Genomic DNA, 86,601 nt, shown 5'->3' on the forward strand with positions numbered 1-86,601 from the left:
AAAAAAATAAGGACATGCATTCCAAACATGCTCAAGTAACTGTGCTCCACTGCAGGAACACAGTTAACTGGGCGTACTGTAGGTGATGTCCGTTACCCACTTCTCGTTCGGCTTGCTTGCTGTAAACTCACGGTTTAGCACGTTCTCTTGAACTGGCAAGGAGTGCTTAGAGTTGGTTGTCGCTTTGTATTTCTTTACCGTCTTGGAACGAATACCGTTCTCCTTCATGATACGAGTGACGGTACGCCGAGAGATGGATATGCCTTTTTGATGCAATCGTTCGGTCACCTTTGGGCTTCCGTAAAGCTGCCTGGACTGGTCATACACTTCCTTGACTTGCTCTGTCCATTCCTTGTGCTGACGTTCACGATTACTCTCAGGGCGCCTTAGCCACTTGTAATAGCCGCTACGAGAAACTTCCATTACGCTGCACATCTTCTCCAGTCGGTACTCGGAGCGGTGTTCGTAGATGAACCTATATTTTACCGACGGTCTTTCGCAAAGAAGTGCATCGCCTTTTTTAGAATGTCGTTCTCCTCCTGGAGATCACGAATCTGTTTTTGGAGTTCCTTCAGCCGGTTGTCTTCTGACTTTGGCCCTTGTACTGCAATGATTTCTGGCTCACTGCCATACCTTTTCACCCAGCCGTACAGGGTATTGGCGTTAATCTTTAACTCACGGCTAATCTCCGCTACCGCCTTCCCACTCTCCTTTATATATTGAACTGTTTGCTTCTTGTACTCCTCATCATGCTCGATCTTTTTCATAGACACAGACTCCTTCATTCAGGTTGGTGAATCTAGTATAATCTGTGTCTACTATTCAGTCTAACTGCACAGCGTGGTGTTCCGTTAGATGAAAATCCCGTTGGTGGTTCTTTTTCATTTCGTAAATTAAGTGGAATGATCGCTTGTGCGTTCAGTTCATGAGCAGCTTCATAATTCTTTAGCTGGTCATAGCCAGCATCCATCATGATAAATTCGATGTCGGTATTTGAAACTTCAGCCGCTTTATTCATCAATGCGGGTCCCATGTCGCCGTCATTTACATGAGCAGGTGTGACTTCTACAGCAATGGGAAGTTCACTTTCCGTATCAACGGCAAGATGAATTTTGTAGCCAAACCAGGTGATTTTGTTGCCATACGTATCGAACTTGGCACCCCACGTGGCATTTCCTGTGGTTTCAGACTTCTTCTTCGGCTGTTTTCGTTCATAAGCTTTAATAGCTGTACTATCAATAGCAAGATGATGGGTGGTCATCAAACCTTCGGTCTGACAAGAAGATACGAGACCATGAAATAACTGCTCAGCAATCTGTTTTTCCACCATATCCGCGAATACACGGCTGAGTGTAGAGACAGATGGAGCATCTTCATCCAGACGAAAGCCACATTGGTAGCGAAAGCGTACGTCCGTTGTAAGCGACGATGCAGCATAGTAAATGTCGTAATGCCTTCCATAGGTGCAGCCAGAAAAGCGCGTAGAATGGCTTCGCGGCAATATCCTGGTGCTCCTTGTGGGGTACGGCTTTTTAATTGTTTGGCATATGGACGTAAGTCCAAAGAAGAGAAAAAAATTTCTAGTCGCTCTTTTGATTCAAGTTGTAGCCATTCTTCAAAGGAAAATAGTGATTCTTGTAGAATATACATAGTGGACTTCCTCCTCTTTAGTGGAAGGGTTTAGTCACCTGTATTTCTTCTACAAGTTGGGGTGAAGTCCTTTTTTGTGGCTAAAAGAGCCTTGCGGCTCTAAGAGCGAAAATTATGCAAAACGCTCAACATATTAAACCATAAATTATTGAATACTTAATTAATTATAAATTAAAAGAAAAAATATGTATTTGTAAAATTTACACAAAAATATATAGTATTTAAGTTTGTTTTTTTGGTTATTTTTATAGCCGGGTGCTCCCATACGACCATTTACATTTACTTCAAAGATAAAGAACCGCTGCTTTATCAACTTTTAATGGGACCGCTACAATCACTTCGACAACAGATGAAGTCTGTACTGCGCAACACGGAGTTATCTTCTGACGACAGACTGAAATCCATCAGTAGGGTATTTATCCAATTCTGTCTCTTGAATCAGAATATGTATACCATCTTTTTCATGACGAGAGCAACACGAGTCGATGAGGAAGACCCGGTATTGGAGGTTAATAAGTTACGGAACCAGTTGTTTGGACTGATAAGGCAAGCGATTCAAGAGTGTCTGCAGGTATGGCAAGCAGACGACCTGGTGTTGGCGTACGCCCGCATACATTTCTTTACTTTGCATGGCATCGTTGGTACTTACACGAATTCCGACGAACCGTTCGACATACTGATGGAGAGGCTGACACCAACTTTTGATCTTGCAGTGGAAGTATTGTTGTTTGGATTCAAACAAACCGTGAAAATCGGGGCTGAACTTAAATGAAGATTGAACAGGTTTCGGAACAACCGCCGCCTCATTTTCCATCCCAAGCAGTGTGTTGGAGTAGGGGTACGAGAGAATGGTCAAAGGTAGTCCTATTCATATGAATTTACAATATTTATTCCGTTTGGAAGTAATTGCAATCTCGCTACTAAAGGGTGCATTTATATGGTGATTATGGTGATAAAATTAGCCAACCTGGCTTTACGGTTCCTCTTGGAACTGTGCGTCCTCGCAGCGTTGGGTTACTGGGGTTTCCAGACCGGAAGAGGACTGATTGTGAAGATCGGATTGGGCATCGGAGCTTCGCTGCTGGCTGCGCTGGTTTGGGGCACGTTCGGGGCACCCGGCGCCCAGGTTCCGGTGCGTGGACCGTTGCTCCTGGTTCTGGAGTTAGTTATCTTCGGGTTAGCCGCCGCAGCGCTGTACGCCACTCGACATCCTGTCCTGGCTGGGGCCTTTCTGCTGGCCGTGGTGATCAACCGTACCCTGATGTATGTGTGGGGGCAATGATAAAAGGGAGCTGCCGGCATGAGGCAGTGTTTATATTAGCCACCCGACCACGCATTACGTGTCAAGACGAGCGTCTCTAGGCTTTGGACACTCGTAACCAAGCATCCATCAAGCTGCCTACACCTTGTTTGACGTAGGTTATGCTCATGCTTCTATGAAGGACATTCCTCTAAAACCCCTATCCATTGAAATGGAATTTGTTTTAGAGGAAACAGCTAACGGGCCATTAGGAATAGCCTTCTAGAATTTTCCCGTTTTATCATCAAAAAAAATTTCGAAGGTCATCTTTGCTTAGTCAAAGGTGGCCATTTTATTTTGAGGAAAATAGAATATTTCCTTGCGTTAAAAGGGAATACCGTACTTTCCCGTTTACCACAACTGTTTGTCGGTACTGTCAAGGAGGTCAAGGGTTATGCACCCTCCCTAACCGAATTGTATCTAAATCAAACATGCTGATTTATAAAAAGACGTGCTTAAGGGAATATTTTCATATATTACTGTTGTACTTATTTTTCAGCCACCAACAGGTTACCCAAACTCAGGAGGCTTCTATGATTCTTAACAACGACCAACTACAAACCCGCGCACGCGAGTTTGCCTTGACAAATGAATTATGTGCAACCAATCGCCTAAACGTCCGATTCTGGCCAGCTTTTCGATCCGATATGTCCAGCCTGCGTACATTTGCCGAGCGACTAGCCAACAGCAGAGTTGAATGTATGCAACCTGCTGAAGACTGGTTGCTTGACCATATTGCCTTCTTGGAGATACAAGCGCAAGTGGTCATTGGAAAATTGCCGCGAGCTACCCTTCACCAGTTACCAAAGTTGCGGGATACTGGAATGCCACGCATCTATGCCATCTGTGATGATTATCTAGAGCATGTGGATGGGCATTATGAAGTACACTCGTTTGAGACGTACCTGCATTCGTACCAGGAAGTGTCTGTCCTCACGATTATGGAATGTTGGGCATTACCGACCGCCATGCGAGTTGTTATCATTCGTCGTCTTGCACAAGCTATGCGTGAGGTACGACACCGACACGAGGTATGCGATTCCGTTGCATCCTTACTAGAACGTATGGGCTCAACGGACATGTCGGATGACAAAATTCGCGCGTTATTGGAGCGCGAAACACGTAAACGCACCTTCAGTTCTACCGAAGTTGTTCATCTCGTGCTGCACCTGAGCGAATGGGAACCAGATATCCGAATAGTTCGGGACTGGCTAGCTGCATATGTGGAGAATAGTGAATCGAGCCTTGAGCAGATGGTCTCCTTTGAACACCAGCTTCAGGCGGAACTGCAGGTCACTTGTGGCAACCTGGTGCAAAGTCTGCATATTTTGGAGCGACAGCCGTGGCGTTTAACGTTCACAAAGATTTCCCACGTGGAACAAATCCTTCTATCTGACACAAGCAGTGAATATGAACGCATGGACTTTGCAAGCCGGGACTTGCTCCGTGGACGCGTTGCGGAAATTGCTCATCAGCTGAACGTTCCGGAAACCTTGGTTGCACAAACTGTCGTGTTGCTCGCAAAGCGCCGTCAGTCGGATACGTGTTCACCGGATGTACCATCGCGAGACGCATGTCTTGCGTATTACTTGCTCGATTCACACGGAATTGCGGCCACGCGCAGAGCGCTCTGCGAGGTGGCGCGCCCTCGCCGCTTACCGTACATTTCCATTCGCCGCCACCCATTATCCGTGTATTTATCGAGCGCAACTCTTTTATTTATCGGTTTGATGATGCTCGCTGGTGTCTGGATATCCTTCGGAATCACGAGTCGACCTCTGTCTTATCTAGCGATCTTTGTTGCGCTTGCTTTGCCTGTGAGTGAATGGGTTGTTACCATCGTGCACGAAATGATTGGTAAATGCTGTCGGCCCACCACGCTCCTGCGCTACGACTTTTCTGATGGTTTGCCCGAAGATGCCCGTACGATGGTAGTCAAGCCAGTCATTTGGTCGAATATCGAAGAAGTAGATGATGTGGTGGATCGACTGCTGGTTCACTACCTCGCGAACCGACAGCAGCATATCCATTTCGCAATCTTGGCGGACTTTCCTGATGCACCGACCGAAACGCGGGCAGATGATGAGAAGCTCCTAGCGCACGCTGTCGCTCGAATTCAGGCATTGCGGGCGAAATATGGGTCAGATCGATTTTTTCTATTTCATCGATCCCGTCGTTATAACTCAGTCGATGACGTGTATATGGGGTGGGAGCGTAAGCGTGGCAAATTGGTTGAGTTCGTTGAACTCTTGTCGGGTAGCGACGAGACCAGTTTTACGACAGTGTACGGACAAGCGGATGTCCTGCGAGATATCCGGTACGTGTTTACGGTCGATCACGACACACAACTCCCGATAGGCGTCGTGAGCCGCATGGCTGGTACCATCCACTTTCCGTATAATCGACCGCGGCTCAATGACGCAGAGACTCGTGTCATCGAAGGATTTGGTGTGCTGCAGCCCCGCATTGGGGTCAGTCTTGAATCTACACAAAAATCCCGTTTTGCGGCACTGTGGGCGGGGCGGCCGGGCATTGACCCGTATGCTTTTGCGGTCTCCAACCCATATCAAGATTTGTTTGGCCAGGCCATCTTTGTTGGCAAAGGCATCTTTGACGTCGAGGCGTTTCGAAAGACACTGGTCAACCGTATTCCGGATAATCATGTGCTCAGCCATGATTTACTTGAGGGTGGTTTTCTTCGCGCTGGGTTGACTTCCGACATCGAAGTTGTAGAAGAGCACCCAAGCACTTTTTACGCGTATGAGCGCCGTGCACATCGGTGGATGCGAGGCGACTGGCAACTCATCAAGTGGTTGGGTCGAACGTGTAATGGCCGCCATTGCGATGGGCAGCGCATTGATTTATGCGGACTGACACGTTGGCAAATCATTGATAATTTGCGCCGAAGTCTCATCGCTCCTGCACTTTTGCTCGTCGCGCTGCTTGGTGTGTGTGTGCTGCCTGGCCGGGAAGTGGTGTGGGAAACGATTGTGCTGTTGACAATTTTCCTCCCGTTCCTGCGTGCTATCGCGCATGGATTTCTAGGCCGCGGCGACATGCAGACGATTGGCGTCACTTTCCTACAGAGTGTCGTGCAACTCATGACCTTACCGTTTGCCGCCGTGCTTGCATCAGACGCCGTGCTACGCACCCTCTACCGAATGTTCGTGAGTCACCGCAAATTGCTGGAGTGGGTTCCGGCTGCACAGATGGATCGCCGTCCCGTAAACAGGCGAGTGTTTGCGTATGAGCCGGCTGGCTTCGTCGTCATTGCTCTATTTGTCGTGCTAACGTGGCTGTCCGGCGGGCCTACGAATTACGTCATCGGATTTGTTGCTTTGATTATTTGGCTCCTGTCTCGGCCGTTCATTCAGTACTTGAACCGTCCGAGAATCGAAGAGGGACGCACGTGGTTGGATGCTGCACGTCCGGAGCTAAGAGAATTGGCGCGACAAATATGGTCGTTTTATGAGCGGTATGTCACCGAGAACGAATCATGGTTGCCGCCTGACAATGTGCAGTATTATCCGCAGGAGACAATTGCGCATCGTACGTCGCCGACCAATATCGGGTTGTACTTGGCTTGTGTTATTGCTGCACGTGATCTAGAGTTCATTGACACCGCCATGATGGTGGAGCGCCTAGAAGCGTCGATGAAAACCCTCGTTGAAATGGAAAAGTGGAATGGGCACCTGTTTAACTGGTATGATACACGTTCAGCCAAACCGCTTGCGCCTCGGTACGTATCCACAGTTGATTCCGGAAACTTGGTCGCATATCTGATGGTTGTACAGCAGGGGCTTCGTCAGTGGGGCCAGCGGGATTCGGCATTGCAATCCCGCATTGAGCGGCTCCTGGAAGAAATTGATCAGTTCACCGAACAAACCAATTTTGAGTCATTGTACAACGCGGATGAACGCTTGTTCTGTTTGGGGTACCATGTCGACGCAAATCGAAAAGAGACCGTTCTGTACGATTTATTGGCTTCAGAGGCACGTCAAGCCAGCTTCGTCGCAATTGCCTTAGGGCAAATTCCGGTTTCTCACTGGTTTACCTTAGCTCGTACAATGACGTTGGCTGGAGGCTGCAAAACGTTCTTGTCTTGGTTCGGCACGATGTTTGAGTATTTGATGCCGAGTCTCATTATGCGGACATACCGGAACACCGTTTGGGACTCCACATATCGAGGAGTCATTTACCGCCAGCGGGAGTATGCCGATAGACATAGCGTGCCATTTGGCATTTCCGAAAGTGGCTACTATGCGTTTGACTATCAACTGAACTACCAATATCGGGCTTTCGGTGTCCCGGGTCTTGGATTGGAACGGGGCCTAGAACGGAACCTGGTCGTTGCGCCGTATGCCACTATCATGACCTTACCGTTTTCAGGGGAAGCAGGCATGGCAGCCTTGCGTAAGTTTGAAGATTTTGGTGCGAAGGGCGAGTACGGCTTTTACGAAGCGGTTGACTTCACCGTTCAACGACTGCCAGCCGGCAGTCGTCACGAGGTCGTTCAGAGTTTTATGGCGCACCATCAGGGCATGAGTATGCTGACGATTGTCAATTTGTTAGTGAATGATATCATGATCGAGCGATTCCATGCCGATCCACACGTGCGCGCAGCGAATTTGCTTCTGCAAGAGCGAATCCCGGTAAAGGCGGCACTGATTGAAGAGCCCCTCAGGCTTCATGAGGAGTTGCCGGAATTCAATGGACAGACAGACGATGCAGAGCGGACGTTTACCGAACCGACTCCTGTACCGGAAGTAAACGTGTTGTCCAACGGCCGTATGACCAGTGTCACCACAAATGACGGAAATGGCTTGCTTACATGGAATGGGCTTGCTGTTACGAGGTGGCGGGAAGATCCGGTTGTTGACACATCCGGTGTAATTGTTTATCTTCACGACGTCACTTCAGAGAAAACATGGAGCACGACGCGATTCCCATGTCGGACGGCAGAGGACTCCATCGCTGTGTTTCGGCTTGATAAAACGACCTACGAGGGGAATTATCAGGGTATTTCGTCCAAATTGGAATTGGCCGTATCCCCGGAGGTCGATGCCGAGGTACGGCGGGTTCAACTGATCAACAACAGCGATAAGGAGCGCACGCTTGAGGTGACGTCGTTCTTGGAGTTGGCGTTGGCGAGCCAATCAGCAGATAGGGCCCATCCGGCTTTCAACAAGTTGTTTATTCAAACGAGCCACGACGCTAAAGCGCAGTGCTTGTTGGCTAAGCGGAGACCTCGCGAAGAGGACGAGCAGGAGCTGTGGGCAGTTCACACTGTATACGTTGATCGCCACGAGGTAGGGGATTACGAGTTTGAAACGGACCGGGAGGCATTCATTGGCCGCGGCCATTCGTTACAAGCACCGAAGGCGATGTTCATGCGGCTGCGCGGCTCCGTCGGTTCTGTTACTGATCCGGCGTTTGCCATGTGCCGTCGTATCCACCTTGCACCACAGGAGACTGCCACTGTTTATATCGTGACGGGTGTTGCGGAAAGTCGGGAACAGGCGATCGAGATCATTCATCGTCTATGCGAGCCGGCGCAAGCGGACCGTACTTTTCACTTAGCATGGGTACGCACGCAAATCGATCTTCGGCATCTCCACCTGTCGCCAGTACAAGCCTCTGCTGCTCAGCACTTGGCGGGACGGCTTCTTTATACTCCGCCTCTGTCACGAGTGCGTCGGAATGCGATTGCTCACAATGCTTTAGGCCAGTCTGCCTTGTGGTCACATGGGATTAGTGGTGACGCACCGATCGTCACGGTGTGGATCAGTAACTTGGCGGATTTACCGTTTGTCACGCTTGTGGCCCGCCAACACCAGTACTTGTGTGCATTGGGGTTGGCAGTAGATCTCGTCGTGCTCGACGAGACCAATGATGGTTATCAGGATGAGATTATGCAACGGTTGCGTGAGAATCTCGCTGTTCGGGGGATTGGGGAGATGAAACGTATCGTGGGGCTCAAATTTTCTCAACTGTCAGAGGCTGAACGAACGCTCCTTTTTGCGGTATCCCGTGTCCTTTTACGAGCAGGTGGCCCAAGCTTACACGCACAATTGCAAATCAGCGAAGGTGAATTACGGCCATTGCCTGGCCTGCCATTGCAGCGCGACGCGAAACGTCAACATGTACCACATTTTCCGGACCAAGGCGAATTTTTCAATGGATGGGGTAGTTTTGTTGAAGACGGTCGAGCGTACCAGATTTATGTGCGGAGTGGAGAATATCTACCGAGACCGTGGAGTAATGTATTGGCCAATCCGAGATTTGGTTGCATCCTGACTGAACTTGGTACCGGTTACAGCTGGTGGCGTAACTCACGTGAGTGTAAACTCACGCCTTGGAATAACGACCCGGTGCTCGATCAGCCAGGGGAGTGTCTCTACTTGTGTGACCTCGACACCAACAGTATCTGGTCGGCAGCCCCCAAACCAGCTGGTGGGGAACGGACATATAAAGTCACACACGGGTGGGGGTTTAGTCGGATCGAACAAATGGATGGCGAAATTGTACACACGATGGAGACGACGGTTCCACTGGACGATCCGCTGAAAGTCATCAGACTCAAGCTACGCAATACGGGAGAAGACACGAAGCGAATTTCCGTCACGTATTACGCCGAGTGGGTTCTTGGGGTAATGCGGGAAAAACAGGCCCCCTTTGTCGTAACCGAGTGGGATAAGGAACATTGTACGTTACTTGCCAGGAACACGTACCAAGAGGAGTTTCGAGATGCTGTTGGTTTCCTGCACATGAACACAGGTGTGCTGGATAGTACATCGTATACCTGGACGGGGGACCGGACGGAGTTTATCGGCCGCGGCGGAACACAGGAATGTCCTGCAGCGCTATATAACAGAAAACTGTCCAGGCGTACGGGCACATTCTCCGATACGTGCGGCGCGGTTCAGACAGTTGTCGAACTGCCTGCAAAGGGTGACGCGACGATAACCATTTTGTTTGGCTGTGCATCCTCGAGAGAAGAGGTGAATTCGCTTATTCGTCAGTACGGTAGAGCATCTGCCTACGAGGATACGCTTGCAAGCGTGACGCGTTATTGGGAGCGCATCACCGGTCAGGTTAAGGTAAAAACACCAGATCGAGCGATGGACTTGATGATGAACGGTTGGCTTTTGTACCAAACGCTCACTTGTCGGTTGTGGGCCCGAACGGCGTTTTATCAAGCTGGCGGTGCATTCGGATTTCGTGATCAATTGCAGGACTCCCTTGCGTTCCTGCATACAGACTCATCCATCACCCGGCAGCAAATATTGCATAACGCTGCCCATCAGTATCAGGAAGGGGACGTTCAACATTGGTGGCACGATGAAACAAACAAAGGAATACGTACGCGGTTTTCCGATGATTTATTGTGGCTTCCGTATGCTGTATCCCGTTATCTGGAACACACGGGCGATGTCAATATTCTGAATGAAATCGTGCCATTCCTCCACAGCGACGTGCTTAAAGAGGGGGAATTGGAGCGGTATGAAGACACTGTGGTATCTGACGAGCGAGGTTCACTGTTGGAGCATTGCCTGCGGGCCATTCGCCATGCCCTTCGATTCGGAGAACACGGCATTCCGCTCATTGGCATCGGTGACTGGAACGACGGTATGAACCGCGTCGGTGCAAAGGGGCTTGGAGAGAGTGTCTGGCTGGGCTGGTTTCTACTCGATATCCTGAAGCGGTTTACGCAAATGGAGAAGGACGTTGTTCCCTGTCATCTAGTTGACAAGTTTAAGCAAACGTTGTGCGAATTAGAGCAGCACCTAAACGATCACGCATGGGACGGTGCTTGGTTTCGCCGCGCGTTTACCGACTCCGGGAAGTGGCTTGGGTCAAGGGAGAACAAGGAGTGTCGAATTGACGCCATCGCGCAGTCGTGGGCAGTGATATCGCAGGGAACATCGGCCGATCGACAAATGCGTGCGATGCGCTCGTTTGATCGTGAACTGGTGGACCGGGAATTGGACCTTGCGCGGCTATTGACAAAGGCGTTTGATGAAACGCAGCCAAGCCCGGGGTATATACAGGGCTATCCACCTGGGATTCGCGAGAACGGTGGACAATACACGCACGGCGTCATTTGGGGCATTGTCGCTTGGGCGATGTTGGATCGTCGTGATAAGGCGTTTGAGCTTTTTTCTATGCTCAACCCAATTTCACACACGCGAACATCACGTGAAGTCCGGACGTACGCAAATGAACCGTATGTGATGTCGGCTGATGTGTATACGGCGGATCCGCATCAAGGTCGGGCCGGCTGGTCTTGGTATACAGGAGCAGCCGGTTGGATGTACCAAGCAGGACTAGAGTATGTGTTAGGCGTGACACGCCGAGGAGATCGACTGTATGTTCAACCGTGTGTGCCGCCCGAGTGGGATTCGTTCACCATAGAGTACAGATATGGTGGTTCGACGTATTGCATTGAGGTAAACTGTGGGCAGTGTGGTAAAGTTCCATCAACATGGGTGGTTGACGGCCAGGAAACAATGAATCAGTCGTACTTGCGCCTTGTAGATGATGGCAAGGATCACAAAGTTCGGTTGGTATGGGAAGAAAATTGGAAGTTGATACGCTAAACGTAATTTCCCAAATGACGTTTGTTTAATTTAATTCATGTAGAAATTACACTGATTGAAATTTCACACCAGAAATGAACGAGATAAGTTAAATAAACCTATTTAACAAGGAGCTGTCCCATCGGTAGAAAAAACTACTTGTTGGGACAGCTCCTTCAATTCATTCTGAGTCATTCCTTTGCCCACAATCCCAAAAATATAGTTCTGACCGAGTATAAAAAGAATGACATTACTTACATCATCTGCAATTTCAAGTTTAAATTTTCAATTCACAAAATTTGTCGTGATGTTTAAAGCATCTGATTCGAAAAAAATGGGTTTTGAAAATTTTTTCTTTACACTTAATTCTTGTTCTAATATAATTTCTTTAATTCTTATAAATTTACTTTGTTTAAGGAGTGGAAAACATGGCTCAGACTTCTACATTGGTTAAAGTTTCTGCTGCAGGTAAGTGGGAATCCGGTGTCAAAACTAATATTTCTGTACGAAATTTCCCTACTTTTTCTATGGATGAACCCGTACAATTAGGAGGGGGTGATGCAGGGCCAATGCCACTGGAATATGTAGTTGCGGCTCTTAATGGTTGTAAGGGTGTTATGATTCCATTAATAGCCAAAGAATTAGATTTCACCTTCTCGGGAATCGATTTTGAAACCACTGGCATTGTTGATACCCGGGGACTACTGGGGGAAGAAGGCGTTTGCACGCATTTTCAAAAAATTCGTTTCCAAGTGAATATACAAACAGAAGAAAGTGAAGAGAGAATTGAACAACTGAAAAATGAAGTAGAGCGTAGATGCCCTGTACTTAATCTTTTTGTTGATGCCGGGATTAAAGTTGATACAAAATGGACTAAGAATTAAATACGATAATCCTAAGAAGTAGGGTGATTGTAGGATCTAAAATTGAATAAGGTCAATCATTAAAAAAAGGGTGGTACCCGTCGAATGAGTACCACCCCTTTGTTTTTCCAACATGCAGATTTTGATATGGATATAGTTTTTTTTCTAATTGCGGGTAGAAAAAAATACCTTATCTAAATTGTGTAATTACATTAAAGCCAAATGTGTTGTAATTCGTCATGTCGTCAAGAATAGCAGATGCATCATCAAGTGCAACCTTCCGTGAAACGAGCGACTTTGGATTTAGTTTTCCACGGGCGATTAGCGCTAGTAAGCCATCATATGCCGAACGGGGATTGCCAAGGCTTCCAACAATCTCTAATTCCATCGCAGTAATTGCATCGATCGGGAGGCCAACTAATCCACCCTCGTCCTCCTTATTTATAAAAAATATAGTTTAGCATTAATTAGTCAAGGTTTATCCAGATGGACTTCACTTGTGTGTATAACTCAAGTGCGTAGGAGCCCATTTCACGACCAAAGCCGGACTGTTTATAACCACCAAACGGGACTGCTGCATCGAATGCATTGTAGCAGTTTACCCATACGGTACCTGCTTCAAGTGCATGGGCAACTTTATGTGCTTTCCGTATATCTGTAGTCCATACCCCGGCGGCAAGACCATACTCGCTATCGTTTGCCCGCCGAATTATATCAGTAATATGTTCCTCATCATCAAATGGCATTGCGGCAACAACGGGCCCAAAAATTTCTTCCCTGGCGATTGACATATGATCTTGGACATCTGCAAAAATGGTGGGGGGTATAAAGAAGCCGTTAGTGTCTAATGGCTGTCCTCCGGTGAGCGGACTGGCTCCCTCTTCCACCCCTCTTTGCAAATAATTGGATACCCGTGTAAATTGCTTATCCGATACAAGGGGTCCAATTCGAGTAGACTCATCCATACCAGGTCCCTGTTTTAATTTAGACGCATAGCTTGTCATATCAGACAATACATTATCAAACACTTTTTTATGCACAAATAGACGTGATCCCGCACAACATACCTGACCCTGGTTAAAGAAAATACCCATCAAAGCGCCAGGAATCGCTTTTGTAAAATCAGCGTCTGGGAAAATAATATTTGGTGATTTTCCGCCTAATTCAAGTGACACACGCTTCAGATTGCTCGACGCCTGCTGCATAATTACCTTTCCGACTTCCGTTGAACCGGTGAATGCTACTTTACGTATTCTTTGATGTTGGACAATCGCTGCCCCGGCTGTTGGGCCATAGCCTGTAATAATATTGACAACTCCCTCTGGGAAGCCAGCTTCTTGAATCAACTCTGCCAGATAAATCGCCGAAAGTGGTGTTTGTTCGGCAGTTTTTAAGATAACGACGTTGCCGGTTGCCAGAGCAGCACCTAGTTTCCATGTGGCCATTAGTAAAGGGAAGTTCCATGGAATAATTTGGCCTACTATTCCGACTGGTTCGCGACGTGTGTACGTAAACAGGTTGACGCCAGCTGAATTATCGATTACTTCACCATGAATTTTTGTTGCCCACCCGGCATAATATCGAAAATGATCAATTGCAAGTGGAATGTCAGCATGACGTGTCTCTTGAATTGGCTTTCCGTTATCAAGTGTTTCAAGTTGGGCCAACGCTTCTGCATGTTCCTCCATTAAATCGGCTAGTTTCCATAGCAACTTGCCTCTTTCACTTGCCGTAACCTTTGACCATGAGCCTTTCAATGCACGTTCTGCTGCCTCGACCGCCCGGCTCACATCCTCTTTATCCGCTTCATATACGGTGGTAATAACCTCACCTGTGGCCGGATTTGTAGTATCAAACGTTCTACCCGAGAGCGACTCAACAAATTCTCCACCAATAAATAACTTTTTCGGACCATCATGCAGAAAAACTTCTACACGTGAGTCAACTGCAACTGTAGTCGTTTTTTCCATTCTGTTTCCTCCTCGTGAATTTTTTCTTTGTACCTCTGCTACTTTTCAATGCATTTTTTATGCCAATTGAAAAGGCTTTCATGAAAAGGAACTAAACGATAGAACTGTTTCATAATGGGACTGTTATTTATTTTTATGGCACAGAACAGCCATTTCAATCTATCAAAAATTACTAAAGTTATAGTAAAATATTTTTAATAATTTTAATTTTTTGATAAGGAGTGGGAAAATGTTGAAGCCAATTGATACTTGGCTAAAAAAATCATGGGAACGAAGTAAAATGTACAATGTAGATCCATCAGTAGCCAAGTACGCCATACTCGAAGCCGGTGAATTCAAACAGTATAAAGAACAAAAAGAAATGTTCCTCAGGGAAATTAGTCCACGGTTCGAACGTTTGGATAGTTGGTTGAAAGCTTCTCATTCAGTTGCAGTAATCTCTGATAATGCAGGATATATTTTGGAAAGTATAGGCGATCCTATATTTTTAAAAGATGCTGAAAAAATTTATGTACGCAAAGGAGCCTGCTGGTCTGAACAGGCAAGGGGCACCAATTCGGCAGGAACCGTGATTGTCGAGCAAAAACCACTTGCTATCGTAGGAAAAAATCATTATCTAGAAACAAACCATATGCTGTACTGTGCTGCTTCGCCAATCTTTGATCCGAAAGGCGATTTGCTTGCCGTTCTTAATGTTAGCGGTTACTATGAAAAATACCATTCTTCTATCCTTGGGATGGTAGATGTCATTGCAAGGGAAATTGAGGACTGGATTCTCATCCAACGTTCCGATAAACAACTGATTATTTCCCTTCAATCTGAATACGAAAGCAAACAACGAGCGCTGCTTTCGGTAAATACCGAGGGAGTTTTGACTGGAGCCAGTCGTGAGGCACGAACGCTGTTGCAACTTACTAATGAAATCATTGGAAATGTTCAACTTTCGGAACTGATTTCCGGTGTTCAACCGCTGCTCCACCGATCAGACCAAATATCTTCACGTAATTCCTTTGCTCTTCACAGTAAAACGAAGGAAGAGAACAAGCTCCTAGGCACGGTATTGTTTGATACGCGACCCTATTTTAACGCGCCTTCCAAAAAACGAAGCGTAAAACCTGTAGCCTCGAGCGGAACGGCTCTATATACTTTTGATGATATATACGGTACCGACAAAGGTTTTCTAGACGCCATTCACCTTGCAAAAAAAGCAGCGGCAACCGATTATACCATTCTGATTACGGGTGAAAGCGGCACCGGTAAGGATATGGTCAGCCAGGCGATACACCAGGCAAGTTCCCGTTCGGGCAACCCCTTTGTCGCCATTAATTGCGGTGCCATTACGAAAAGCTTGCTGGAAAGCGAATTGTTCGGGTATGAGGCAGGGGCTTTTACAGGGGCCAGGCAGTCCGGCCAGCTCGGAAAATTTGAATTGGCCCATGGTGGAACGCTCTTTCTTGATGAGATTGCGGAGATGCCGCTAGAGATGCAGGTAGCGCTGCTGCGAGTGCTACAGAACTTCAGCGTTGTTCGGATTGGCGGCTCGAAGCCAATCCAGGTCGATGTACGGATTATTACCGCAACGCATACGGATGTATGGAAAAAGGTACAAGACGGCAGCTTTCGAGCCGATCTTTTCTACCGCCTGCAGGGTATACGCATTACACTTCCTCCACTCCGCGAACGGGAAGATCGTCTGCAAACCGCCCGGCTTTTGCTGAAAGACATTCAAAAAGAGCTACGGAAGGAATCGATCTCCTTTTCTTCTGAGACGGAGCGGTTCATTGAGAATTACTTATGGCCTGGAAACATTCGTCAAATGGTTGGTGCGATACGTGAAGCTACCTTTTTAGAGGATAATGGAGTCATTGAACCTGATAATTTTCCGTCATATATGCTTTCTGAGTATCTAGCTGACTGTGATAAATTCGATGGTTTGCTTAAACAATCAGAAAATCGTGTGATTATAGAAACCCTTCGAAAAACAGAAGGAAATGTTTCACAGGCCGCTCTAGCTCTTGGTATTGGGCGCAGTACCCTATATCGTAAATTAAAAAAGTTGTTTATTTCAAATGACTTCAAATGACTATAAAGACCTATCGTGATGCGTTAACGTTTCAGACATTCGTTTCTCTGCAGGGCCTGTTTTCGACATCATAAAAAGAGTTTACGCAGCCTGAGTCCAAAACTCAATGAGACTCAGGTTGATTAATTTGCCTTTAGATACCCGATGCAGTTGTGGTGTAATGGTTCCGTACAACCAGCAAAAACCACTAACAGCAAAAAAAACCAAAAATCACTCCTGATTTTAGGGCAGTTGCTCAGATTAGTAAAGTTGAAGTAGGTGGTTTAGGTTCAAATATGAAGTTAAAAATAGTAAAATGGCAACCCGCTTTGGGACCGAATTGATTTAAGGATGTATGGAAAATGTTTTTATAACGCATGCTTGAGGAAAAATATAATATGAAGTGCTCTTGTTTCAACTTCAACTTCAACTTCAACTTTACAAATACTGGAGGTGTCGCACGATAAAATGGGAAGCAAAACACCGTGGCAGGACTTCTATGGTCCGAATTTGGGGTATGTGCAGCAATTATATGAACAATATCTCCAAGACCGGGCGTCTATTGACCAAGAAGTGAGATCGTTGTTTGACCGCTGGGGAGCACCGCCAGAGTATCCAGACGGCGAGTCTTATCCGGAAAAGATGCAGCAAAGTTCAGATGATCTGGCGATTATGAAAAAAGTAGTTGCAGCGTTTAAATTAGTACAAAACATTCGCATTAATGGGCACTTGGCTGCAAAAACCAATCCATTCGCAAACGAAGAACAAGTGTTTAATCTTTCAAAATATGGCCTTAGCAAAGAAGATTTACAGGCAATTCCCGCAAAAATTGTCTGGTCAAAGGCACCGGACGAATTTCACACAGCATGGGATGTCATGATGCATCTTCGCGACGCGTACATAGGCTCAACCGCCTACCAGTTTATGCATATTAATAACGTAGAGGAACGACACTGGCTGAACCATATGGTCGTAACCGGTGCGCTCAAACGTATACTTACCAATGAAGAACAGGTTTCCTTATTGAAAAAGCTGACAGAAGCCGACGAATTTGAACAGTTTCTTCACCGAACGTTCGTAGGCCAAAAACGGTTTTCCATCGAAGGACTTGAAATGCTTGTACCGATGATCGATGAGCTTATTCGCCAGGGTGCCCATGATGGAGTGCGCCATGTGTTGATAGGTATGGCTCATCGTGGGCGTTTAAATGTCCTTGCCCACATTTTGGGAAAACCATATGAAAAGATTTTTTCAGAATTTCACCATTCACCTAATAAAGAGCTCGTTCCATCGGAAGGATCGATAGGGATGAATTATGGCTGGACGGGAGATGTAAAATATCACCTGGGGGCTGACCGGGAAATAGAGGAAGATCATTCCGCCCGCCTTCGGGTAACACTGGCCAACAATCCAAGCCACCTGGAATTTGTCGATTCCGTTGTAGAGGGCTATACACGGGCAGCTCAGGAAGACAGACAAGTAGCGGGACCGCCTCAGCAGGATATCACCAAAGCTTTTGCGATTTTAGTTCATGGTGACGCAGCCTTTCCCGGAGAAGGAATCGTTGCGGAAACACTCAATTTAAGCCGATTAAGGGGCTATCATACCGGGGGCACCATTCATATCATTGCCAACAACCAAATCGGATTTACAACGGAGAGCGAAGATTCGAGGTCTACACGATATGCGAGCGACCTGGCAAAAGGCTTTGAAATTCCGATCGTACATGTCAACGCGGATGATCCAAATGCTTGCATCCAGGCGATCTATCTTGCGTATGAATACCGGAAAACATTTAAAAAGGATTTCTTAATTGATTTAATCGGTTATCGCCGGTATGGCCACAACGAAATGGATGATCCGAATGTTACCCAGCCGCTCCTCTACGCTAAAGTAGCCAAGCATCCGCGGATTCCGGCTCTGTATATAGATAAGCTGCTGCAGAACGGTATCATCAGCGAACAGGCAGTCAACGAAATGAAACAAAATGTTCGGGAGCAGTTAAACTACGCGTATGAAAAAATGAAGAACGAGGAAAAAGAGCAGGAAACGCAAGTACAGATCAATCAAGACGTAGAAGAGTTTAATGTGAATACAAGTGTTCCGGCCGCCAAACTGACTGAACTAAACAAAGAGATCTTGGCGTCACCGGAAGGGTTTTCCGTCTATCCTAAATTAGAGAAAATTTTACAGCGCAGAGTAGATGCGCTTCACGGCAGTATTGATTGGGCCCATGCGGAAACGCTCGCTTTTGCTACGATTTTAGCGGATGGCATACCAATTCGTATGACTGGCCAGGATACGGAGCGAGGAACCTTTGCCCAGCGCCATGTTGTTCTGCATGATTACCGGACCGGGAAGTCGTTCACTCCGCTCCAACATCTTTCTCAAGCACGCGCTTCATTTGCGGTTTATAACAGTCCTCTATCAGAAGCATCTGTCTTAGGATTTGAATACGGCTACGATGTACTGGCTAGAGATACGCTCGTGCTGTGGGAGGCGCAATTCGGTGATTTTGCCAATGCGGCGCAGGTTCACATTGACACATTTCTCGCCCCTGGCAGAGCGAAATGGAGACAAAATTCGAATCTGGTTCTTCTTTTGCCCCATGGGTACGAAGGACAGGGGGCAGAACATTCCAATGCTCGCCCGGAACGCTTTCTTCAGCTTTCAGGGGAACAAAACTGGACGGTTGCCAATCTGACCAGTGCGGCTCAATACTTTCATCTCCTGCGCTGGCAGGCGTCCAGGGTAGGAACAGAGGATGCCCGTCCGTTAATTCTCATGACACCGAAGAGCTTACTCCGCAACCCCCGCGCCGCTTCACGTTTGACGGAATTTAGTGAAGGAGGCTTTAAACAGCTATTGGAACAGCCCGGTCTTGAAGGAAACGCAAAGTCTGCGGAGCGCCTTATCCTGTGCTCCGGGAAAATTGCGATTGATTTGGAGGCCGAATGGGAGAAACTGCAATTAAACAATAAAACTATCCATATCGTTCGTGTAGAGCAACTTTATCCGTTCCCGGCAAAAGCCTTACGACAATTGATTACCCGCTGTAAACAGTTTAAAGAAATCGTCTGGGTGCAAGAAGAACCACAAAATATGGGGGCCTGGTCGTATATAGAACCGCAGTTAAGGACGTTGTCCCAGGTGCCTGTGCGCTACATTGGACGCCCCGTACGTTCCAGTCCGGCTGAAGGGTCACCGGAGGTCCATAAAGCAGAACAGCATCGAATCCTGAAGGAAGCCTTTCTTCTTACCGAATCTAATGCTGTCAAGGCAGGAGGTCAAGCTTATGAGTGAAGTAAGAGTGCCGGAATTAGCAGAATCGATAACAGAAGCAACAATAATAAATTGGTTAAAGTCAGAAGGTGATCAGGTTGCGCAAGGGGACGTTCTGGCTGAATTAGAGACGGATAAAGTAAATGTGGAACTTAACGCGGAACAGTCTGGTAGGCTGGCGAAAATCCTGCGTGAACCGGGCGATACCGTGCAGGTGGGAGAGGTTATCGCTATCCTTGATGAAGGCAAAGGCACTGCCCTTTCCGGGGAAGCGATAGCTTCTCCGGAAATAGAGGCCGTTCAAGCTGATGTAAAGGCTGCTTCACCCGTTGAAATACCGGCCACTCCCGCCGCACGAAGATTGGCAAGGGAACGCGGCATTGACTTAAATCTTATAAAAAGCCAGGATCCTCTTGGAAGGGTTACAGTGGAAGATCTGAAGGCAGACAGCCCAGCCAAGCCGGAATCGCCTGCGACAAAATCGTTTGCAGAATCGCGTGCAGGCAAGAAGCGGGCAGGTGGCGGACAGCAAACTGCTGCGACTAATACAAAGCCAGCCAACATGGAAAAGTCTGTGGAGCACATGCCGATGTCGAAGCGCCGCCAGACCATTGCCAACAGGTTAGTCCAAGCACAGCATAATGCAGCAATGCTAACAACCTTTAATGAAGTAGACATGACCGCGATTCTTGATGTTCGCAAGCGCCGTCAAGAAAAATTCATGAAAGAGCATAACATAAAGCTTGGCTTTATGTCCTTCTTTACAAAAGCGGTTGTAGGTGCACTAAAGGCTTTTCCTCTGCTCAACGCAGAAATTAAGGGAGACGAGATTCTGATTAAGAAATACTATGACATCGGGATTGCAGTTGCTGCCAATGAGGGACTGGTTGTGCCGGTCGTTCGGGAGGCGGATCGACTCAATTTTGCCGAATTGGAACTTGAGATTGCAAATCTGGCGGAAAAAGCGAGAAACAACCAACTTCATTTATCCGACCTGCAGGGAGGCACATTTACCATCACCAATGGTGGCGTTTTCGGTTCCCTTTTATCTACTCCGATCCTCAATGCTCCCCAGGTTGGTATTCTGGGCATGCATAAGATTCAGTTAAGGCCCGTTGCCATCGATAAAGAACGGTCGGAGAACAGGCCGATGATGTATATTGCGCTGTCCTATGACCACCGGATTGTCGATGGGAAAGAAGCCGTTAGCTTTTTGGTAAGAGTAAAGGAACTCTTAGAAGATCCCGAAACATTGTTGCTTGAAGGTTAATTTTTGATTCTTTGCCGGGCAGCTTAGAAAACAAGGACTATCTTGAAATAAAGTTATTTCATGATTGTTAAAAACCTTTATTTAACTAAACTGCCAGATAGCTGACGATGGAGTGGTTTGTTCACTAAATAAACATACAATAGTGTGAGCACAGCCGAACGAAAACCTCAGAGGAATTGTGGAATGGCATGGAGCCCTTCCATTCGGTACCGACTTCGACGTGATCATAATCACTGCTATTTTTCTGCCGGTCAAGTATGATTGAACTGTAGAAAAAAGGTTCATATCAAACAGGAGGCCGAGCCTATGAAAATCATTCAAACACAAAACCTGCTGGCAGAAAAGAAAGTTGCCCGTGCGAAAGCATTATCGTTCAGCCAGGGAGATGTGATGAATCTTCAGATTAAAGCCGGTGAGAAGGTTGCACGCCACCATACGCCCTGTGATGCTATCGTTGTTATCATTAAAGGCAAAGTGTTGTTTACCGGGGGAGACGAACAAGTGGATGTAAAACCGGGTATGTTTCTACACCTGGATCCGGGTGAAGAACATGAGCTTGAAGGAGTAGAAGACGCCAGTTTATTGGTTGTTAAAGTTGGTGGCAATACATCTTGTACCGTATAAAAAATAAATATAGCGAACAAGTAAAAAACCTCGTCTGCCGCGATGATAAAGCAGATGAGGTTTTTTTTGTGTGATTTTTTATCATGCACAGGTATATAATTCCAAACCTGCGGGCGAAAATAAAAAAGAGTATGAATGGAGGGGTTCAATTTTATGATAAAAAAGTTGCCGATCATAGTATTATCCATGATTTTATTTTTGTCCGGAACTACCGCCGCCTTTGCCGCCGAGGCGAAGCCGCCCCAGGGAACGCATGTTTCAGATCTGGCACCGCATGCGGCGTCCGCTGTTCTGATGGATCGTGATACGGGTACGATCATCTACGAGAAAAATGGTCACAAAAAACTTCCGCCAGCCAGCATTACCAAGGTAATGACGATGCTGCTTATTATGGAAGCGCTCGACCGTGGTGAAATGAAGCCTACGGACAAAGTTAGCACGAGCGAATATGCCGCTTCTATGGGAGGTTCGCAAATCTTTCTCGAACCCGGGGAACAAATGACGGTCAGTGATATGTTAAAAGGAATTGCTGTTGCATCAGGCAATGATGCGTCTGTCGCGATAGCGGAACATATGGCAGGCACGGAAGAGTCGTTTGTCGCGAAAATGAATGAGCGGGCGAAACAGCTTGGCATGGATGACACAACATTTAAAAACGCAAATGGGCTGCCTGTGCCGGGGCATGTGTCATCGGCGCACGATATCGCCATTATGTCCCGTGAATTACTCAAACACGAGGAGATTACAAAATACACAGGCATCTACCAGGACTATTTACGGAAGGATTCCACGAAACCATTCTGGCTGGTTAATACAAATAAACTCGTCCGTTTCTTTCAAGGGGCAGACGGTTTAAAAACAGGATACACAAGCGAAGCGAAGTTTTGCCTGACGGCTACGGCCAAACGAGGCAGTATGCGGATGATCGCGGTCGTTTTAGGAGAACCCGATTCCAAGACTCGAAATCAGGAAGTGAGCGCTATGCTTAACTATGCGTTTAGCCAGTATACAAGCCTGCCATTATATAGGGAGCGTCAGGTTGTGCAGAAGGTAAAAATTGATAAAGGGAAAGAGGAAACGGTTGACGTCGTTGTTCCTTATCATTTTAGCCTGCTCCTTAAAAAAGGTGAAAAAGCCGAGCATTTTGACCGCATCGTCAGCATTCGTCCCAATCTGGCAGCACCGATTAAAAAGGGCGACAAGCTCGGTCAGATTACCATCAAGAAGGATGGTAAAGAAGTTAGCACCGTTGATTTGATCGCTGCAAAAAGCGTAGAAAAAGCAACCTGGTGGGAGCTGTTTATGCGTACAGCGCGTTGGATGTTTGGCGGCGCGTGAGTGTAAATCGGGAGAGGGGAATTCTGTCTCATTCTCCCGGTTTTTTTCTAGTTTTGTCGGGGGGCAGGAAACGGAAGTTTACCCGTAGAATCACCCATTTATCACCTAATGTGAAGGAGTGGGCCTATCTTGAGTTTACGAGTCGATTTGGAAACGATAAATGATGTCTTAATTGTTCGTTTGGATGGTGAACTGGATCACCATACGGCGGACGTTTTGCGCCAGCAGATGGAACAGGAATTAAGCCGGAACAGCACACAGCATATCGTTTTAAGCTTGAAAAATCTCCACTTTATGGACAGTTCCGGCCTTGGGGTGATTCTTGGCCGCTACAAGCAGATTACCGCACGTGGCGGCGATATGGTTGTCTGTTCCATAAACCCGGTGATTTACCGTTTATTCGAACTCTCCGGTCTATTTAAGATTATGAAAATCAGAGAGTCTGAACATGAAGCACTCCTCTTTCTGGGGGTGGCGTAACATGGCTAAAAGCGAACGTAACTTCATGTCTCTCCAGTTTGCCGCCCGCAGTGAAAATGAAGGATTTGCCCGGGTGGCAGTCGCTTCGTTTCTTTCCCGCCTCAGTATTACATTCGACGAAATTGAAGAAATTAAAACGGTTGTGTCGGAGGCCGTAACGAATTGCATCATTCACGGATATGAAGGGAACGAGAATGGCGTTGTTACCATTGTTACAGCATATGACCAGTCCATGATTGAAATCATCGTAGAAGACAACGGTATTGGGATTGCGGACCTTGATGAAGCAAGACAGCCATTGTTTACAACAAAGCCGGAATTGGAACGATCGGGGATGGGTTTCACCATTATGGAAAACTTCACGGACAGTATGGAAGTAACAACGGCCATTAATAGGGGCACACGCATTCGTCTCGTTAAGAACCTAGCAAAAAACGAAGCGTTATGTAATTAGGAGACATGCCTATGGAAACCGATGTAAGGAATGCGAATCATCCCTATTTAACCGATAAACAAGTAAAACAACTACTGGCTGCAAGTCAGGCGGGAGATGTCACAGCACGAGATACATTGGTCAACAGCAACATTCGTCTGGTCTGGTCTGTCGTCCAGCGTTTTATGAACCGGGGCTATGAAGCCGATGACCTTTTTCAAATCGGCTCTATCGGTTTGTTGAAGGCAATCGACAAGTTTGATTTGAATTATGATGTTAAATTTTCTACGTATGCGGTGCCTATGATTATTGGAGAAATCCAGCGTTTTCTTCGCGATGATGGAACGGTAAAGGTGAGCCGCTCACTCAAGGAAACGGCTCATAAAGTAAGGCGCATGAAAGAAGAATTATCGAAATCACTTGGCCGCCTGCCTACAGTGAGTGAAGTAGCTGACGCGCTTGCGATTACGCCGGAAGAAGTAGTCTACGCCCAGGAAGCCAACCGGGCTCCGTCTTCCATTCATGAAACCGTATTTGAAAACGATGGGGATCCCATTACGCTTATGGATCAAATCGCGGATAAAGAGGAAGACAGGTGGTTTGACCAGCTTGCGTTACGGGAAGCGATCAATAAGCTGACTGAAAGAGAACAGCTTATCGTTTATTTGCGGTATTACAAGGATCAGACACAATCTGAAGTGGCTGACCGGCTTGGAATTTCCCAGGTGCAGGTATCGCGCCTTGAAAAAAAGATACTCCGTACGATGAAAGACCAGATTGAGCGGTAACGCTTAATCCGGTCTTTTTTCTGTGATGCGAACCAGGCGAAAAGGAATAGAATAGCAGCGGACCTTTTTCCACATAATAGGGAATGGATAGTAAATGCAGTGCAAGGTGATAACAGCTGATCATCACTGACCGCAATAGGTCTGTGCGCGGAAGGAGGGAGCAGGGTGGATAGCAGTGAACAAATCTATGTGAAACTCCACAGTAAAGCCATTATTGCACCAGGCCGGGATATCCGTATTCGCGATGTTGCTGATTTGCTCGCGGAAGGAGGGCTGGAGGCAGAGCTCCGCGAATTGGTGCTTCACTCGCTGGACGCCTCAGATGGAAATCGCTATGTTATCCATATAATGGATGTTATTAATGCTGTGCGTACGTACGACAGCAGCTTATCCGTTCACTGCGTCGGCCCGGAACAAACCCTTATTTATGTGCAAGGGCCAAAGAAAAAACCTAATTTTTTACTGATAGCCGTTGTTTGGATTATCTTATTTATCGGTTCAGGGCTCGCTATTATGAACTTTCATATCGATGTAAGTATGCTGCGAACGCATCAACGGATTTATGAGTTGATGACCGGGAGGAAAAGTGAGCATCCACTGCTCCTGCAAATTTCCTATTCAATTGGGGTGGGGGCAGGGATGGTGCTTTTTTTCAACCACCTGTTTCGCAAGCGTTTTAACGATGAGCCAAGCCCGCTGGAACTTGAAATGTTTTTATATCAGCAGAGTATTGACCAATATGTACTGACCCATGAAACAAACCGGGAGCTGAGGCGGGATGAGTAATCTTGTGCTTATTTTGATTGGTGTAAGCGGCGGTTTAATCGTTGGCAGCGGGATTGTTGCGTTTTTAACGGTACTGGACTTAATTCCGCGGCTTACACAAATCACGAAAGCCAGTCCATATATTTTATATTTTCAGTGGGCCGTTGTGTCAGGGGCTACATGCTTCACCGTTATTGACCTGTTTAACCTGCACATGGATCTGGGGAATGTGTGGACGATCCTTCCCGGTATTTTTACAGGCCTTTTCGTAGGTTTGTTGGCTGCAGCCCTGACGGAAGTGCTCAATGTGATACCGATTTTAATAAAACGCCTCCATATGTATGAATATCTTCCGGCCTTTATTGCGGCGCTCGCGTTCGGCAAGATGGCGGGTTCTTTGTTCCACTGGCTCATTTATCTAAAGTAAGGGGTCATACTATGAAAAAGCAAAGAAAACGGAAAATCATCGTTGTCACGGACGGGGATTATGTAGCGCGCCGCACGCTTGAAGGGATCGCGCGCAAGATTGGCGGACACTGTATTTCCAGTTCCGCGGGCAACCCTACTCCGCTCAATGGAGAGCAAATTGTAACCCACATCAAGCGGGCGGAAAACGATCCGGTGCTGGTGATGTTCGATGACAATGGAAACGCGCAGATGGGCCATGCCGAAAAAGCTATGTATTACGTGTGCACGCATCCTGATATTGAAGTGCTTGGTGCGGTGGCCGTTGCTTCAAAGACGGAAGGGGCGCTCGGGGTCTACGTAGATGTTTGCCTTGATCGTTTCTGCCGCGAAGTTAACCAGCGAGTGAACAAAAGGGGTCTGATCGAGTTTGGCCAGGATCGTTATATTATCGGGGATACTGTCGATGTGCTTAATATGCTCTATATTCCTTTTATCGTAGGGATAGGGGATATCGGTAAAATGCGCGGCCGGGAAGGGAGAACGAGGGAGTGTCCTGTGACGATGCGGGCGATTGAAATCATCCTGAACCGCAGCGGGTATCACGTGAATAGGTGAACTTCTTATTGTCGGTGACGGCGGATTATGATATGGTTAAAGAAATTCAAAATCATAGGCAACTGGCGCAATTATCGTCAGTTGCTTTCTTTCATTATAAATTCGGAACGTCTTAGGATACACACAAGGGGAGATGAACGATGTATCTACACGGAACCAGCCGTATTAATCAATATGGCCACCTGGAAATCGGTGGTTGCGATACAACGGAACTGGCCAGAAAATATGGAACCCCGCTCTATGTATATGATGAAGCATTGATTCGGGAAAAATGCCGTTCGTACGTTCAGGCTTTCAATGGAACAGGCTTTTCCTTTCAGGTGGCTTATGCCAGCAAAGCATTTTTGTGCATGGCAATGTGTGAACTGATTGCCGACGAAGGTTTGTCCCTGGATGTTGTATCCGGCGGTGAGCTGTATACAGCACTCAAGGCGGGTTTTCCCGCAGAGCGAATTCATTTTCACGGGAACAATAAAACGCCGGATGAACTGGCTTTCGCGCTCGATGCCGGAATTGGCTGTTTTGTCGTCGATAATTTCTTCGAACTTGAAATCCTGCATGATCTGGCCTATCAGCGCGGTAAGCGGGTGCCGATTCTGCTCCGCCTTACCCCGGGTATTGAAGCCCATACGCATGACTATATTTCGACGGGGCAGGATGATTCTAAATTCGGGTTCACCATTTCCAATGGCCAGGCGCTTCATGCTGTGAAAAACGCGCTTAATAAACCGTTTTATAAATGGCTGGGGATTCATTCCCATATTGGTTCACAGATTTTCGAAACCGCAGGCTTTGTAGGGGCTGTCGAAGTACTTGGCAAATTTCTGCAAACCGTTCGTAACGAAACCGGTTATACGGCGGAAGTGCTAAACCTGGGTGGCGGATTTGGCATTCGCTACACAGAAGAGGATGATCCTTTGCCTCTCGGCCACTATGTTAAGGCCATTACCGATGAGGTACGGAGTCAATTCAATGCTTTGGAATACCCGCTGCCATCCATCTGGATTGAACCAGGTCGAAGCATTGCAGGGGAAGCAGGTACCACCCTTTATCAAGTCGGTTCCATTAAAGATATCCCGGGGATCCGCAAGTACGTCGCGATTGACGGGGGAATGACAGATAATATCCGACCTGCTCTGTACCAGGCTAAGTATGAGGCTATGCTTGCAAACCGCGGGCGGGATGAAGCGACGGACGTCGTCTCGATTGCCGGCAAATGCTGCGAGAGCGGCGACATGCTTATATGGGATTGCGAGCTTCCGGAGACAAGACCAGGAGACTTGCTAGCCATTTCCTGCACAGGCGCGTACGGCTATTCCATGGCGAATAATTATAACCGGATTCGACGGCCGGCCGTGATATTTGTAAAAAATGGAGAGGCTCAGGTTGTCGTGCAGCGGGAAACGTATGATGATTTAATAAAAAACGACCGGATGCGCCAGTGTGTTGCCACCCGGGATTTATAAGCTAATGCAGCCTGCCAGTGAATAAAGAACTGGCCGAATTTGCCAAAATTTCAAATGAGAAATATGCCGCGCTTAGTGCCGCAATAAACATTCATCAAAAATAGCTCGTATCACTTTTATTGTGATTATGAGCTATTTTTTTGATGTAATATATCACACGTATGCATGACTTCTTCCTTATTTAGTGCATCTGCACAGGATATTTTAGTCCTATGTAATTAAGTTAAGTTTTCTTTACCATGAAACGTTTATTCAAGTATAATGAGAGAAATAACCCATCTGAAATGGAGAGAAAGAAGGGTCGCAGTGGAGAATCGTAGACCTGCTACATTATGGATGTCCAACCGCTTTATTTCCTTTAAATTTGTCATTATATATTTATTCATTGGAATCATATGGGTTTTACTTTCAGATAAATTGATAGATTTATTCGCCGTCAATGCGAATAGATCTTTACTTTTTAAAATCGGGAAGGATTTAGTTTTCGTTGCAGGAACTTCTCTCCTGTTTTATCTAGTTGTATGGCACTATTCAAGACAGGTTATTGTCTGGAATCAAGTGCTGGAAGAAAACCGGAAGAAATATAAAGAGTTGTTTGAAAACGCTGAGGAAGGTGAGCAGCGTTTTAAATCCTTGTTTGATTATAATCCTGATGGTGTGTTATCCATCAATTGGCGAGGCCATATTATCAATGCGAATGCCATGTGTGAACGTATAACCGGGTATACGGTTGAGGAGTTAAAAAATCGGACCTGTTATGACTTTGTTGCCCCGGAAGAAGTGAAACGAATGATGCGCAATATTAAAAGGACGTTGGCCTGGGAGATGCTCGATTATGAACTGGCGATCGTGCATAAAACAGGCCATTCCATTCAAGTGGCTGTGAAAAGTGTGCCGATTGTTTATCGCGGCAAAATTACCGGTATTTATGTGATTATTAAGGATATAACAGAACAGAAGCAGACAACGGCTTTAATTGAACATATGTCTTATCATGACGCGCTCACCAAACTACCCAATCGGAGGTACTTTAAAGAAAGATTATCGGAATCGTTAACCGCAAGCGAGCAGGGCGGACACAGGGTGGCGGTTATGTTTCTTGATATCGACCGGTTTAAACTTGTTAACGACACACTTGGGCATGCGGTGGGAGACCGGTTGCTGGAAGAAGCAGCTGATCGGCTCAGCAGAATCGTGCGCAGAAGAAATCTTGTGGCCCGCAGCGGTGGGGATGAGTACATGGTTCTTCTGCCGGTAATTCATCAGCAGGAGGAGGCGGAGATCATAGTGAACCGCATTCTCCAGGTAATGCAGTCCCCTTTTCTTATGGATGACCAGGAGTTTCATTTAACGGTGAGCATTGGGATCGCTATCTCATCTGAAGGGGAGAAAATCGAATCCATTATGCGGCATGCGGATATCGCTATGTATCATGCGAAGGAGCACGGAAATTGTGCTATGTATTATTCCCCATCGATGCAGGAAACGACCCGCTACAGCCTTGCGATTGAAAATGATTTGCGAAAAGCTATCGCGCGAGATGAGTTTGTTGTATATTATCAGCCCCAGATTAGCATTGACACGGGTGAAATCACCAGAATGGAGGCGCTGATACGCTGGAACCACCCGGAAAAGGGCCAAATCCCCCCCGGACAGTTTATTCCCGTTGCAGAAGAAACCGGGTTAATTCTGCCGATTGGTGAGTGGGTACTGAGAACTGCCTGCAGACAGAATAAAGCGTGGCACGACTCCGGCTTTAAGAAGCTTCCTGTATCGGTTAATTTATCCATTCGCCAATTTCTTCAACCGGATCTCACGAAAAACGTTGCGCAAATTCTGATGGAAACACAGCTGCCTCCCGAATACCTGGAGTTTGAAATTACGGAAAGCATGACTATTAATGTTGAGCGGGCCCTTTCTATTCTGCATGAATTAAAAAGCCTTGGTGTTAAAATTAGCATGGATGATTTTGGCACGGGATACAGTTCACTGGCGTATCTTAAAAAATTCCCCCTGGATAAGCTCAAAATCGACCGTTCTTTTGTAACGGAGGTTTCGACCGATATCCGGGATGCTTCCATAGTAAAAACAATTATTGATATGGCTCACAATCTGAATCTGCGGGTCATTGCAGAGGGAGTAGAGACAAAGGAACAACATGATTTTTTACATAGGAAGCGGTGCGATGATATACAGGGTTATTTTTTCAGCCCGCCTGTTTCGGTGGAAGAAATAGAGAAGAAATGGTTTACCGTTCTTCAAAAAGGATAAAAAACGTAAAGATGGCTTATTGTGATAAACAGGAAGGCAGAGGAATGGATAAAATTCCTCTGCCTTCCGTGATTTCTGAGATTTCTAAGTATGTACTAGCTACTTTGCAATTGCTGAGCAATAGCGGTGCTAATGTCCTGTAATTGCTCCCTCGTGTATTTCCCGTCGTGCGCTTCCCATAAGAATCCGAAGCCGTCCTCTTTCCCATAGCGCGGGATAATATGCATGTGAAAGTGGAAGACGGTTTGTCCCGCTGCTTTTCGGTTATTGTTTAACAGATTCAGGCCCGTAGGCTGGAACGCCTTTTGTATGGCGTTGGCAATCGTTGGTACCGTTGCAAACAAGTGAGCCGCTGTTTCAGAAGGAAGCTCGAACAAATCAACGTGGTGTTGTTTTGGGATAATAAGCGTATGTCCTTTTGTTACCTGGCTTATGTCGAGGAATGCAAGGACATGTTCATCCTCGTACACTTTTGCCGAAGGAATCTCACTTTGAATGATTTTGCAAAAAATACAATCAGATTGTAGTGCCACCTCGTGTCATCCTTTCTTGGTAAATGGTTGTCTTTTATTTTACCATATTTGTCTGACATCGGGAGCGCATACATCTAATGAAATAATTTTGGCGGCATCGTTTGAAAGGTTTTTATTTTTTTTAATAAGATAATCATAATTTGGTTACAAAATCGTTACATTTACACGGTATGATTTGTAAGGGTTATGGATCAGCTTCCATAATTTATATCAACCAGAAGAAATGGAGGAAGTGAAGGTTTGAAGGGCTTAGTAAAGAAGACGCTTATTATAGCCGGACTGGCGTGCGTAATTCCTTTCGCGGCGTCCGCGCAGGCATCGGCCAGCACGATTCTGAAAACAGGCAGCAAAGGCACTGAAGTTATCTCACTCCAACAGCATCTCAAAAACCTTGGTTTCTATACATACGGTAAGGTAACAGGTTATTTTGGCACATATACAGAGAAAGCGGTGAAGACGTTTCAACAGGCCCACCATCTTAAAGCAGATGGAATTGTGGGGTCAAATACCCGCAGATATTTAACAAAAAGCCTGTCCCCATCCGAGAAGAAAACAGTTTCCGCACAGCAGGCAAAAACACTAAAAACCGCTTCCACAAACACAAAGGGAGCTTCAGCAGCCAATCTTGTTAACACGGCCAATCAACTTGTTGGCGTGCGCTATAAATATGGCGGCACTAGTCAGTCGGGCTTCGATTGTTCCGGATTTGTCCGGTATGTGTACGGCAAACAGGGGGTAAATCTGCCGCGAACGGCAAAGGATATGTACAGCCAGGGCAAATCCGTATCAAATCCGAAACCAGGTGACCTCGTTTTCTTTAATACGGATGGATCCGGGATCAGCCACGTTGGTATGTACATCGGCAATGACAAATTTATTTCCGCTACAACAAGCCGGGGTGTAAAAGTCTACAGTATGGACAACAGCTATTGGCGCCCGAGATATCAAGGTGCTAAGAGTCTTTACCTATAAAAAAGAATAGCTAAATAAGAAACAAGGCTTTCAAAGGATAATTTTTTTATCCGGCGAATCCTTGTTTTTTTCGTACCATTGTCAGATCTGATATTTTTACGTAAGCCGTGGAAATATGAACAGGGTAACAATTCGGTGCAAGCGTTACTTATGGTATGATTATTTTCGGATACAGGCTGTTCAATACATGGGACACCGAGGAAAAAAGTAGGAGGAAATAAATCTATGAAAAAAGTAATGGCACTGGGTGAAATGTTGATTGATTTTGTACCTGAAACGAACGGGCTGCCGCTTGATGAGGTGCCTTCTTTTAAAAAGGCTCCGGGCGGTGCTCCCGCAAACGTGGCAGCCGCCGTGGCGCGGCTGGGAGGCTCTGCATCTTTCGTTGGTAAAGTAGGCAGGGACCACTTCGGATTATTTTTAAAGAATACACTGCAGGATATCGGCGTGGATACACAACATATGCTGCAGACGGACGAAGCAAAAACAGCGCTTGCTTTTGTGTCATTGAAGCAGGACGGGGAGCGAGATTTTCTTTTTTACCGTGATCCTTCAGCCGATATGCTACTGCGCGAAGAGGAAATCGATGCGGCCATGTTTAATGATGTGAGTATATACCATTTCGGATCCATTTCATTAATCAGTGACCCGTCGCGCAATGCAACGGTGAAAGGGGCCAAACTGGCACGGGAAAAAGGTGTTCTTGTCAGTTATGACCCGAATTTGCGCCTGGCTCTCTGGAAAGATGCTGAAGAGGCAAAACGGGTGATCATGGAGCATGTATCGCTCGCCGATATGGTGAAAGTAAGTGAGGAAGAGCTTGAGTTTCTCACAGGAGAAACGGACCCGCTGGCGGGGGCTGACTTTTTCCTGAACAAAGGAGTACGGTTGCTGCTTGTTACATACGGCAAAGAGGGCAGCGTCTACGTCTGGGATGGGGAAGCAAGAAAAGTAGAAGGCCGCGCGGTGCAAGCGGTTGATACAACCGGCGCCGGAGACGGATTTACCGGCGGGATATTATATCAGATGGCCCGGGCGGGAAATACAGTGGAGGAGATGTTTGGCACCCTTACGTTTGAACGGCTTGATTCCATTGTGCGGTTTGCCAATACGGTTGGAGCCCTCACAACAACGAAGCGGGGCGCGATTTCCGCGCTGCCGACCCTCGAAGAAGTTACATCCCGGCTGGGCTCTTTGTGAGAAGGGGAGAATGCCAAAAAAAGGGGGGGATGCTGACCGTCCGATATCTTTGTTTCGAGATACCCGGATGTTCGGACAGGCCTTCCTTTTGGCTGTCCACAAGCTTTTTTTATTCGTTTCTTTGCTGGCGAATCGCCGCGCTTACTTCTCCCGCCCTGGGAAAACGGTCCAGCTCCTTTTTCGAAAAGATGAGCTGTTCGTCCATGCTTACCTCAAATACACCTCCTCTAGACGGGATAACAACGAACTCCTGGATGTCAAAACGAAAATTATCGTCCTGCATAAGCTCTTCCATCAAACTGATGGCTTTAGGCAGGTAGTTTCACATATTGCAGTATTCGATACGGATATGCATAAACAACACTCCTTTATAGGGGAAATTCTAGTTTATACTATATATATAATTTTAACACAAACCAGGTGCAACCATGCAATGTAAAGTAAATCAGAAGAATATTTTTCAGCGGGAATAAGAAAAAAGGAAGAATTCCATTCTAAGGTAGAATGAAGATATCTTCCTTTTTTGTTTCTATTCTTTTATTCTTCGACTCTCTTTTTAAGAGCGTTGACCGTTAAGGCCGTAACAATCGTTCCGGCAATAATGGACACAATATACCAGCCAACGTTACCGACAACCGGCAGAACGAAAATTCCTCCGTGCGGCGCCGGCAGCGTACACCTGAAAAACATCGATAATCCACCGGCAACAGCGGAACCAAGCATTGCTGCAGGGATGACGCGCGTCGGGTCTGCAGCCGCGAATGGAATCGCTCCTTCGGTAATAAACGTTGCGCCGAGTACATATGCGGTTTTTCCGGCTTCCCGTTCCTGCGGGGTAAACTTGTGTTTAAATAAGGTCGTGGCAAGCGCGAGCCCAAGCGGCGGTGTCATACCGGCTGCCATAATCGCCGCATGAGGCAGATAGTTTTTATTGGCAATCATGGCGATGCCAAAGGTGTAGGCCGCTTTATTAATCGGTCCGCCCATATCAAACGCCATCATCGCACCGAGTATGATTCCCAGAATCACGGCATTTCCAGTGCCCATATTTTGCAGCCAAACGCTGAGTGCCTGGTTAATATAAGCGACAGGAGGCGAAATAAGATAGATCATGCACAGGCCTGTAAGTAAAATACCAAAGAGCGGGTACAGCAGCATCGGCTTAATCCCTTCAAGCGTGGAAGGAAGGCCGGCAAATATTTTTTTAAGTCCTACGACGATGTAACCGGCAAGAAAACCGGCAATTAGCCCTCCGATAAATCCGGCGCCGGAAGTAGCCGCTAACAACCCGCCAACCATACCGGGAGCCAGACCAGGCCGATCAGCAATACTCATGGCAATAAATCCGGCCAGAACGGGAATCATTAAACCAAAGGCGGTTCCTCCGCCAATATCGTGCAAAGCCTTGGCAAACGCGTTAAAACTTGGGTCTTTCGGGTCAAACGATTTGATACCAAACATAAAGCCAACGGCAATAATAATCCCGCCGCCTACTACGAAAGGCAGCATGTTCGATACCCCGTTCATTAAATGCTTGTAGAAGGCCGATTGCTTGCTTTTGCGCGCAGCTTTTGATTCGGAAATTTGATCTTGGTACGACTTGCTTGCCTGTTTGCCCGCATTCGTGCCATAAACGGGAGCATCCTGTTTTTCTGCCTGCAAGAGCAGCCTTTTTGGATTTCGAATCGCTTCCGCAACGGGGACTTCAATTAACACCTTGCCCGCGAACCGTTCCATCTCAACCTGCTTATCTGCAGCTACGATAACAGCAGTTGCGCTTGCAATGTCTTCCTCGGTCAGCAGGTTTTTAACCCCACCCGATCCGTTTGTCTCCACTTTAATATCGTACCCCATCGCCTCTGCCTGTTTTTTCAGCGAATCGGCAGCCATATACGTATGGGCAATCCCGGTCGGACAGGCGGTAACAGCCACAATCTTCACGCGATGAGTAGCGGCGGGAGACTGATTTTCAGGGACGGCTTGTCGTGGCTCTCCCGATTCCTCAGCTAATAAAGCGTTTTCTTTTTCGGTAATCAGGGTGAGAATCTCCTGTTCATCCAGTGCCTGCATAATCTTCTGGCGCAGATCTTCGTCCATGAGAAGCATAGAGAGGCGGGCCAATGCTTCCAGGTGGGTATCGTTTGAACCATTTGGTACCGCAATCATAAAGAAAAGGTGAGCTTTTTGCCCGTCAAGTGAGTCGTAATCGACCCCTTCTTTTGAACGTCCGAAAGCGATGTGCGGTTCCCGCACGGCCTCCGTCTTGGCGTGCGGGATGGCAATGCCTTCACCAACACCGGTTGTGCTTTGCGCTTCCCGGGCGAGGATGGCTTCTTTCATCTTTACTCTGTCAGCAAGATAACCGCCCTTATGAAGGACTTCAATTAGTTCGTCAAGCACACTTTCTTTTGTGTTTGTCGTGAGACTCATCTTCATCGTATCCGTTGTCAATAATTCCGTAATTCTCATGGTTATCATTCCACCTTTGTAAGTATAATCGAAGGCAGATACGCTTCAATTTTTTCCGGCGTGCAGAATCCTTCCGATAAGGCGGTTGCACTTCCAGCTGCCACCGCGTATAAAAATGCAGACGGGATGGGTACTTGTCCAGCGTGTTTGAATAAAAATCCCGCCACCACTGAGTCACCTGCTCCGATGGAATTGACAGGGTTGGCTTTTGGAATGTGAGCGATATAAGCTTCCGTCTCGTTGACAAATACCGCACCAGCGCCTGCCAGAGAAACAATAACATTCCGGGCGCCCATCGGCAGGGTTTTCCTTGCATACGCGATAGCTTGTTCCGGTGATTCGATTTTTACATTAAACAGTTCGCCAAGTTCATGGTGGTTCGGTTTGATTAAAAACGGCTGCTCGGCAAGCCCATTGCGAAGGGCTTCACCGCGGGCATCGAGAAAAATCCGGACGCCTTTCGGGCGAAGGGCGCGCATAATCCGCTCATAAATAGCCGGCTCCACACTTGCTGGAACGCTGCCTGAAAGAACGAGATAATCTCCTTCCGTAAGGCTGTTAAGCTGGTCAAAAAGAGCATCGATATCCTGCTTCGAGATAGCGGGAGAAGCCCCGGATATTTCGGTTTCCACAGGTATCTGGGCCTTAATGTTAATGCGGGAATCGCCTTCCACAGGCAGGAAACGTGTGGAGATGCCTGCATCTTTAAGCTTGTCTTCAATAAATCGCCCGGTGAACCCCCCGATAAAACCAAATGCTGTACTTTCTGTACCAAGATTTTTAAGCACCTGCGAAACGTTAATTCCTTTTCCTCCAGGCCTTTTCCACTCATGCTGGACACGGTTGATCGTGCCAACTTTGAAGGTGGGAAGTTGAATAAAGTAGTCGAGAGAAGGGTTTAGTGTCAGTGTGTAGATCATAAATTCACCACTTTGATGTTTGTCATATGTTTGTATTCCTGCAGCAAATCATCCAAATCGTCATTCGTAATAATCGTATGTTCAGATATATCCGCTACCTTAGCAAACGTAACCTGTGAAAACTTACTTGTGTCCGAAAGAATATAACTCTTATCCGAATGGGCCAAGGCCAGCTGTTTAATATAGGCTTCGCCAGGATCGGGTGTGGTAAGGCCGAAGCGTGTATCAATCCCGTTTATCCCAAGAAAGCATTTATCAAACCGGTACTGTTGAACGGCGGTAATGGCACCCGGGCCAATCATTGATAATGTAGACGGTTTCAAATCCCCGCCAAGCAGAATGGTTTTTATATTATGTGCGAGCAACTCGGTCGCTATGTTTAGCCCGTTCGTGACAGCAATGATATGTGCGGCGGACAGAAAGGGAACCATATGGAGAGTTGTTGTACCCGCGTCAATGAAAATGCAGTCCTTGTCCTTCACCAGCGAGGCGGCATACCGGCCGATAGCTGTCTTTTCCCGGTCATTTTTAGTCGTTTTTTCCCCGATGGTAGGTTCCTCGATTTTGCGGTGTAGGTATGTGGCGCCGCCGTGTACCCGTTTAAGAAGCTTTTTTTCCTCCAGTTCGCTTAAATCCCTCCGAATCGTTGATTCTGAAGCACCGGTTGCATCGACAAGCTCCTGAATTCGCACAACCGTTTTGTCCTGAACTAAGGAGAGTATAAGAAGATGGCGCTCCGGTGTAAGCAAATGGCCTTCTCCTCCTTTCGTGTCCGCATAAAGTTATTATAAGGTGCTTAGTACTGTTCTATTGCCTTTGTTTAGCGTTTACCCTGACAAGGGTTTTTATCGTCTGTAAATGAATTATAGAACTAAAAACAATTAATTTCAATCATAAATAATCAAAAAATGTCACAAACGCTCGAAAATAGTTAGGGATTGTGAAGAATTATTAAAAATTGTGAAGACAGTTTTTGGAGTATAATAGATAGTATAGGTTCAGCTACCGATTCCTGCGTTTATTTTAAGATTACTGAACCATGGACCAGCAAAGTAATCATAAGCTTAAAAACTATTTCCCCGCTTATTTACGATTAGCCGCGAAAACGCCCTTTTTCTTTAGAGAGGGATGAAAACTTTGGACAAGAAGGGGATCATCCCCTGCTACCGTCCGACTTTTTGTTTAAAACAGAACGAAAGTTTGGTGTACGAATCATGATTATTTATGGTACAACGAAATCGTAGAGGCTGTACGAAGTCTGGGTGGCGAAGCGAATGAATCGAGAAGAATTAGCGATCAAATCTGAACCATGGAGGCGATGCTGAGTGAAACACGCCAGACCGAAATCACAGGAATTGGTTTCGTGGGAAAATAATCCTTCTTTGTTCCAAAATGAAATTCGCCTTATTTTACGTGCTGCCGATGATATCATCGCTTCAGGAGGACGGACTCTTCTTTCCAAAATTCTAAAAGGCTCGAAAGAAAAGAAATTACTTGAGCTTGGACTTGAAAAGAACCCGTCTTACGGTTGTTTCCGGTCACTGACGATGGCTGAAATTATGGGTAAAATCGACTGGATGATTGATCATAACTTCTTGGAAATTCAGTATAGCGGTAAACTCCCCATGATTGTTTTCACGGAACGGGGATGGACCATCGAACGGGACCAATACGCGGATGAACTGCTTCATGAATGGGACCAATGGATAGCCGACGGGATTACCGATGTAAACATGGAATATTTAAAGGATAGGAATAGGGGAATGATCCTGCTGTTCCTGCAAAAAATCAAAAACACAGGGAATATAAAATACCTTCCATTTCTAAAGCAGTGGGAAAAAACTGATTACAAAAAAGTACGGCAAATAGTCGGAAAAGTGATCGACCATCTTGAGCAACAAAGAGAAATCAACACCAAGGCTATGGCAGAGATGAAAGAGGAGGTAACTAAAGCGTTCGAGTTCACGCCTAACGAACCTGAAATATTAAAATGTTGGGAATGTGGTGAACGGTTCATTTTTACCGTGGAGGAAGAAAAATTTTTCAAATTGCGTGGTTTTGTTCCGCCTAAACGATGCCCGGCGTGCCGCGAGAAAAAGCGGTTAGAGGAATTGGGGGTTGGGGATGAGCTCGAGTTTGACGAATAAAAGGAAAAAATCATCTGTCCCACGGCACAAACGATTGAACCGGGCGAGCCGACTGCAGGCCGCAAAACAATGGATTCTCAACTACAACGGAAAAAACATTATACGAGGGTACAAGAACCATTTTGGTGTGGACCTGGCATGCGCTCTTCATGAACTTGAAATGCTTGGAATTCAGCTTTCAGCCGATTACATCAACCAGATAAAACGGAGTGAGGAAGCCCGGTTGCAGAATAGGCAGAAACATAAGTTAATAAAGCAGAAAACATTTGTGGAACAGTTACCTGGTTCGGATGATGTTTATTACTTTATTGCCGGCTATACCGAGAATGAATTCTCATATGGGATTACATGGGATGATAATTTTTTTGACTTAATATGAATAAGCAGGGGGAAGAAGTAATTAATGAAAGTTTGAGAAGGAGGATGGATATGGTAAAAATAGATTACAAAAAAGAGTTGAAAAATCTCTATAATAGCCCGAAACAAAAAAATATAATGGTTGAGGTTCCTGAAATGAACTATGTAATGATTGATGGCGCAGGAAACCCCAATACTTCACCAGATTATAAGGACGCTGTGGAAGCATTGTTTTCGGTATCGTATGCAGTTAAATTCCTGTCTAAAAATAGGGGAACAGATTACATGGTATTGCCTTTGGAAGGTCTCTGGTATGCGGATGATATGAATACATTTGACCCCGATGACAAGAATAGCTGGAAATGGACTATGATGATCATGCAGCCCAACCACATCACAAATGGAATGGTTGAGACTGCAATGGAAGTCGCTCAGAAAAAGAAAAATCCAAGAGCGCTTTCAAAAATCAGATTTGAAAGCTACGTCGAGGGTTTATCCGCTCAAATTTTGTATATAGGTCCGTACGCTAATGAACATCCTACGATAATGAAACTCCATGATTTTATTCGCGAGAACGGGTATAGTCGTAAAGGACACCACCATGAAATTTATCTAAGTGATCCAAGAAAAACTCACCCGGAAAAATTAAAAACAATTTTAAGGCAGTCGGTCCAATAACTCCAGAGAATCTAATGTTTGCAAACAGGGCAAACTAACCTTCGGAGGTGATCACCGTGTCGAAACGAGTGAAATTTAATTTGAACCGTGAAGGTGTCCATCAGCAAACGAATCAGGCGTCCCCCGGGAAACTAGACAGTGAATTTGCAAGTGAGACTGATACCCAGGCAGTTCGGCTGGCCAAAAGCAGGGCTCTTGATAACCAACCGGAACCGCCAAAGAAATAATTTTCAGGGGACAATGTAAATGGATGATACCTCGTGGCTTTGATGGTTACGAGGCATCAGTCCGACTTCATATTTTTGGTCCATAAAGCTGATGCATCCAGATTTATCTACCTTCCGTGTCTCACAATGCAGGAAAGCATTGGCCAATGCATCCGGATCGATAAAGCGAAGAGCTTTCCTGTCACTTCGGAATGCGGATTCTTTGCTTTTCCGGCATCAAGGCCCTCGGTTAGTAGAGATTCAATAAGTTGGTAGCGCTGTGCAGCTGTTTCTTCTGCTTTTTTCTGATCTCTCATGATAACACTCCTCTCTTTAGACAACCAACCCAGTAATCTACGAAACTTTTAAACCAGTCAAACCACCGGAATAAAGTAGATTCATCTGCAGGAACATCATGATGAGAAGGTCTCGACAGAACCATTTCAATGCATGATGATTCGTACCGCTTGTAAGGCACCAGAAAGTACGGTAATTCATGATGAATCTTCCCACAAAGATTACAGCTAAGACGACGAATATTATAAACCTTTGTCTCCCCTGATCTTTCTTTACATTTCCGGTTTCTCGTTCCGATGATCCTCATGTTTTTTCGACAACAAGGAGAAGGGATTCTCCCCGCACCCCTAACGAAAAACGCCCGTAAGGGTGCTTTCAATTAGTTTGTAATTTGATACAATAACCATAATTGTTTTTTTTGTGGGATCGTCTCCTGTGTAACTGTGGGCAAGTTACACAGGAGACGTCTTTTTCCTTTCTCCGGAATGATACGAGGACATGATACGCGTCAACTTTTAGTCATTTTGGGGTATCAATAACAACAGTAAATATAATAGTAATTTCATTTTCACCCTTTAAATCATTCCAAATATATTTTGTTTTCATCATAACTTCTCTACCTCGTACTCGTCCAAAATATTAACGAAATAATCCGAAATGTACAATTAGTGAACGATAAAACCTGTTAAGAACGAGGAATAGGTAGTGTTTTAAGGTTGGCATGCATATTGCACTACATAGCCGCAGGGTAATAGCAAAGGAGGAGATATAGGATGGAGGAACTTTGAATAAAAGGAAATGAAAGTACTTTCTTTTATACATAAATAAGTGATCAAGAAAAAGAGAACTAGTTCGGTTTATCTTAGGGGAGGTTGCTATGGTAAAGTATATTGCAAATTTAGGTATAAAAACAAAAATAATCGCTTCCTTTCTTTTTATTCTACTTCTTCCAAATCTGACGATAGGGTATTTTTCTTATTACACACTCAAAGCGAATGTAGAACAACAAATTATAAATAGTGCAAGCGGGAATATAGAGTTGCTGAATAATAGTGTTAACGAGATGATAAACAACGCAATGAATGGGACAAACTTTTTGGCGAAAAGCATTCAGGCGGGTACGATTACAAACCCCAATGATGTATACGTTAATTCACTACTTAACCGATTCAAAAATGAACAACCTCAATTAGGGGACATATATATAGGGACGGAAGCGGGGTTGTTTATTCATGCACCCAAGTTGAAAATGCCAAAGGATTATGATGCAAGAAAAAGACCGTGGTATCAAGGGGCGATGCAACGAAAAGGGCAAGCTGTGATTAGCGATCCGTATATTTCAAAAACGACAGGCAATATCGTTATCACGATTTCTAAAGTGACAAGTGACGGAAAAGGCGTCGTAGGGGTAGATCTTAGCTTAAAAGCTCTTTCTGATCTTGTGAAAAAGATTCAGGTTGGAAAAAAAGGCTACGCTTTTGTCTTTGACGCGAAGGGTAAAGTCCTTGTCTATCCGAATGTAAAAGCAGGAGAGGATGGAAAAATTGAATCCGGGTTACAATCAATGTTTCAGTCTGAATCCGGACAATTTCAATACAAATATAACGAGCAAACCAAAAAGGTAGTGTTTACTACCAATTTATTAACCGGTTGGAAACTTGGCGGAACGATATTTTTGCAAGAAATTACAGATACAGCGAAACCCATTTTTTATAAAACAGCAATGATGATTGTTATCTCGATTTTAGTAGGGAGTTTATTAGCATACATGATTGTCCTCTCTATCGTTCGATTGTTAAAAAAATTGGTGGAAGCGTCAGAGAAAATTAGTAATGGAGATTTAACAGTAATACTTGAGGTCAAGTCCAATGATGAATTAGGACAGTTGGGTAAATGTTTTAATAAAATGAGCGAATCCCTGCGTTCTATGGTTACTCATGTGAATGAAACCGCGGAACAATTGGCGGCTTCTTCTGAAGAATTGACCGCGAGCTCAGAGCAAACAGGGAAGGCAAGTGGAAATATTGCCGAAACCCTTCAGGAAGTGGCGGTCGGTGCTCAAACACAGTCGCATCGACTAAATGAAAGTACACAAATTGTAAAGAAAATGTCCGACGCGATTACTCATATTGCTGCCAATACACATAATGTTTCCAAATCTGCGGTGGAAGCTTCTACCGCATCCTTAAAAGGGAAGCAGGAGATTAAAAGCGTTTCCGAACAAATGACCACTATTTATGAGACCATCGAACAAATTGACCATATGATCAAGAGGTTAGGAGAGCGTTCAAAAGAAATTAGTACTATTGTTGCGCTTATTACTGGCATTGCGGATCAGACAAATTTGTTATCCTTAAATGCGGCAATTGAAGCGGCTCGCGCGGGAGAACATGGGAAAGGATTTGCAGTTGTGGCTGATGAAGTTAGAAAACTGGCTGAACAAGCAAGTTTTTCTTCACAACAAATTGCAGACGAAATTCATACGATCCAAAAGGAAATAGAAGAAGCGGTAAAATCTATGGAAAAAGGGACGATGGAAGTTGCAGAAGGAATGAATACAGTTTCCATTGCCGGAAACTCGTTTGAGAAAATCTACGAAGTTGTGAATATGGTAACCAGTCAAATAGAGGAAGTATCCGCCTCTACCGCCGAATTGTCTGCTAATGCAAAACAGTTTGCTATCTCTATGGACGAAATTGACTACATTACAGGGACTACAGTCGCCAGTGTTCAACATATATCCGCTGCAACGCAAGAACAATTGGCATCAGTAGAGGAAATTGCTTCTTCCTCTGCCTCTCTTTCACATACAGCGGAAGAATTACAAACATTGATTAAGAAGTTTAAAATATAAAAAGTTCCCCATCCAAGCGGGAGAAAGGGTATTATCCCTAGCCTTTGCTTCGTAAATATTCAATGACCTTTGGAACTTTTGTTAACGTGAACGATTAACATGCTTCTGTTGAAGAAGTGGTAAGGCCTAGAAGAAAAGCAGAATTAGCAATTGGGCGACTTATCCTGTAAAATGATAAAATAGTGAAGTTATATGACGTACATACATGGAGGTACTACATGAAAAAAGGCTTGATTAGTATGGAAAATGGTGACCAAATCACAATTGAATTCTTCCCGAATGAAGCGCCGAATACGGTAGCGAACTTTGAAAAATTAGCGAATGAAGGGTTTTATAATGGCCTTACATTTCACCGTGTCATTCCGGGATTTGTTGCACAGGGAGGCTGCCCCCATGGCACCGGAACAGGCGGAGCCGGGTATACGATTAAATGTGAGACAGAAGGAAACCCGCATAAACATGTCGCAGGCTCATTATCGATGGCCCACGCGGGACGTGATACCGGAAGCAGCCAGTTCTTTATTGTACATGAACCGCAACCCCATTTAAACGGTGTGCATACGGTTTTTGGCCAGGTTATTGAAGGTATGGACAATGTGTACAAAATTAAGCAAGGCGATAAGATGAAAGAAGTAAAAGTCTGGGAAGAATAGATTGAATGTGTGATAAAAAGCTGATGATTGTCTCCGTATTAGAGGCGTCATCGGCTTTTTTACCGTTAAAGAAAGTATAAACTCTCTTACACGCGACAATTTTATAAAGGAAACGGAAGTTTAGCCGGCATCATCCTTTAACGGATTAATAACTACAAGTGGATCAAGAGAAAATATGAAATATTGGTTCCCGGATATATGCCGATGCGGTGCAGTTCGTACGGGCCTTGTTGTACATAGTTGGAATTTCCGAATTTTGTTGTAAACGCCAGACCATACCCTGCCTGTTGAACCAATTTTACCGCTTCAGCCGAGTACTCTCCATACGGATAACAAAAAGCTTCAACCCGTTTGTGTAAATGAGATTCCAATATTTTTTTGGATAGCATAATTTCATTTTTTAAAGTAGAAGGCGGGAGTTTCTTCAAGTTAGGATGACTAATGGTATGGGATTCGAAGTCGATTAACCCGCTTCGCTGCATCGTGTTCATCTGTGACCAGGTTAAATACGCCGGATAACGGCTAATTGTATTCGTGATAACAAAAATGGTGGCTTTGACCCTGTATTTTTTTAATATGGGATACGCATACGTGAAATTGTCTTTATACCCGTCATCGAGTGTGAGAAGAATTGGCCGTTTCGGAAGCGGAGTTCCTCTTTTTAAAGCGTTCTGCAGTTCGGTTGTTGTGATGGGAGTATACCCTTTTTTAAGAATCGTTCGTATATGTTCTTCAAACTCCAGCGGAGAGATGCGAAATTTATTTGTCGGTTGGGGCGCAATCGAGTGATACATGAGCACGGGTATGAGATTTCGTTGATTTTTTTTCATCATTAAGGCAGAAGCTCTGCCCCGCTTCATCGCTGTATTTGGTCTTGCTTTAATTATCTTAGCTTGCCGAGGTTGTGTTACACGAGGAACCCCCTTTTGTGATCCCTGATGCATGTCTTGATTAGAATTGTAAAGCATGTGTTCATGCGTACTTGGGTGCTGGGAATGACGCCCTGGGTGATGTGTATCAGGATGCAGGTCAGAGTTTGCCGCTGGATATGTACCCGGGTGTGACCCGGGATATGCTGACTCATGTGTATCCTGTAGCGAAGGAGAGGTTGTTGAGCAGGCAGTAAAAAGCAGGCAGTATAATGCGATAACAATGGAGCGTGTGTTTTTTTTAATCATTTTCTCGAACCTCCCGTGAAATCTTCATACGTTTAATGTAAGAAACAAGCAAGGTTTATATGAGTTGAAATCATTACCATTGCCTTTTCAAAAGTTAGACCGGATCCTTCCAAATTTGAGATTTTTCTCGCACCCACAGGGTACATATGATAAAATTAAATGCAGCTTTATTCGGAGAAAGGGGAACCTTCTTTGTTTAATTTTGATTGGAATAGCCTCCTATATCGTGTGATTGCTTTTGTCATTGCTTTTTCGATTCATGAATGGGCACATGCCTTTGTTGCGTATAAGCTCGGCGATAACACGGCCAAAAATCAGGGGCGTCTGACATTGAATCCGTTAAGTCATCTGGAGCCGATTGGACTGCTTATGATCCTCTTCGGCCCGTTCGGCTGGGCGCGTCCTGTCCCGGTGAACGCGTTTTATTTTAAAGGGAACCGGCGGTTGGGTATGGTGCTCGTGTCCGCGGCGGGGCCGGTTACGAATCTGATTCTAGCGTTGCTGTTTTATAAAGCAGGCGGCATTCTTTTAAATTCGTCGATAATGGCCACGTGGCCGGATTGGGCGTCCTTGCTTACGATTGATATCATCAGATGGAGTTTTTTCATAAATGTCGCTTTATTTGTGTTTAATCTGCTGCCTATTTCACCGCTTGACGGTTCGCAGATTCTCCGTTATTTATTGCCGCGCCGTTTTGACGGTTTCTTTGACAAAATTGAACCATATGGCACGTTTGCGCTGCTTCTGATGATCTTTATTCCAAGTGTGGGTAACATCATCCTGAGCGGGCCTTACATCTGGGTGCAGCATATGATCATGCGGATGTTAGGGTAGAAAGGAGGGGGCTATGATGACCGTTGATATTAAGTTGGATATGTTTGAAGGCCCCCTTGATTTGCTGCTTCATTTGCTCGAGCGGTCGGAAGTTGATATTTACGATATTCCAATCGCCGATATAACCGACCAGTACATGCGCCATATTTATGTCATGCAGGAACTCCAGCTTGATATTGCTAGCGAATTTCTGGTGATGGCAGCGACTCTTCTGGCTATTAAGAGCAAAATGCTGCTTCCCCAGCGTCTGGAAACCTCTGATGATTATCTGCTGGATATGGAGGAAGAACCGGAAGACCCTCGTGAAGAATTAGTGCAGCGCCTGCTGGAATACCGAAAATATAAAATACTGGCCGATACACTGCGTGAAATCGAAAGCGTCCAGCGCCAGATTTATACCAAATCCGCGGAGGATTTGTCGGGTTTTCTAAAATCCGAGGATGAAAATCCCGTCGCCAATGTGACATTGTATGACCTGGTTGAAGCCCTGCAAAAAACATTGAAACGCGTAAAAAAGGCGGAGCAAAAGGCAATGGTACGACGGGATGAGATTTCGCTTACGGAACGCATGAATGATATTGAGACCATGCTTTCGATTAGCGGCGGGCGCCTTTATTTTACAGATTTATTTGCAGACCATCACTCTAAAACAGAAGTAGTTACAACCTTCCTTGCTATTCTCGAACTGATGAAGAAACGGACGATTTGGTGCGAGCAGGATGGATTGTTTCTTGATATTGTTGTCACGCTGCAGGGGGATTCGATTACGAATGATTGATGTTGAACGATTAAAAGCCATCGTAGAGGGTTTGTTATTTGTAGCGGGTGATCAGGGGATTGAGGTTAAGCAATTGGCGGCGGTGCTGAGTCTGGATGCGGATGAAGTCATAGCGTTAATGGATGAAATAAAGCGGGATTACATAGAACAAAATCGCGGGTTGCAAATTGTGGAAATTGCGCAGGCGTATCACTTTACAACGCGCCCGGAATTCGCTGAGTACTTTGAGAAGCTGGCACAGACTCCTTCCCATGCTACTCTTTCACAGGCTGCCCTTGAGACGCTGGCAATCATTGCCTATAAGCAGCCGATTACGCGAATGGAGATTGAAGAAATTCGGGGGGTAAAGTGTGAGCATGCGATCAGCACTCTTTCCGGAAAACATTTGATCCGTGAAACAGGCCGGGCTGAGGCGGTGGGACGGCCCATTCTCTATGGGACAACGAAGGAATTTCTTGAGTACTTTGGATTGCGAAGCCTTGATGAATTGCCGCCGGCGCCGGAGTTTCCTGTTGAGGAAGAACTGGTTGACGAGTATTTGTTTGCGGCTTCTCCAACCGAGGAAACGATCGGGGAATAATTTTATTTTACTATATGTCTAACACTCTTCGCGTACTGGAAAGAGTGTTTTCTTTTCGCAAATATAATAACGAACGAAATGAGGCGAGCGAATGAGTGATATCACTGTACGGGTCCGGAATGTATCTAAACGTTTTGGTGATTTTTATGCCGTCCGTAACGTGAATTTTGAAGTGCAGCGCGGGGAATGCTTTGGGTTATTGGGACCGAACGGGGCTGGAAAATCAACCACGATTAAAATGATGACCACCCTTCTGCCCATTGATGAAGGCGATATCGAGATTGCCGGGTATCATTATGCGAAGAACCCGACCCGCATTCGGGAATCCATTGGGTACGTACCGCAGATGCTTTCTGTGGACGGAACATTAACAGGCTATGAAAATTTGCTCTTATTCGCCAAACTGTTTGGCCTGCAAAAGAAAGAAAGGGAGCGGCGGATTGAGGAAATTTTGCAGCTGATTGACCTGGAAGAAGCGGCAGACCAGCCTGTGAAGAGCTATTCAGGAGGAATGATCCGCCGGCTTGAAATTGGGCAGGCGATTTTACACCGTCCCCAGGTTCTGTTTCTTGACGAACCAACCGTGGGATTAGACCCGGTGGCGCGCAGAGGGGTGTGGGAGCATATTGAAAAACTACAGCATGAGCACAATATGACGATAATCCTTACGACCCACTATATGGATGAAGCCGAATCACTTTGTTCGAGGATCGCAATGATGAACAAAGGGCAGATTGCGGCGCTCGGAACGATTGAAGAACTTCGCGAGCAGATGGGCAAGCCGGATGCGACGATGGACGATATTTTCGCCTATTTTGCCGGCCATTTTGACAATCAGGAGGGGGGAATGAAAAATGTCGCTCGAAGCCGCCGTACAGCAAAGAGACTCGGATAAAGGACGAAATCGCTTTCTGCTGTATTTTTATCATGTATGGACGATCATTGAAGTAGAGGCAAGGAAACTTCGCAAAGATCCGTCCGAACTAATCATGCGGGGGATTCAGCCCGCCCTGTGGCTGCTTATTTTTGGGCAGACGTTCAGCCGAATCCGCGCGATTCCTACAGGAAGTGTTAGCTACAAGGCTTTTTTGACGCCCGGGATTCTGGCCCAATCCATCACATTTATTTCAATTTTTTACGGCATCACGATTATTTGGGAGCGCGACATGGGGCTGCTGCATAAAATCCTGTCTACACCGATTCGTCGTTCCGCATTTATTCTCGGCAAGATGCTGTCCGCCTCCCTGCGCTCTTTTAGCCAGGCGGTAATTATCCTGATACTGGCTGTCATTCTTGGAATCCATTTAAACTTCTCTGTCGTTCATATCATCGGCGTATTGTTCACGGTCATCCTCGGGGGCACCTTTTTTTCTGGTATGTCCATGGTGATCGCATCGCTTATGCGTACCCGTGAACGCATGATGGGCATCGGCCAGTTGATCACGATGCCGCTTTTCTTCTCATCCAATGCATTGTATCCGATTTCAATTATGCCTGGCTGGTTGAAAGTAGTGGCCATGATTAACCCGATGAGCTACCTGGTCGACGGGCTGCGCAACCTTTTGCTTTCGGTAGGAGAAACCCACCTTCTGTTTGATTGGGGCATACTCATTGTTGCGTCGGGACTCATGCTGCTGTTAAGCAGTGTTTTATTTTCCCGTATACTGAATAGTTAATCATTTACGGTTACTGAATCGTTAAGGTCGAGACAGACCCAAAGTTGTAAAAAAAAGTATAGCTCCTCATTTGAGGACGAGCCACTTTTTGAATAGGATACCTTTGCAGGTAGCTGTTCGGTTAGGCGTTCGTCCCTTTTTTATTTGGGGACTCGCCAGTGGGAGTCAGCAGCACCTCCTTACAAGGAAAGACTTTGCAAAAAATAAAAATGATCATTCCATCACATCCGTTGACATACTCTTGACATAAACAAAAAGTATGATAGATTCGGTTGATTTTTTGTTACTTTTGGAGGAATGGACATGAGAAAAGGGATGGTTTTATCTTCCGCATTATGGATGACAGCAGCCGTGTTTTTTTTGCCGGCATGCTCCGCAAAACCGACGGCCGCTAAAAAAAACAGTCAGGCAATTCCTGTGGTAACCTCTGTAGTCAAAGTAGGGAACCTTACAGATCAGGTTATTCTTAACGGGCAGTGCAGCCCGGCTTTATTGACGAAAGTTACGTCGAAGCAAAGCGGTAAAGTATCCCAGGTGTATGTGCAGATGGGGGATGTGGTTCATGTTGGACAGCCTCTCATACAATTAGACACTTCAGATTTGCAGATTCAGTTGGAACAGCAGCAGGCGGCTCTCCAGGTCGCACAGGCGCAGGCGGAAAAAGCCAAAGTGGAGGCGCAAAGGAGCTTTACACAATCGAACAACAGCTGGTCGAAGGAAAAAGCAGCCGCTTATTCTACGTTAAATCAAGAAAAAGCGAATGTAGCAGATGCACAGTCGAAATTAAACCAAGATCAAGCGCTTTATGCCGAGGGAGCGATTCCAAAGCAGGACGTTGATAACGCCGCACTGACATTAAAAAACGCCCAAACAAGGTATGAAGCGGCACAGAAACAGTACCAGGTAGCATTGGCGGATCAGACGCCTTATGACCAGGAGTCGATCAATGTAGCCGAGGCGCAGGTTACACAGGCGCAGGCAAGTGTCGATTCCACCAAACACCTAATACAGGAAATGAGCATTACTTCGCCGGTTAACGGGATTGTCGTCTCCAGGGATGTGGAAGTGGGAGGGTTTTCCGGAACACAAGGGTCCGTCGTGACCATTGCACAATTGAATCCGATAAAAATCAACGTCAATGTTCCTGAATCACTCATCGATAAAATCCGGACGGGTTCCGCAGTCAGCATGACCATTCCGGCGATAAATCAACAACGTATGCAGGGAACCATTGCCAGGATTAACCCGGTAGAAGACAGCACAACAAAAACATATAATGTCGAGGTGGATGTCCAAAATAATAACCAGCAAATAAAGCCGGGCATGGTAGCACAGGTAACCGTGGGCGGTTTGCAGCCGAGACAGGCCATTGTGATTCCTGCCAACGCGTTAATTCAAACTCCCGATGGGCCAAAGGTATTCACTGTAGAAAACAATGTGGCACATCAACATCTTGTTAAAATTGGCGTAATGAAACCGGACGTGGTAGAAATTAAAGACGGCATACATACAGGGGATGTCCTCGTTACGCAGGGACAGGACTTCCTAAGCGAAGGAAAAACGGTAGAAATAACAGGGCCAGGCAAACAGGATCAGCACACGAAAGCAGGTAAATCAGGAAGGAAAAAGAGTGCACAAGGAGACCAATCGCAATGAAAATCGCTAATTTTTCTGTTGAACGCCCGGCAACGATCACTGTGATTATGATGCTCCTCCTGCTGCTTGGTTTTGTAGCGATCCCGCTCTTACGGGTTGATTTGTATCCGAATATGACCATTCCTGTGGCATCGGTCACGACCACGTGGCAGGGAGCCTCCCCGGAAGAAGTTGAGCAGCAGATCAGCAAGCCTATTGAAGCGGCGATGTCGACGGTTTCTAATGTTATGGAGGTTGATTCCCGCTCCAGGCAGAATTCCTCTCAGGTTACGGTCCGGTTTAATTACGGGGTAAACATGGACCAGGCCCTCCTATCGATGCGGGATAAAATGGAACGTGTCCGCCGAGGGCTGCCGCAGGACGCCGATGCCCCGACCATTACGAAAATGGACCCGAATAGCCGGCCGGTTATGACGCTTTCCCTTTCAGGTAATATTGACCCGCTGGAATTAAAACGTTTGGCCTCGGATGTAATTGAACCCCGCTTACAAACGGTGGACGGGGTGGCATCCACGAACGTTACGGGTGGAAGAACCCGGCAAATTGAAATCCAGCTCGACCCTGTAAAAATGCAGGGATACGGCCTGTCGATTACTCAAGTGGTTCAGGCCCTGCAGCAGGACAATATCTCCAATGACGGGGGATTGATTCAACAGGGAGATAAGCGGCTTAATTTACATATCAACGGTGACTTTTTAACTGTAAACGACATCGGAAATGTACCGATCCATACGGGAAGCGGGTCGAATGCATCCACTCTCTATGTGAAAGACATTGCAACGATTCAGGATACGTTTCAAGATGTCACCCAGATTGCGAGATTGAATAATAAAGCAAGCGTAAGCATCGATATTACAAAAGCGCCGGATGCCAATACGGTGCAGGTTTCGAAAAATGTCCAGCAGGTGATGGCCCAATTGAAGCCGCAGCTGCCGCAAAATACGAAATTGCTCGTTGTTACGGATCAAGCTAAGTATATTATCCAATCGATTACGACGGTCGTTCAACATACCGTAATAGGGGCTCTTCTGGCGATTGTCGTCCTGTTCCTGTTTTTACAAAGGCTCAGTACTACCTTAATCATCGGGATTGTTATCCCTATTTCTATCATCAGCACATTTTCGCTTATGTATTTTTCGAACCAGACGATTAATACCGTTACCCTTGGCGGTCTTGCGCTCGGCATGGGCTCACTCGTCGATTTTGCCATTGTTGTCATTGAAAGTATCTTCCGGTACAGCAACCAGGGGTACACCCCAAAAGAAGCAGCCAAGTTAGGGACTACAGAAGTGGGGGCAGCCGTGCTCGCATCCGCACTGTCACAAATCGCTGTATTCGCGCCGATTGTGTTCACGCAGGGCCTGGCTTCACAGATGTTCTCTCCGCTTGCGTTAACGGTCAGTTTTTCGCATATCGCCGCTTTGTTTGGCGCGCTTACACTCGTTCCTATGCTGTCATCGAAAATGATAAAAAGCATCGGGGAAAGCGAGAAAAAATCATTTTTTCAGCGTGGGATGGACCGGTTAAACCAGGCGTATGGAAAACTTCTCAGATGGGCGCTGCGCCACCGGAAAACAGTGATCACGGGTACCGTTATCCTGTTTGCGGCGAGTGCGCTGCTCATTCCTTATGTCGGGTTTGAATTAACCCCGAGCACCGACCAGGGGGAATTCACCGTTTCCATTCAAACCGCGTCCGGGACGAATTTGCAGACAACGGATCAGGTCGCCAGCAGAGTCGAGAATATCATCCGCAAAGTTCCTGAGGTTACAACGATCTTTACTCAGGTAGGAAGCGGTTCAAACAATTCCACCGACCAGGCGAACATTCATGTCACCCTTAAGCCGTTAGCTGAGCGGAAACGCTCGACAGACACTGTTGTCGAGGAGGTTCGGCAGAACGTCCGCTTTATCCCGGGGGCGAAAATTAACCTGTCCGCAGCTTCATCTACCTCATCTTTTGGACGAGGCGGATCGCCGATTCAGGTTCAAATCAGCGGGCAGGATATAAACATGCTGCAAAAATTGAGCACCAGTGTTGAAAAAGCAATTGCTACCGTCCGGGGGACGCGCAATATTCAGAATTCTTCCGACAGGCTTGTTCCACAATACCAGCTCAATATTGACCGGCAGCGCGCTTCCCAATACGGCCTGGCTGTCGGGCAAATCGCTTCTGCAGTACGGAATGCTTACCAGGGTGCGGTTGCTACTCAATTTCACGCGCTGGACAGTTCGATTGATATCATCGTAAAATATCCGAAAGCGTTCAGCCAGAACATTGATAACTTACCCAATTTAATGATACCAACCTCAAACGGAGGGGAAGTTGCCTTATCAGATGTCGCCACGGTGTCGCTCGGTACAGGACCATCCATGATCGAACGGATTAACCAGACACGCCAAATTACCGTTTCCGCGGATTTGTTTAATGCGAACCAGGGGCAGGTTCAGCAGCTGGTTGCCAATAAAATTAACAATTTACCGCATCCTGATGGGTATACGATTACCATGGGCGGTCAGACGAAAGATATCAACCAGTCATATACAAGTTTAGCGATGGCTATGCCGCTTGCGATCGTTCTGGTTTACTTTGTAATGGTGAGCCAATTTGAATCGTTTTTTAGTCCGTTCATCATTATGTTTTCTCTGCCGCCAACATTTATCGGAGCGATGCTCGGCTTAATTGTGACGAACCGCTCTTTAAGTGTTAATGCCCTGATCGGTGTGCTTATGCTGATTGGGATTGTCGTTAACAACGCGATTGTTCTTGTCGATTATACCAACCAGTTAATTAAAAGAGGCCTGACCCGCGATGAGGCCATATTACAGGCGGGGCCGGTCCGTTTGCGTCCGATTTTAATGACAACGGCAACGACGGTTTTGGCGATGCTTCCTCTCGTCATCGGTTTTGGCGAAGGAGCGGAAGCGCAGGCTCCTATGGCTACGGTTGTTGCCTTTGGCCTGACGTTTTCCACTCTCGTTACTTTAATACTCGTTCCTGTCGTTTATACGCTGTTTGATGATTTTGGGAATTTTATCAGGAGGTCATTTAAAAAAGCAAGTCCGCCAGCAGCCAAACATATAGATGTGGCGCCATAAATGTATCCTACAAGCACGGGAGAGCCCGTGCTTCTTCTTTTTTAGTTGAACGTATATTCCTGCATCATGCAGACAACGGATAAGGCCTGTCATACAACCCGTATACAAGCCATATAGATATACAAACAAGCTTGTAAAAGGGGGATAGGTTGTTGACGACTATTCGCTATCTTCTCATGTTCATTCTTATAGGAAGTTTGCTGGCAGCAGGGGTACCGAATAAGGGATACGCGGATGATACGGTGGCGCCGCCCCCGATTTCCGCCCAGACCGCGGCGCTTATCGACGTACAATCCGGCCGGATTCTTGCAGAAAAAGACGGCGATAAACGGATGCGCATTGCCAGTCTGACAAAGATTATGACAGCCATTGTTGCGATTGAGGAAGGGAATATCAACGACATTGTTACAACTCCTAACCATGCATCGGGTACGGAAGGTTCCTCCATTTATTTGAAGCGCGGCGAGAAAATGAAACTTGAGGATATGCTGTATGGACTTATGCTGCGTTCAGGGAACGATGCGGCGGTCGCGATCGCAGAGCATGTGGGCGGATCGGTAGAAGGATTTGTTCGGCTGATGAATGAAAAAGCGGAGTATATTGGAATGCAATCCACACATTTTATGAATCCGCACGGCCTTGATCACCCGGACCATTATTCAACCGCCAGTGATATGGCGCGCCTTACTGCGTATGCGCTGCGCAATCCTGTTTTTCAAAAAATCGTTGCTACCAAGGTTAAAATGATTCCATGGCAGGGGGAAGAGTGGGATCGCAAGCTTTTAAACAAAAATAAAATGCTTCGCCTGTATGAAGGGGCGGATGGAGTGAAAACCGGCTACACGAAACTGGCACGTCGCTGTCTGTCATCGTCCGCGACCCGCAATGGACAACAGTTGGCGATTGTCGTGCTGAATGCGCCGTCAGACTGGGAAGATTCTATGAACTGGATGGATTACGGGTTCGCCCATTATCCACGTACAGAACTTGTCCGAATGAACCAGCGTGTGGCGGAAGAAAAAACGGAGTCGGGAATCACGGCTTACTATAGCCTGCGGCCTTTTTTCTATCCTTTAACGGCGGATGAGAAGGGGAGGGTTCGCACTGAACTTGTAAAACAACCCTCGGGTCCTGTACTTGAGGTGCTTATAGACAGCCGGATTATCGGCCGTGTTCAGGTCAATGTTGTCCGGGAGACGATGGTGCAGGCAGTGGCAAGCCGGATCACGGATGAGTGGAAGTCGTTCTGGTACGTAATGCTGGGGGGTGTCTAAAGATGGTGAACCTAATCTGGGCGGGGATGATTATCATCGGGATCGGTTTTGCCGCTATCTCCGGCAATCCAGAAGCGATTAATAAAGCCGTGTTTGCCGGTGCGGAAACAGGGGTGACCGTAAGTTTCGGGCTGATTAGTATCCTTATTTTTTGGATGGGTGTAATGAAAGTGGCGGAAGACGCGGGAATACTCGATAAATTGTCCGGTTTGCTCAGCCCGTTTGCACGCTGGCTGTTTCCGACGGTTCCAAAAGAACACCCGGCTTTTGGCTACATTTTATCGAATATGAGCGCTAATTTACTCGGCCTTGGCAATGCGGCAACACCGATGGGGATCAAGGCGATGCAGGAATTACAGAAGCTCAACCCGGACCCCAAAACGGCAACACCCGGAATGTGTACGCTGCTTGCCTTGAATACAGCCAGTTTGACGCTTATTCCAACAACGATGATCGCAATTCGTATGAACTATAAATCAGCTAACCCCGCTGAAATCGTTGGCAGCACGTTAATGGCCACGTTCATTGCTACGCTTGGGGCGATCATGATCGACAAATGGTATCAGTACCGGGAGCGAAGGAGGGGATAGCCCATGTACGCGATTGTAACCCAGATTTCGATGTGGGCGATCCCTTTGCTTATTTCGTATGTACTCGTTTACGCCCTGTATAAAAAAGTCCCGGTGTATGAGTCATTCATTTCCGGAGCGAAAGGCGGATTTGGAACGGCCATTAAAATTATGCCGCATCTTGTTGGGATGATGGTGGCCATCACTGTCTTCCGTGAATCCGGAGCGATGGCAATGTTTTTAAACGTGCTCAAGCCTGTCCTTGTCATACTGCATTTTCCGCCTGAAATCGTTCCGCTTGCTCTTATGCGCCCGATAACAGGATCGGGTTCTCTAGCGATAACGACCGATTTGATTGCGAACCATGGGCCGGATTCGTTTATCGGCCGGTTGGCCAGCACGATTCAGGGCAGTACGGATACAACATTATATGTACTCACCGTCTACTTTGGCGCGGTCGGCATTCGAAACACGAAGTATGCGCTCAAGGTTGGGCTGCTGTCGGACCTTATCGGTGTGATTGCTTCTTTTCTTGTCGTCCTGCTCGTTTTCGGATAGAGCAAGCCCCGCGCGGACCATTAATTCATTAAATTCGTCAAAAAAATAGCACATACCACTTTTTTTAGTGTCCAACCATGGACAGTTGCCATGAGGTGTGCACGACTCCTTTCTGTCGAAAAGCAATAAGTCGAATGACCACGAGGCCATCCTATAAGGGGTGGCCTCCCGTTCGTCTGCATTCCTAATTATTTCGCTCCAACTTTGGAGTTCATCTACTGAGCTTGCTTACATCATCCCTTCAGTAGAAACTGGTTTCCATCTTCGTCTTTAAATTGCACGAAGGTACCCCATTGCATCGTATTTGGTTCTCCCAAAAACTCAACACCATTTGATTTCAATTTTTCGTAAGTACCCATTATATCCTCGCATTCAAAAACGATGGATGCTTTCATACTTTCCCAACCTTGCATCATAGCTTTTGGATAAATAACCAAATGGGTCTCAGCGCCTTTAGGTGCTACTTCAAGCCAATATGCATTTGGCCCCATCGGGTGCTCTGCGGTAACTTCAAACTCCATTTTGTTTGTCCAAAACTCTTTTGCTTTTTGTTGATCATCAACATATACTGCAACCGTTGCTATTTTTTTAATCATCAATTATCCTCCTTAATTTGTGCTTGCATTTGGAAGTTTATCAAAAACACTGCGATTTGTCTTAAAAAAATAACATACTTTTGCCTGTTACTCATCCTTTAGATATATCCATAATCCATTTTTCATAATCATTTGATGTGAGACCTGTCCTTTTCAAATTGCAATGGAGAAGCGGAGACTGTCTGTTCTTCGTCAAGTATGAGTGTAGCAGAATGAATCTTGGGGAAGTGTGCAACGGACCATTCCATTCACCGCTACTTATGTATCTTCTAATGCATCCTTTGCTCCAAACTGCCGGCGGACGGTATAATAAATGAAAGAAAAGACAAAGGTGGATAACATGGACAGATTACAAAAAGTCATGGCAGAAGCGGGAGTGGCTTCGAGAAGAAAATGTGAACAGTTCATTGCGGAAGGCAGGGTCAAGGTAAACGGAACGACGATTACTGAACTTGGATATAAAGTAGACCCGACCCGGGATGACATTGAGGTAGACGGAAAGAAAATCGAGAAAGAACGCACGGTATATTACCTGCTTAATAAGCCGACCGGTGTGATTACGAGCGTAAGTGACCCGCAGAAACGGAAAACGGTAATCGACTTAATGAAAGGGGTAAAAGAACGCATTTATCCCGTCGGCCGTCTGGATTATGACACTTCAGGGCTTTTGCTGCTTACGAATGACGGGGATTTTGCCAATCATATCGCCCACCCGAGTCACGAACTGGACAAGGTGTATGAAGCGACAGTGAAAGGGAGAATAGCCGAACCGGCGCTTGAACAACTGCGCAGGGGAGTCAGGCTTGAGGATGGAATGACTGCACCTGCCCTGGCAGAGTTCATCCGGTATCAGAAAAAAAATGACACCAGTATGATTCACCTGACCATTCACGAAGGAAGAAACAGGCAGGTACGCCGCATGTGTGAGGCGGTGGGGCACCATGTTGTACAGTTGAGAAGAATCCGGCTTGCCTTTCTTACGCTTGAAGGGACGGTCGAAGGAACTTATCGTTTGCTTACCCCGAGTGAAGTCAATCGTCTCCGCTCTATGTAGCAAAAAAAGCAAGCCGCCGTCAGGCAGAAGTCGCGGGGCGGCGGCTTGCCAGCGCCTTTGGCTTGGCACTAGCCAAGTTTTTTTCCCTATTCATTGTTTTATGCAGAGTCTACCAGAATATATCGGCGATTTCCGTTCGCTCCACCACTTCAAACAGTCCGTCTTTACTGGGGACGAGCAGGATAATCTGGCTATTCGTCAAGTTATATAAATCGCCTGTTACCTTCCGATCCGACGTTTGAATCGTGACGGTCGCATGGCGCTGTAACAGAGCGTTCCACTGGGTTTCAGTCGGCAACATTCCTTATTTTCACTCCTTAACAACAATTCTAGAATGAACCAATTTTACAACGTATAATTACAAATGTAAATAAATATTTATTCATCAAGTTTCGTTTTTTGTTTTCTTGGCAAACTTTTTCATGAACCTGACTTTAGCGTGCATGAAAACGAAATAATATTCATCTACTGTAAGAGTAAGGTTGATTCTCTCACTTTCACATAACGTTCATATTTAAAATGACATGCTATTTTCAATGAAGGTATAATGTTTATAGTTTAACCTTGATTTTACAATGATAATGGTAGCTTGGTGGTAAGGAGGGTGGCTATGAACGCGCACAAGGTGATGCGTAGTTCTATTCTGGCGGTCATCGCAATCGCGCTGGGGTGGACTTTTTATACTGCTTATATCAAAGACAAATCCACTGTGCAGCAGGGGAAACCCTCGCCTGATTTTGCCGCAAAAGTTGCGGGTACGGATAAGCAAATACAGCTTAGTGCCCTGAAAGGAAAAGGTGTAGTACTGAATTTCTGGGGTACCTGGTGCCCGCCCTGTAAGCAGGAAATGCCCAATTTTGAGAAAGCAGCCGGAGAATTTGCAAACAAAGGGGTTGTTATTATGGCTGTAAATGATGGGGAGTCGGAAGTTGCCGTCCGGTCATTTGCCAAACAGTACGGGTTAACTTTTCCGCTTGCCCTGGACCAGAGTCAGGATATCACGCGATTGTATCAAATAGGACCTCTGCCTACAACTGTTTTTATCAAACCGGATGGCACCGTATACAAAAAAGTTGAGGGAGGAATGACTCTGGACACGATGCGTGACAACATGCAGCAAATAGCTCCGTAGAAGAATTGAGGTGAAAAAATGGAGAGTAAACAAGCAGAGAGTGTGAAGTGTGAGTGCGGCCATGCCAATCCTGTCGGAACGGTACTGTGTGAGTCATGCGGTGTCCCGCTGAATAAAGATGCGGAAGACAGCCAGATTGACATGCGTTATGAAGGAGCTGCCCGCCGCTCGCAAATCTACAGTCGAACAATTGTCGATCAGGTATGGAATTTTTTTTCTTCCGTCAAAATTGCGGTTGTAATGATTGTCATTACTCTTATTGCATCGGCGATCGGAACGATTTTTCCCCAGGAAAATTTAATTGCAGAACCGCCGGAAATCTATTATCCGCACGCTTACGGTACACTCGGAGAAATCTATTACCGCCTCGGGCTGTCCCATATGTATGATTCGTGGTGGTTCGTTTCTTTGCTTTTGGCGATTGGAATATCACTTGTTGTCTGCAGCATTGACCGCGCTATCCCGCTGTACCGGGCGCTCCGGCTCCAGAAGGTGAAGCGAAATAAGCGTTTTCTGCAATTGCAGAAGGTCAGTACGGAATTTGTTCTCGGTCAGGAAGATGAGCAATCCGCCATCAGCCGCCTCGAGGCAGCTCTGAAAAACAAAAGATACAAAGTGCGCAGAGAAGCGAATGCCCTGCTCGGCGAGAAAAACCGCTTTAGTCGCTGGGGTCCTTATATCAACCATATAGGCCTTATTATTTTTTTAATTGGCTGCTTAATGCGGCTTATTCCCGGAGATTACCTCGACCAGTTCGTATGGGTGCGGGAGGGGCAAACGGTTAAGCTTCCCGAAACGAATTACTATGTCAAAAATGAAAAATTCGATATTACATATTATCAGCAGAATGAGTTTCCGCAAAAGCTCGATATGCAGGGGGTAATCCCAAAAGAATACAGAACCCGAGCCGTTTTATATGAAGATCAAAATGCTGGAGTTCCGGGGGCGGAACCAAAATTAAAAGAGGTTCACAAACAGGATGTGCTGGTGAATCATCCCTTTGAATATCAGCATTTATTATTATATCAATCAGGGGAACAGCAGAATCAGTTAGAGGCGTTGAATTTGGCAATTGTCGATACGTCCACCCAGCAGCAAATGGGTACAATTAAACTTGACTTGTACAATCCCCCGGACCAGATTAAAATCAATGATAAGATGTCGGTTCGCGTTCTGCAGTATTTTCCTGATTTCACGCTGGATGAGAACACGAAGCAGCCGGCAACGAAATCGAAGGATCCGAATAACCCGGCATTTATTCTTGACTTAAAAAGCCCGAAAACACCAAACGGGGAGAAAGTCTGGGTCTTCCTCGGCCGGATTGTAACCGCTGACGGAAAAAACCCGGTGATGAACTATCAATTCCTGAAGCCGGATCTGGTAGATGTGTCCGGGTTGTTAGTCCGCATAGACCGCAGCTTACCGGTGATATATTTTGGCTGCTTTATCTGTATGATCGGTCTTATCATGGGATTTTACTGGCAGCATCGGCGCATCTGGCTGCAGCTTGAAGACGGGAAAATGTATGTGGCAGCCCATACGAATAAAAACTGGTATGGCATAAAGAACGAAGTGGTAGATGTTCTCAAGGCGATTGACTGCGACATTGCTATCTCGCAACTGGACAAAAAGGAGGGCAAAACAGCATAATGAATTTAATTGAACTGAGCAGTAATTTGCTGCTGATTGCTTTTATTTTGTATGCCTTGTCTATGATCGTATTCTTTGTGTCTATTACCGGCCGCAGGTTCGGCCAGCGTGATCCGGAAGCGCATATGAAGAAATTCGGCAAAATCGGCTATATTTTCGCGCTTATCGGGGTTATTTTTCACGCTGTTTTTATCGGTCTGCGCTGGTATATCGGGGGGCATATCCCGACAAGTAACATGTTCGAATTTATGCAATTTCTTGCCTTTGCGATTACGCTCGCTTTTCTTGTGATTTTTCCTTTATACAGCATTCCGCTCATCGGGGCGTTTGTGATGCCGTTTGTCGTTCTTATTCTGGCGTATGCCTCCGTATTCAGCAGGGAAATTACTCCACTTGTTCCAGCGCTGCAAAGTTATTGGCTGCAAATTCACGTAACGACCGCCGCTCTGGGGGAAGGCGCCTTCGCGATCGGATTTGCCGCCGGATTGATGTATTTGCTCCGCACCGTCAACCTGAAGGAGAATTCGAAATCTGCCAGGTGGCTGGAGTTTGTGATGTGGGGAATTCTCTGTCTTGTCAGCTTCGTTGTCCTCACGTTTGGTTTTAAAGCGGCCAATTATGAGGCTGTTTTTAAAGCGAAGGTGGATATCATGGGAACGCCGACAGATACGACGATTTCCTATGATTTGCCGGCAATTGCGGGACCGCAAAACGGCACGCTTCTTACGCAGGGCAAAATGCAGCCGGTATTTGAAACGCCTTCTTTTATGAAAGGACAGAATGCTGCGCATAAGTTGAATACGGTTATCTGGTCGATGCTCGGCGGAACGATTCTCTACGTTCTTCTGCGCCTGGCCCTCCGCAAGCGTCTGGCCTTGCCGTTAAGCAGGTGGGTACAGGATCTTGACGCACCGTTAGTAGACGAAATCAGCTATCGGGCGATCGCGATTGGCTTTCCGATTTTTACGCTTGGGGCCCTTATCTTTGCCATGATTTGGGCGGCTGAAGCGTGGGGCCATTTCTGGAGTTGGGACCCGAAGGAAGTATGGGCTCTTGTCACATGGCTATTCTACAGTGCGTATCTTCATTTGCGTCTTTCACGTGGCTGGGTCGGGCAGAAATCAGCCTGGATGGCAGTTATCGGCTTTATTATCGTTATGTTTAACCTCGTGTTTGTTAATATGGTAATTGCTGGTCTCCACTCGTACGCGTAAATGGAAAAAGAATAGCAAATAACTTCCCTCTGTATGGATATAAATAAACAAACAGAGGGATTTTTTATGGTACAATAAAATGTAAAAGATGTGTGAACAAAGTAAAACATAGTACTAAAAAGATACACTTTTTTAGGAAGAGAAAAAGAATAAGGTGGGGAATAAAATGGAACAAAATGCAAAGATACTGGTGGTCGATGATGAGGAGCGCATTCGCCGGCTGCTTCGTATGTATTTGGAGCGGGAAAAGTTCATCATTGATGAGGCGGAAGACGGGGAACAAGCCCTTCAGATGGCCATTGACAACGATTATGATGTGATACTGCTTGATATTATGCTGCCGGGGATGGATGGAATTGAAGTATGCCAGCGCCTCCGCGAACAAAAGGCTACACCGGTTATTATGCTCACCGCTAAAGGGGAGGAAGCCAATCGTGTGCAGGGGTTTGAATCGGGAACGGATGACTATGTCGTGAAACCGTTCAGCCCGCGTGAAGTTGTCTTTCGTGTGAAAGCGATTTTGCGCCGATCTTCTGCAACCGCCTTCTTAACCACTCCGAATAGTTCACATAATGTGCTTGTCTTCCCGGATCTTTCCATTGACCATGATGCCCACCGGGTTGTCGTTAACGGGGAAGAAGTAGGATTAACACCGAAAGAATATGAACTTTTATACTATTTGGCCAAAAACCCTGACCGGGTATTTTCCCGGGAAGACCTGCTCAAAGATGTGTGGCATTATGAATTTTTCGGGGATCTGCGGACGGTTGATACGCATATTAAACGCCTGCGGGAAAAATTGAATAAAATCTCACCTTCCGCTGCCAATATGATCTCCACGGTTTGGGGGATTGGGTATAAATTAGAGGTGCCGAAATAAGTGTTTTACAATCGGGTCGTCGTAAAATTATGGTTCACGATTATCGGATTGGTTGCTGCTGTCTTGATGGTTCTGAGCCTGACGCTTATGCAGTTTCTCGACAATTTTTATGAAAAGCAGAGTACTGCCAATCTTAAGCATCTCGCTCAGAATATGGCCGACGTACTGGAAGTGTACCATGACCAGGTGGGTGCGGTTCACATCGCACGTGAGCTGGTGGACGTATATAATACGCGAATGGTCGTGGTCAGCCCGAAAGGTGAGGTCGCCAAGACGAACTTTACAACCGTGAATCCGAAAATTCCTGAGATTTCCCTGAATGAATTGCTGCAAAATCCTGAGATAAAGAAATCGCTAACCGGCAATATTAGTGTTACCCGCACTTTTTTTACCGTTAAAAGCTACAACAGCATACGGTATCCGGAAGAATTCCTTGTGGTTGCGGTACCTTTGCATATTGCAAACAGTAATAATGCCCTCATTTTATACCAGACGATGGATGACTTGAAGGAAACGACCAATAAAACCACATGGCTTATATTTTTAGCGGCGGTTATTGGAATTATACTTACGACATTCTTTGCCTTTTTCCTGTCCTCACGCATTACGCAGCCCCTGCGTTCGATGAAAAAGGCCGCGGATTCATACGCCCGCGGTGACTTTTCCGTGCAAATCTCAATCCGTTCAAACGATGAGATAGGCGACCTGTCCGGAACATTTAACCACATGGCAAATAAGCTAAACGAGTTAATCCGGGCGCTGTCGCATGAGAAAGAGCAATTATCAAGCATTTTGCGCAGCATGGTCGACGGGGTAATTACGGTAAATAAAGAAGGCGGAATTATTGTCACGAATCCGCAAGCAGAGTCGATTCTGAGAATATGGGGGTATGAACTCCGTAACGGAAGTGACACCGGTGAAATAGAGGATGGTGACGTTACCGACCGTCTTCCTGTTTCCATGAAGCCGATTCTTGAACAGGTTATCAAAAACGAGCAGGAAGTCATCTCGGATATTAAGGTGCAGGGACGGATTTATACCGTGATCATGGCGCCGCTGTACGAGCTGCAGCAGGTAAGCGGAGCGGTTGCGGTTCTGAGGGACATGACGGAAGAACGAACGCTCGATAAACTCCGCAAAGATTTTCTGGCTAACGTATCGCACGAATTGCGCACTCCACTTGCCATGTTGCAGGGTTACAGTGAAGCAATTATTGACGATATTGCGGAGACAGGGGAAGAGAAAAAAGAGCTAGCGAGAATTATTTACGATGAATCGCTGCGCATGACTCGTCTGGTTAACGAACTGCTGGATCTTGCGAAAATGGAAGCCGGGCACATCCATCTTCACCTCGATGAGAACAATCTATTACATCTGGCAGAAAAGGTGATCCACAAGTTTCATGGAGTTGCCCGGGAGCAGGGGATTCAGTTAAACCTTGACTGGCGGGAAGGGACACCTGAACTTGTCTATTTCGACCCGGATCGGATGGAGCAGGTGCTTACGAACTTGATTGACAACGCGCTTCGCCATACGCTTGAGGGGGGAAGTATTACCTTACGTACGTACGCGGCGAACGATAAACTCCATATTGAAATCGCAGATACGGGAACCGGGATTCCGGCGGATGATCTTCCATTCGTTTTTGAGCGTTTTTATAAGGCGGATAAAGCAAGAACCCGCGGGCGCTCGGGCACAGGGCTCGGGTTATCGATTGTCAAAAACATCGTCGTTGCCCATGGCGCGTCGATTAGTGTACACAGTAAAGTAAACGAAGGAACGACGTTTTGTATTGAAATGCCAATCGGTTAGGAAGGAAGAGGACACAATCCATGGCAATTTTTGCAGCACTGGCGCCGAATTTTCAGGAGGCGCTGAAGAAGATGAACATCACACGCCCAACCGAGATCCAGGAAGTGGCTCTTCCACTATTGTTAAAAGGGAAGAGCGTAATCGGGGAATCACATACAGGGACAGGCAAAACGCTTGCTTACATGCTCCCGCTTGTGGAACGCATTGATTGTTCGCTGGATAGTCTGCAGGCAATTATTTTTGCTCCGACGCGCGAATTAACGCTTCAAATTGCCCGTGTGCTTGATGAATTATGCAGGGAAACGAACATCCGCTACCAGACCATCATCGGCGGCGTTGACATTAAGCGTCAGGTAGAAAAATTGAAGCTGAAGCCACATATTATTGTTGGGTCACCGGGGCGCATGGTCGACCTGCTTGATAAGAAAAAACTCAAAGTTCATGAAGTGCGCATGGTCGTCGTGGATGAGGCAGACCAGATGGTAGAAGCGCGAATGCTGCGTGCCATGGAAACAGTTTTGGCCCGTACACCGCGTGACCGTCAGATTTCTGTTTTCTCTGCGACCGTTTCATCCGCTGTAGAAGAGTGGAGCAAACAGTGGGCGGAACAGCTCGAAACGATAAAAATTAAACGGGCTGCCCGCCTGCCTGATACGGTGAACCATTATTTCATCGTGGCGCCGGAGCGCCTTAAGTTTGAAGAGTTGCGCCGGCTACTTGTTGCACTCCGGCCAACCCGGGCGATTATTTTTGTAAAAAAGCTGCACCAGGTAACCGATATTGCCACCTGGCTGTCCGGGAGAGGAGTGAAAATTGCCGGGATCCATAGTAAAACGAACAAGCTGGACCGTGAAAAAGCGATGCGTCAGATTCATGAGGGAAGCATCACGTGCCTGGTCACAACGGATCTGCTTGCGCGCGGTCTCGATGTCGAAAATGTAAGCCATATTATTAACTTTGATTTGCCGCTGAATCCGGAAGGGTATATACATCGGGTAGGCAGGACAGGTCGTGCAGGTAAAAGCGGAACAGCGGTCACGCTGCTTGAACCAAAAGAAAAATTCATGGCGGAGAAGTTTGGCAGTCAATTAGGGATTATAATGGAAGAAAGGGTACTGGATCATGGTAAACTGGCTGCGCCGCGCGCCGGTCACTCTCACAATGGTTCTGCTCAAAAAACCGGAGTCAATGGCGCAGCGTCGCCATTCACATCCGGGCGTTCGGCCGGTAAGCGTGGCCGTAAGCCTGCGAAGCATGGCGACCATCAAAAAAAATAAACCGGTCCGGGGCAAATTCAATTCATGGGATCGGTACATTCAGAGTGAATGGTTACTCGCTCAGCTGCAATCACTGTTTCTTGTCGAAACAGTGATTTTTTTTATTCGTATGGAACATTGTAAAAAAGCTGCGCGTTTGGTTAGATGCCGTGTCAACAATTTCCACATTACATAAGGTAAGTTAGAAGGTCTTTCCGGGATAAAAGGGAGGGAGTATATGAAAAAATACGTTAGGAAACGGCGCGTAAAAGGGAGGAATCCTTCATCTGTGGAGACGGCTCCGCAGTTATCTGTTATAATCCCCGCAAAAAATGAGTTCCGCACTATTCACAAGGTTGTTAGTGAAGCGAAAAAAATAGCGTCAAACACGGAAGTGATCGTCGTGTGTAATGGAACGACCGACCAAACCGATTGGCTGGCCGAAAAAGCGGGAGCAAAGGTTATTTCAATCAAACGGCCGCTTGGGCACGATGTCGGGCGAGCCATTGGTGCACGCCATGCGAGAGGCAGTGTTCTTTTGTTCATAGATGCGGATTTCATGATCCCGGCCAAAGTACTTCGCGGCTATTATCTGGCGATTAAGCAAGGGTACGATATTGCGTTAAACGGCTACTCCGGGATTCAGACCGAGAACAGAATCCATTCTGTGTCTGTTGCCAAACAGCTAATAAATAAACTCAATGGAAGACCCGATTTACAAGGAAGTTCAATGACCACCGTGCCTCATGCGCTGAGCCGGAAGGCGGCCAAAATGATAGGATACGATAATCTGGCAGTTCCGCCGAAAGCCCAGGTGAAGGCGCTTCTGCAAGGGCTTGCTGTAAAACGGCTGCCTACCATTAATGTCACCCGCCGCAATAAAAAAAGAAATCGAAGAAAAAACATGATGGTTGAACTTGTACTCGGTGACCATGCAGAGGCAATCAAGTATCTGATTTCGGAGAAAGGTGCGAGAGGAGGTTTTTCGGATTTCAACCGCAAACGGGAAGCCGTGTACACAGCGCTGCCCGAGCCTACCGGCCGTTCGTTGATTCAGACGACGGTCTCTTCGTTACTATCAGCTATTTCCTTAAAACCGGACAGTGCGCCCGGATTAGAGCCGATATGGAAGGCGTTCCAATCCTCAGTCCCTTCAGTGACTTCTATTAAAAAAATTCTTGTACCGGTGAATGTGGAGAAGAGTACTCAGACTTTGTCTGTCATTATTTGCGCTCACAATGAAGAAAGCACGATTGATGCTCTTCTGGTCAACGTAAAGGAACTGAAGCCGAAAGAAATCATCGTCGTTGAGAACGGTTCTAACGACCGGACGCGGGATATTTGTGTTTCGCATGGTGTGACCTGTTATTCGTATCCTGAATGCCTTGGTCATGATGTTGGCCGGGCAATCGGTGCAAGAGTGGCAACAGGAGATGTTTTTCTTTTTATTGATGCGGACATTGTTTTTACGCCTGAGCAGCTTGGCCCGTTTATTGAGGCTTGTAAAGATGGGGCGGATGTTGCATTGAATAATGTAAACCCATTTTATCTGCACCGTTCCATGATCGATTATGTGAGTATGGCTAAGTTGTTTTTAAACCGATTAACCAAACATCTTCACCTTGGCTTCTCTTCCTTAACGGCGATTCCGCATGCCATTCGGCGGGAAGCCGTTGAAATTATAGGTGCTGATAATCTTTTCGTTCCGCCCAAAGCGCAGGCCATAGCAGCCATTAGGGGTCTGACTATTCGAAATGTTCAAGGTGTAAATGTTTTTCACAGCAATAAGCTTCGTCCCTATAACATTGACAAAGCAAACGAGGTTGAGAGCTTAATCATCGGTGATCACCTGGAAGCACTTCAATGGCTTCAGACTGTATACGGGGAACGTGTCCTGTTTCAAGACGAGTTGCGCAGGCGTGAATATCTTACGCAGTGATCAAGTGAAAGGGTGGGAGAAATAGTGGAGAAAAAAATTGCCGTAATCGGCCTGGGATATGTGGGGCTGCCGCTTGCCAGCATGCTTGTAAAAAGCGGGCACCAGGTCGTAGGCATTGATATAGATTCCAAAAAAGTGGAGTCACTTTACGCAAAAAAAAGTTATTTATCAGATATAACGGATAGTGAAATAGGCGAGCTAATCGACAGCGGCCGGTTTGCAGCCACCGTCGACTATGCTCAGGTTAGTGCCGTCACCTACGTTATCATATGTGTTCCAACACCTTTACGTAACAAAAACCCGGATTTGTCATATATTCATTCCGCCATTCACCATATTCGCGCTTTTCTCCGGCCCGGGCATGTCATTGTATTGGAGAGTTCCACCTATCCCGGCACAACAGAGGACTACGTGCAGCCACTCATTGAGACGGACAGCCTACAGGTAGGTAAGACCATTTATTTAGGGTATTCCCCTGAACGGATCGACCCGGGTAATAAAGACATTTCTGTAGAATCCATTCCAAAAATCATAAGCGGAGTGACACCTGGTTGTCTTAAGCAAATCCATCATCTTTACAGCAATGTATTCCGCACGGTTGTTCCTGTTTCTTCCCCCCGGGTCGCGGAGTTTGCCAAAATGTTGGAGAACAGCCAGCGCTTAATCAACATTTCTTTTATGAATGAAATCAATATTCTCGCAAACAAAATGAAGGTCAATCTATGGGAAGTCATTGAAGCGGCTAAAACTAAACCGATGGGTTTTACTCCTTACTATCCAAGCGCCGGTATTGGCGGCCACTGCATTCCGGTGGATCCGTTCTTTTTATCTTGGATCGGTATGCAAGAAGGCGTTCCGCTTACTATGATTCATCAAGCAGGGCTTATTAATGAAATGATTCCGCACGTGGTGGTGAGCCACGTCGTTCATGAACTGGGCAGGCGGAACATTCCAATGGTAAACGCAAAGGTTGGAGTGATCGGCCTTACGTATAAAAAGGATGTTAATGATATCCGTGAATCGGCTGCAGTGAAAGTCGTTGAACTGCTGCAAAACCGGCGCATTCATGTTTCGGTGCATGAACCTGTTTATCAGGGAAATCTTCCGAAAGCAGCTGCGCACTTTGACATCACACAGGAGGGCTTATCCCAATTTGACATCGTTCTGATCCTTGTGGATCACTCAAATATTGCATGGGAAGATGTTGCGCGCTACGGTCGTTGTGTCATCGATACACGGAATGTAACAGACGGGCTGCCGGGTGACCACATTGTTCGCCTGTAGGGGATACAGACCCCTACTCGCAAAAAAACAGTCCAGGAATAGGTCGTAAAGAATGTGCATGCATAAATGAGAACCTACAAGATTTTCTTCTTAGATCACCGGTCTATTTATCTAAATAGTATAGGGGATGCTTTTTGCCAGTACGGCAATCAATTGTTCTACCAATCTTCCTGGAACTTGGAAGAAATAGAAGCAGGCATTGCTTACTGTAAGCCCGATCTTCTGTTCACCGTTGGGTGCGATTTGCCGCTGTTTAACCCTGCTTTAGATTATTTGCCTGAACTTTGCCGGAAATACCGTCTTTTTCATGTGTATTGGGCAACGGAGGACGCCATTCATCACCAGAACTGGTCGATCCCGTTTGTTCAGAAGATTATGCCGGACATGGTATGGACAATCCACCCAGATTGTGTCGCTGCTTACGAAGCACTTGGAATACCTGCATGTTATTTTGATTTTGCATTCAATCCCCGGATTTTTCCCGCGAAGGAAACGGCGAATGAAGTGTATGACGTGTCGTTTATCGGTCACCCGCATTTAGACAGTCCGACGTTTCGCTATGAAAGCTTTCGCCAGCTGCTCGTTCCATTGATAGAAGCAAAAAAACAAGTGCACATTTGGGGCGGAGGGTGGGGAGAAAACACACTGCAAGAGATTTTTGGCTGCACTATTCCCTCCTCCCAGCTGCACGGATTTGTCCCTTACAAACAAACATCCCGCATTTATCATCAGTCGAAAGTGGTTCTTGGCGTGCAGAATGGAATGGATCAGGTATCCCAGCGAACGTTTGAAATTATGGGGTCGGGGGCCTTCATGATCGGAAGCAGAACCGATGCGCTCACCCGCCTTTTTACCGAAGGAGTTGAACTTATTCTTTGCGATCATCCGGAACAGGCGACCGAACTGTTCGATTATTATATAAACCGGCCGCTGGAACGAAGAAAAATCGGCTTAAGAGCCCGGAAAGCCATTCTAAAAGACCATACTTTTTTTCACCGGTTTGCTAAGGTTTGGCCCGCTTTAGAGAGAAACACAGAAAAGAAAGGAAGAGGATAAGATGATACCGCTGGTCGATGTAAAGCGTCAACTCCAATCCATAAAGGGAATGATTATGTACGAAATTGAGCAGGTATTGGACAGTGGTCAGTATATTATGGGCTCGAAAGTAAAGGAATTGGAAAAGGAAATGGCGCGCGTCATGGGTGTCGCCGAGGTCGTGGCGGTGGCCAACGGAACGGACGCTCTCGTTTTGACTTTGGATGCCTATGGGATTGGAAAGGGAGATGAAGTCATTACTACGCCCTTTACTTTTTTCGCCACAGCGGAGGCGGTTTCCCGTGTAGGTGCTACTCCTGTGTTTGTTGATATCGACGCTGCTACCTATAATATAGACCCAAAGAAAATAGAAGAGAAAATCTCCCCGGTTACGAAAGCGATTCTTCCGGTTCATCTATTCGGTCAACCGGCCGATATGGATGAAATCAAGTCCATTGCCAGCAAATATGATTTGCTCGTTATCGAAGATGCCTGCCAGGCGTTCGGGGCGACGTATAAGGGGAAACGGGTTGGAAGCTTAGGTGATGCAGCCTGCTTTTCATTCTTCCCGACGAAAAACCTTGGAACAATGGGTGACGGAGGGATGATCGCCACATCGGACCCGCAGTTGGCCGCCAGGCTCCGCCGGCTGCGCCATCACGGCAGCAAAAAGAAATATTACCATGATTCCATTGGCTATAACAGCCGGCTGGATGAACTGCATGCTGCCATCCTTCTTGTGTCGCTGACAAAAATCGATGAATGGAACGAAGCGAGAAGGCGGTGGGCAGCCCGCTATAAAGAAAAGCTGGCCGGTGCCGGGCTCACCATGCCGGTGGAAGCAGCCGATCGGACGCATATTTATCATCTTTTCTGCGTGTCATCGAACCAGCGGGACGAGGTGATGACCCGGCTCAATCAAGCGGGAATTCAAAGCGGAGTCTATTACCCGTGTCCCCTGCATTTGCAGGAAGTATACCAGAATCTTTCCTACAGACCTGGTGACCTGCCGGTAGCCGAACATATGGCTTCCTGCCTGTTCGCACTGCCGATGAGTCCGTTTCTAATGGAAAGTGAGCAGGATGTGGTGATTAACGTGCTCATGAACAGGGGAGGCAGATAAGATGGGGATACGGTTTGGACTGATTGGCTGCGGACGAATTGCCCGGCGTCATATTTTCACGCTTGCCCGCAGCAATGATGTGCACCTTGCTGCTGTTAGCGACATTATGAAGGAGAGAATGGAAGAAGCCAGCCGCCTTTATCAATCTTACCGCGCGGAAACGTTGGCTCAGCAGGATGAGCTGACACCTCCGCAGCCCTATCAAAATTTTATGGATATGCTTGCGAATCCTGATATTGATGCGATAATCATTACTACCCTTTCCGGCCTTCACGCGGACATCACCCGGAAAGCCTTGCTCCACAATAAGCACGTCGTCCTGGAAAAACCGATGACCTTATCGCTTGCGGAAGCGAACGAACTGGCAAAGCTGGCGGATGAGCGCCGGCGCCGCATTCTTGTTTGCCATCAGCTTCGCTACCGGCCGATTATGCAGGAAATAAAAAGGCTCGTTGACAGTGGAGCGCTTGGCCGAATTCACCTCGGTGTAGCATCTATCCGGCTTTACCGCTCTCCGGAGTATTATGCGGCCGCTGCCTGGCGCGGTACGTGGGAGGAAGACGGAGGAATGCTGCTAAACCAGGGCATTCATGCGGTCGATTTGCTTCAATGGTGGATGGGGGATGTGACACAGGTATACGGTGATATATCCCGGGGATCAGCAAAGAAGGAAACGGAAGATATCGCGCTTGGCATTTTAACCTTTGCAGACGGCGCTCGCGGCCTGATTGAAGCCAACACGATTACGTATCCGAACAACATGGGCACCGTCTTATCGCTGTTTGGTGAAAAAGGGGCTATTTCGATAGGCGGAACGGCTTTTAATGAAATCTACCGCTGGTGTACGCTGGAAGCGGGCAGTGAGGAACGAGCCGCCAGCCTCATCACAAAGGAGGATGAGCATGAGAGGATGTACGGCGATTTCATCCGTGTTCTGTTATCCGGCTCGGGGCAGCCGCTTATGAATGGGAACGAAGGAAAAAAAGCGCTGGAGTCGATTTTTGCTCTCTATGCGTCAGCCCTTTCCCGTATGCCGGTATCACTGCCGCTTGCGTCCTTTGTGACCACTTCGATGAAGGAAATGAAATGGCTGTGAGAAGGTCGGTTAATTCCAAAGCATATCGTTCGGTTGGAGGGGGAGGAGAAGGGATGAGGGTTTTTCATGGAATTATTGAGATTGCCGGACAGATGGGAATCCTAAGCGGCGCAATGAAAAAAAGAGGCCATATCGCCGTTGGATACAATATATTTCATTCGTATTTGGGCTACCAGGAGCATTTAATCAATACGGTACAAAGTGAAATATCGGAGACTTCCAAACACATTATGAATTTTTTCGATATTTTTCATTTTCATTACAACAGTTCGCTTCTCCCGAACTTGTCCGATTTGCCCCGGTTACAAGAAAAAGGAAAAAAAATGATTATGCACCACTGGGGCAATGATGTCCGTTTTCACGGGCAGGCCAGAGAAAATAATCCGTATGTTTATACCGGAGACTCTCCTCCTGACGAGGTGATGCACGATAGGTTAACCCGGATTAGCGCCTCCATTCGACAGGCGATTGTGCAGGATTATGAAGTATACCCCTATGTTACGCCTTATTATGAAAAGGTACACGTTGTCCCAATTGCCATCGATATCCGTAAGTTTGTCCCGGCTTATCCAACCGTTTATAAGGGTAGGCCGCTTATCCTTCACGCTCCGACCAACCCGCTTTTTAAAGGCACCGAATTCGTGGAAAAGGCGATTGAACGGTTACGAAAAGACTATACGTTTGATTACAAGCGCATTGAACGAATGAGCAATGTTGAGGCTACGAAGCTGTACCGTGAGGCGGATATCATCGTTGACCAGATATTGTGCGGGTCATATGGCTTATTAAGCGTGGAATCCATGGCACTTGGCAAACCAGTTGTTACGTTTATCCGTCCCGACCTTGTCTCGCAGTTCCCGCCAGAATTACCTATTATCAATGCCAATCCGGATACGGTGTACGACCAGATCAAGATGCTGCTGGATAACCCCCATCTTCGCCATCAGGCAGGCATCAACGGGCGCAAGTATGTTGAAAAATATCACGCGAGCGACGTTGTTGCCGAACGTGTGCTTGCCATATATGAGAATCTTTAGTCATGAAGGAGCGGTTGCCCGTGCATTCTTTAGAAAAACGAATGTTTTTTATCCCGAACCGGCTCGCTGTACGAGGCAGGGAGATGATGGTGTCGTTTAATATTGCCCCGATCCCGACCGATATGAGTGTAATGGAGATGGTTCTTCATATCCCGGCTCACTCCTCTACCGACATGACTACTATACTCGCTGAAGAGATAGCGGGCGGCTGGGATGAAACGCTGGTTAAAACCGGTTATACCCCCCCACATCCAACGCCCATTTCACTTGTAGACATAGAGAACGGGGAAGCAGTTCTAAACGTGAGTAGGTACGAAATGGATTGGCGGTTTAATAGTCATGAAAATCACGGAATTTTTTTATCGATTGTGAGCGCGGATTCTGCTTGCTTTTCTGAAAGTAATCCGCCGTATCTGGTCCTTACAACCATTTAAGTGTGCATAAATTGCTAGGAGTGAGAAAGATGAAGGTAGACCCGTCAGCGGTTATAGGCAGTGGAGTCAGTATGGGTGAGCACGTTGTGATTGAAGAAGGGGCAGTGATTGGGGCTAATGTAAGCATTGGAAATTATGTTGTCATTAAAAAGGGCACGGTGATAGGAGACGGAGTATCGATCGGAGACTTATGCGTTCTGGGTAAAACGCCCGTCGGGAACAAAAAAATGGCGCGCAAGCCGACGGCTGTTCTTCTGCCTCTTGTGATTCACGATCACGTCCGGATTGGTTCCGGCGTGGTCCTCTATGCCGGCGTGGTGCTTGGCCAGGATGTGCTGGTTGGCGATCAGGCCAGTATCCGGGAGCATGTAACAGTTGGAGAGTCAAGCATCATCGGGCGGGGGGCGATCGTGGAACTGCGCACCACAATCGGCAGCCGTGTCACTATTCAAACCGGATGTTATATTACGGGTGATATGATAGTGGAAGATGAGGTTTTTATCGGTCCGCGCTGCTCGTCATCCAACGACAAATATATGGGGATGGGCAATTTTCCGCATAAGGGGCCGGTTGTTAAGCGCGGAGCAAAAATCGGCAATAACGCCACCCTCCTGCCCGGTGTCATCATCGGGGAACAATCGATCGTCGGTGCCGGCACCGTCGTAACCCGTGACGTGATGCCGGGACAGACGGTTGTAGGCAACCCGGGGCGGCCGTTGAAGTAGTGTAGGTGAGATGCATCGAATCCGTTGTATTTTTGCAAGTTTTCCCTTGCAGGGAAGCTGAATCGGTCTGTGCCTCTCTTCCGTTTGGAGGCGGCCCGAAACATCCGGGTAGCTCAACAATGGAGACAATCGGGCCTAAAAGCACTCCAAACTTCAGTGAAAATGATTATCTCCTCATTGTTTATTAACTACTTTAATCTTGCGTTTTTGTCCAATTAGGCCGAAAAAGGGTATACGTAGTGCTTTCACAAAAACAGCGATTAGGCGCTTAGCTTCAATTCAACTAACAGTGGTAACTAATAATTTCCACAAAAGATGGCAGATGTCCTTTATTATTTTTCATTCCAACAACGGTCCTGAAGATTTGATAAACTTCGCTAAAGTTCAACGACAAATTTTTTGCAAGACTCAAGTAAGTAAAGAAACAAACAGTCCCCCTGATAAAAAGTAATATGGAAGGAGAGGAAAAAATCTATTACCGACATGTTAGAACGGTGGCAGCCTAATTGTTTTTGCAAATAAATTATGTTTATCTTTGTCTATTTTTAACGAAATTGTGTCTTTTACTAATCAAATAGTACAAATTTACCAAAAATTATCCTTGCCTCCATTCGAAAACAGTTAATTATAACCATTTCGAACATTTAAAAAAATGCTAATCTTACAATGTAGGGAAATAAATTCCTTAAAATGAAAGGAGAGAAATAATTTTGAAAAAGTTGCTGGTAATAGGTTTAACAGCTGCAACCCTTTTGACTCCGCAACTTGCTTTTGCTGATGGACAAGCTAATCAACCTGTACAAACTGAAAAAGCAGAAGTTCCCAGCCTCAAAGTTTTGGATCAAAAGAATCAAAAGGTACTTTTCAAGGAAGATCAAATTACCGATGTTGACAAAATTCTTAAAAAGGCAAGGAAATTAACTGACGACGAAATTAAAAAAGAGGGATTAGAAGTAATTTCCACCAATAAAGATGAAAAGTTGAAAGTTGATGCCTATCGTTATGACCAAAAGCTGCAGGAGGTGGAAAATTCTGATGGTTCACGTGTATCTTTGTATGCGTCAAATACAATTACCGGAATTTATACTACAGACACAAGGGATAGAACAGACAACACAGCATCTGTAAGTGTTCATGAGGTGTATTATTATTATTATTACACCGAAGCAGGATCTGCGTATGTTAAAGGCCATGCGTTTTACGCTAATTTTTCAAAGCTCGATTCACAGGTATCAGGATTCACAAACTTAACTTTACACATGCAAGAAGGCGGAAATGTGTATGGTGGCGGTAGAATTGCTCCTGATAAAGTCATAGACAATCCTATTGTTGGTCCTACCTTTGGGGTAGTTTATAAAATTTTCGAGCCTGATACACAGCCTTTCCATTATATCAACATTACTGACAATTTGAGTGCTACGTCAGGTTGGTTTAAAGCAACGTTAAAACGCGGAACTGGCACCTGGATATTTACAGATGGTATCTTACAGGGGAATGGGGCCTTTGGGCCGTAAAATCGAAAGTTAGAGGCTATTCCGTAGCTTTATCATGGAATAGCCTTTATCAATTTTTAATTGTGTGAATATAATTCCACATATAGAATATAAAGCTTTAGTAGAGAAACATTATCTTCGGTAAGGAGGACATGATGAAGTTATTTCAGCGTTTATTTATAGGCTTTGTAATATCAAGCTTGGTAGCTGCTTGTTCCATCCCCCAACAGAAAAATGCCGATCGTCCACAACCGATGGAGAAGAGTGCAACCTTTGAAGGGCACAGCCCTAACTGGGGAGCCGTAATGGAAATAAAACCCCTGAATACGGTGGGAAAAAAGCCGATGCAGAAGCTAACTATTATATATAAAGGGGATGTTAAGGATCACGTAGATTTTAAGTATATGCTTAAAGATAAGAAAGATTTATTCAGGTTATCGGGAAATGTTATAGTTGGTCAAAATAAAACAATGAGTGTTAGTACTGGTGCATACGAAACAGAAATTGAAAGTTTACAGGACGATCCGTGTGAGCTGACCATAACATGGAATGGTAAAACAGAAAACATTGAGCTGCCGGTAAAAAATCAGCAATAAATGCATGATAAAACACAAAACTTCCCCGCCGCCACCGATGCAGATTGTGAGCAAAAGAAAAAGGCGGGGGAGGAGTGTATTTACGTTGATACCCGGCTGAAGGGATGCCGGGCATCCGAATGTTATCGTTTCTATTTTCCACCGGCTGCAAACCATTTTGCCAGTTCCGGCGGCACAGAACGGCTTGTCCGGGTTTTGCTGTCCATTGTCACACTCGTCACCGTTGCATCGGCGACGAGTTGGCCATCCTGGTTGAATATTTCCTGCTTAAGCACATAGCTGGTTCGTCCGAGCCGTTCGGGACTGGTTTTAATCGTCAATCGGTCATTTTGCCGGCATTCTTTGCGGTAGTTAATGTTAATGTTGACCGTCACCGTTTGAATCCCCATCTCTAAAAATGAATCATACGGCAAGTTGGCCTGCTCATACCATTCTTCCCGGCCCCATTCTAAATACTCCAGGTATTTGGCATTGTTTACGTGCCCGTTTACGTCGATCTCTGTCGACCGGACGACAATTTCTAAAGATACTTCCATCATGATTCCTCCTTACACTATGTATAAACATCAAAAAATAGTAGACCGCAAACGATAGATAATTTTCCGGCGGTTTTCTCCTTAATATTACATGCTCATTTCGCAAGTTACCAGCCTATCTGCCAATTAGGAGTTAGGACATAAATTGATCATATTATGATAAAAGAAATTTCTTACCTTTCACATAGAACTGTTACATTTGTCATGTAAAGTAAAGACATAAGGAGGTGACTAACAGAGAGAGCGGTAATTGTATAAGCAAACGTGAAATGACATCAACTGAAAAATAAAACGAGCAAACGCCTGACACCCCACATTCCTATTACCGTTTCTTGTTTCGTATAAAAAATTTAACAACACTAAAACAAAATAAGCTTCACGCTTCTTCTTCCTATAAAACAGCCGGTACCAACTATGTACTGGCTGTTTTATATTTTAGGCGTCCATACAGCGAGGGGCAGCGCTCAACCGGATATCCCACTTTGCAAATTTCATTGACTAGCCAAAACGAATCATTTCAAGTGGAGTTTCCACAAACCCAAAAAAGGGTTGATGATTTATGTTACAATGAAAACGTGCGTGGACGCAGGAGGAATGAGAGATGAATGGAACAAAAGTTCTTGTAGCTGATGACGATCCAAACGTGCTTGAGATTATTCGCCTTTACTTCACTCAGCAGCATATCGACTTAGTTGAGGCGCGTGATGGAAGGGAAGCCGTCATGCAGGCGGAGCACGAAAAACCGGACGTCATCATATTAGACGTGATGATGCCCAATATGGACGGATTTGAAGCGTGCCGTGAAATTCGTAAAACACTGGATATCCCGATCATTATGCTTTCGGCAAAAGGGGAGGAGTTCGATCGGGTTCTCGGCCTTGAACTCGGCGCCGATGATTATGTAACAAAGCCGTTTAGTCCCCGCGAACTGGTGGCGCGCATTAAAGCGATTTTTCGCCGCATGCAGCCGCGGGCGTTAGAAGAGCGTGATCCGGCCCAAAATAGTTTGCAATTCGATGATCTGCTGATTGACGTACAGGGACGCCAGGTTATGGTTTTCGGTGAAAAAGTGGCGTTTAGACCGAAGGAATTCGATTTGCTCGTCTTTTTGGCGCGCTCACCCGGGAACGTGTTTACCCGGGAGCAGCTGTTGGAACAGATATGGGGCTATGATTTTTTTGGCGATATTCGCACCGTGGACGTTCACATAAAAAAAATACGCCAGCATTTGTCCCCCATGCGGTGCGAGTGCATTCACACCGTCTGGGGTGTCGGTTACAAATTTGAGGTGGACAACAGTTGTTCCGCATAAAAGAATGGTTGGGGACAAATAAGAGTATTTTTCGTAAATTAATGTTTAGCTATATGATTACCATTTTACTCGGCCTGTCTGCTGTAGGTCTCGCCATGTCTTATTTTGCGAAAAATTATATTTACGATGGAACGAAGGAAGAGCTCCTGCGCAAGGCGAAAAAGGTAAACCTGGCTATTCAAAGCTATAGGGTGGACGATGCGCGTGCCACATCGATGCTTGCTTTTCTTGACCAAACGTTCGATACCCGCATCTGGGTGTTTGACCGAAACGGGAAGATCATTTCAACTTCGACCAAGGACGAGGTGTTTATCGGCAAATCTGTCGCCCACTCGATCCTTGTTCAGGTTCTTGCGGGGAAAGACGTGGTGCAGGACCTTAATTTTAAGGGTTTAAACCAGCCGATGATGTCCGTTGTTGTACCGTGGGGAGAAGGGAATAAAGTGTTTGGCGGCATTGTGCTGCATGCCCCGATTGAAGGAATTGACGAAGCGGTTAGCCATATACGCGAAACGATTTTGTGGGCGACTTTAATCGCGGTCCTGCTCACGATGGCGATGGTGTCGTATCTATCATGGTCGATTTCCCGGCCCCTGAAACGCATTGACAGGGTGGCATTGGAAATCGAGAAAGGCAACTATGACCAGCGTGTGCAGGTTACCTCACAGGATGAAATTGGCGACCTGGCCCGTTCGATTAACCGGATGGCGTCGAGACTCCAGGAGGTGGAAGCGGAACGCGCGGACTATGACCAGACGCGCAAAGATTTCCTGGCCAATGTTTCCCACGAACTGCGTACGCCGCTGACAGCCATGCAGGGGTTTCTGGAAGCGCTGCAGGACGGGCTTGTCGCAGAAGAGGAAGCGAAGCAGAAATACTATCAGGTTATGTATAAAGAAACGCTTCATATGAGCCGGTTGGTGAATGATTTAATGGACCTTGTGCGGCTTGAAAAGCACGAGGTCGGCCTCGTGAAACGGCCGATCGACATGGAATCGATCCTTCAGCGCCTTGCTTTTACCTTTTCCGAGGAAGCGGCAAAACGCAGCCTTGCATTATCACTCGACATTGATAACCCGCTGCCTCCTGTTTTTGGCGACCCTGACCGTGTGGACCAGATTTTTATTAATCTGATTAACAACGCATTGAAATTTACCGAAAAAGGAATGGTGCTGCTTCGGGCACGGGCGAAAGACGGGGGAGTTGAGATCGTCGTACAGGATTCGGGTATTGGTATCAATCCGCACGACCTCCATCATATCTGGGACCGGTTCTTTAAGGTGGACCGCGTTCGTTCAAGGCGTGAGCAGGGAACAGGACTTGGCCTTGCCATTGTAAAACAACTTGTCGAGCTTCATAACGGCACGATTCGCGTAGAGAGTGAAGTGGATAAAGGAACCACGTTTATTGTCTGGCTACCGAAAGATAAGACAATCAGCCGTAACGCGATTGAGGAAGAGAAAAAAATCAAAAACAAGATGTTAAGCAAAGGAAACAAAGACCGTAAAGAAGCCGGTAAAAACAAAGGCAGCAAGCATACGGGCAAAGAATAAATAATGAAAGGCAAAATCCCCTGTAGTCGAATAAGACAACTACAGGGGATTTTTCTCATCACTATAGGGTATTTTGGCGTGGAACAATCGTAAAAACGTGTAATCAGACCTTTTATTTTTCTTCGATCGTAATCGTTTTGATAAATACTTTTTCTTTAGGATAACTGAATTCACCCATTGGATTTTGCGCCACAGGTGTGTTTGAAATTTTATCAACCGTATCCATGCCGTCGGTAACTTTACCGAAAATCGTATAATTCGGCGTACTGTTTAACCCTTCCGAAGCAGGCCCATTACATATAAAAAACTGGCTGCCATTCGTATTGGGGCCGGCGTTAGCCATCGCTACAATGCCTTTTTCGTACTTATGTTTGGAAGACAGCTCGTCCGCAAATTGATACCCCGGTCCTCCTTCTCCCGTTCCTTTCGGATCGCCTGTTTGGATCATAAAGTTCTTAATAATCCGGTGGAAAATTACATTGTCATAAAAATGCCGGCGCGAGAGGAAGACAAAGTTGTTGACCGTTTTCGGTGCATCCTTGGCAAATAGCTCAATGGTGATGTTCCCTTTATTTGTTTGCATATGGGCAATGTATGTTTTGTTAGGTTTAATTTGCATGGCGGGGGGCTGGGACCACTGCTTTGCGGACGGCTTCGGTGCCTGGGTCTGAGCTTTTCCGGTCGAGCAGGCGCTTGCCACAAAAACCAGGAGAAGAGCTAGAATCAGAAGCGGTATTCTTTGTTTCATTTTCCGTTTTCCTTTCGTTTACGAATTATTTTGGCTGCGGCACAACTGGCCGCATGATCACTTGATTCAGTATAACATGTTTCGGAGCGGCGGCCATCTGATAGGCCATGTACGCGACATCTTCCGGTTCGAGCGAATAGTCTTTCGGTTCTGTGCCCCCGAAGTGAGTCTGAACCGACCCCGGGCAGATGACCGACACCTTAATATTGTGAGGTTTTAACTCCTGCATGAGGATATCATTAAAGGCCATGAGTCCGAATTTACTGGCGCAGTATCCGGCGCCGCCAGGGAATGTCACTGTGCCCGCTACACTTGAAATATTAATAATATGGCCGGCTTTCCGGGCAATCAAGTGCGGTACTACATATTTCGTACACAGGAAGGCTCCTTTTAAATTCACATTCATCATTTCGTCCCACTGGTGCTCTTCCAGTTCGTGGACGGGTGCAAAAAATCCAAGACCTGCATTGTTGATGAGGATGTCAATTTTGCCGTGTTCCTCCCGAATGCGCTCCACAAGCGCTTCCACTTCTTGTCCCTGTGTAATATCGCATGGGGCGGGGACGATGGTGCCTTCACCGTTTTCAGCGGACATTGCCAGCGCTTTGAGCAATCCTTCACTGCGGGCAACCGCATAAACGGTGGCTCCTTTTTCCGCAAACAACAAACTCATTGCATGGCCGACTCCTTTGCTTGCACCGGTTATCATTACAACTTTGTTATGTAGGGACTGAAACTGCAACGTTCCTTCCTCCTTCTAAAAGGTGTGTAATTAGATCCCGGGATCAGCCGGGGTTCCTTATGCATATAGGAAAGTATAACTTTCCTACATGCATAAGTGCAACTAAGGCTATCGCCAGCGCCTGTGGCTTGGCGCTAGCCAAGTTTTCTTTATTGTACCACAGTTGCACCTTAGAAAATCTTAAGAAAAAACGCGATAATTCCATGAGAAATATGATAAAATGTTCGTATTATATTGTTTATGAGGAGTTGGCGAGCTACGCATGATTCGAATGATATTGTTTGATGTAGATGGTGTATTACTTAGTGAGGAGCGGTATTTCGACGCTTCCGCGCTTACCGTATGGGAAATGCTCCACAGCCCGAATTACCTCGGCCTTGCCCCTGATTTTTTTCAACCGGCTCCCGAAGAAGAGACGATTCGCCGGATTCGCAAGGAAGTATTTGACCAGGATAAATTTTTGGATTTTGTAAAAACAAGAGGGATTAACGCGAATTGGGACATGGTCTATCTCTCCTTCTCCTACCAGCTTGTCCGTTTGCTGGCTGTACTGCGGGATAATTATCCCGACCAGGTGAAGGCTATCCTGCAGAACCAAATCGACCGCGATGTGCTGCTGCGGATTCAAACGCTTGCCGTTAACGTGGCGTTTGAAGTGGATTATGCTTCATTTGTCGAAGATTTTAAAAAGAGCACAGCGGACAAGCAGGCTCTTCTGCAGTACCTTAACGATATAGTGGAGCAGAAAACGGGAATACATACCGATATTTTTGCCCGGACAAGTACGCTGTGGGATTTATGCCAGGAAACGTTCCAGGAATGGTATCTTGGTGATGCCCTGATCGAAAAATCAATCGGACGCCCGGCGCTGCAAAAAGGAAAAAAAGGGTTCTTAAACGATGAGATCCCGATTGTTGAGCCGGAAAAAATGGCGAAGGTGCTTGCGGAATTGAAAAGCAGGGGCTATGTGCTCGGGATCGGGACGGGACGCCCGGAGATTGAGACGCGTGAACCGCTCAAAGCCCTTGGCCTTCTGCAGTATTTTGAAGAAAATCGTATTGTAACCGCAAGCGATGTGCTTGAAGCGGAGAAAAAATATCCTGATCGTGCCCCGCTGGCCAAGCCGCAGCCGTATTGCTATATTCAGGGTTTGCTCGGCAAAGATGCGGAGGTGAAGGCGTGCTTTGCGCTGCCGCTGCCAATTGAGGATGGGGAAGAGTTGCTCATTGTAGGTGACTCGGTTGCCGACTATATGGCAGCCCGCAGCATTGGCTGTAAGTTTGCCGCCACACTTACCGGGTTGACCGGTCAGGAAGCGCGCGGTAAATTCGAGGAACTTCAGGCAGATTACATTTTAAATGATATGACCGAAGTTCTTGCCATTGTAAAATAAGTGAGAAAAACGCTCTGCCCGGATTGTTTATCCGGCAGAGCGTTTTTTAGCAGGTAAAAAAGTAAGAAATGTTAAATACTTTTCTATTTTTATAGTTCGATTTGAATAACGCTAGAAATCTCATTTAGTTCCCCGAGTGTGTCAAGTACATCCGGTGTTACTTCTTTGTCGACCGTCAGCAGCATGATGGCGTGTCCACCCAGGTCACGGCGTCCCACCTGCATGGTGGCGATGTTCACATCATTAGTGCCAAGCAGGGTTCCTACCCGGCCGATTGCACCCGGCCGGTCATTGTGGTGAATCAGCAGCAGATGTCCCTGAGGAACGATATCAATGGAATACCCGTCAATTTTTACAATGCGGGCTCCATAACCGTTAAGCAGTGTACCGGATACGGTTTTTTCTTCCTGGCTCGTTTTAAGGGTAACGGATACTAGGTTGGTAAATCCGCCACTATAATTGGACTTTTGCTCGGTCACATGAATATCGCGGCTTTTAGCGAGTGCCGGCGCATTGACATAGTTTACGCCTTCCCCAAGGTGGTACGACAAGATTCCTTTCAGCGTCGTCCGGGTAAGCGGAGCGGTATCGATATCCGTAAGTTCACCGGAATACGTAACAACCACTTCTTTTAAAGCACCCACCGCTGTTTGTGCGATAAATTCGCCGAGCTTTTCATTCAGTTTAAAGTACGGTTCCACTTTCTCAAGCACATGGGCAGGGACGGACGGCAGATTTACTGCGTTTTTAAACGGCTCATTGCGCAGAATATGGATAATTTCTTCCGAAACGTCGACCGCTACATTTTCCTGCGCTTCGACCGTGGAAGCTCCAAGGTGAGGGGTGACGACAACCTGCGGCAGCCCAACTAACGGATTTTCCACTGGCGGTTCCTGTTCAAACACGTCAAGTGCGGCACCGGCTACTTTTCCGCTTTGAATGGCTTCAAGCAATGCCTTTTCGTTAATAATGCCCCCGCGTGCGCAGTTAATAATCCGGACACCGGTCTTCATTTTTTCAAATTGCTTTGTATTAATGATATATTTTGTATCTTTCGTCAATGGAGTATGCACGGTAATAAAATCAGCCCGCGCCACAACGTCATCAAGTGTGCCGTACTGCACGCCCAACTTTTGGGCCCGCTCTTCGGTCAGAAACGGATCGTAGGCAATGACCTTCATATTGAACGCTTTGGCACGCTTGGCCACCTCGGCCCCGATGCGGCCTAATCCAACAACGCCAAGCACCTTATTATTTAACTCGACGCCTGTGAAAGACTTGCGATCCCACTCGCCATCAACAAGTTTTTTGTAGGCCATGGGAATGCGGCGGGCAAGCGCCATCAACATGGCAAAACTGTGTTCTGCGGTCGAAATCGTATTTCCATCCGGAGCGTTGATGACGACAACCCCGGCATTGGTAGCGGCATTCAGGTCAATATTGTCGACCCCCACACCAGCGCGTCCAACCGCTTTCAACTTTTTGCCCGCCTGAATGACCGCCGCTGTTACTTTTGTTTGACTGCGGACAAGCAGGGCATCATACTCAGCGATGATGTTGATTAGTTCGGACTCCGACAGTCCCGTTTGGCGAACGACTTCCACATCAGGGGCATCGAGCAGCTTTTGAATTCCAAACTCACTTAACGGGTCACTTACCAAAACCTTATACATATTTTTAGCACCTCCATGGCATTACGCCTTCTCCACATGTGATTTTTAACTTAAAAAAACCTTCCGATCTCACTACACCGTAGTGAGGGACGAAAGGTTTTATTCGCGGTACCACCCTCATTTGCGGCCATTTCACAATGGCAGCCTTATCTGGTCTTACAGACCAGGGTCCATAACGGGAACCATTCGTTCAAACCTACTTAAGTTTCAGTCTGACAGCTCAAGAGCGCTCAGTTCTGCAGGAAAAACACCGGTTCACAGCAACCACCGGCTCTCTGGGAATTTCGTCTGCAGCCTCTCTCTTTCATCGCAGTAAAAATATAAACGTTTGTTCTTAGTAACAATTTATCATTGTTTTTGTTGTCCGTCAAGACAACACCCCTTAAAAACTTAACATTGGACAAGGTTAAGTTAATTAATGTTCGGCTTTAATCAAAATTATTATTTTAATTCTACCAAGTATTCGTAAAGATGTAAAGGTGTTTTACCGATGATAGACTTAAAAATATTGTGGAAATTTTGTAAGGGCTTGCAGATTTTTAGCGAATTTTGCGTACAGAAAATGAGCGAACATGGTAAAGTATAGGTATCCATACGGATGAGGAGAGAGGAAAAAGTGCAGATAAGTAAACTAAGAGGCCATCACTTATTGTGTGTGCATGGGTTCCAGGGAATGGGTTACAGCCCGGTTTTTATAGAACGAATGAGAGACATTGTCGACAAAATTCGCGATTCATCCCACGACATGTGGATAGAAGTAAAAGTAGGGTTCGACGATGCTTGCGCAGCGTGCCCGCATAAGGGAGAAGCGGAATGCGAGAGGGATGCGGATTCGGATGATCACGTGAAAGGAATGGATCGCAAGGTAATTCGGCATCTGGAACTGGAACAGGATGCGATTTATCGTAAAGAATGGCTCGTCAAACGGACAGCGGAAATGGTCGAACCGGATGACCTCGATTTTCTCTGCCGGGACTGTTCGTGGCTTTCCGCAGGAGTTTGCAAAACAGGGTTGCGGCAGCTTAAGGAAAAATTGCTCCCGTCCGTGTAAGGAAGCTTTAGGAGAAGCAATGTAATCTTAAGTCCGCCCATTATCTGAAGACAAGAGGAAAAGGGTGCGCCATTTGCGCACCCTTTTGCTTATGTACAATTATTTTCCTTCCTGATAACGGGCTTTACATTCTTCGATAAGCTGAGCCGCTTTTTCAGGCCCTTCCCAACCTACGATGTTTGTTTCTTTGTTTTCGAGGTCTTTATAGCGTGCAAAGAAATGAGAGATTTCCTTCGGAATATGTTCAGAGATGTCATCTAATGAATAAACGTTTTTAAAACGCGGATCATCTACCGGAACGCCGAGTAATTTTTCATCTTGGCCCTTGTCGTCGGACATGATAAGAACGCCGATGATGCGGGTTGTAATGACACACCCCGGAAAAGTCGGAAAGCTTACAATCACAAGTGCATCCAGCGGGTCGCCGTCAAGTGCCAGGGTATTCTCAAGATAACCGTATTCAGCCGGGTAGTGCATCGGTGAAAAAAGCACGCGATCCAGACGGAATACGCCCGCTTCTTTATCGTATTCATATTTGTTCTGGCTGCCGGTCGGGATTTCAACGAAAACGTCGACCACTTTGTTCTCAAAAGACATTCAAATTCCTCCCTTTGTTTATAGAGCACTACGTGTGATACGATTTATTATAGCAAGATCGTTACCGTAAGAAAAGGACATACAGAAGAGGAGAATAAAGATGGTGTTTAAATTACTGGCGGGTTTAGCGGGCAGTCTTCTGATTGCGGGAGCCGCTTATGCTAAACGTTCGCTTTCCGGTAGCGGCATGGCGGCGGCTGTCGTACTTGGCACCGTATTGTATGCATTTGGCGGGGTAAAGTGGTACGGGTTGTTGCTTGCTTTTTTTATTTCATCAAGCATTCTCTCTCATCGAAAAAAACAGGAGAAAAAACAGGTGGAGGATTTGTTTGCGAAAGGCGGAAGACGCGACTGGCTTCAGGTTGCCGCAAATGGGGGCATTGGCCTGCTGGCTGTCATCGGTAAAACGATAACGGGTACGGAAGATATGTGGTACGCGTTCTACATAGGGACGATCGCCGCCGTTACAAGCGATACGTGGGCAACTGAAATCGGGGTGCTGTCTGTCCGCAACCCCCGGCACATTCTCACCTGGAAGATTGTCGAGCCGGGCACATCGGGCGGAGTCAGCTGGTTGGGGACAGCGGCTGTGCTTGCAGGCGGAGCATTTATCGGTTTGTGCGCGATGCTATTTGAATGGATGGACAGCGGAAGAATGGATGTTTTACCCATTATTAGCGGGGTTATCGGCGGATTGGTCGGGAGTATGGCAGACAGTGTACTGGGAGCGACGTTTCAAACGATGTACCACTGCCGGGTGTGCGGCAAGGAAACCGAGCGCGCATATCACCACGGACAGCAAACAGAAAGAATCAAAGGCTATAGCTGGTGTACGAATGATGTTGTCAATGTAACGGCGGCCATTGCGGGCGGCTTAGCCGGCTGGGTTATCGCTACGTAAAAAGAACCGGCAGGTAGTCCCCCGGTTTTTTTTACCGTTAAAGAAAGTATATGTTGCTTTACAGTGTTAAAGCAACATATACTTTCCT

Annotated in this window: 76 protein-coding genes, 2 pseudogenes and 1 other annotated feature; of the genes and pseudogenes, 57 read left to right on the forward strand and 21 right to left on the reverse strand. The window is 46.4% G+C overall.

All coding sequences use genetic code 11. The annotated features are described in order from the left end of the window. Nucleotides 1-63 precede the first annotated feature (63 nt). The 3 genes and pseudogenes from H525_RS24605 to H525_RS26655 all read right to left on the reverse strand — a co-directional run. Complete coding sequence (locus tag H525_RS24605; protein WP_081413476.1) at nucleotides 64-435, reverse strand: IS3 family transposase; 372 nt, start codon at nucleotides 433-435, stop codon at nucleotides 64-66. Between the two features lie 47 nt (nucleotides 436-482). Then, a complete protein-coding gene (locus tag H525_RS0117410) occupies nucleotides 483-767 on the reverse strand; it encodes a transposase (protein ID WP_027417227.1) in 285 nt (94 codons plus the stop codon). 62 nt (nucleotides 768-829) lie between these two features. Further along, nucleotides 830-1,650 (reverse strand): annotated as a pseudogene (locus tag H525_RS26655) (transposase); the annotation flags it as partial. Between the two features lie 463 nt (nucleotides 1,651-2,113). On the opposite strand from H525_RS26655, the gene H525_RS25805 reads away from it, so the two are divergent. Both H525_RS25805 and H525_RS0117430 read left to right on the forward strand, forming a co-directional pair. Then, nucleotides 2,114-2,422, forward strand: coding sequence for a hypothetical protein (locus tag H525_RS25805; protein ID WP_155837403.1), 309 nt, complete (start codon nucleotides 2,114-2,116; stop codon nucleotides 2,420-2,422). 165 nt (nucleotides 2,423-2,587) lie between these two features. Then, nucleotides 2,588-2,932, forward strand: a complete 345-nt coding sequence (locus H525_RS0117430) for a YrdB family protein (protein ID WP_051331132.1) — start codon at nucleotides 2,588-2,590, stop codon at nucleotides 2,930-2,932. A 1,805-nt stretch (nucleotides 2,933-4,737) separates the two neighbouring features. On the opposite strand, the gene H525_RS28765 is transcribed toward H525_RS0117430, so the two are convergent. Next, entirely contained in the window at nucleotides 4,738-4,980 is a 243-nt protein-coding gene (locus H525_RS28765) for a hypothetical protein (protein WP_245590513.1), read from the reverse strand. Nucleotides 4,981-5,199: 219 nt separating this feature from the next. On the opposite strand from H525_RS28765, the gene H525_RS0117435 reads away from it, so the two are divergent. Together H525_RS0117435 and H525_RS0117440 are read left to right on the forward strand one after the other, a co-directional pair. Continuing rightward, a complete protein-coding gene (locus tag H525_RS0117435; RefSeq protein WP_425387729.1) occupies nucleotides 5,200-11,550 on the forward strand; it encodes a GH36-type glycosyl hydrolase domain-containing protein in 6,351 nt (2,116 codons plus the stop codon). A 407-nt stretch (nucleotides 11,551-11,957) separates the two neighbouring features. After that, a complete protein-coding gene (locus H525_RS0117440) occupies nucleotides 11,958-12,413 on the forward strand; it encodes an OsmC family protein (protein ID WP_027417230.1) in 456 nt (151 codons plus the stop codon). Nucleotides 12,414-12,582: 169 nt separating this feature from the next. On the opposite strand, the gene H525_RS0117450 is transcribed toward H525_RS0117440, so the two are convergent. Both H525_RS0117450 and H525_RS0117455 read right to left on the reverse strand, forming a co-directional pair. Continuing rightward, nucleotides 12,583-12,780, reverse strand: a complete 198-nt coding sequence (locus H525_RS0117450) for a hypothetical protein (protein WP_027417231.1) — start codon at nucleotides 12,778-12,780, stop codon at nucleotides 12,583-12,585. A 79-nt stretch (nucleotides 12,781-12,859) separates the two neighbouring features. Next, nucleotides 12,860-14,362, reverse strand: a complete 1,503-nt coding sequence (locus tag H525_RS0117455) for an aldehyde dehydrogenase family protein (protein WP_027417232.1) — start codon at nucleotides 14,360-14,362, stop codon at nucleotides 12,860-12,862. A gap of 229 nt (nucleotides 14,363-14,591) precedes the next feature. On the opposite strand from H525_RS0117455, the gene H525_RS0117460 reads away from it, so the two are divergent. The 13 genes from H525_RS0117460 (at nucleotide 14,592) to H525_RS24630 (ending at nucleotide 30,164) form a co-directional block, all read left to right on the forward strand. Further along, on the forward strand, nucleotides 14,592-16,445 hold the full coding sequence (locus H525_RS0117460; protein WP_027417233.1) for a sigma-54-dependent Fis family transcriptional regulator: 1,854 nt from the start codon (nucleotides 14,592-14,594) through the stop codon (nucleotides 16,443-16,445). Between the two features lie 447 nt (nucleotides 16,446-16,892). Next, on the forward strand, nucleotides 16,893-19,727 hold the full coding sequence (locus H525_RS24620) for a 2-oxoglutarate dehydrogenase E1 component (RefSeq protein WP_245590515.1): 2,835 nt from the start codon (nucleotides 16,893-16,895) through the stop codon (nucleotides 19,725-19,727). Continuing rightward, nucleotides 19,720-20,976: a 2-oxoglutarate dehydrogenase complex dihydrolipoyllysine-residue succinyltransferase gene (gene odhB / locus H525_RS0117470; protein WP_027417234.1), complete on the forward strand. Its 1,257-nt coding sequence runs from the start codon at nucleotides 19,720-19,722 to the stop codon at nucleotides 20,974-20,976. Before H525_RS24620 ends, odhB begins: the two co-directional genes overlap by 8 nt. Nucleotides 20,977-21,282: 306 nt before the next feature. After that, nucleotides 21,283-21,600 (forward strand): cupin domain-containing protein, encoded by a 318-nt coding sequence (locus H525_RS24625; RefSeq protein WP_051331134.1) that lies wholly within the window; start codon nucleotides 21,283-21,285, stop codon nucleotides 21,598-21,600. Between the two features lie 153 nt (nucleotides 21,601-21,753). Beyond that, entirely contained in the window at nucleotides 21,754-22,938 is a 1,185-nt protein-coding gene (locus H525_RS0117490; protein ID WP_027417235.1) for a D-alanyl-D-alanine carboxypeptidase family protein, read from the forward strand. Between the two features lie 129 nt (nucleotides 22,939-23,067). After that, the gene (gene spoIIAA / locus H525_RS0117495; protein WP_027417236.1) at nucleotides 23,068-23,418 is read left to right on the forward strand and encodes an anti-sigma F factor antagonist; all 351 of its coding nucleotides are present in this window, start codon (nucleotides 23,068-23,070) and stop codon (nucleotides 23,416-23,418) included. Between the two features lies 1 nt (nucleotide 23,419). Then, nucleotides 23,420-23,872, forward strand: coding sequence for an anti-sigma F factor (gene spoIIAB, locus H525_RS0117500; protein WP_035101796.1), 453 nt, complete (start codon nucleotides 23,420-23,422; stop codon nucleotides 23,870-23,872). An 11-nt stretch (nucleotides 23,873-23,883) separates the two neighbouring features. After that, entirely contained in the window at nucleotides 23,884-24,639 is a 756-nt protein-coding gene (sigF, locus tag H525_RS0117505; protein WP_027417238.1) for an RNA polymerase sporulation sigma factor SigF, read from the forward strand. Between the two features lie 165 nt (nucleotides 24,640-24,804). Next, the gene (locus tag H525_RS0117510) at nucleotides 24,805-25,425 is read left to right on the forward strand and encodes a stage V sporulation protein AA (protein WP_027417239.1); all 621 of its coding nucleotides are present in this window, start codon (nucleotides 24,805-24,807) and stop codon (nucleotides 25,423-25,425) included. Next, nucleotides 25,418-25,831 carry a stage V sporulation protein AB gene (locus H525_RS0117515; RefSeq protein ID WP_027417240.1) on the forward strand — a complete coding sequence of 138 codons (414 nt, stop codon included), beginning with the start codon at nucleotides 25,418-25,420 and terminating at the stop codon, nucleotides 25,829-25,831. The genes H525_RS0117510 and H525_RS0117515 overlap by 8 nt, the downstream gene beginning before the upstream one ends. An 11-nt stretch (nucleotides 25,832-25,842) precedes the next feature. Then, nucleotides 25,843-26,427 carry a stage V sporulation protein SpoVABEA gene (spoVAEA, locus tag H525_RS0117520; protein WP_027417241.1) on the forward strand — a complete coding sequence of 195 codons (585 nt, stop codon included), beginning with the start codon at nucleotides 25,843-25,845 and terminating at the stop codon, nucleotides 26,425-26,427. Nucleotides 26,428-26,567: 140 nt separating this feature from the next. Next, nucleotides 26,568-27,893, forward strand: coding sequence for a diaminopimelate decarboxylase (lysA, locus tag H525_RS0117525; RefSeq protein WP_027417242.1), 1,326 nt, complete (start codon nucleotides 26,568-26,570; stop codon nucleotides 27,891-27,893). A gap of 306 nt (nucleotides 27,894-28,199) precedes the next feature. Then, nucleotides 28,200-30,164, forward strand: coding sequence for a putative bifunctional diguanylate cyclase/phosphodiesterase (locus H525_RS24630; protein WP_162142515.1), 1,965 nt, complete (start codon nucleotides 28,200-28,202; stop codon nucleotides 30,162-30,164). A 95-nt stretch (nucleotides 30,165-30,259) separates the two neighbouring features. On the opposite strand, the gene H525_RS0117535 is transcribed toward H525_RS24630, so the two are convergent. Next, on the reverse strand, nucleotides 30,260-30,697 hold the full coding sequence (locus H525_RS0117535; protein ID WP_027417243.1) for an HIT family protein: 438 nt from the start codon (nucleotides 30,695-30,697) through the stop codon (nucleotides 30,260-30,262). 240 nt (nucleotides 30,698-30,937) lie between these two features. Here H525_RS0117535 and H525_RS0117540 point away from each other — a divergent pair, with 240 nt between their 5' ends. Then, complete coding sequence (locus H525_RS0117540; protein WP_027417244.1) at nucleotides 30,938-31,669, forward strand: C40 family peptidase; 732 nt, start codon at nucleotides 30,938-30,940, stop codon at nucleotides 31,667-31,669. A gap of 225 nt (nucleotides 31,670-31,894) precedes the next feature. Beyond that, nucleotides 31,895-32,869, forward strand: coding sequence for a PfkB family carbohydrate kinase (locus tag H525_RS0117545; protein ID WP_027417245.1), 975 nt, complete (start codon nucleotides 31,895-31,897; stop codon nucleotides 32,867-32,869). A gap of 109 nt (nucleotides 32,870-32,978) precedes the next feature. On the opposite strand, the gene H525_RS26660 is transcribed toward H525_RS0117545, so the two are convergent. The 4 genes from H525_RS26660 to H525_RS0117565 all read right to left on the reverse strand — a co-directional run bounded on the left by H525_RS26660 (nucleotide 32,979) and on the right by H525_RS0117565 (nucleotide 37,007). Beyond that, on the reverse strand, nucleotides 32,979-33,185 hold the full coding sequence (locus H525_RS26660) for a SelT/SelW/SelH family protein (protein ID WP_425387738.1): 207 nt from the start codon (nucleotides 33,183-33,185) through the stop codon (nucleotides 32,979-32,981). 221 nt (nucleotides 33,186-33,406) lie between these two features. After that, entirely contained in the window at nucleotides 33,407-35,338 is a 1,932-nt protein-coding gene (locus H525_RS0117555; RefSeq protein WP_027417247.1) for a PTS fructose transporter subunit IIABC, read from the reverse strand. Nucleotides 35,339-35,343: 5 nt separating this feature from the next. Then, nucleotides 35,344-36,258: a 1-phosphofructokinase gene (pfkB, locus tag H525_RS0117560; RefSeq protein ID WP_027417248.1), complete on the reverse strand. Its 915-nt coding sequence runs from the start codon at nucleotides 36,256-36,258 to the stop codon at nucleotides 35,344-35,346. Then, nucleotides 36,255-37,007, reverse strand: a complete 753-nt coding sequence (locus tag H525_RS0117565) for a DeoR/GlpR family DNA-binding transcription regulator (protein WP_027417249.1) — start codon at nucleotides 37,005-37,007, stop codon at nucleotides 36,255-36,257. The genes pfkB and H525_RS0117565 overlap by 4 nt, the downstream gene beginning before the upstream one ends. Nucleotides 37,008-37,583: 576 nt before the next feature. On the opposite strand from H525_RS0117565, the gene H525_RS24635 reads away from it, so the two are divergent. The 4 genes from H525_RS24635 to H525_RS27570 are packed head-to-tail and all read left to right on the forward strand — an operon-like array spanning nucleotide 37,584 to nucleotide 39,667. Beyond that, nucleotides 37,584-38,405, forward strand: a complete 822-nt coding sequence (locus H525_RS24635) for an RQC-minor-1 family DNA-binding protein (RefSeq protein ID WP_081413481.1) — start codon at nucleotides 37,584-37,586, stop codon at nucleotides 38,403-38,405. Continuing rightward, on the forward strand, nucleotides 38,383-38,784 hold the full coding sequence (locus H525_RS24640) for a hypothetical protein (protein WP_051331136.1): 402 nt from the start codon (nucleotides 38,383-38,385) through the stop codon (nucleotides 38,782-38,784). Before H525_RS24635 ends, H525_RS24640 begins: the two co-directional genes overlap by 23 nt. A gap of 50 nt (nucleotides 38,785-38,834) precedes the next feature. Further along, nucleotides 38,835-39,440, forward strand: a complete 606-nt coding sequence (locus tag H525_RS0117580; protein ID WP_027417250.1) for a GyrI-like domain-containing protein — start codon at nucleotides 38,835-38,837, stop codon at nucleotides 39,438-39,440. A gap of 56 nt (nucleotides 39,441-39,496) precedes the next feature. Beyond that, entirely contained in the window at nucleotides 39,497-39,667 is a 171-nt protein-coding gene (locus H525_RS27570; protein WP_155837407.1) for a gamma-type small acid-soluble spore protein, read from the forward strand. Nucleotides 39,668-39,724: 57 nt separating this feature from the next. On the opposite strand, the pseudogene H525_RS29720 reads toward H525_RS27570, so the two are convergent. Next, nucleotides 39,725-39,874: pseudogene (locus H525_RS29720) on the reverse strand (transposase); the annotation flags it as partial. Between the two features lie 85 nt (nucleotides 39,875-39,959). Beyond that, nucleotides 39,960-40,250, reverse strand: coding sequence for a DUF6431 domain-containing protein (locus H525_RS28770; protein ID WP_245590517.1), 291 nt, complete (start codon nucleotides 40,248-40,250; stop codon nucleotides 39,960-39,962). A 570-nt stretch (nucleotides 40,251-40,820) separates the two neighbouring features. On the opposite strand from H525_RS28770, the gene H525_RS0117600 reads away from it, so the two are divergent. Together H525_RS0117600 and H525_RS0117605 are read left to right on the forward strand one after the other, a co-directional pair. Then, nucleotides 40,821-42,797, forward strand: coding sequence for a methyl-accepting chemotaxis protein (locus H525_RS0117600; RefSeq protein WP_027417252.1), 1,977 nt, complete (start codon nucleotides 40,821-40,823; stop codon nucleotides 42,795-42,797). A 218-nt stretch (nucleotides 42,798-43,015) separates the two neighbouring features. Continuing rightward, nucleotides 43,016-43,450: a peptidylprolyl isomerase gene (locus H525_RS0117605; RefSeq protein WP_027417253.1), complete on the forward strand. Its 435-nt coding sequence runs from the start codon at nucleotides 43,016-43,018 to the stop codon at nucleotides 43,448-43,450. A 152-nt stretch (nucleotides 43,451-43,602) separates the two neighbouring features. On the opposite strand, the gene H525_RS24645 is transcribed toward H525_RS0117605, so the two are convergent. Next, nucleotides 43,603-44,628, reverse strand: a complete 1,026-nt coding sequence (locus H525_RS24645) for a polysaccharide deacetylase family protein (protein WP_081413482.1) — start codon at nucleotides 44,626-44,628, stop codon at nucleotides 43,603-43,605. A gap of 159 nt (nucleotides 44,629-44,787) precedes the next feature. On the opposite strand from H525_RS24645, the gene H525_RS0117615 reads away from it, so the two are divergent. The 10 genes from H525_RS0117615 to H525_RS0117660 all read left to right on the forward strand — a co-directional run bounded on the left by H525_RS0117615 (nucleotide 44,788) and on the right by H525_RS0117660 (nucleotide 55,651). Continuing rightward, nucleotides 44,788-45,462 (forward strand): site-2 protease family protein, encoded by a 675-nt coding sequence (locus H525_RS0117615; protein WP_035101801.1) that lies wholly within the window; start codon nucleotides 44,788-44,790, stop codon nucleotides 45,460-45,462. A gap of 16 nt (nucleotides 45,463-45,478) precedes the next feature. Further along, nucleotides 45,479-46,240: a segregation and condensation protein A gene (locus H525_RS0117620; protein ID WP_027417255.1), complete on the forward strand. Its 762-nt coding sequence runs from the start codon at nucleotides 45,479-45,481 to the stop codon at nucleotides 46,238-46,240. Next, on the forward strand, nucleotides 46,236-46,820 hold the full coding sequence (scpB, locus tag H525_RS0117625) for an SMC-Scp complex subunit ScpB (protein ID WP_027417256.1): 585 nt from the start codon (nucleotides 46,236-46,238) through the stop codon (nucleotides 46,818-46,820). Before H525_RS0117620 ends, scpB begins: the two co-directional genes overlap by 5 nt. 91 nt (nucleotides 46,821-46,911) lie before the next feature. Then, on the forward strand, nucleotides 46,912-47,715 hold the full coding sequence (locus H525_RS0117630; protein ID WP_027417257.1) for an ABC transporter ATP-binding protein: 804 nt from the start codon (nucleotides 46,912-46,914) through the stop codon (nucleotides 47,713-47,715). After that, nucleotides 47,675-48,496 (forward strand): ABC transporter permease, encoded by an 822-nt coding sequence (locus tag H525_RS0117635; protein WP_027417258.1) that lies wholly within the window; start codon nucleotides 47,675-47,677, stop codon nucleotides 48,494-48,496. Before H525_RS0117630 ends, H525_RS0117635 begins: the two co-directional genes overlap by 41 nt. A 303-nt stretch (nucleotides 48,497-48,799) precedes the next feature. Next, nucleotides 48,800-50,152 carry an efflux RND transporter periplasmic adaptor subunit gene (locus H525_RS0117640; RefSeq protein ID WP_027417259.1) on the forward strand — a complete coding sequence of 451 codons (1,353 nt, stop codon included), beginning with the start codon at nucleotides 48,800-48,802 and terminating at the stop codon, nucleotides 50,150-50,152. After that, on the forward strand, nucleotides 50,149-53,250 hold the full coding sequence (locus H525_RS0117645; RefSeq protein WP_027417260.1) for an efflux RND transporter permease subunit: 3,102 nt from the start codon (nucleotides 50,149-50,151) through the stop codon (nucleotides 53,248-53,250). Before H525_RS0117640 ends, H525_RS0117645 begins: the two co-directional genes overlap by 4 nt. Before the next feature lie 152 nt (nucleotides 53,251-53,402). Further along, nucleotides 53,403-54,524: a D-alanyl-D-alanine carboxypeptidase family protein gene (locus H525_RS24650; RefSeq protein WP_051331137.1), complete on the forward strand. Its 1,122-nt coding sequence runs from the start codon at nucleotides 53,403-53,405 to the stop codon at nucleotides 54,522-54,524. Between the two features lie 2 nt (nucleotides 54,525-54,526). Continuing rightward, nucleotides 54,527-55,114, forward strand: coding sequence for a nucleoside recognition domain-containing protein (locus H525_RS24655; protein ID WP_035101861.1), 588 nt, complete (start codon nucleotides 54,527-54,529; stop codon nucleotides 55,112-55,114). Nucleotides 55,115-55,117: 3 nt separating this feature from the next. Beyond that, nucleotides 55,118-55,651 (forward strand): spore maturation protein, encoded by a 534-nt coding sequence (locus H525_RS0117660; protein WP_027417261.1) that lies wholly within the window; start codon nucleotides 55,118-55,120, stop codon nucleotides 55,649-55,651. 233 nt (nucleotides 55,652-55,884) lie between these two features. Here H525_RS0117660 and H525_RS0117665 read toward each other — a convergent pair whose 3' ends face one another. Then, complete coding sequence (locus H525_RS0117665) at nucleotides 55,885-56,247, reverse strand: VOC family protein (RefSeq protein WP_027417262.1); 363 nt, start codon at nucleotides 56,245-56,247, stop codon at nucleotides 55,885-55,887. A 340-nt stretch (nucleotides 56,248-56,587) separates the two neighbouring features. Between H525_RS0117665 and H525_RS0117670 the strand changes: the two genes are divergently transcribed. Beyond that, nucleotides 56,588-57,301 (forward strand): pseudouridine synthase, encoded by a 714-nt coding sequence (locus H525_RS0117670; protein ID WP_027417263.1) that lies wholly within the window; start codon nucleotides 56,588-56,590, stop codon nucleotides 57,299-57,301. Between the two features lie 109 nt (nucleotides 57,302-57,410). Here the strand turns inward: H525_RS0117670 and H525_RS0117675 are convergent, their stop codons facing one another. Beyond that, on the reverse strand, nucleotides 57,411-57,602 hold the full coding sequence (locus H525_RS0117675; RefSeq protein WP_027417264.1) for a hypothetical protein: 192 nt from the start codon (nucleotides 57,600-57,602) through the stop codon (nucleotides 57,411-57,413). A gap of 309 nt (nucleotides 57,603-57,911) precedes the next feature. On the opposite strand from H525_RS0117675, the gene resA reads away from it, so the two are divergent. From resA to H525_RS0117755, 16 genes are all read left to right on the forward strand, one after another. Then, nucleotides 57,912-58,433: a thiol-disulfide oxidoreductase ResA gene (gene resA / locus H525_RS24660; RefSeq protein WP_035101805.1), complete on the forward strand. Its 522-nt coding sequence runs from the start codon at nucleotides 57,912-57,914 to the stop codon at nucleotides 58,431-58,433. An 18-nt stretch (nucleotides 58,434-58,451) separates the two neighbouring features. Next, on the forward strand, nucleotides 58,452-60,083 hold the full coding sequence (gene resB, locus H525_RS0117685) for a cytochrome c biogenesis protein ResB (RefSeq protein ID WP_027417265.1): 1,632 nt from the start codon (nucleotides 58,452-58,454) through the stop codon (nucleotides 60,081-60,083). Next, a complete protein-coding gene (gene ccsA, locus H525_RS0117690; RefSeq protein WP_027417266.1) occupies nucleotides 60,083-61,297 on the forward strand; it encodes a cytochrome c biogenesis protein CcsA in 1,215 nt (404 codons plus the stop codon). Before resB ends, ccsA begins: the two co-directional genes overlap by 1 nt. A gap of 166 nt (nucleotides 61,298-61,463) precedes the next feature. Continuing rightward, on the forward strand, nucleotides 61,464-62,177 hold the full coding sequence (locus H525_RS0117695; protein ID WP_027417267.1) for a response regulator transcription factor: 714 nt from the start codon (nucleotides 61,464-61,466) through the stop codon (nucleotides 62,175-62,177). Then, nucleotides 62,178-63,989, forward strand: a complete 1,812-nt coding sequence (locus H525_RS0117700) for an ATP-binding protein (RefSeq protein ID WP_027417268.1) — start codon at nucleotides 62,178-62,180, stop codon at nucleotides 63,987-63,989. A gap of 20 nt (nucleotides 63,990-64,009) precedes the next feature. Then, nucleotides 64,010-65,266, forward strand: coding sequence for a DEAD/DEAH box helicase (locus tag H525_RS24665; protein WP_051331138.1), 1,257 nt, complete (start codon nucleotides 64,010-64,012; stop codon nucleotides 65,264-65,266). A gap of 217 nt (nucleotides 65,267-65,483) precedes the next feature. Continuing rightward, nucleotides 65,484-67,184: a glycosyltransferase family 2 protein gene (locus tag H525_RS27835; protein WP_027417269.1), complete on the forward strand. Its 1,701-nt coding sequence runs from the start codon at nucleotides 65,484-65,486 to the stop codon at nucleotides 67,182-67,184. Between the two features lie 24 nt (nucleotides 67,185-67,208). Continuing rightward, entirely contained in the window at nucleotides 67,209-68,468 is a 1,260-nt protein-coding gene (locus H525_RS0117715; RefSeq protein ID WP_245590518.1) for a nucleotide sugar dehydrogenase, read from the forward strand. 66 nt (nucleotides 68,469-68,534) lie between these two features. Beyond that, nucleotides 68,535-69,524: a CgeB family protein gene (locus H525_RS0117720; protein WP_081413484.1), complete on the forward strand. Its 990-nt coding sequence runs from the start codon at nucleotides 68,535-68,537 to the stop codon at nucleotides 69,522-69,524. Between the two features lies 1 nt (nucleotide 69,525). Beyond that, the gene (locus H525_RS0117725) at nucleotides 69,526-70,626 is read left to right on the forward strand and encodes a DegT/DnrJ/EryC1/StrS family aminotransferase (protein ID WP_027417272.1); all 1,101 of its coding nucleotides are present in this window, start codon (nucleotides 69,526-69,528) and stop codon (nucleotides 70,624-70,626) included. A 1-nt stretch (nucleotide 70,627) separates the two neighbouring features. Continuing rightward, nucleotides 70,628-71,722, forward strand: coding sequence for a Gfo/Idh/MocA family protein (locus H525_RS0117730; protein ID WP_027417273.1), 1,095 nt, complete (start codon nucleotides 70,628-70,630; stop codon nucleotides 71,720-71,722). Between the two features lie 53 nt (nucleotides 71,723-71,775). Continuing rightward, nucleotides 71,776-72,759, forward strand: coding sequence for a glycosyltransferase family protein (locus tag H525_RS0117735; RefSeq protein ID WP_027417274.1), 984 nt, complete (start codon nucleotides 71,776-71,778; stop codon nucleotides 72,757-72,759). A 20-nt stretch (nucleotides 72,760-72,779) separates the two neighbouring features. Beyond that, nucleotides 72,780-73,193 carry a hypothetical protein gene (locus H525_RS0117740; RefSeq protein ID WP_027417275.1) on the forward strand — a complete coding sequence of 138 codons (414 nt, stop codon included), beginning with the start codon at nucleotides 72,780-72,782 and terminating at the stop codon, nucleotides 73,191-73,193. A gap of 29 nt (nucleotides 73,194-73,222) precedes the next feature. Further along, nucleotides 73,223-73,918 carry an N-acetyltransferase gene (locus H525_RS0117745; RefSeq protein ID WP_027417276.1) on the forward strand — a complete coding sequence of 232 codons (696 nt, stop codon included), beginning with the start codon at nucleotides 73,223-73,225 and terminating at the stop codon, nucleotides 73,916-73,918. A 710-nt stretch (nucleotides 73,919-74,628) separates the two neighbouring features. Then, a complete protein-coding gene (locus H525_RS0117750; RefSeq protein ID WP_027417277.1) occupies nucleotides 74,629-75,432 on the forward strand; it encodes a hypothetical protein in 804 nt (267 codons plus the stop codon). A 131-nt stretch (nucleotides 75,433-75,563) separates the two neighbouring features. Continuing rightward, nucleotides 75,564-76,007, forward strand: coding sequence for a hypothetical protein (locus tag H525_RS0117755; RefSeq protein WP_155837411.1), 444 nt, complete (start codon nucleotides 75,564-75,566; stop codon nucleotides 76,005-76,007). Between the two features lie 131 nt (nucleotides 76,008-76,138). On the opposite strand, the gene H525_RS0117760 is transcribed toward H525_RS0117755, so the two are convergent. Next, a complete protein-coding gene (locus H525_RS0117760; protein WP_027417279.1) occupies nucleotides 76,139-76,543 on the reverse strand; it encodes an acyl-CoA thioesterase in 405 nt (134 codons plus the stop codon). A 601-nt stretch (nucleotides 76,544-77,144) separates the two neighbouring features. On the opposite strand from H525_RS0117760, the gene H525_RS0117765 reads away from it, so the two are divergent. Then, nucleotides 77,145-77,855 (forward strand): response regulator transcription factor, encoded by a 711-nt coding sequence (locus H525_RS0117765; protein WP_027417280.1) that lies wholly within the window; start codon nucleotides 77,145-77,147, stop codon nucleotides 77,853-77,855. Beyond that, nucleotides 77,843-79,408: a sensor histidine kinase gene (locus tag H525_RS24670; protein WP_245590519.1), complete on the forward strand. Its 1,566-nt coding sequence runs from the start codon at nucleotides 77,843-77,845 to the stop codon at nucleotides 79,406-79,408. The genes H525_RS0117765 and H525_RS24670 overlap by 13 nt, the downstream gene beginning before the upstream one ends. A 112-nt stretch (nucleotides 79,409-79,520) precedes the next feature. Here the strand turns inward: H525_RS24670 and H525_RS0117775 are convergent, their stop codons facing one another. Both H525_RS0117775 and H525_RS0117780 read right to left on the reverse strand, forming a co-directional pair. Beyond that, the gene (locus tag H525_RS0117775) at nucleotides 79,521-80,156 is read right to left on the reverse strand and encodes a peptidylprolyl isomerase (protein WP_027417281.1); all 636 of its coding nucleotides are present in this window, start codon (nucleotides 80,154-80,156) and stop codon (nucleotides 79,521-79,523) included. Nucleotides 80,157-80,181: 25 nt separating this feature from the next. Beyond that, the gene (locus H525_RS0117780; RefSeq protein ID WP_027417282.1) at nucleotides 80,182-80,898 is read right to left on the reverse strand and encodes an SDR family oxidoreductase; all 717 of its coding nucleotides are present in this window, start codon (nucleotides 80,896-80,898) and stop codon (nucleotides 80,182-80,184) included. A gap of 262 nt (nucleotides 80,899-81,160) precedes the next feature. On the opposite strand from H525_RS0117780, the gene H525_RS0117785 reads away from it, so the two are divergent. Further along, nucleotides 81,161-82,291, forward strand: a complete 1,131-nt coding sequence (locus tag H525_RS0117785; RefSeq protein ID WP_027417283.1) for an HAD family hydrolase — start codon at nucleotides 81,161-81,163, stop codon at nucleotides 82,289-82,291. 89 nt (nucleotides 82,292-82,380) lie between these two features. On the opposite strand, the gene serA is transcribed toward H525_RS0117785, so the two are convergent. After that, on the reverse strand, nucleotides 82,381-83,964 hold the full coding sequence (gene serA, locus H525_RS0117790; protein WP_027417284.1) for a phosphoglycerate dehydrogenase: 1,584 nt from the start codon (nucleotides 83,962-83,964) through the stop codon (nucleotides 82,381-82,383). An 82-nt stretch (nucleotides 83,965-84,046) separates the two neighbouring features. Further along, nucleotides 84,047-84,281, reverse strand: a binding site (T-box leader). 299 nt (nucleotides 84,282-84,580) lie between these two features. Between serA and H525_RS0117795 the strand changes: the two genes are divergently transcribed. Then, a complete protein-coding gene (locus tag H525_RS0117795) occupies nucleotides 84,581-85,015 on the forward strand; it encodes a DUF1284 domain-containing protein (protein WP_027417285.1) in 435 nt (144 codons plus the stop codon). A 99-nt stretch (nucleotides 85,016-85,114) separates the two neighbouring features. On the opposite strand, the gene H525_RS0117800 is transcribed toward H525_RS0117795, so the two are convergent. Then, nucleotides 85,115-85,612, reverse strand: coding sequence for an inorganic diphosphatase (locus H525_RS0117800; RefSeq protein ID WP_027417286.1), 498 nt, complete (start codon nucleotides 85,610-85,612; stop codon nucleotides 85,115-85,117). A gap of 100 nt (nucleotides 85,613-85,712) precedes the next feature. On the opposite strand from H525_RS0117800, the gene H525_RS0117805 reads away from it, so the two are divergent. Continuing rightward, on the forward strand, nucleotides 85,713-86,513 hold the full coding sequence (locus H525_RS0117805) for a DUF92 domain-containing protein (RefSeq protein WP_027417287.1): 801 nt from the start codon (nucleotides 85,713-85,715) through the stop codon (nucleotides 86,511-86,513). The last annotated feature ends 88 nt before the right edge of the window (nucleotides 86,514-86,601 follow it).

It is taken from the genome of Aneurinibacillus terranovensis DSM 18919 (assembly GCF_000430625.1).
In the GTDB taxonomy this organism is placed as follows: domain Bacteria; phylum Bacillota; class Bacilli; order Aneurinibacillales; family Aneurinibacillaceae; genus Aneurinibacillus_B; species Aneurinibacillus_B terranovensis.

Coding starts and splice junctions, on each gene's coding strand:
- H525_RS24665 (WP_051331138.1), top strand. CDS start 64,010: ATGGCAATTTTTGCAGCACTGGCGCCGAATTTTCAGGAGGCGCTGAAG.
- H525_RS24625 (WP_051331134.1), top strand. CDS start 21,283: ATGAAAATCATTCAAACACAAAACCTGCTGGCAGAAAAGAAAGTTGCC.
- H525_RS0117515 (WP_027417240.1), top strand. CDS start 25,418: ATGAGTAATCTTGTGCTTATTTTGATTGGTGTAAGCGGCGGTTTAATC.
- H525_RS0117440 (WP_027417230.1), top strand. CDS start 11,958: ATGGCTCAGACTTCTACATTGGTTAAAGTTTCTGCTGCAGGTAAGTGG.
- H525_RS0117460 (WP_027417233.1), top strand. CDS start 14,592: ATGTTGAAGCCAATTGATACTTGGCTAAAAAAATCATGGGAACGAAGT.
- lysA (WP_027417242.1), top strand. CDS start 26,568: ATGTATCTACACGGAACCAGCCGTATTAATCAATATGGCCACCTGGAA.
- H525_RS0117630 (WP_027417257.1), top strand. CDS start 46,912: ATGAGTGATATCACTGTACGGGTCCGGAATGTATCTAAACGTTTTGGT.
- odhB (WP_027417234.1), top strand. CDS start 19,720: ATGAGTGAAGTAAGAGTGCCGGAATTAGCAGAATCGATAACAGAAGCA.
- H525_RS0117720 (WP_081413484.1), top strand. CDS start 68,535: ATGAGAACCTACAAGATTTTCTTCTTAGATCACCGGTCTATTTATCTA.
- spoVAEA (WP_027417241.1), top strand. CDS start 25,843: ATGAAAAAGCAAAGAAAACGGAAAATCATCGTTGTCACGGACGGGGAT.
- H525_RS0117545 (WP_027417245.1), top strand. CDS start 31,895: ATGAAAAAAGTAATGGCACTGGGTGAAATGTTGATTGATTTTGTACCT.
- resA (WP_035101805.1), top strand. CDS start 57,912: ATGAACGCGCACAAGGTGATGCGTAGTTCTATTCTGGCGGTCATCGCA.
- H525_RS0117660 (WP_027417261.1), top strand. CDS start 55,118: ATGTACGCGATTGTAACCCAGATTTCGATGTGGGCGATCCCTTTGCTT.
- H525_RS0117635 (WP_027417258.1), top strand. CDS start 47,675: ATGTCGCTCGAAGCCGCCGTACAGCAAAGAGACTCGGATAAAGGACGA.
- H525_RS24640 (WP_051331136.1), top strand. CDS start 38,383: ATGAGCTCGAGTTTGACGAATAAAAGGAAAAAATCATCTGTCCCACGG.
- H525_RS0117760 (WP_027417279.1), bottom strand. CDS start 76,543: ATGGAAGTATCTTTAGAAATTGTCGTCCGGTCGACAGAGATCGACGTA.
- H525_RS0117555 (WP_027417247.1), bottom strand. CDS start 35,338: ATGAGAATTACGGAATTATTGACAACGGATACGATGAAGATGAGTCTC.
- H525_RS0117430 (WP_051331132.1), top strand. CDS start 2,588: ATGGTGATTATGGTGATAAAATTAGCCAACCTGGCTTTACGGTTCCTC.
- H525_RS24655 (WP_035101861.1), top strand. CDS start 54,527: ATGGTGAACCTAATCTGGGCGGGGATGATTATCATCGGGATCGGTTTT.
- H525_RS0117490 (WP_027417235.1), top strand. CDS start 21,754: ATGATAAAAAAGTTGCCGATCATAGTATTATCCATGATTTTATTTTTG.
- sigF (WP_027417238.1), top strand. CDS start 23,884: ATGGAAACCGATGTAAGGAATGCGAATCATCCCTATTTAACCGATAAA.
- H525_RS28770 (WP_245590517.1), bottom strand. CDS start 40,250: ATGAGGATCATCGGAACGAGAAACCGGAAATGTAAAGAAAGATCAGGG.
- H525_RS24645 (WP_081413482.1), bottom strand. CDS start 44,628: ATGATTAAAAAAAACACACGCTCCATTGTTATCGCATTATACTGCCTG.
- H525_RS0117450 (WP_027417231.1), bottom strand. CDS start 12,780: ATGGAATTAGAGATTGTTGGAAGCCTTGGCAATCCCCGTTCGGCATAT.
- H525_RS0117725 (WP_027417272.1), top strand. CDS start 69,526: ATGATACCGCTGGTCGATGTAAAGCGTCAACTCCAATCCATAAAGGGA.
- H525_RS28765 (WP_245590513.1), bottom strand. CDS start 4,980: ATGGATATGCTGCTGTCGGTTCGCGAGGTAGTGAACCAGCAGTCGATC.
- H525_RS0117455 (WP_027417232.1), bottom strand. CDS start 14,362: ATGGAAAAAACGACTACAGTTGCAGTTGACTCACGTGTAGAAGTTTTT.
- pfkB (WP_027417248.1), bottom strand. CDS start 36,258: ATGATCTACACACTGACACTAAACCCTTCTCTCGACTACTTTATTCAA.
- H525_RS0117675 (WP_027417264.1), bottom strand. CDS start 57,602: ATGTTGCCGACTGAAACCCAGTGGAACGCTCTGTTACAGCGCCATGCG.
- H525_RS0117580 (WP_027417250.1), top strand. CDS start 38,835: ATGGTAAAAATAGATTACAAAAAAGAGTTGAAAAATCTCTATAATAGC.
- H525_RS0117695 (WP_027417267.1), top strand. CDS start 61,464: ATGGAACAAAATGCAAAGATACTGGTGGTCGATGATGAGGAGCGCATT.
- H525_RS27835 (WP_027417269.1), top strand. CDS start 65,484: ATGAAAAAATACGTTAGGAAACGGCGCGTAAAAGGGAGGAATCCTTCA.
- spoIIAB (WP_035101796.1), top strand. CDS start 23,420: ATGGCTAAAAGCGAACGTAACTTCATGTCTCTCCAGTTTGCCGCCCGC.
- ccsA (WP_027417266.1), top strand. CDS start 60,083: ATGAATTTAATTGAACTGAGCAGTAATTTGCTGCTGATTGCTTTTATT.
- H525_RS0117665 (WP_027417262.1), bottom strand. CDS start 56,247: ATGATTAAAAAAATAGCAACGGTTGCAGTATATGTTGATGATCAACAA.
- H525_RS0117645 (WP_027417260.1), top strand. CDS start 50,149: ATGAAAATCGCTAATTTTTCTGTTGAACGCCCGGCAACGATCACTGTG.
- H525_RS0117745 (WP_027417276.1), top strand. CDS start 73,223: ATGAAGGTAGACCCGTCAGCGGTTATAGGCAGTGGAGTCAGTATGGGT.
- H525_RS25805 (WP_155837403.1), top strand. CDS start 2,114: ATGACGAGAGCAACACGAGTCGATGAGGAAGACCCGGTATTGGAGGTT.
- H525_RS0117730 (WP_027417273.1), top strand. CDS start 70,628: ATGGGGATACGGTTTGGACTGATTGGCTGCGGACGAATTGCCCGGCGT.
- H525_RS0117600 (WP_027417252.1), top strand. CDS start 40,821: ATGGTAAAGTATATTGCAAATTTAGGTATAAAAACAAAAATAATCGCT.
- H525_RS0117755 (WP_155837411.1), top strand. CDS start 75,564: ATGATGAAGTTATTTCAGCGTTTATTTATAGGCTTTGTAATATCAAGC.
- H525_RS0117670 (WP_027417263.1), top strand. CDS start 56,588: ATGGACAGATTACAAAAAGTCATGGCAGAAGCGGGAGTGGCTTCGAGA.
- serA (WP_027417284.1), bottom strand. CDS start 83,964: ATGTATAAGGTTTTGGTAAGTGACCCGTTAAGTGAGTTTGGAATTCAA.
- H525_RS0117775 (WP_027417281.1), bottom strand. CDS start 80,156: ATGAAACAAAGAATACCGCTTCTGATTCTAGCTCTTCTCCTGGTTTTT.
- H525_RS24605 (WP_081413476.1), bottom strand. CDS start 435: ATGTGCAGCGTAATGGAAGTTTCTCGTAGCGGCTATTACAAGTGGCTA.
- H525_RS0117410 (WP_027417227.1), bottom strand. CDS start 767: ATGAAAAAGATCGAGCATGATGAGGAGTACAAGAAGCAAACAGTTCAA.
- resB (WP_027417265.1), top strand. CDS start 58,452: ATGGAGAGTAAACAAGCAGAGAGTGTGAAGTGTGAGTGCGGCCATGCC.
- H525_RS0117735 (WP_027417274.1), top strand. CDS start 71,776: ATGAGGGTTTTTCATGGAATTATTGAGATTGCCGGACAGATGGGAATC.
- H525_RS0117615 (WP_035101801.1), top strand. CDS start 44,788: ATGCAGCTTTATTCGGAGAAAGGGGAACCTTCTTTGTTTAATTTTGAT.
- H525_RS0117800 (WP_027417286.1), bottom strand. CDS start 85,612: ATGTCTTTTGAGAACAAAGTGGTCGACGTTTTCGTTGAAATCCCGACC.
- H525_RS0117620 (WP_027417255.1), top strand. CDS start 45,479: ATGACCGTTGATATTAAGTTGGATATGTTTGAAGGCCCCCTTGATTTG.
- H525_RS0117805 (WP_027417287.1), top strand. CDS start 85,713: ATGGTGTTTAAATTACTGGCGGGTTTAGCGGGCAGTCTTCTGATTGCG.
- H525_RS0117785 (WP_027417283.1), top strand. CDS start 81,161: ATGATTCGAATGATATTGTTTGATGTAGATGGTGTATTACTTAGTGAG.
- H525_RS0117765 (WP_027417280.1), top strand. CDS start 77,145: ATGAATGGAACAAAAGTTCTTGTAGCTGATGACGATCCAAACGTGCTT.
- H525_RS0117605 (WP_027417253.1), top strand. CDS start 43,016: ATGAAAAAAGGCTTGATTAGTATGGAAAATGGTGACCAAATCACAATT.
- H525_RS0117640 (WP_027417259.1), top strand. CDS start 48,800: ATGAGAAAAGGGATGGTTTTATCTTCCGCATTATGGATGACAGCAGCC.
- H525_RS24620 (WP_245590515.1), top strand. CDS start 16,893: ATGGGAAGCAAAACACCGTGGCAGGACTTCTATGGTCCGAATTTGGGG.